Here is a 102,662-nt window from a genome sequence, read left to right as displayed (position 1 = left end):
GTGCCTCAGCACAGTAGCCCATGCATATTTCCCGGATTTCGGCGTATCCATAATAGACGTCTGAATTTATGCCCAAGCAAAATTGACAAGAAAAATTAGAAGGGTCTTTTCCAAAGGTTATACATGCTCTCATTCCACACAGAAGCGCATTCTCCCGTCATTCGACCGCATATAACAGTGAGAAAAGTCCAATGAGTCTAAAGTCAGCCTCCAGCTACGATACCCTTTTTTTGCGCTCCCTGTCGGATCCAGAGGGATTCTGGAGCGACGCCGCCAAGGACATCTCCTGGTTCAAGCCATGGACAAGGTGCTGGACGACAGCAACGCGCCCTTCTACCGCTGGTTCACCGGCGGGGAACTGAACACCTGCTACAACGCGGTGGACCGCCATGTGGAAGGCGGGCGCGGCGCCCAGGCCGCGATCATCTATGACAGCCCGGTCACCCAGACCGTTCAGACCATCACCTATGCCGAGTTGCAGGACCAGGTCGCCCGCTTCGCCGGCGCGCTGCGCGCCCAGGGCGTGGAAATGGGTGACCGGGTCCTGCTCTATATGCCGATGATCCCGCAGTCGCTGGTCGCCATGCTGGCCTGCGCCCGTCTGGGCGCGGTGCATTCGGTGGTCTTCGGCGGCTTCGCCCCGCACGAGCTGGCGACCCGCATCGACGATGCCAAGCCGAAGGCCATTGTTTCGGCCTCCTGCGGCATCGAGCCGAACCGCATCGTCAAGTACAAGCCGATGCTGGACGCCGCCATCGAGCAGTCGGCCACAAGCCGGCCAGCGTCATCGTCTGGCAGCGCCCGCAGGAGACGGCGACGCTGATCGCCGGCCGCGAACGTCGGACTGGGCGAGGCGGTGGCGAAGGCCGAGCGGCGGAATGGCGTCCCCGTCAAGGCGACCGATCCGCTCTATATCCTCTACACCTCCGGCACGACCGGCCAGCCCAAGGGCGTGGTTCGCGACAATGGCGGCCATGCGGTGGCCCTGCGCTGGACCATGACCAACATCTACACGTCAAGCCGGCGAGGTGTATTGGGCGGCGTCGGACGTGGTTGGGTCGTCGGCCATTCCTACATCGTCTATGCGCCGCTGCTGACCGGCTGCACCACCGTGGTGTTTGAGGGCAAGCCAGTCGGCACCCCCGATCCGGGCACCTTCTGGCGCGTGATCGAGCAGCACAAGGTCGGCACGCTGTTCACCGCCCCCACCGCCTTCCGCGCCATCAAGCGCGAGGATCCGGACGCCAATTACCTGAAGAAGTACGACCTGTCGCACTTCCGCGCCCTGTTCCTGGCCGGCGAGCGCTCGGACCCCGACACGCTGCATTGGGCCGAGGACAATCTGAACGTCCCGGTGATCGACCACTGGTGGCAGACCGAGACCGGCTGGGCGATCTCCGGCAACCCGCTGGGCGTCCACCTGTTCCCGATCAAGTACGGCTCCGCCACCCGCCCGATGCCGGGCTGGGACGTGCGCGTGCTGAATGCCGAGTTGAAGGAGGTTCCGCGCGGCGACATCGGCGCCATCTGCGTCAAGCTGCCGCTGCCTCCGGGCACGCTGCCGACGCTGTGGAATGCCGACGAGCGCTTCAAGAAGTCCTATCTCGCCGACTACCCCGGCTACTACCAGACCGGCGATGCCGGCTTCGTCGACGATGACGGCTATGTCTATGTCATGGCCCGCACCGACGACATCATCAACGTCGCCGGCCACCGCCTGTCCACCGGCGCCATGGAAGAGGTGCTGTCGAGCCACAAGGACGTCGCCGAATGCGCGGTGATCGGCGTGGCCGACGACCTGAAGGGGCAGGTGCCGTTGGGCTTCGTCTGCCTGAAGGCCGGCGTCACCCGTCCGCATGAGGAGATCGTCAAGGAGGTCGTCCAGCTGGTGCGCGAGCAGATCGGCCCGGTCGCCGACTTCAAGCGCGCCCTGGTGGTCGACCGCCTGCCGAAGACCCGCTCCGGCAAGATCCTGCGCGGCACCATGCAGAAGATCGCCGACAGTCAGGACTACAAGATGCCGGCGACCATCGACGATCCGGGCATCTTGCCGGAGATCGCCGACGCGCTAAGATTGCTGGGATATGCTGGTGGGAAAAACGCAAAACCGTGATCGATATCGCCACAACCTGCTTCATAAGCCACGGTGCGATAGTGGGGAACGGCTCAAACCCCTTTTGGGCTTCCTGCTTTCGGTCAGCGCTGTCGGGCAACCTCACTCCCATCCGACGCGGCTGTGCGGAGTCCCGCCGCAAACCGTTTCGCAAAACCTTCTCAATCCTCAAACACGACAGGCCGGCACTGCATATGTCATCTGCCAAATAATGTTAAGACATTCTTCGGACAGACGACGACCGGCGTGTTAGTGGAACCAAGGTAATCTGTGAGGGTAGGAAGTGCATGAGCAAGGCGGTGGACTTTGAGAGCGTAGTGACGGTCAGCGCGGCTAAGCAAATTGCCGAGAGCATTCGCGCCGCGATCATGGATGGCCGGCTCAAGGTGGATCAGCGGCTTCCAACGGAGGAAGAACTTGCACTGCGCTTCAAGGTCTCCCGGCCGACAGTGCGCGAGGCCTTGAAGCGTCTGGCGGCACAGCATCTGATTCGCTCGCGGCGTGGGCCATCGGGAGGAAATTTCGTCGCGAGTCCGGCACCGGAGGAAGCTGCCCAATCGCTGGCCAATGCGACGACGTTGATGGTCGCAGTCGGGGATATCAGCCTTGACGATATGGCCACAGCCCGTCTTGAGCTACAAATTGTGTGCTGCCGGCTTGCAATGGAGCACCGGAAGGACGATCACCTCGACGCCATGCGGAGAGAGTTGGAGCAGCAGCGTGACGCCTTGCTAACCGACGAGGAGTTCTGTGCGTCTGACGTTCGCTTCCATCGTAAACTCGTTGACGCTTGCGGCAATGCCTTGCTGCGATTCCTGATGCACTCCGTGGTCGAGGCGTTGCAACCGGTCAGCAACATGATCATTTTCCGAGTGCGGGACCGCCGCGCGATCGTCGAATTCCACAAGCAAATCCTGGATGCTCTGCAATGCCGTGATGCAGAGGCCGGCGCAAGAGCGCTTACGGACCTTGCCGCCTATACGCGAGAGCGCTACCGCGAGGCTTTGGAACGGCGTATCGAGCGTGCCGACGGAACGTGAGATGAGGTGCTGGACGACTTTGGTGCGCAAATCGGTGAGTCGGCGGAGTCCACCGTGGGGCAGCGGCGATCAGGCGACCTGCGGCTGACCGGCATGGCCCCAGATGCTGCCTCGGGCGACACCCACACCGTCAGGTCACCACGGCGGTTCAGGCCGTCCAATTCTCCACACGGAGGTGCGCCGTTGGGAGGTTGTGACGGTTGGGCTCGTGGGCCTTGCACGGCATCGGGCTCTCGGCTTCGGTGGACGTACCTCAATATCCGCCCGCCCTTCCGGCCCCCACCTCCGCCTTTCTGCATCAACGTTGAATTTGCCTACACCGTTTGGTCCAGCTACATTCCTCACGGACGTTCACTTAGGGAGGGACGAAATGCGCGAAGGGCGGATTATGCGGTTGCCTCCAAGAGAGCGAATTCTTGATGCTGCGGAAGATTTATTTTTTAACTCAGGCATCCGGCGTGTAACAGTCGACGTCATTGCCGCCAAGGCCGAAACAACCAAGGCGGCGGTCTATCGGCATTTCGGCTCGAAGGAAAATCTTATCGTCGAATGGATCCGCATCGTGACGGCTCAATACGCCGCCATTTTTGACGATCTCGAAAAGGCCCACCCGGGAGATCCCCGCGCCCAGTTGTATGGCTGGGCCAAGCACATCGCTGATTCCCTGGCAACGACGTCGCATCGAGGATGCCCATTCATCAACTCGATCGCGGAACTGCCTGACCCGAATGATCCCGTTCGTTTGCTGATTGAAGCCCATAAGAAGAGGCAGGCGCAACGGGTGGCGGTACTTTGTGAAGGGGCGGGCATTCCAGATCCAGAGGCTGCCGCGGTGGAGATCAGCTTCATGCTCGAGGGTGCGCAGATTAGCACTCAGAACAACAGTATCCCGAATGCCGGCGAGCATGTGATGAGGATCATTTCGGAGATCCTTGATCGGGCAGATCGCGATAAAAAGAAGGGCTCGCTTAAGGTGGTGGCAAAACGAGCCGGGTGATTTTCCGCATCTCGGCGAAGTTTGCGGTGCCGGGTCAAGCGCAACCATTGTTCCGGCGCCGCTCACGCTTTCTCACCCCTTTTGTGCCGCCCCCTCGCGGCCGGGGGCCACATCGCCTTGAGCGGGTATGAAGCGATCACGTGAGCAAGCGCACGACGTTGAGCGCCGAGCCTGTCAGCGGGCCATGTCAATTGCTGCACCCCACCGCATTCACCCTTGACCGCGATACCAGCCAGTATCATGATACTATGCGTTATCTCACGATACCATTTGGTATCGTTTGTGACGTTGGGCATTCACCAATAAGACCGGCCATAACAGGCCCGTGACGGAAAAGACGTAAGCAAGCCGTTCTTTCCATACCAGGTTGGCACCTAAGCAAACGACGCGGATCTCCGCGGCGAATGGGATCGGCTGCCCAATGGCGACCGGCGGAATCAAGCGGTCAAGCAAACGGAATAATCACAAGGGGCGACTCTGCGCCCGCCCAATTACCATGGAGGAAACGAAAGTGGCCACTTCAACACCAAACACCGAACAGGGAGCCGTGGATCATCTGTTGGGCGACGAGTTCGAGCACGCACCTGTGCCGGCTGTCGCGCGGCGCAGCCTGTTTTCCGTCACCATGGTGTGGCTTGGATTTCCCATGATCATCACCGGCGCCATGACCGGCTCGCTGCTGGTGCTCGGTATGGGGTTCACGCGCGCGGTTACCGCGATGGTGATTGGCAATCTGGTCATGCTCGTCTATGTCGGGGCTCTCGGCCACCTCGGTTACCGGAGCGGCATGAACTTTGGGCTGATCGCCAGCAAGGTGTTCGGGCGCAAGGGTTTCGTACTTGCCTCGGGGTTGCTCTCGGCACTGCTCCTCGGCTGGTACGCGGTGCAAACGGGCATTACCGGGGCACTGATCAGCAGCACCTATGGCCTCAGTTACGTGGCGATGACCATTGTCGCCGGCTTGCTCTACACCGCCATCGCCTTCGCCGGCGTCCGCGGGCTGCACTGGATCAGCATCGCGTCCGTTCCCTTGTTCGTCCTTCTCGGGTTGTTTGTCGCGGTGCATGCCGCGTCGACGACCACTTGGTCGGCGATCCTAGCCTATCCGGGCAACAATGGGACGGCCACCATGCCGATGGGCGTGGGGCTGACGGTGGTGATCGCGCTGTTCGCGGACGGGGGCACCGTGACCGCTGACTTCAACCGCTGGGCTCGAACCGGAACTCATTCCTTCATTGCTACCTTCAGTGCGTTCCCGTTCGCCAATCTGTCCGCCATGCTCGTCGGCGGCGTGATGACCGCGGCGCTTGCGGTACCCAACGCCAATCCGTTCGGGACCGACAACATATTCGGCTATCTGAACGGCCTGAACATCGGCTGGGTCAGCGTGCTCGCGTTCGTTTTCTTGTACGTTAATTTGGGGTCCGTCTGCTCGCACTGCCTTTACAACGCCGCCACCGGCTGGTCGCGGATCTTTGGAGGGCATATGCGGACCATGGCCGTGGTCGTCGGCATCGTCGGCATCGTCATCGCCGCCGGCAACGTGTGGGCCTACTTCATCGACTGGCTTACGCTGCTCGGCGTCGTGGTTCCGCCGATCGGGTCCGTCATCCTGGTTGACCAGTATCTGGCGCGGCCACAATCCGGCACGAACGCCGATTGGCGCCCCTCCGCCTTTCTCGGCTGGATCACCGGCGCGGGCGCCGGGTTCGCAGTGGAACTCCTGATGCCCGAGTTGTCGACCGCCGTCTGCTCGGCCCTCGTGGCCGGCTTAGCCTATGGCCTGATCGCCGTCTTGTCACCGCGCCCGGTGGTTGCCGTTACCGGCTGAGAGCTTCGGGCAAACATCATCGCCGCCATCCGAATCCCCGTCCGATGACCTAACGGATCGACGCATCGATCCGTTAGGTCATCGGACGGGGCTTTCGTCGCGACGCGCCCGACAACGCTGCAGCTTGGCCTTAATCAACAAATCAATATTTGTTTGACAAATAATCGATATGGCGTACTCTCCCCCATGCGTCGTGAGCTCCTCCTTTGCCGAGCGTCGCCAAAGCGATCCAACACCATCCACGACATTGCGGACGGGGAAGGCCATGTTCGAGGGCTTCGATGACCGGAGCATCACCGTTGACGGAGTGGATATTCACACCAGGGTCGGCGGCGCGGGCCCGCCGCTTCTGCTTCTTCATGGTTTCCCGCAGTCGCACATGCTATGGCACGGCGTCGCCCCGCATCTGGCGCGGAGCTTCACCGTCGTGCTCACCGACCTGCGGGGGTACGGGCGGTCCTCCAAGCCGCCGGGTGACGCCGAGCATGCCACCTACAGCAAGCGCCGCATGGCCGCCGACCAGATGGCGGTCATGACGGCCTTGAGCTTTGAGCGCTTTAGCGTGGCCGGGCATGATCGGGGCGCCCGCGTGGCGCACCGGATGGCGCTTGATCACCCTCAACGGGTGGAGCGGGTGGCCTTTCTCGACATCGTTCCGACCCTGGAAGTGTTCGAGCGCGTCGATCAGGCGATGGCAACCGCTTATTATCACTGGTTCTTCCTCATTCAACCTAACGGGTTGCCGGAACACCTGATCGGTCTGGATCCGCAGACCTATCTCAGGCGCACCCTGGGCGCTTGGGGATCCGACCCCGGCATCTTCCATGAAGAGGCCGTCGCCGCCTACCTCCAGACGTTCTGTGATCCTGCCGCCATCCATGCCATGTGCGAGGATTACCGCGCCGCCGCCACTATCGACCTCGCGCACGACAGGGCGGATCGCGCCGCCGGGCGGACTGTCGACTGCCCGGCGCTGACCCTCTGGGGCGACCGCAGCGTGGTCGGGCGGCTCTACCCCGATCCCTTGGTCATCTGGCGCCGCTACGCGCCGCACATCCGGGGTGCCGGGCTTCCCGCCGGGCATTTCCTACCGGAAGAGCGACCGCAGGACACGGTGGACGCTTTGCTTTCGTTCCTGAGCGCCCCTGTAAGCGACGGCGCGCCGCCCCATCAGCAACCGATCACAGAAAGACCTCTCCATGGACGGAGCGTTCGGAATTCGAACACATCTGATCGCCGACATCGCCGCTGAAGCGGGCAATCTCGGCATCGAGATCGCCGACATCGCTGGGCACATCGAGGACGTGGCCGGCCGCGTGGATCGGCAATCTGTCGTATTCGAAGAGCTGCGCGGCACCGCCGCCTTGATGGCGGAGAGCACCCGGAGGATTTCCGGCGCAGCCCTGGTTGCACGTTCCGTCACCGAGCGGGCTCGGCAGGAGGTTGATTCATCCCGCGACCGGGTGCAACGGTCCTTGTCGGACATCCATCATCTGGTGTCGTCGGTGACGGGCATCGAGGATCAGATCGCTGGGCTGCGGAATGCCCTCGACCAGGTCGGCACGGTGGCCAGGGGGATCTTCACCATCGCTAAACACACCAACCTGCTGGCGCTGAATGCCACCATCGAGGCGGCGCGGGCCGGCGCGGCCGGGCGCGGTTTCGCGGTCGTCGCCAACGAGGTCAAAGCCCTGTCTTCCCGGACCGCCGAGGCGACGACGGAGATCGACGCAACGCTGAGACTCTTGAACGAGCAGGCGCAACGGCTGATGGCCGATAGCCTGGACAGCGCGTCAAAGGCGCGCGATGTCAGTGAAGGGACCGCAGCCATCGGCATGGTGATCGACACGGTCGGCCGCGCGATGGCCGACCTGCACGCCGAAACCGATAAGATCGATGCCGCCGCGGCTGAGATCAGCCGCAACTGCGGCGATCTGGAGCACGAGATCGCTGACCTGAGGGGCGGCGTAGCGCTGTCCAACGACAATCTCTGCCAAGCGAGCAACCGCGCGAACGCACTGCTGGGCATGAGTGAGCGTCTGATCGGTATTACGGCCGAGTTGAACGTTGATACCGTCGATACGCCGTTCATCCAGATGGTAAAAAGCGCCGCAGCCGCCGTGTCCGCGGCGTTTGACGATGCGCTCGCCCGTGGTGCGATCAGCGAAGCAGACCTGTTCGACCGGGTGTATCAGCCTGTCGCCGGATCCGACCCGCAGCAGTTCCTGACCCGTTACACGCCCTTCTGCGACCGCGTGCTGCCCGACATCCAAGAGGCCGTGCTGGAGCGCAGCGACCGCATCGTGTTCTGCGTGACGCTCGACGATCAGGGCTACCTGCCGACGCACAATCAAAAATTCAGCCAACCGCAGGGTTGTGACCCGGTGTGGAACGCGACCAACTGCCGGAACCGCCGGATGTTCAACGACCGCGTCGGGCTGGCCGCCGGGCGCAACACCAAGCCGTTCCTGCTGCAAACCTACCGACGCGACATGGGGGGCAGCGCCTTCGCCGTGATGAAGGACGTGTGCGCGCCCGTGGCGGTGCGCGGTCGTCACTGGGGGACAGTGCGCCTAGCCTATCTTGCCGGTGAGGAGCACCTGAACCACGTAAAACGGCCGTAGGCTGGAAGGAAGGCCCTGTTGCAAAGTTTACCAGCACGCGGCGGAATGGCTGGAGGTTGGATGGAGTCAAGCCGTGTCGGACGACGTTGGTGCAAAAAGGTCGAGCTGGTGGCGGTCGGGAGGGCGAGCGGGTATAGAGGCGGCCCGCTGAATCCGAGACCCCGATGCCCCACAAGGCCAACGAGCCGCGCCGCCACAAGATCCCGAAGGCCCGGTACCGTGTGGAGAACTGGGCGGCCTACGATGCGGCACTTCTGTCGGCTGTCGAAATAACCTTTACTGAAGCCGGTCCAGCCGGAACCCTGGTCGTAATAACATGAACTGGCGCGTGCCGCCGGTGCCCCTTCGACCTCAATAACCTTTACCGGCTATCTCAATAACCTTGACTGGAACCCGACCGCAGGTCCGCCTTCGGGAGGCACGTGCCGCCGTTTGGCCATGCTGTCGCCCGCCTGAGCGTCGGCTTGACCGCTATCGGGATGCACTCGGTCCGACAAGCGATGTGGTCCTCCGGGGCGGTCAGTCGACATCGGGGCGCTCCGGTTAACCTTATTGAGCTCAGGCTCGTGCTTCAGTTTGCGTTATTGGTATCCAGTTAACGATATCGCGACTGGGACAAGTACTTGTTTCTATGATATTTGCGAGTAAAGATTATTGAGTTTGCTGACACATGCCCCCTGTCGGCTGGCGAAATAACCTTTACTGAAGCCGTTTCGGCCGGAATCCCGGTCGCAATAACGTAAATCGGCGCCCGTCGTCGGCGCCCCTTCGACCTCAATAACCTTTACCGGGGATCCCAATAACCTTGACTGGGACCCGGCCGCAGACCTGACCTCGGGAGGCACGCGCCGCCGTTTGGCCATGCCGCCGATCGCCGGAGCGTTGGCTTGACCGTTGCCGGACCTATGCACGATAATAACCTCTATGGTGCACAGGGGGTGGTTTCACACTCCGGCGCAGATTGGGGTGTGATGTCGGTTTTCCGGGATCGCTGGACTCAAGCTCAAAACCGCGGAAAACGGCCAGATTTGGGCCCAGGACCGCTGGACAGGCAGTGCCAGGATCTCTGGTCTCGAACCAAGATCGGTGGACACGTTTCGCTCCTCAGACCTTCCCGACATCCCGTTCATGACGGCATTTTCGCCGCGGTAGGGTGGTTGGTGACCCGCTGCGGCCGAGGCGGATCGCGGGCAAGGTCACGACGTTCTGTGTCGACATCGTCCGGTGATCCTGGACATCAATCCGGCGATCCTGGTCTACTTTCCACCGATCTGGGAGACGCGGACGACTTGAAATTGCTGGAATCTGAGTCCATTGATTCGGGGAAATCGACACTCGGACCCTCGTTTTTGCCCTCTCGGATGCCCGCCCGCCATGGCCTCGGACACTGTTCCCGCCCCCGCCCTTTCCCAGGATCAGGCGCTCGACCACCTGTCCGAGCTGGCCGACAAGGCCCGCGCGTACGCCCGCAACGCCAAGGCCGAGAACACGCAGCGCGCCTACGCCGCCGACTGGCGCCACTACAGCGCCTGGTGCATGCGCCGTGGCGTCTCGCCGCAGCCGCCCGATCCGCAGGCGATCGGCCTCTACCTCGCCGACCTCGCCTCCGAGGCCTTAGCAGCGGGCCGGCGCTCCCGGGCTGCTGCGACGGTCGAGCGCCGCCTGTCCGGCTTGGCCTGGACCTTCCGCCAACGAGGCTGCCCGCTTGATCGCGGCGACCGGCACATCAAGGAGGTTCTGGCCGGCATCCGCCGCAGCCATGCCCGCCCGCCCGTCCAGAAGGAGGCACTGCTCGCCGGCGACCTGCTGCGCATGCTCGGCTGTCTGGCCGGCGACCTGCGTGGCGTGCGCGACCGCGCCATCCTGTTGCTCGGTTTCGCCGGCGGACTGCGGCGCAGTGAGATCGTCGGCCTCGACCATGGCGCCGAGGAGACCGCCGATGGCCGCGGCTGGGTCGAGGTGCTGGAGGGTGGGCTTGTGCTGCATGTGCGCGGCAAGACCGGCTGGCGCGAGGTCGAGGTCGGGCCGGGCAGCACGCCGCTGAGTTGCCCGGTGGCGGCGCTGAAGACCTGGATGGAGTTGGGCCGCATCGCCCATGGGCCGCTGTTCCGCCGTATCGCCCGCAACGGGAAGCAGATCTTGACTGACCGGCTGTCCGACAAGCATGTCGCCCGTCTGGTGCAAGCGACGGCTCTTGCCGCCGGCATTCGCGGTGACCTGCCGGAGGGCGAGCGTCGCCACCGCTTCGCCGGCCATTCCCTGCGGGCTGGGCTGGCGACTGCCGCCGAGGCGGAGGAGCGCTTCGTCCAACGCCATCTCGGTCATGCCTCGGCCGAGATGACCCGGCGCTACCAGCGCCGCCGCGACCGCTTCCGCATCAACCTCACCCAGGCGGCTGGCTTGTGAGGTTGCCCCGCAGCGCGGTCAGCATCGTGCAGGACAACGCGATATGTGCTAAGCCGGAGCAGGGGGCATTGGCGGAGAATAGGTGAGGTCTGCTTTGCGCCAGCAGCGGACTTGCTGCTTCGGAGCGCATTCTCGCGTTAGGCAATGCAGCGGCTCTGCGAGATCGCCGATTCGTTAAGTTGGAGTGGACCGGTGCAACAACGGTCGCGTAAAACGTTAGATACATCAAGCGCCTCAGATAAACGTCGTCAGGACGCCAAACGGATGCTGATTGAGACGCTCAGTTGATCCGATGTGAATAGATAGGAGCCCCGGATGGCCAGTAGCAAGCAGCTCATCGCAATGATCCGGAGCCACGCGGCCGGAGACGACGAGCGGTTCCTGGCAATCGTTGACCATATCGCTGCGGACGCGCGCAAAGCGGGGCATCACCGGATGGCCGACGAGATTGGCACACTGGTGGGTTCTCTGCGCGATGAGGCTGGTGAGCGCCGCACTGCCTCGAAGCCGACGCTCATCGCCGTGCCGCGAGGTGAACTCGCATCACTTGTCCGAGCATCATATTCCGAGATCCGCCTGTCAGACGTCGTCCTTGCTGAAGAAGTAGAAATACGGCTGCGCCGGATTGTGCGCGAGCATCGTGAGCGGGGCCTGCTGGAAGAGAAGGGCCTTATGCCTCGGCGCAAGGTTCTTCTTTCAGGACCTCCAGGGACGGGTAAGAGCCTAACAGCCGCAGCGATCGCGGGGGAACTGGGCCTGCCACTGTTCACTGTCCAACTCGACGGTGTTATCACAAAGTTCATGGGTGAGACTGCCGCGAAACTCCGTATCGTCTTCGATGCCATGCAAGGTGCACGGGGAGTGTATTTCTTCGATGAAGTCGACGCACTAGCCACTAGGCGTGGAGCCGAGAACGACATTGGTGAAGCCCGCCGTATGTTGAACTCGTTTCTACAGTTTCTGGATGAGGATTCCTCAGGTAGCCTAATCCTCGCCGCTACTAACCATCAAGAGTTGCTCGACCGGGCAATCTTCCGGCGCTTTGAGGCTACTGTCCGCTACGACCTCCCTCCGCCCGACCACGTGCGCCGCATTCTGGCTCAGAGGCTGCTCCAGTTCGAACTCGCTGATGTGTCTTGGTCGGAGATTTCTGCGGCCGCCAAGGGGCTCAGCCAAGCTGATATCGTAGCCGCCGCAGACGATGCCGCCCGCGACGCGGTTCTCGAATGCGGTGGAAACCTAGATAGCGCTACACTGCTACGGGCAATACGGGAACGTAGACTTCAAAATGGATAATCCTTATGGTTGGTGGTACCTTCATCTGGTGGTAATTTGCTGCAATGCTCCAGCATCGACATCTGATCGTCCGTGGCTTAGGTCAAGCCTCAGAGAGCTTTGAACCGTATGGTGGCGGGAGCGCTCGACGTCCCACTCCAGTGCCAAACCGTGAAGAGCATGCGAGCCGTTTGCGCAGCGATCTAATGAAGATCGCAGACCAAATCCACGAAAATAAAGCAGAACAGGCTGCTCTAGGCATTCCCGCAAAAAAGCGCGGTGTCACCGTGACCGTCTTATCTCGCGAGGGAGAAGAATTAGCAGTGAGTGATACACTGCGTGCAAACAGTAGGAGCATGCAGTTGCTCAAGGTGCGGCGAGGCGCTGACGCGCAAGGGAGTCGCGGCCATGACCGTGCAGTGTATTATGTTGGCGAAAAATCGATTGAGACGCTTGAAAATAATCTTTTGTCTTATGAAAACTGGGAAGATCAGGGACGGTCGCTTGAAAGATACTCCCTCGAGCTCGCAAACGAACCTAGAGACGCATCGGATCGCCGTCCGCGCAACTTTTGGCTGTTTGAGAGCGCGGCATCGTTTAAGATTGCTAAGGTCGAGGACCTTTGGACCGACGCACTTGAGAATTTTCCACGCGAAAAGGGCGCAGTCGAATGGGAGATTTGGATTAGAGATCAAATGAAAGCGGCATTCGACGCTGCGGTCGAGCAGCTCGGCATTAAAATCTATGGCCGTCCGTCCAAATTCGTCGATATTCTGGTATACAACGGCTTCGCTACTAAGGCCGCAATATCGCGGCTCGTCGCGCAAAGCGCCGCGGTCGTGGAACTCCGAGGAGCGTCCAACTTCATCGCGCAGCACGCCGATTTGCCTCCGCCCAAGCGCTTGGCGCAGATACAATCGATCGCCCAGCGTGTTGTGCCGCCGCCAAATCAGGCACCTTGGGTTACACTGCTTGATACGGGCGTGAATCCCGCAAGCTCACTGATTGCTCCGGCCCTCCCAACGGAGCGGTGCAGGACTATCACCAGCGCCTGGGATTCGTTCGACTCCGATGGGCATGGCTCAAAAATGGCTGGTATCGCGCTCTATGGCGACCTAGAGAACGTCGCTTCTGGGAATGACCCGATCTATCTAGAGGTCGGCCTTGAGTCAATGGCGGTATTTAACCCAAAGAGCACAGTAAGGATTCCAGGGCGCGACGCGATCCGCAGAGGTGTCGACCTGGCCGAGAGCAAAGCCGCTCATTCTCGCGTCTACTGTCTTGCAGCCACCGCTGTGGGTGAACTGGAGGACGGCCGACCGACGTCGACCTCGTCGACGCTCGACGATTTGGCGTTCGGTGATGGCAAGAATACCCGGCTGTTTTGCGTAGCAGTCGGCAATGTGCACACGACCGCGACCGAACCCTACCAAGTCTCATCCTACCACACTTTCAATGAGCAGCATGGGATCCAATCGCCTGCGCAGGCGCTTAACGTCCTCTCGGTTGGTGCACTGACAAACAAGTGCTCGGGACCGTCGCCACTAGCCGATGCAGGCGGTCTATCGCCGCGGTCTCGCACGGCGCAATCGTGGGAGGCGCGCCGACACAAGCCCGACATCCTGATGGAAGGTGGCAACCATGGAATTGATCCGGGCGGAAAAACCTCTCGCCCGTACGGTCCCGATATGATTGCGACGACGTCCAACGACCCCATCAGGAAGCCTATTACGCTGACTGGCGACACAAGCGCGGCCTGCGCTGCGGCGGCGCGGCTTGCCGGGCGGGTTATGGCACGGTATCCCGCCATGCGCCCTGAGACCGTTCGTGGGCTTCTCGTACATTGTGCCGATTGGACACCAACCATGCGAGCGAGGCGTGAAGCGCTGATCGCTGGTGGCATGCCGGAGGAGTATGCCAACCTTGCGACGCTTGATTGCTTCGGTTGGGGCGTTCCCAACGAGGAGCGGTTGTTCTGGAGTGCTGGAAATGCCCTTACGCTGATTGCTGAGGATGATCTGCAGCCGTATGAGCGCAATCCAGGCAAGGGTGTTACGTTGAAGGAAATGAAATCGTTCCGCTTGCCCTGGCCCGATAAGGCGCTTACCGCTCTCGGAGCGACTGAGATCGAATTGCGGTGCACGCTGTCGTACTTCGTCCAGCCTGATCCCCATAGCGCTGGATTAGAACGATTGCAGCAATACCCCTCCCATCGTCTCCAGTTCGACTTCCAGCGCTTCGAGGAGAGCGAGAGGCGCGCACAGCGCCGGGTCAACCGGGCGATTAGCGCGCCTGAGCCGGCGGGCGAGGATCTTGGGTGGCTTTTGGGCCCCAAGAGGCGGACACGGGGAACACTCCACCACGATGTGTGGCGGGGCCCCGCTTATCAGCTGGTTGGCCGCCGCATGATCAACGTAACGCCGATCCGCGGATGGTGGGCGACCAATCAGCAAGTCTCTCCGGAAAACGTACCGGTCCGCTTTAGCTTGATCGTCTCGATCCGCACACCGGAAACGACGAACGATCTCGTTACTGAGGTTAGGAACCTGATCCCGGCCAGGGTATTGATCGATATGCCGAGCGTGATTAGGACGTAAAGAACCGCGCCATCACGTCGCCGTGCGCCAAATAAGCAAACGCTGCGACGGCTTCATCAGCGTTTTTAGCCCGCGCTGCCGTCAGTGCCGCGCCCAGCGTTGCGCTGCCAGCGACCAACTGGGGAAGGCTATCCTTGGTCATAGTGAAGGCGACAGAGTCCTGCACGGCCCACAAGGGTGCAATGAGCCCGCCAAAGTTGCGTGCAGCGATGGCGGCCCCCCAGCCAGTGTTTATTCCGAGGAATTCCGCGCCAGCCGAGGATTCGCACGCATTCAATACCACTAATGGGCCATCCGTGCTGCCGATCCGCACAGATGACTGGTAAACATCGAAAATGCCAACCAGTCCGTCTTGCAGTTCGATGCCGCCATCATTCGTGCCGGTGTCCGCCCGACCATGGCCCGCGAAGTGGATCATCCGTACCGGTTCCCCGTGAAATCCGTCGAGCACATCAAGGAACGCCTTGCGCTTTGGCAACATCTTTGTAGCCCCCAGGTTTGAGCAGATCCATGTGCTCTCCTCTGCGGCTGCCTTGAGCGGTTGTGTGGGATAATCCGGAACGAACGACAGGATGGCGCCCGCGCGGAATGCCGAACGATGCTGGCCTGCACCGTTCAGAGGCCAACGCGCCACCGGATGCTCAATGTAGAGGTGATCGACCCTGCCTTCCTCAATGTCCGGCTTCATCATCTCCCAGGGTACGAAGGGATCGTCGGTCAGGAACTGGATCGGAAAGCCCTTTCCTAACTGGCTGCGGCTCTGTGCATAGCACTGCCGGAATTTTTCTGGCGCCGCACGCCATATGAGCTCACCAATACCCCGCATACGGCGACGGAATTCTTCCCGCGGCAGATCGGGGCAGGATGCCAGCAGTGATTCCGCGAACGCTTTCGGGCTTTTACCGAGCGAAACGGGCTGGCTCCCTGCTGTGGCCCCACCCGGACCAAAAGCTTTCCACGTCCAGTGTTGATGATCGTCGTCGATGCGCGAGATCATCACACTTAACGTAGGCCCGACAGCATCCGGCACTACCTTGATCATCGATGCAGGCCGTGTCGAGGGGCCTAGCCTCGTTGCGGGCAGAACAGTCTCTTCTGACCTGTAAGGATCAGACGACGGCGTGGTCATTGCGTCCACTATTACCAAGTCTCGGGTGACATGCCCGCAAACGCGCGTGCCATGAAGAAAGTAGATCATCACAACAGCCGACGAGTCCGGTACGTAGTCATTCGACACGACACAGGTGAAGCGGGCCGGTTGCGCAGGTAGGTTGGGTGTCAGCACGATGGATGACAGCTTTGATTCGACAGACTGTAGCCAATCAGCCACAACCTGCACTGAGATCTCGATCACAGACCAATCTGAAGGAAAACTTCCAAGTGAGATAAGCTTTCCATCCGACTGCGGTTGCTTCTCGAGGCCGATCACTAAATCAAAGGTCTTGCCAGGCGCGATCTCGCCTATGCTATCAATTGTTGGACAACGGGTTATCTCAACGGAGGCCGGCGCCGGTGAACTACCAACCGATACATAGTCAGCACTGCGGGTTTCCATACCACGTGCTACATTGAGTCTTTCTTCAGTTTCTGGTGAATGGGTTGATGGCCATTTAGTGCCCCTCCTCATGATTTCGGGAACAATGGGCTCATCGTTCGCAGGCCGCGCGCTCTTCTCTTGCGAATCGAAGCCGAAGAAATCATCCTCATACGACGAATCACTAGCCGGTTCTAAAAAGGCAGCCACTTCCAAAAAGTTATGCACTTTGAGAACGCCGTCGAACGCAAGCGCAATCCGCTTAGCGTCACCTCTACAGCTTTCGCTGGCGACTTCTCCTTTCAGCAAGAGCGTGTCTCCTTCGAGAAAGACGCACAGTTCTGTTACCTGACCGGGATAACGATCCGCGAGCAGCTGGCACAACTTCTTCTTCAGCTCGGCAAGGCTCTTCCAAGAGTAGTCCATCATTCCCCCGAATACCCGCCCTATAGTTCTGCTCCAACCAATACATTGGCCAAGCTACAATTATTTCAGATATCACCCGCTCCAACCAAAAGAACGACGCACCTTCCATTTTAGCGACATTCGTCGTGACTCAGAATAAATCATCTGCCATCAAATCAATCTCAATAGCGCCAGACGCGGAAGATGGTAAGTGGACGCGATAGTTGTGCTTGGCCTCCAGATTTGAATCCGCCCAGGGTCGCGTGCGATCGGTATCGTAGTTGAAGTATATATGCTTTGGCCCGGATACTCCAAAATGCAAAAAACGTGCGATGGATTCAGGGTCTGGATGCCCGTGCAGCTTTCCGTTTGTCGAGATGGCAATCCGCCTGCAATCGAGCAGCTCAATGAGTTGCCGGGTGGTGTTCTTAGCGCTTCCGTGATGCGACGCCTTTAGCAGGTCGATACGACACCGCCCGCCATTACTTTCTGCAAGCGGCGCCAATGACGTTACCAGCACGTTGGGATGGGCGTCGCCGCCGAGCAGAACGCTTCGGCCCCGCCACTCGGCCAAGAACGCAATGCTCGTCCCATTGGGTGGCTCTGGATCGGTCTCGCCGTCGGCAATCAAATTTTCCACAATTAGAGGCTGCGGAACAGGAGGGCGCTGACGTGCCTTCGGCGCGCGCATACCCTCTCTTCTCTCCCGCTCCTCAGTTTCGCGCCACTTAGTCCAGAGATTGCCCATCGCTGCAAGATGAGCAGAGTCGGGGGAGAGCATAATTATTTTCAGGCCCTCAACGTCGATCGGAGCCAGTGCGCTTTCAATCGACGCTACACCGCCCTCGAAGTGTCGATTAAGCGGGAGCTTCAATCTTGAAATAGCCTTTGACCAATCGTCGCCTTGGCGCATGCTACGGTTATCTGCCAGTCTCATCTGATACAAGCCGTTATACCAGACATCCTTAGGCAGGATCGGCCGGTTTACGTCGTCCAGATAGGCGAGTGCACCTTCAATGTGGTCAGCGTCGACGTGCGTGAGTACGTAGAGCGCGAGGGCTTCTCCAGCATTTACGATGCGAAATAGCTCACTATTTAAGTGCTGATACGCCCCTTTTCTACCGCCATCAATTACCATGTGGCTGAGCGGACCGCCGTCGTCGCCCCAGGATAGCAACATACAATCGCCATCAGATGCGGGCAGGAGCTTTAGTTTAAATTTTGGCAAGTCGTTCCCCCATAATTGCGGCTGCCATCTCTCACCTTTACAGATAGGTCACGAGCGCCAACGAACACTACAACATTTCGTTTATCGTTTACCCGATCATTTTGCCTACTGACATAATATCAATTAAGTGCTCCGACTTCTTCAAGAACATTTTTTCCAATAACAAAGCGCAACGGCTAAAAATACTATTAGGTCTTAATTTCTCAGCAGTAGGAAAGCTGTTTTTGTATATCCAAACATCTCCTTTCTTTATTTCTGGTTTCATCATAAGCACCATAACCCATACCCCACACTCCGATGTTTCACATTCATCAACAACGGCCAAGTGGAGGATAAACTAGATTCCGACTTTTGTATCATCAGATGAAATTGTGGCTGACAAACAGTGAACAAAGAATGGATGCCCACTCCTGGCGCAAAGCAGTCCTCGCCAAAGGTCCGCATTGGGTCAGAAGCGGACACCGGTGGCTGTCACGAAAGGGGCGGTATGGCCACCTCGCCGGCGCTGACGGTGCCGACCAGACTGCTATCACCGGCCGGGCCAGTCGGCCGCGCCTCCCGTGTCGGTCCGCGCTTCGGCAGACATTAGCATTACCGCCGCGTCGGAATATTTCCGCGCATCGTAGCCTTGCGCGGCGTAGACTCTGTCAGATCAAAGGATGACCCTCCACTCTGTCCAAGGAAGTCGGTAAGCCCCATGCCACCCCTCAGGCCCCACGTATCAGCGTCGCGACCGAATTTCAGCAAGTCCCGTCCCACTACAACCACATCGACCGGGGTTCGACCATTACCCGCCCGTGTGAACGGATCAGCGCTTCAAAAGCAGTCCCAGTGGCTCGCTCGCGCGGCCGATGCCGAACGCATCGGAGATGGCGTGGAAGCTGAACTGTGTCGGCAGTATGCTGAGCACTGGTTCCGTGTATCGAGGGGAGAGGATTGAGGGAGATAAACCCGGTGAGCGACATCACCCTAACGCCGCGAGAGCGGGCTCTGATCCGTAACGAATTCATGGTGCGCTTTGGGCAGTCGCCGCGGCTGGAGAGCGGCATCCTGGTGAAGCGGTGGGCCACCGGGCCGAACAAGGGGCAGCCGAAGCCGGGAACGGTCATTCAGGGGATGCTGGACCGTGGGCTGCTGGAGTTGCGGGATGATGGCGGCCATTGGCTGCGGGCTCGGTTTACCGAGGCCGGCCTCACTGCCTTACGGCACATGGCCGAGGATGCTCGCGCTCTGCCACCGAGCGAATACCAGCATGTTCTGGACGAACTCGGAAGCGGACAACGAGCAGATCACAACGCCGCATCGTCGGCCACCCCAGGTTCAACATCTGTCGCGTAAAGGAGGAGAAGGCGACAGCCGGCGTGGACTGGAGCCTGTTTAGACTGTCTGTACAGGCGGCCAAACGATCATTTCCTCAAATCTGACCAAGCTATACATAAGGGTTCTTTTTCCTCCGTCCTGGAGCTTCTCCATGCCCTGGTCGGCTACGTCCGCGTGTACACGGAGAATCAGGTGACGTTCAGCCAACCCGGCCAGCTAAAGGCCACCGAGATCGTCGCGAACCTGGGGGGAGGATGATACGGCGCGTCCGGCAGGCCGCGAACCGAAGGTGCGATGAAGTGGCGAGTCATGGTGGAGGTGACGGGTGAGGACGGCGCGGTGATGCAGCACGTGATCTCCGCGGGTGAGCGCTCCGCAGTCGGTCAGGCGGCGGCGCTCGGGCTGAGCTCGGCCGAGGGCAAGGCGACCCTGGCCGGTGTGCAGCGTGTCCTGGTCACCCCCAGACCGACGCGCACCGCCGCCACCGTCGTCGGTGCAGCCACTGCAGCGCGGCGCGTCCGCTCAAGGACCACCGCCCGCGCCGGCTGGTGTCGTTGTTTGGAACCGTGGAGGTGCGCGCGCCCCGCTTTGAGCCCTGCCGCTGCGGTGTGGCCTGCCGGCGCAGCCTGACCCCAGTCGCGGAGATCATGCCCGACCGCTGCACCCCGGAGTACGAACGCGTCCTGGCCGGGATGGGCAGCGAGCTGCCCTACTGGCGGGCGCGGACCTTGCTGGCCGAGTTGCTGCCGTTCGAGACGGCTCCGGAAGTGGAAAACCATCCGACGGCGCACGCTCCCGGTCGGAGCCCAGCTCGAATGGGCAGCGCTTGTTCCGCCGTACCAGACTTCACTGGCGTCCGCGAAGGCAATCACGCTGGCCATCGACGGAGGCCACGTGCGGTCAGTGTGGACCTACCAGATGAGCTCGTTCGAGGTCATGATCGCGCGGGCGAGCAATGATCAGGACCAGGAGGTGGTTTTCAGCAGCATTCCGGCCGACGCCGTGTCCCGCATCCGCTGGCGCCTCTGGCATGGCCAGACCGAGCGGGCGCTGGCCCTGATTGGCGACACCCTGACCGAGCTCGACGCCCTGTTGGAAGCCGCCGACGACCGGCAGGCCCGGAAAGTGGCCACGCTGTTGCGCGCTCTGGAGACCTATGTCGTCGGACAGGCCGACCTGATCATTGACTATGCTGCCCCCCGAGGCCGGGGTCACGTCCCTGACCGTGGTGTAGGAGCAGTGGGGAACCGGCCCGCCGAAGCGCCCCCCCCAGAGCTGGCGTAGGCGGGCCGGTTTTCCACAGCGGGGCGGTCATCGTGGGTCTTCGTTAGAGTCTGGTCACCACACCTCAACCCGACCGAAGGGTGACCACGATGACCGACGAGATGATGGCGCTTCGCGCGCTGCTGGAGAAGAGTCCTGACGCTGACGTCTTGCGCGAGATGATCGGCTTCGCAGCCGAGCGGCTGATGGAACTGGAGGTGCAAGGCCTGACCGGCGCCGCCCACGGTGAGCGCTCCGCCGAGCGGCTGGTTCAACGCAACGGCTACCGCGAGCGTGATTGGGAGACCCGCGCCGGCACCGTCGAACTGCGCATCCCCAAGCTGCGCAAGGGCAGCTACTTCCCCGGCTTCCTGGAGCCGCGCCGCATGGCCGAGAAGGCGCTGACCGCCGTGATCCAGGAAGCCTACGTCCACGGCATTTCGACGCGCTCGGTGGATGATCTGGTGAAGGCGCTCGGCATGAGCGGCATCTCCAAGAGCCAGGTCAGCCGGCTGTGCGAGGAGATCGACGAGCGGGTGAAGACCTTCCTGGAGCGTCCCATCGAAGGCGATTGGCCGTACCTGTGGATCGACGCCACCTACGTGAAGGTTCGCCAGAACGGGCGCATCGTCTCGGTCGCCGTGACCATCGCGGTGGCCGTGAACACCGACGGTCGGCGCGAGGTGCTGGGCATGGACATCGGCGCCTCGGAAGCCGAGACCTTCTGGATCGAGTTCCTGCGCAAGCTCAAGCGCCGCGGCTTGGCCGGGGTGAAGCTGGTGATCTCCGACGCCCACGAAGGCATCAAGGCCGCCGTGTCCAAGGTGTTCCGCGCCACGTGGCAGCGCTGTCGGGTGCACTTCATGCGCAACGCCCTGGCGCATGCCGGGCGGAGCGGCCGGCGCGTGGTGTCGGCCTTCATCGCCACCGCGTTCGCCCAGGATGACGCCGGCGCCGCCAAGGCGCAGTGGCGCCAAGCGGCCGATCAGGTCCGCCCCAAGCTGCCCAAGTTGGCCACCCTGCTCGACGAGGCCGAGGAGGACGTGCTGGCCTTCATGACCTTTCCCAAGGAGCATCGGGCCAAGATCCACAGCACGAACCCGCTGGAGCGGCTGAACGGCGAGATCAAGCGGCGCACCGAGGTGGTGGGCATCTTCCCCAACGAGGCGGCGATCACTCGGCTGATCGGCGCCATCCTGCTCGAACAGAACGATGAATGGGCGGTCCAGCGGGCGCGCTACATGACCCTGGAAACCATCGCCCCCTTGCGCGATGATCTCCTCCTCACGCTGCCCGCTACGGCCGCATGACTGTCCCGGCCAGACCTGCCGGAGACCAGATGAGCGACCCGGCTCCTTGTATGTCGCGCGGTTCCATATTCAGACCTGGGCGGTTGGCGACGACCAACCGCCCAGGTTGGCCGACCCCGCCAGCTCCTTGGCCGGAAAGCCGTGGTGTAGCTTGAGGGCGACCAACCTTCCTTGAAGTCCGAACGGTTGCGTGAGCCTGAGCTCGCACTACAAGGAAGGATCACGAGGATGTCTGAACAAACACGGGTGGCCGGCATCGATTGCGGCAAGGACTTTCTGGATATTGACGTCTTTCCCGACGCGGCCCCGCTCCGGGTGGTCAATTCTCCCCAGGGGCACCAGGAGGTGGTGGCATGGTTCACCGAACGAAAGGTAACCGTGGCCGGCCTGGAAGCCAGCGGCGGCTATGAGCGGCCGATCCGTGATGCCCTGCGGACGGCTGGTGTCGAGGTCCGGATTTTCGATCCGGCGCGGGTACGCTTTTTCGCCAAAGCGAAGGGGCGGCGGGCCAAGAATGATAGCCTTGACGCCGCGGTGATCGCTGAGTTTACCGCCAGCCAGACGACTGTTCCCTCGCTCCCCGACGATCCCGTTCGCGAGGAATTGGCCGGCCTGATCAAGGCGCGCCGCCTACTCGTCGACAAGCGGGCCGATCTGAACAAGAGCATCGCCCATGCCCCGGTGGCGGCGCAGGAGGCGCTGTCCCGTGCCGTCGAATATCTGGCTCGCGAGGTTGATGCATTGGACGCGGCCATTTGCCAGACGGCCAAAGCTCAGCCGGTCCTCTCACAGACGATCCAAGCTCTCCAGACCGCGCCAGGGGTGGGTCCCGTGACGGCGGCAACTCTAGCCGCCCTGTTGCCTGAATTGGGGAGGACGTCGGGTCGAAAGATTGCCGCCCTCGTCGGTGTTGCGCCCTTCGATCACGATAGCGGAAAGATGCGGGGACACCGCCATATCGCCGGTGGGCGTGCCGATGTTCGGCGCGCCCTCTATCTGGCGGCGCTTTCCGCCGCCACCAACACAAAGGGCGTTATCGCGGATTTCTACAACAGCCTGATTGAGCGCAAAAAGCCATCCAAGCTCGCCTTGACCGCCTGCGCACGCAAACTGGTCGTCCGCCTCAACGCCATGCTGGCCAAAGGCGCAACCTGGGAGGCCAACCCCGCCTGAGAGTGCCGACGGTCGGCGCTCGTCGCCGACCGCACGCCAAACCAAACGAACCGGGAGCGCGGACGGGTCAAGGCCGCCGCCGCCCAAAGGGCGGGCGCGCGCCAGCGCGAGCCTTGACGCGGAGCACGCCCGGTTCACGAACTTTCCTCGCTGAACACGGTTGCTACACCACGCCTCGGGACACGACCGAGGCCAGATCCCATCTCCACGGCGACGACCGAAAGCACAGTCCAGCGCCTGCTGCACCGGCGCATGGGCGCCAATCAGCAGATGCGGTGGTCGCCGCGTGGCGCTCACCGCATGCTGAAGGTCCGCACCGCAGTGATGAACGGGACGTTCGCCGCGGATCACGCCGACGCCGAGCCATACGCCTGCCGACCCTTCCGCCCTGCGGCGTGAAGGCCCCCCAGGTTTGCGACGGTCTCACCGCGTGCCGTGATCGTAACGCGCTTCACTTGCTTCGAAGCTGCTGTCGGGTCGAATGCAGAGGCGATCGGTCGACCATGATAATGCCGGTCGAAGCTCGTGCCATCTGATCTGTTCAGTTGTAGACCAGCAGGTCCTTCCAAAAGTCGCATTTGTGGTCGGCTGTGAAATCGTTGTCGCTGATCGCTGAAAGCTCTGGAATTTCCTGGGCGAGGTAGCTCTGGGCATTCGGGTCGCTTGTGTATTGCGGCCAAGTGCTTTCGCCCGGTGGGTTGGGATTGCCGGTTCGCGCGAAACTCGTCCAGGCGTCCACAAGCTCGTCGGAGAGTTTCTGTTGCCGCGCGTTGAGATCGTGCTTGGCGCCCTTATTGCCGCCATGAAAGCCCGGGAACAGGTACTGAAGGTCCGCGGTGTGATAGGCGAGCGGCGCGAAATCCGGCAATTCGGGAAACATGAATGGAGCCGTGCGGTCGCGGAATTCATAGGCGTAGAGGGGCACCTTTCCGGCAAGGAGATGGGTGCCGCGCTGAATGCGGCAGACCATGACGTCGGTCTGGATCGCGTTCATGCGCAATTGCGGGCTTCCAAAGTCTCCAGAGGAATAATAGGCGAGAATCCTATCGACGGTTCCGGCCGGATAGGCGGGAGGCGTACCGCCGGCACCGGCATTCCCGCCGAAGATCGTCTTCACATGGCTTTCGACATCTGTCTGGGTCACAGCCTTGCCCGAGAAGTAGACTGGGAGTGCTGCGAAGAAGTTCCCCTCGTCCCGGGTCGAGCCGTTCATGATTGGCATGTGATTGAAGTTGCCTGATTCGAAAGCGGAGGCTCCCCCGCTCGGAATGATCTGACCGTCGGCAACCGGTGTCACGACATAGGGGCCGAAGCCATCGGGCGGACCCGATAGCTTCATGAGGGCATCCGCGGGAAGATTGCGCAGGCAGGACGCCGTCGCTTCATCGGCACCTTTGCCGCAACCGGCTGCTTCGGCAAAAGCTGTCGCTTTCCTTTCAGCGACCTCCATCGGAATCGCCGTCAGGTAAGACGCGCTGCTTTGGATGATAGCCTTGTGAAACATGCCCCTGGTCAGGGGCGAGATGACGTTGAATGCCGCGCTCGCGCCACCGGCGGACTGGCCGGCCACCGTGATGTTGTCGGGGTCGCCCCCGAAGTTGGCGATGTTGTCCTTCACCCACCGCAGAGCGAACTGCTGGTCGAGCAGACCATAATTGGCGAAAAGATGCCCCTCCTTGTTGAGTGCAGGATGGGCGAAGAAGCCGAGCAGGCTCAGTCGATAGTTGATCGTAACGACAACGACCTTGCCTCGGGCCGCGAGCTTGCTGGCGTCATAGTCGCTTCCAGCGCCGTCGACGAAGCCGCCTCCATGTATCCAGAAAAGCACCGGCAGCTTTTCGCCGTTGGCCGAAGCCTGCATCGGCGCGATCACGTTGAGGGACAGGCAATCTTCGTTGTTGCTGGCCGGTCCGGCAAAGACGCCAAGCAGTGTAACTTGGGCACAGGTGGGACCGAACGACGTCGCCTGGCGCACGCCTTCCCAAGCGGAATGCTCCGCCGGTGGTTTCCAGCGCAGACCGCCAATCGGAGGCGCGGCGTAAGGGATGCCGAGATATTCGACCACATCGTTCCGCGCGACGCCTTGCACTGAGCCTTTTGTTGTCATCGCTACATGGTCCGGCGCCGCCAAGGCGCCTTGCCATGCAACGCAGATGGCTCCCAGGGCCAGGACCATTCGCAGGGCGCGATGTACGAATTTGCGTTCACGCATTTCACTCTCCAGGGTTCGCGGCGCGATTGGAGAGGCGCTTGCCCGCCATCGCAGCCTGTCAGTGTTTGTTTGTCAGCGGGCGGCGGTCCCTCGCCCTAGGCCGTCCTGGTTGTCCGCTTGCGAAGCTGCTGCCATTTCAAGGCGTAGTAGGTTACGGCGGTGCAGAGACCGGCGATCGCGACGCAGTGGACGAAGAAACCGATGACCGATTTCTCGAAGTTCCACCAGTCGAGCGATACCTGCATGGTGAGTTTTCCGCTGAGGCCAAGTTCAAACGAACTCCAGACACCGTGGATCGCGATGGCGAGCGCGATCAGCCGCAACACCCAGGCGCGGACCGCATTCGGCTTGGAAATGCCGAACAGCGCACGCGTTATACTCATGATCATCGGCCAGCGTAAGCCAAGATGGACAGCGACAATGACGAGCGCCCAATAAGCCGCGAGCGTGTGTATCTGTCGCACGGCGAAGCCACCGAAAGACGACATGACAGCTGACAAGGCCTCAGAGATCAGAACGCTGGTGACAAGCAGCACCACCATCGCCACGAGCAATGCCAGGGTAACGGCGACGTTGAACAGGGGCCGCATTGTCCGTCGTGTCTTCCCAATCGTGCCGTAGAAGCGACGGTTGAAAAGGTTGTGGACGATCAGCAGCAGGAACATCGCGGTTCCAGCCAATTCATGAGCGGTGTTGCCGAGCCACCAATAGGTGAAACCGAAGAGGAGAAGGCCGGCTGCGCTTAGATCGAATGCGAGACGCACCAGAAGGACGGAATTCAAGGCATGCCCCTCCCGACCTATTGCACCGGCGTGCCGTTGAACCGGGGGATACGGTAGGCGGTATAAAGGAAGTCACTGTCGGCTTGACTGCGGTGGCACGACTGGCAGCGAGCGGTGTTCTCCTCCATGTTGACCGACTTGTCGGGCCAGAACCACTGAAACTGCCAATCAGCCGTGCGTCGCCGCTCGTCGTAATCGGCTCCGAAACCTTCGCCCTTTTCCATAACAAAATAACGGTAGAGTTCGCCATCGCGGTGATCGACGAGGACGAAATGGGTGCCCGCCGGGATTGGCCGCCCACTCTTGACGGCCTCCATCGCTTCTGGTGTCGTCATGATGTGCTCTGTTACGTTGCCGCGCCGCACGGTCGTGTAATGCACGAGTTGATCGATGTTTTCGGGGAACTTGACCCGATTGGTTTCGGCGTGCACCTGCCAGCCGACCACAGAGACGGCTCCGGCGACGACAATCGCCACGGCAACGGACTTCGCACATTTTAGCATGAGTAACCTCGCTCGGGGTTCGTAGACCGGCAGGTCTTGTGCAATCAGGGTCGCCCAACGGATCGCCGCAGCCTCCAATGCAAGGCGACTATCGCCGATACTGTTCGTCCGTAACCTTTTCCATCCAGTCGACCGACTTGCCGTCGAGCGCTTCGGAAAAGGCGATGTGCGACATGCCGTTGCTCGAGCTGGCGCCGTGCCAGTGCTTCACCCCCGGCGGAATCCACACGATGTCACCCGGCGCGATCTCCTGGATTGGAGCCCCCCATTCCTGGACAAGTCCGATACCCGCCGTGACGATCAGCGTTTGGCCGAGGGGATGGCTATGCCAAGCCGTGCGGGCACCAGGTTCAAAGGTCACCGTTGCACCGCCAATGCGGGCGGGCGCGGTTCCCTGAAACCGGGAGTCGACCCGCACCGATCCCGTGAAGTTCTCGGCAGCGCCGATGGAGGACGGCTGCGATCCAGGAGGTGTGAGGGTAATCGTGGTTTTTGGCTGGGCCAACGCCGATGAGGCGCAGAGGACAATGGAAACGCTTGCTGCAACGAGGGACTTCATCTCACTCCTTCAATCCGTTGGATTGCGGCCTGGCGTGGCGATCCGCTCACTTTTTGAACACCTCGCGGGCAACGCCGACCGCGGTGATCGCGTTGGGCCAGCCCGAGTAGAAGGCGAGCTGGGTGATCGTCTCGACGATCTCCTGTTCGGTCACGCCGTTGCGCCGCGCGAGCGCGATGTGGGAGCGAAGCTGGTCCGGGCGGTTCAGCGCAATCAGCGCCGCGACGGTAATCAGGCTGCGGTCGCGCTTGGCGAGACCAGGCCGCTCCCAGATATCGCCGAACAGCACATCGTCGGTCAGTTCAGCAAGCTTGGGCGCGATGTCACCCATCAGTTGCTGCGCGCGCGATTGCTGTTGGGCGGGCACCACTTCTGATCTGGTGGGAGACTGGCTTTGCGCGTTGGCCATGGTGGACACTCCCGCGGTCAGAAGCAGGCTGGTTGCGATGAGCAGCTTTCTAATGAGCTTGTTCACTTTGCGTCTCCTCCTCGGTCGGAAAGCGGCGTCCGGTAAGAACCTGGACGCTGTTTGGCCAAAGCATTCTCGGGATACTCGTTGCTAACGAGGGACCAAACCGGGTTATGAGCGGCCAGACGCAAGAGTTCGGCCGAAGAACGGCGCAAGCTTTCCCATCGCGGCTTCCACATATTTTGGAACCCAGTAGGTTTCGATATGCGTCGCGCCGTCGATCTTGAACAGTTCCTTGTCCTTGGTGCCGGTTGCCTTGGCAAAGGCATCCTCGGTCATGTACAGGCTGTCGGCCTTGCTGCCGGCGATCATCAGCAGCGGCGTGTTGATGAGCTCAATCTGGTCGGTCGCATCCCAGCGCATCAGGTCGAGCAGGCTGCTGGTGGTGTATTTGAAGGTCGAGCCAGGATGGGCGTGGGTCTTCCAGTAATATTCGTAACCTTGCCGGTACAGATCGAACGGCAGTGCGGCGATCTGCGCGTCCGTCAGGTTGGCATCGCCCGAATAGAGGATCTCCCCACCCGCCGCTTCCTGGGCACGGGCGGCAGACGCCTGCTGCAGACGGTCCTGGATGGTCGCCAGTTGTGAATCCACATAACCATTGCGACGAACCCGTCCTGAATTGAACATGCTCAGCGTCGCAATCGCCTTGAAGCGCTTGTCGGTTTTCGCCGCTGCCAACGAGTAGCCGCCGCCGCCGCAGATCCCCAGAACACCCAGTCGCCCGGCATCGACCCCCGGATAGCGGGTGATGAAGTCCGCCATCCCATGAATGTCCTCGATCCGGAAGGCGGGTTTGTCCACGCTGCGCGGCTTGCCGCCGCTCCCACCCTGATACGCAGCATCGGCGGTGATCGTGATGTAACCCTGGTCTGCCAAGTGCTGCGCATACAGGCCGGCGACCTGTTCCTTGACCCCGCCGTTCGGATGCGCGACGACGATCGCAGGGTATCTTTGGTTCGGATCGTAGTTTGCCGGGGTATAGACGTTGGCGACGATATCCAAGCCGTTGAGCTTGTAGTTCACCGGATGGATATTGACCTTGCCTGGCTCATTCTTTGTGATCGCGCCATCATAAACCAATGTGAACGGGTTTTGCTTGTAGTCGGCTGCGATAGCGGTGGCACTGGTCATTGCAATCCCCCCAAACATTGCACCTGTGAGAACGAGGGCCGAGGCTCCCAGGAACCCCCGCCTACCATCGTTGATGGCGTCATTGGTCATTTCGAACTCCATTCTTTGAATTCAGGGAAGAAGACTGTGTTCTCGCAGCAGCGAAGAACGGCGCAAGCGCGTTAGTCCAGTTTCTTCTCGGCAAGGAACTGCGAGACGTGGTCCGCGATCTCGACATTGTTCAGGTCTGACATCAGGAAGTGCGTGTTGCCGCGGAGTCCGATTTGCGGGAGATGCACCAGCCGGGCGTCGCCGCCATGCCTGTTGATGGCGTCGACCCAGAGCCGCGCCATGGCGAGCCTCACCCGCCAGTTGTCCTGTCCACGCTCGGTCGTCGGCTCGGTCGGGAAGTTGTCGCCGTAATAAATGATCACCGGGACACGGGTGAGCCTCTCAAAGTCGGCGAGCGACACGGCCTCGGGGGACAGGGTCCCTGCCGCGCTCGGCATCGCCGCGGGCAATTCGCCTGCTGGGAAGATGAAGCCGCTGCCCGGCTCGAAAGCAACGATCGCTTTGACGTTGGGGGACTTGATCGCCGTCAGCCAGCCTGGACCGCCGCCCTGGGAATGAGTGAAGAGGATCGCCGGGCCGATCTTTGCGAACAACGCCGACATGGCATCCGAGATCACACCGGCATCATATGGCCCGGTGTTCGGTGTGACGGACCGGAAGAACTGGTCCAGCGTCTCAGGCTTGCGATCGAACTGCACATTGTCAAAGTAGTTCGGCCATTTGCCCAGGCGGAACTGATCGAAGAAGAGTTGGTCATAAGGCGTTGGCTCGATCGTCGTTCCGACGGTGCTGTTGCCCGCCCGTCCACGGCGCGGCTGATCGACCAGATAGACCGGGAAATGTCGCCGCAGGAAGATGTTCTGGAAGCCTTCGCGCCCATCGGCTGTGGTCTCCCAACTGCGCGCCGACTGGTAGGCGCCATGGAGCATGACGATGGGCAGGTTCTTTGGCGCTTGGGGGACTTGATAGAAACTGTAGAGATGGTCGCCGTGGATACTCTGCCCAGCGGCGGTCGGCACGTTGTTGCTGTAGGTTCCGGGCGTGCGGGTTACAGTTCCACCGACAGCGAAACTACCTTGCTCTTGGATGATCAAAGGCTCCGCCTTGCTTCCCTGCTGAGCGATTACAGCGGGGCTGGCAAGGATACTCGCAGTGACCAACAAGGGTGCGAGAAGATACTTCCAAGAGATCAAGGTCGCATTTCCTTCCGAAGTCTTGAGACGGTCTATATCTAGCAGCTCAGCCAGTTCTCGATTAGGCCGCTAGATGCGCATGAGGTTATAAGAACACCTAATGAATGGTCGTCTGATGGTTGTGATGTGTGGACGGGGGAGCCATCTGTTGGAGGCGGCGGGTCGGCACGGTCACGGTAACGAGTCGAGTTGGCAGCAGGCGATCGGACGCATTATATTGGGGGTGAGGCTACTGCTATCACTTCCCGGCCGACCTTATTAGCCGCACCATATGTGAAACAGCGGGCGGTCGGGACCCTAAAATTTCCATTGATGTCCACGCGTTCCCGTGCCGAACGGCGTCAGAATCCCACGCCGATCCACACTCACACATCGTCAAAGAGCATGCTGTCGGTGAGATTAGCCAGCTTTGGAGCGATGCCGCCCATCAACCTCTGGGTCGCTGTCGGCTACACGGCGGTGGTGGGGGTGGAGGCTGCCGATGCTAGCGATACCGTCCCTCGCGCGTGGAACGACGTGCTCAAGGTCCAGACCAGCTTCATGGCTCCGATCGGGAAGGAGCGGGCAATGGGCGTCTTCATCTTGTACTCCGGTGTCGGCCCGCCGCAGGCGATCTGCGGCGCTTTTTTTCGTGATCGCTTTTCGAAGACGGGTGTCAGCGCGGGTTGCCGTATTGCGCGTCGCTGACCTTTTCCATCCAGTCGTCCGACATGCCGTCGAGTGCCTCGGAAATGGCGATGCAGGTCATGGCTGTGGCTGGCGAAACCCCATGTCAGTGCTTTTCTCCAAGAGGAATCCAGACCATGCGCCGAGGCGGATCTCCATGGTGGCCTCGTCCCAGCGCTGCGCCCGGCTGGCGCCGGCGGTCACGATCAGGGTCTGACCCAGCGGATGAGTGTGCTACGCAGTGCGGGCTCCAAGCTCGAACGGTACCGATGCACCGGCACCACGGGCGGGGGTTGGCGCCTGGAACCGGCGATCAATCCACGCGGAGCCGGTAAAGTGATCTGCGGGAGCCTTGCCCGATAGGATCGAGCCGCTTCTCGTGATCGTCAGCGACGGCGCATTGGCCTCTGCCGCGGACGGTAAGCCGGCCAAAACCAACGAGCCGTTCGCCAAGCTCTCCTGGATGAACACAGAGGTGAACAGGGACACCGACAGCACAGCCGAAAGCGACATCACTGCTGCGGCAAGGACCCTCATGTCTTATCCTCCGAGTGGCGAGGTGGAGCCATCTGTGCAATGCGGGGCCCGGCCGGACGGTTGGACGCATGGGGATCTCGCCACCGGCCGGGTACCGCCGGAGGAGCTTCCGGCGGCGAACCCAGGTCTAAGGGGCGGATGTCGCAAGACTGTGTCAGCCGGACCGGCTTTGTGTATCGGTCTGTGGCAAACCGCCAGAACTGGTACAGATTGGTACACATTCGTGCTTTGGTGGTCCGGCCGGCCGTGTCACTGTTCGGGCATCGCAGGTCCAGATTGCCGGCTTTTCCTGTTTCCACGGTGTCCCATGCCGCTTCCAACCGAAGACGCGTCCATCCATCTGCTGCTGGTCGATGATCATCGCGACATCCGCGAGACGCTGGCGCGCTATCTCGACCGTCATGGACTGCGCGTCACCACGGCGGAAGACGCCGCTGCGGCAAGACGCGTCCTGCGCACTGCCGCGCCGGACCTCGTCGTGCTGGACATCATGATGCCGGGCGAGGATGGCCTCAGCCTGTGCCGTCACTTGCGGGAAACCACCGAGTTGCCAATTATCTTCCTGACCGCACTCGGCGAGTTCACCGACCGGGTCATCGGGCTGGAGATGGGGGCCGACGACTATGTGCCAAAGCCCTTCGAGCCACGCGAATTGCTGGCTCGCATCAAGGCTGTGATGCGCCGCAGCCGCAGCCTACCGGTGGATGCAGCGCGGCGGCGCGGCGAAAGCCAGCGTGTGGTATTCGAAGGATGGGTTCTCGACCTGGGACGGCGGGAACTGACGGGCAGCGACGGGGTTGTGGTCTCGCTCAGCACCTCGGAGTATCTGATGCTGGAGGCCTTCGTGCGCCATCCCGGCATCGTGCTGTCGCGCGACCAGTTGCTAGACCTCACCAGGGGCCGCACCGCCGATGCCTTCGACCGCAGCATCGACAATCAGGTCAGTCGGCTGCGCCGCAAAGTGGAGGCCGACCCGCGCAACCCGAGCCTGATAAAGACCGTCTGGGGTGGCGGTTATTGCTTCGCCACCAGCGTGAGCGAACTGCCATGACCCCACTGCTCCGCCACCTCGTGCCGCGTACCCTGTTCACGCAGATGGTCCTGCTGCTGGCCGCCGCCGTCGTGGTCGCCAAGCTGGGCAGCTGGTACGCTTACATGGACGAGCGCGCTTTCGCCATGCAGCAGCTGCGGGTGGAAGATACGATCACCCGAACAGCGGCAGCCATTCGTTTGATTGCGGCCGCTCCGAACCCTCTGCACAAGGACGCTCTGGAAGCGGTGAGCAGCGGCGAATTTAGGCTCTGGTGGGATCGCGAGCAGATCGGCGCCTCGGTGACACCGACGGGCGAAGCCCTTGCCGCGCGCGACCGGCTGAAGGCGCAGGTGGGCGACGCCGTCCGTGAGATCCGCGTGCTGATCAGGCGACCCGGCGGCACCGCGCTCGCGGCGCCGGACGGATCGGAGCAGCTGAAGCTCATGGTTTCCGCCCTCTTCCCCGACGGCCGCTGGCTGAACGCCGCCACGGTACAGCCGGCGCGGCCGGCGGTGTCCAACGGCTCGCTGTATTTTTCCATCCTAACCTCCGTCGCCATGGTGGCGCTGGTTGCCTTCTTCATCTCTTGCCGCATCTCCCGGCCGCTCAAGCAGATCGGCGAAGCGGCCGAGCGGCTCGGACGGGGGGAAGCGGTGGAGTTGGACGAGCGGACGGGGCCTGACGAGGTTCGCCGTGCCGCGACTGCCTTCAATGCCATGGGCGCGCGGCTGCGGCGCTTCGTAGACGACCGCACGCGGATGCTGGCGGCGGTCAGCCACGATCTGCGCACCCCCATCACCAATCTTCGCCTGAGGGTTGAACTGCTAGAAGAGGACGAGACCAAGCAGCGCATGCTAGACAATGTGGAGGAACTCCGGCTTACCGCCGAGGCCATGCTGTCCTTCGCCCGCGAGGAGGGAGGCGAGCAGGCGCGGGCCGTGGATCTCGTCTCGCTGGTGGAGAGCGTGTGCGAGGACATGGCCGACGTTGGTGCCCCGGTCACTTTCGATGGCGGGGCCAAGCTGCCGGTGGTTTGCCGTCCGATCGCGATGCGGCGAGTCGTCCGCAACCTCGTAGAAAACGCCATCGCCTATGGCACTGAGGCCAGGGTCACTGTGTGTCCCGATGGTGGCGACATCCGCGTGACGGTCGAGGACCGGGGGCCGGGCATCCCGGCGCTGGACATCGAGCGGGTATTCGAACCCTTCGTCCGGCTTGAGGCGTCGCGCAACCGGAGCACTGGTGGAGCCGGGCTTGGCCTGTCCATTGCCCGCTCCATCGTCCGCGGGCATGGCGGCGACATTCGTCTGGAGAACCGGCCGGACGGGGGCTTGCGCGCTGTCCTCACGCTTCCCGCAATGCATATCGGTGATGACCGAGAGGGTAGGCGCACGCCGGCGCGGCAGATCGCAGTCTGGGGCCACTCGGCCGAAAAGCGCATTTGACACCAGAAGCCCCCTCTCATCCCTTGGCCGCTACGCATTCATGAAGTACGGACATGGGCTCATGCTGCCCATGCTGTCTAATCAGCGGACCTGAATTCCCTTATTTCCAACTCATCCCGGCGGGTTGAGAGCCACGGCAGGATTGGTCCTGTCCGCCGCCATCGTTGACGCGGGCGCAGCCTTGGGCTCGTCGGGCCATTACAACTCGGCCTTCGATGATCGGAAGGCCAAGCAGCCGCATCGGGCGGCAGGAGACGCACCCCATGACTTGCATGGGCATCGGTGTCATCGTTACGACCTTCTACGTCTTTGTGCTGGCCGCAATCGAACGCGGCTTCGGTATTCCGCCGCGCTCCGAAACGATGCCGAGCGCGGTGCCGAAGCGCCGGCCATCGGGGGAGGAGCGCATGGGCTGATCAACCCAACCGGCGGCAATGGGCAAGAGCAAGACTCGGTCGATGGCGCACTTGGCCGTGTATTCATGAAAGACGGATATAGCCTCATGCCGATCATGCCGTCTAATCGCAAGGCGCCAAGTGGCCTATCTCCTGCTCACCGCAATGGTCGAGCGCCGGCAGCGGTGGGCTGGAGGGAGAGCGATGAAGACGCGTGTCCTTGGAAAGGCCGGCCTGGAGGTCTCGGCAATCAGCTTTGGCTGCATGGGCCTGAACTTCAGCTACGGTCACGCGCTGAGCCCAGAGGAGAGTATCACGCTGCTCCGACAGGCGATGGAGCTCGGCGCCACCTTCTTCGACACGGCTGAGGTCTGCGGCCTCTTCACAAATGAGGAAATCGTTGGCGAGGCACTGAAACTGGCGCGCGACCGGGTGGTGATCGCCACCAAGTTCGGCTTCAATACCGTCGACGGCAAGATGGTCGGCACGAACAGCCGTCCTGAACAGATCAAAGCGGTTGCCAAGCGTCGCTGAAGCGGCTCGGCATCGAGGTGATTGACCTTTTCTACCAATACCGAGTGGAGCCCAAAGTGCCGATCGAGGATCTCGCCGAAATCCTGTCCGCCGCCGCGGAGATCGCCGTCGAGGGTCAACGCTACCCCGAACATCTGATGAAGACCACCGGCCTCTGATCGAAGCGAGGGAAGCGATCCGATGAAACGACCGAGCGGAATGTCGAGGAGGGAGGCCATGACGGCCGCGCTCTCGTTGCCGCTGACGTCAGGACTGGGACTTTCGGCCAGTTCCGCCGCCGCCCAGCAGGCTCCATCCCGCGCAGCGCCTCTGGTCGTCTATTTCTCCCGCACCGGCAACACCCGCGTCGTCGCGGGACAAATCCGGCGGGCTCATGGTGCGGACCTGTTCGAGATCGAGCCGGCCGCCCCGTACCCGGAAGACTACGAGGCCGTCGTCAGACAGGCGCAGGCTGAGCGGGACACGGGGTATCGGCCCCCGCTCCGGGCCATGGTGGCAGATATACGATCCTACGGCGTCGTTTTCATCGGCTTCCCCATCTGGGGGATGAGCACCCCTCCGGTGATCCGGTCCTTCCTGGCCGGTCATGATTTGTCCGGCAAAACGCTCATCCCCTTCGTCACCCATGGCGGTTACGGTCTAGGCGACAGCATTTCGGTCGTCGCCGCCCACGCACCGCAATCACGACTCCTGGAGCCCTTCACCATGCGAGCGGATCAGGAGCGGGAAACGCTCTCACAAGTATCTCGATGGCTCGGTAACACCCCGATCGGCCGATAATTCAGTCGAAAGCCACGAAAACCAAGTCCCCAACGCTGGGAACCAGCGGACGCCGGGCAACCGGAAGGAAGACATCCATGCGCAGCAATATCGATGGCAAGGTCATCGTCATCACGGGCGCCAGCAGCGGGCTGGGCGAAGCCACCGCGCGGTATCTCGCCGCTGAAGGCGCGACGCTCTTTCTCGGCGCCCGCCGGTTCGACCGCCTCCAAGCCCTGGCCCACGAGTTGAACCTCGGGCCGGGCGCCGCAGTGCAGACCGACGTCACCGACCGCGAACAGGTCAAACGCCTCGTCGACGCGGCAGTCGCCGCGCACGGGCGGATCGACGTGATCCTCAACAATGCCGGCCTGATGCCGCACTCGCCGCTCGAGCGCGGCAAGGTTGAGGATTGGGACCGGATGATCGACGTCAATCTCAAGGGAGTGCTGTACGGCATCGCCGCGGCACTACCACACATGACGCGGCAGAAGAGCGGGCACATCATCAACGTCTCCTCGGTCGCCGGCCATAAGGTGCGCCCCGGCAGTTCGGTCTACGCCGCGACCAAGGCGGCGGTCCGTATGCTGTCCGAGGGGCTGCGTCAGGAGGTGAAGCCCTACAACATCCGCACCACCATCATCTCGCCGGGTGCCGTGCAGTCGGAGTTGCCGCAGAGCATCACTGAAGCCGACGTCGCCAAGGGCATCCAGGACTTCTACGACGCCTATGCCATCCCGGCGGAGAGTTTCGCGCGCATGGTTGCCTTTGCGATCAGCCAGCCCGAAGACGTGGACGTGAACGAGATCCTGTTCCGTCCAACAGCGCAGGAGCTGTGATGTCATCGGCTGCCAGCTACCCAACGAACACCGAGACCGCTCAGCATGGCTGGCGGGTGCTCGCCATTCTCAGCGCGTTGATGGGCTTCGCGTCGATCTCGACCGACCTGTATCTTCCGGCCATGCCGGCGATGGGGCGCGCACTCGGTGCCGATGCGGGGCACGTCGAGTTGACTGTATCCGGCTATCTCGTCGGTTTCAGTTTGGGACAGCTTTTCTGGGGACCGCTCAGCGACCGTTTCGGCCGCCGCCTGCCGGTGGCCGTCGGGTTGGTGCTGTTCGCCATCGGCTCGGCGGGTTGCGCCATGGCGGGCAGTGCCTGGGCATTGGTAGGGTGGCGTGTCTTGCAAGCGGTGGGCGCCTGCGCTGGTGTGGTTCTGGCGCGGGCCATGGTGCGCGACCTCTATGAGGGGCACCGGGCAGCGCAGATGTTGTCGACGCTGATGACGGTGATGGCGGTGGCACCGCTCCTCGGGCCGATCGTCGGCGGGCAGATTCTGGCTCTTGCCGGATGGCGAGCGATCTTCTGGACGCTGGTCGGCGTCGGCATGGCAACCCTGGCAGCACTGCTCACGCTGCCTGAGACATTGCCGCCGGAACGGCGCAACCACGAGCCACTCGGCCATGCGCTGCTCCGCTATGGCACGCTGATCCGCCATCGCCGGCTGCTCGGCTATGCCGGCGCGGGTGGGTTCTTTTATGGCGGGATGTTCGCCTATATCGCTGGTACGCCCTTCGCCTACGTCACCTACCACCATGTTCCGCCGGAACTGTATGGCCTGCTGTTCGGGGCCGGCATCGTCGGCATCATGGCCACCAACACCTTCAACGCGCGTCTGGTGCGGCGGCTGGGCAGCGATCGGCTGCTTCTCTGTGGCACAGGCTTGGCGGCACTCTCCGGACTGGTTCTGGCGGTTACGGCCTGGACCGGCTGGGGCGGGCTGTGGGGACTAGCGGTGCCCCTGTTCCTCTTCGCCTCGGCAACCGGTTTCATCGTCGCCAACTCCATCGCCGGCGCACTGTCCGGCTTCCCTGAACGGGCCGGCGCGGTGTCGGCGCTGGTCGGATCGGTTCACTACGGCAGCGGCATTGTCAGCTCCGCCCTGGTCGGCGCCTTCGCCAACGGCACGCCCTGGCCGATGGGCTGGGTCATCGCACTCACTGGCATCGGCAGCCTGTTGTGCGCGTGGCTGCTTGTTCCGGCCAACCGTTCCACTGGGAGGTCACCATGACGACTGCTCTGAGCCGTCGCAGGGTGGTGGCTTCGGCGGTCTCCGACACCGTTGCATAGCATTCACCCAGCCGGCGGCGCAGGGTGGAGCCTAAGGCACCTCCACCAGCGGTCTGCGGTGCGCGCCATCGAATGCCCTCGCGCACGACGCGGCGGAGCGTCCGGATCACCTTCCAGCGTCGCCACCGGTGGGCGCCCCGGCTCGGGCTGCCGGTATCCGAACCGGTTGATGATGCCGGTCACCAATCAACTCCTGTGCTCGCCCGTCCGCCTCCAAAGGCTTGGGATGTGCCCGGCGGTTACCACATTGCGCGCAAAAGTCCTTAGGGAGTTTTGGAAACCGGGCATAAGCCGTCACTTCGGAGCAAGGTCGCCGAACCAATAGGCCGCGGTGACGCCGCCATCCATCAGGAAATCACTACCGGTGATGAACGCACCGTCAGAGCCCATGAGAAGTGCGCCGACGGATCCCACCTCGTCCGGGGTGCCGGCCCGTCCGGCCGCCGAGAGGTCAATCATGCGCTGGTAGCCCGGGCCGCGCGGACCTGCCAGTTCATCCTTCGCCAGCGGGGTGATGATGATGCCGGGGCTGATCGTGTTGACCCGTGCCCCCCGCTTTCCCCAGCGGACGGCCTCGGCCATTACCCGTAGGGAATTCGCGCGCTTCGAAATCTGGTAGGCGTGAAGTGGATCCTTCACCTTGTCGGGCTGGAGCATCGGCAGAGCGAGCAACTGATCGACCGGCGTCGTCGCGAGGACCTTGTTCTGCTCCGCCGTAAGCGGCGGCAGGCGGTGCCCGGACTGCGAGGCGATCACGATGCCAGCGCCCCCGCGGGCGATGACATTGCCGAACTCCTCGAGCACCAGCGCCGTTCCGTAAAGGTCCACTTTGAGGATAGTTTCCGGCGTGGCTTGCGTCGGGGAAACCCCGGCGGCATGAATGACGCCAAAGATCTCGCCGTGGGCCGTGGCCGTCTTGACCAGCGATTGGACCGACGCTCGCGACGAGACGTCGACAGTCGCGGTGCTCACGTTGAAACCAGCCTCGCTCAGAGTCTTCGCCGCCGCATCAGCGTTTTCCTGGCGTAGGTCGGCCAGCAAAACGTGCTTTCCGGCACTGACCCGGCGCGCGATTGCTTGGCCGATGGAACCGGCTCCGATCACGACGTTCACATGTGCCATAACGATCCTCCATCGTGGGGTGTTTCTGGGGGGTGTGCGGTCTGTGCCGTGCAGCGTGTCAGCCGCCGTACTGCTCGTCGGTCACTTTTTCCATCCAATCGACCGCCTTGCCGTCCTTCATCTCGGCGATGGCGATGTGCGTCATCGCGCAGTGCGGCGCAGCACCGTGCCAGTGCTTCTCCCCGGGCTCGAACCAGACGATGTCGCCGCGGCGGATTTCCTCGACCGGCCCGCCGTCCCGCTGCACGCGGCCGAGACCGGAGGTCACGAGCAGCGTCTGGCCAAGTGGGTGCGTGTGCCAAGCGGTGCGCGCACCCGGCTCGAAGGTGACGGTGGCGCCACTCAGATGACCACTGCCGCTGAATGGCGCGTCGACCCGGACAGTGCCGGTGAAGTACTCCCCAGGCCCTCCCCTCGAAGCTACCGCCCCGCTGCGTTTGATGTCCATCGTCGTCCTCCACACTGCTTGCGCCGGTGCCCGTATGGGCACCGACAGCATTCAGAGATCTAGCGGGGAGGCGCTCCGAGGGTTAGGTGCTATAATCTGCATGAAGCTATGTCGGGAGTTCATCAATGCAGCGCGAAGAGCTGGTCGACCTCAACGCCTTCCTGATAGTGGCCGAGGAGCAGAGCTTCACCCGCGCTGCCGCGAAACTGGGCACCTCGCAATCCACCCTGAGCCACACGATCCGGCGATTGGAAACGCGTATCGGCGTGCGCCTGCTGACACGGACCACACGGAGCGTCGCGCCGACCGAGGCGGGAGAGCGGCTACTCGCCACCTTGCGGCCGGCTCTTGACAGCATCAGTGCCCAACTCACGTCTCTGACCGAACTGCGCGAGAAGCCGGCTGGGACGATCCGCATCACGGCGGGCGAGCACGCGGCCAACACCGTCCTGTGGCCCGCGCTGGAGCGGCTGCTTCCCGACTATCCCGACATCCACGTCGAGCTGAGCATCGACTCCGCGCTCTCCGACATCGTGACGGAGCGCTTCGACGCCGGCGTCCGCCTGGGCGAGGCGCTCGCCAAGGACATGATCGCCACGCGGATCGGCCCGGATCTGCGCATGGCGGTGGTCGGCGCGCCCGCCTACTTCAGGACGCGCCCGGTTCCGTGCACGCCGTCAGACTTGGCCGAGCACCAGTGCATCAATCTGCGCATGCTGAGCTCCGGCACCCTCTACGCCTGGGAACTGGAGAAGGACGGACGCGAGGTGCGCGTGCGCGTGGAGGGCCAGCTCGCCTTCAACAACGTGAATATGGTCGTCTGCGCGGCCACCGCCGGGTTCGGGCTCGGCTTCGTCATGGAGGACCACGTCAGGGCGCACCTCGCCGATGGGCGCCTGGTGAGCGTTCTGGAGGATTGGTGCCCGCCGTTCCCCGGTTACCACCTATACTACCCGAGCCGGCGCCAGCCGTCGGCCGCGTTCGTGGTGCTGTTGGAGGCGCTGCGGTACCGCGGGTAACAGATTCCGCGGCGCCGGCCGTGTCACGGCGCCTTGTGAATTCCCAGGCCGCGGCAGCTTTCCGAACCCGGCGTCGTTGCCAGTTTGAACACGAGGTCGGCCACGCTCGTGCGCGACACGGTCGCGGCGGCGTTCCGGAACGGCTCGCCCTTCTGTGTGGTCTCGTAGGCGATGTCGTCCCGGTCGTTCAGCCAAGCCGGCCGCAGCATCGTGTAGTCGAGCCGGGAGGACTTGATGACGCGGGCGGCGTTGCGGTAGGGATCCAGTACGCTGCCGTAGCGCTCACCCGGCACCTCTTCGTAGATCCCCATCGAGCTGATGAAGATCAGGTGCTTGACGCCGGCGGCGTTCATGGCCGTCACGATGCTCCGGGTCCGTTCCTCCAGCTCCCCCGACAAGTTGGGGTAGACGACATCCTGCCCCGCCATGGCCGCCTCAAGTGTCGCGGTATCCAGAACGTCGCCTTCGATGACGGTGATCCGGTCGGCGGGACCCGTCTCTTTCAGACGGCGGGCGTTGCGCAGGTAATGCATGAGGTGCGCGTCGGTTTGCGCGAGGAAGAGGCGCGTGACGACGCGCGCGATCTGCCTGTTGGCGCTGAGGATCAGTACCTTGGTCCTGCGGAAACTCCGGTGGTTGTGGCGCTCCGGGCGCCGCCACTGGTCCGACGGTCCCTGTCGTTCGGTCCCCTGTCGTTCAGCCGTAGAGCTCGTGGCCAGTGCCGCGGGTATCTGCACGGGGATCCTCCTGGAAGCCGCGTCGGTGATCTCGCGGCGACCGGCGGCGGTGAGCTCGATGTCGGCTGCGGCCATGTTCTCCTCGAGCCAGTGCAGCTTTAACGTGCCCGGAATCGGAATGATCTACGGCTTCTGGGCGAGGAGCCAAGGGAGCGCGATCTGTGCCGGCGTTGCGCGCTTGGCGGCCGCGATGCGCTTCAGCAAGTCGACCAGCGCCTGGTTGGCCTTCATTGCGACTTTGTGGCAGCGAGGTAATCTCGCTCGCAGGAAGCCCTTTCCTGGCGTTGGGATCACGCGACGCGGATGGAGTCTGGGTGTCCGAGGTCGAGCATGCGGTTCAGGATCCGGACCGTGATGGCGACTACGGCGCTCCGCCAATCCTCGGTTTGGAACCGCAGGCCGTCCCCGATGAGGCGCTTCCAGCAACTGAAGGACGCCTCGACCAATGTGCGGACGGTGTACCGGAAGGCTTTCTGCCACGCCAAACGTCCGTGCTCAGCGATGTACTGGAGGTGTCGGTCGCGCAGCGTTGGGTCTGTCGCGGCGTTTGCGCTCTGCACCGCCCTGGAGCGGGGCGGCACGACCACGGCGGCCACCGGCGTGTGCTCCGCCACGGCTGTGACCACGCCGGTCTGGTCGTAACCCCCGTTGGCCACGAATGCGGCAAGGGGCTCCTCAGGGAGTGTCAGGAATTCCGTGCTTGGCGGGGTTATCCTAGAACGGAAGGAGACCCGCCATGGCCCGACGCAAAGAGCCTGTTATCCCGGACGCGATCCTCGACCAGCTGCTGGCTGGAGCTGACGCCAAGACGGCCTTCGATCAGAACGGCTTGCTCGACCAGCTGAAAAAGGCGCTGACGGAGCGAGCCCTGAAGGCGGAACTGGATCATCACCTGGCCGGCGACGAGAGCGGCAACCGCCGCAACGGCTACGGCCACAAGACGGTGCTGACCGAGGGTGGCTCGATGGGCCTGTCGATCCCCCGCGACCGGACGGGAACGTTTGATCCGGCGCTGATCGGCAAGTACCAGCGCCGCTTCCCCGGCTTCGACGAGAAGATCGTGTCGATGTACGCGCGGGGCATGTCGACGCGGGAGATCACAGGGCACCTGCGGGAGCTCTACGGCATCGAGGTGTCGGCCGACCTGATCTCCACGGTGACGGACGCGGTGATCGAGGAGGTGACGACCTGGCAGAACCGGCCCCTGGAGGCGATCTATCCCCTGGTGTTCCTTGATGCCATCCGAGTCAAGATCCGCGACGAAGGCTTGGTGCGCAACAAGGCCATCCATGTTGCCATTGGCGTACGCGCCGACGGCGCCAAGGAGGTGCTGGGGTTGTGGATCGAGCAGAACGAAGGCGCCAAGTTCTGGCTGCGCGTGCTGAATGAACTGAAGAACCGCGGCGTGGAGGACATCCTGCTGGCGGTGGTCGACGGGCTGAAGGGCTTTCCCGAGGCGATCGCCGCCGCCTATCCGGAGACGATTGTCCAGACCTGCGTCGTTCATCTGTTACGTCACAGTATGGAGTTTGCGTCCTGGAAGGACCGCAAGGCCATCGCCGCCGCACTGAAGACGGTCTACGACGCCGTCGACGACAAGGCCGCCGAGGTGGCCCTGAGCGCCTTCGAGGACGGCCCCTGGGGCGAAAAGTATGCGGCCATCGGCAAGGCGTGGCGGCGGGCGTGGCAGGAGGTCATCCCCTTCTTTGCCTTCCCCCGCGAGGTCCGACGCATCCTTTACACAACGAATTCCATTGAAGCGCTCAACTCGAAGCTGCGCCGGGCGGTGCGTGCCAGGGGGCATTTCCCCAATGACGAGGCCGCGCTGAAGCTCCTGTTTCTCGTCTTGAACCGCGCCGAGAAAGACTGGAAGATGCCGCCGCGGGAGTGGACGGCCGCGAAGGCGCAGATGGCCGTCATCTTCGGAGAGCGCTTCGCAAAGGCGATGAACGCCTGATACTCAACATGCCCCGCCAAGCACGGAATTCCTGACACTCCCGGCTCCTCAACCTGTTCCAGCAGAGCACCGGCCTCCGAGCCGTCATCAATGCCGTGGTCGGTCAAGGTCGCCGCGAGGATCCACCCGGTCACGGCATCCAGTCCGACACGCAGCTTCTTCCACGCGCGTCGGCGCTGGGTCCCGTGCTTTTCGACCAACCATTCGCCGAGACCGCACAGCTTCACGCCCGTGCTGTCCACCAGCAGTTCCACAGCGCCGCCCGATGATACCGGCTCCGAAGGGAGGCACAGGATCTAGGCGCGACGGCTGAGGGTGGAATGGTCGGGGACGGCAAGCTCCACGCCAACCAGTCTGACGATGGAGCCAACCAAGCCTTCGGTTTGGCGCAACGGCAGCCGGAACACGGCGCGCAAGCTCAAGGCTGTTGTGATCGCCAGGTCCGAGTAGAGGCGCTGCCCGCCGGGCGTGGTCCGCGTCTCCGCCCGCCAGTGCGTGACGGCCTCCGGCGTGAACCAGACCGTCAGGCTGCCGCGCGCCCGAAGCCCCGTGTCATACTCCGCCCAACTGCGAACCCGATGGCGCTGCTTCGGAATGTCATGGCGGCGGGACGCATTGGCTTTGAACGGCATGACCGAACCGGCACAAGGGCAAAGGGCTGGCCTTCTACCCTGATACCCCGAAGGCCGCAACCGAAGGCCTCGGTGCAACAAGGTCCCCGCCTTTTGTGGCGTCCTCAAACACCCGATTTCAGTCGGCCGCGTCGGGCTACCGGCAATGGTGGTTGGCTTTTGTCTGGCTCATCAACGCGGATGTGAAAGCTGTGACGGCCATCGTCGTGGGCGATCACATCGTATGTGAGCCGGTCCGCGATACGGTTGTCGGGATGGAATGTGGCGACACGCGGTTTGAGTGTCGTCAGGTCTGTAGGCTGGCAGTACCAGGACGCCGCGATGATGATAGCATCTCCTGGCTGGCAAGTGCGCGCCGCCGCCCCGTTTAGCACGCAGCACCGGGAACCGCGTTCGCCCAAAATGACGTAGGTGCTGATGCGGGCGCCGGAATTTCGGTTCCAGATGTCCACGAACTCCAGAGGGTAGATGCCGACCGCGTCGCAATGGTCGGGATCAAGCGTGATAGAGCCGTGATAGTTCAAATTGGCGTCGGTGACGTGGATGCCGTGCAGTTTAGCGCGAACGGTTTTGATCATGGGGCCATCTCCGAAGGCGGTGTCTTACGCTTGACCCTAAACACGTGCTCTGGGCCCGGAAACCGGCGGTGCCGAACATCCTCGGCATAGGTCGCCGCCGCATGTGTCACCATCGGGCCAAGCTCGGCATAGCGGCGAACGAACTTCGGTGTGAAGTCTGCAAACAGGCCCAGGAGATCGTCGGTGACTAGTACTTGGCCGTCACAGGCGACGGAGGCACCAATGCTGATGGTCGGGACCGTCACCGCCGCGGTAATGGCTTCGGCCAGCGGCTCCATCACTCCTTCTACGACAAGTGCGAAGGCGCCCGCAGCGGTGATTGCCTTGGCGTCGGCAAGAATGCTCTCGCTCTCCTCCGCGTTGCGGCCACGAGCACGGAAGCCGCCGAGCGTATTGACCGATTGCGGGGTCAACCCAACATGCCCCATGACCGGCACGCCGCGCGCCACCAAATAGGCGACAGTTTCGGCCATCTCTACCCCGCCCTCCAATTTCACCGCCGCGCACCCGGTCTCCGCCAGGACGCGGGCAGCGTTGCGGAAGGCTTGCTGCGGCGATTCCTGGTAGCTGGCGAAGGGCAGATCGACGATCACGCAGGCATGTGTGGAGCCACGGACCACGGCCGCACCATGTGCGATCATCATGTCGAGCGTCACTGGTAGCGTGCTGTCGAAGCCATAGAGCACCATGCCCAGGCTATCGCCAACCAGGAGCACATCTACATGGGGGTCCAGCAGCTTGGCTATGGGCGCCGAATAGGCGGTCAGGCACACAATGGGATCACCACCTTTTCGCGTGGAAAGGGTTGTGGTGGTGGTGCGCTTGGCTAATGCCGTTGCACTCATCTTTGCTCCTTGGATGCATCGCTTTCGGGATGATTCCAGTTCCACGCGCCGTGCTTTGGCCTCAGGGACATGTCCTTAGAACCCAATCGCGAGCGTGCAGTGATTTTTTGTCGAGCTGCTCAGCGGCGGACAAACTGCATTCCGTCCATACCCTCAGTCTGCCAAGTTTCGACGAGCTCGCGGTATTTGGCGAGACCACCACCATAACGTTGAGTCAGGAAGCCCTTGTAGGCGCTCGGGGCGCCCTCATTGTTGTAGTAACTCGGTGTGCATTCCCGTTGGAAATCGAGGTTCTGAAGGGCGACTTCGCGAAAATGATCAACATAGCTCTGCACCGCCTTGTAGGTCGGCTCGACGATGTCAGCTTGCCGCTGCTTGGCCGCTTTGAGAATGTTAGCGATATATTTTGCCTGTACTTCCGCCGGGTAGAGAAAATTGACATCGCCCGGTCCTTGTGTAGGTCCCATGAAGAACAGGTTTGGAAAGCCGTTTGACGTGACTCCGTGAAGCGTGCGGTAGTCGTCGGCCCAGTGGCTAGTAAGCGACACTCCGCCGCGACCGTAGAGTTCGACGGCCGCCCGCCGGGTGTATTCGGTTCCCACCTCGAAGCCAGTCGCAAAGACGATGCAGTCGACATCGTATTCCTTACCACTGACGACGAGGCCTTTTTCGGTGATGCGCTCGACTCCCTGACCCTTCGTGTCCAAAAGTGTCACATTGGGCCGATTGAAGAGGGCGAGATACCGGTCGTTGAAGGTGGGCCGCTTGCAAAAAAAACGGAACCAGGGCTTCAGGGCTTCAGCCACCTCCCTCGACTGGACGACCGTGTCAATACGGGCACGTACTTCGTTCATCTTCTGCGCGTCGGCGATCTCCATATCGAGCTTGAGCTGTTCTGGGGTCTTCTCGCTGGATTGCTGGACCTTGAAGAGCGTGCCGCCGACGATCTTCATGATTCGGGTCCATCCGTCCTGCACCAAATCAACGTCCTGGGGGATGCCCGACACGAGAGCATAGAAGTTCGCTCGCCGCCGCTCCTGCCATCCTGGTCCCAAGGATTTGGCCCATTCTGGATCGGTCGGACGGTTGCCGCGAGGCTCGACCACCACCGGTGTCCGCTGAACAATATAGAGATGCCGGGCAAAATCGGCGATGTAGGGGGTGCATTGCACGCCAGTGGCGCCAGTGCCGATGACGGCAACCGTCTTATCCGCCAGCTTGTCCAGATTGCCGGTCGTGTCGCCCCCGGTGTAGTCGTAATCCCACCGGCTGGTGTGGAAGGACTTGCCCTTGAAATCGAGAATTCCCGGAATGCCCGGCAGTTTCGGGCGGTTGAGACTTCCGCAGGACATCAGGACGAATTTCGCCTGGAACCGGTCGCCACGGTTGGTCGAAACGTCCCAGTAACCGTCACCTTCGTTCCAGCGCAGTTCTTCGAGCTGCGTGCGGAACACCGCCCGCTCGTAGAGTCCGAAATGCGCGCCGACGCGGCGGGCATGCTCGCGGATTTCCTTGCCGTAGGAGTATTTCTCCTTCGGCACATAGCCGGTTTCTTCCAGAAGGGGCAGATAGAGGTAGGATTCGATGTCGCACTGGACTCCTGGATAGCGGTTCCAGTACCAGGTGCCGCCAAAATCGGCGCCGTTGTCCAGGATCCGGATATCGTCAATGCCGGCTTGGCGCATCCGCGCGGCGGCCAGCATGCCGCTCCAGCCGGCGCCGACGATCAGGACCTCGACCCGGTCGTTCAGGGGGTCGCGCGGTGGAACGGCGTCGGCGTCGGGATCCTCCAGGTACTTCCCGAAATCGCCCGAGGCCTCGACATATTGGCCGATCCCTTCCTTGCGGATACGGCGGTCACGTTCATCACGATATCTGGCACGCAGCGCCTCCAGATCGATGTCCATGCCGGTTTGGGACATTTGCGTGATAGAATTCTTCGCCATGCTTCGGAATGTCCTTATTGATTTTCATCGTGACGCCGGCGTCGGCGACAATGCTCCGGCCCAAAGGGCAATTCTTCGGCCCAAGAAACGGCGGAACAGGAAGCAATACCTGTCGCTGGCTATTGAGCGCCGCCGACGAGCGGCACTTTGCCGACGACGACCGGGTTGCCGTCTTTGATGACTTCAACATAGATGGGCGACAGCAGCTGCCGGTCGGGTCCGGCGTTCAGATCGTCGCCTTGAATCGATGTCATCGGCAGGACCTGGGCAAAGGCGTTGGCGGTCTTGCTCGTATCGTTCACGTCGCCGCCCTTGCGGATGGCAAGCAGAAGGGCGTTCGCGGCGTCGTAGTAGGGGGCGAGCACCTGATTGGGCTCCTGGTGAATCGCCTTTTTGTATTCCGCCGCAACGCGTTGGAAACCCGGCGTCGAAGGATCGGCGAACGCCATGGAGATCAGGCCCTCGACCGCTTCCTTGCTGCCGGCGGCCTCCATGATGTCCTTCGGTCCGGGGGAACCGGTCTTGACGAAAATTCCCTTGTAGCCGAGTTCACGCGCCTGTCGGACGATGAGCCCCGCCGTCGAGGGTTGGGTGGCCCCGAGATTGATGACTTCGACATTCAGGCCGATTACTTTGGGGAGCATCGGCTGAAATTCTTTCTGGGTGCGCTCGAACAGTTCGTTGCCGAGGATCGTGAAGCCGTTTTCCTTCAGGAATTTGTCGTCCACCCGCGCCTGCTCCCAGACGGTCTCGTCGTTAGGGTTGACGGTGACGACGCACCGCTCCTTGAGATTGCCCTTCAGCCAAGCGATCAGGCCCGGAACGTAGTTGCGCGGTATGCTGTTGAGGCAAGTAATGTATTTCGTCTCGGAATCGATTAGCTTCGACGTGAAGGCCGCCGTCATCGCGACGATCCTGTCGTTCTCGATGCTGTCCTTGACGGCCAGGGTGCTGGCCGAACTCAGCAGGATCATGTATTTGACGCCGTCCTGTTTGACGAGGCGGTTGTAGGCGGCGACCGCCTCGGCCGCTTTGTATTGGTCGTCATAGGCGATGACGTCGACCTGATATTTCCTGCCGCCGACATCCAGGCCACCTGTGGCGTTGGCTTCCGACGCCGCAATCTTCGCCGCCTGCGCCATCGCATTGCCATGCGGCGCCCCGGCGCCGGTCAGCGGTGCGATCACGCCGATCTTCAGCGTCTCGGCCCCCGCGTTCGTCAGCAGGGCTCCGAACAGCCCAAGTCCGATGGCAACGGTCGATGCAGCTTTCTTGATGGTCATGACAGCTCCCCCCAAAAGCTGGATGCGCAGGCGGCAGCGCGGCGATCTGGCGGCCACGCGATCGGGAATTCCTTAAGCTGCTCCGCTCCCGCGCCGTAGGGCGGAGAGTCTTATTGTGGGCAAGGCTGATAGTCAGACCTTATTGGAAAACGCGGTGTGCAGTCAATAGAAAACGTCAGACCATTTAGGCGGTTTCACGACCCGGTCGTGACGACACAGCCACCGAAGGTTTCCTGCGAGACCTCGATGACCTCCTCTACCTTGGTGATTTAAAGGCGAAGCGTGACGCGGGAGGTTGGCTTGGCATCAAGCCTCACCATTGCGTTTCCAAAGCCACATTATTCGTGTATCGAGCAATCTACCAATGGCCCAAATCCAAAAATCCCGAAATTGCACGCGAGGAACTGTCGCCTGGATACAAGGCTGACTTTTTAGCGACCACAAGGATGCTTGATGGGGGCGAGGGGGGGGTTCCCGAGGAAGTAATGGTCGAACCAAATTGTTGACAAGGGGGCGGTGGCGCTGTTCTATTTCGGTGGATCATGACTAGAAAGGCGTGCGGAGAGTGAGGATGGCCGGATCAATGATCCGGGGAGCCCCCACTGCCTGACCCGCATCAACAATCGGAGGCCGGCTTGGCATCGGCTCCAGGGGAAGGAAGCATCCATGAAAAGGTTTGGAATTCTAGCCGGCAGCATACTGGCTTGCTCGATGGCTCTATCGGCTGTTGTGGCGAAAGCGGAAACGCTTACGGTATCGACCAATCTTCCGCCCAGTCACTGGGGCTCGTCCCAGGCAGCGGACCCCTGGATGGCCTGCGTGAAAGGGGCGTCCAACGGTGAGATCGATTTCAAATACTTCCCTTCGGGCCAGATCGCCGGTTTCTTCGAGTCACTCAAAGCCGTGAATGACGGGCTTGCCGACATCGCCTATATTATCGTCAGTGCGCAGACCGATAAACTGCCGCTCAACGGTATTCCCATGCTTCCGCAAATGGGAGACACGGTCGTCGAGATGACGAAGGCGAACCGGAAGGCCCTAGACAGTGGTGGGCTGCTTTCGCAGGAATTCACCAGAAGCCGCCTTTATCCGTTGTTGATCAACGTCTTCCCAGTGTATCAGCTGCTTTCGAGGTCGGAGCCTTTCGACACGCTCGAGAAGATCAACCGCAAGAAGCTCAGTGCCGGCGGCGGTTCGCTTATCGTCACCGTCAACGCGCTGGGCGCCAGGGCGGTCGAAATGTCGACGGGCGATGTATACCTGGGTGTGCAGCAGGGCACGGTCGACGGCTCGTTGCTGCCTCTGGCGAGCGTCAAGCCCTACAAACTCAACGAAGTCGTCAAGTCGATGAGCGGCAACGGCAGCTTCGGGTCGTCCTCGGGCATCTGGTCGATCGACCTCGGGGTTTGGAAGAAGCTGTCGCCCAAGAATCAACAGGCGATGAGGGATTGCGGGCTCAAGGTTGAAATGGAGCTTGCCGAGTGGGTCGATCGATGGACCGAGGAACTCAAGACCGAGTTCAAGGCCGGCGGAATCAAGGTCTACGACTTTTCCCCGGAAGCCAAGGCCGCCATCGGTGAACGGCTGAAAGTCGCCACGGACGACTACATCAACAGGCTCGCCGCTCGCGGGCTTCCGGCGCGCGAGGCTTACGAGCAGTATTTGAAGGCGCTGGGCCGGTAAGCGGATGGGTGCAACGGAAAGCCGGTTCCTTTGTGAAAGGAACCGGCTTCGAATGGTTTACGACAGGCCGTAAACTTAGGACAGGCGGTAAACCCGCCGCGCATTGCCGGAGAAGATGGCCTCGCATTCGTCGCGGCTGAGATCACCGAGCATCTTCTTATAGCCGTTCAAGAGAACGGGATAGGATGAGACGACCTTATCCACCGGATAGTTGCTTCCGAAGATGCAGCGTCCGGCGCCGAACGTGTCGAGGCACGTCCGTATGCGAGAGGCCGCGGCGGACGCGATTGCGTCGGATGAGGCGGCCTGGCCTTTGCCGCCGAAGCCCAGACCCAGCCGCGTGACGCCGACGCCGCTGAGCTTAATGAAGACGTTCGGGAGTTCGGCGATCGCGCGGAGTCCGGCGGACCAGTCCCTGAAGACGTCGTCCTGCCGTTCGGCATAGCGCCCGACGCCGAGCGGCCCGCCGAGATGGTTCAGAACGATCGTCAGGTCGGGACATTGGACCGCCACGCGCCGCAGGTCGGCGAGCTGTGTATGGAAGCCGAACGTCTCCAGGATCAGTCCGAGCCTCTCTACGCGCTTTGCCCCATCCAGGAAGGCTTGCGTCCGGACGATGTTTTCCTGCGGAAAATCGGTACGGCCGCCATAGCCGGCAACCGGATCCGGGTCCCACGCGATCCTCGTGCGGATACCGCGGACGCGTCCTTTGCCGGCCTCGATCTGCGCTTCGAGAACCGGTGCCACCTTCTCTGCGAGCATGAGATTGGCGCTGCCGATGATCCCGGCGGCCAGCCGGTGCTCGGCGTCCCGTGCCAACTCGATCTGCCGCAACACATGGAACACCTCGCCGACCGGCCGGAAATCGGGGTCGGGATGGTCGGAGTAGCCCATGTCGCATTCGACATAGACGCTGGCCTCGACCTTGTGACCGGCTTCGACGTCCTGAAGAAAATCCGGCGCGAAATAGTCGAAGCCCATCAGGTTCCAGAGATGGAAATGTGCATCGACGACGGGTAGATCGGGCAGAATGATCGGTTCGGGGGCATAAGCCGCAGGAATAGCGACGCTGCCTGTCCGTGAACTCACGGTCTCCTCCTCTGGATGAGCCGTCGCGATGACTTCAGGCCGGCGCCTTGGGCCAGTGGACGGCTGCTTTATTATCAGACCATTTAGGGCAGCGTTTTGCGGGGAGTCAAGCCGGACCATCAAGGTGAATGCCCGGCTGTTCGCGGCGCGCGGTACAGCTCACCGAATGATCGCCGTGCTGGTGACGCCACAACGCATCATGATGCGCCGGTGTTTATCCATCTCGAAATTGGGCAGCGCCCTGTGCATCAGGCACAGGTTGTCCCAGATGATGAAATCCCGCTCCTGCCATCTGTGCGTGTAGACGAAATCCGGCCGGGTCGCGTGCTCTTCGAGACGCTTCAGCAGGGCGCGTCCCTCGTCGCGCGGCATCCCGTCGATTTCGCAGGCATACATGCCCAGCAACAGCGATTTGCGGCCGGTCACCGGATCCGTGCGCACCAGCGGATGCAGCGAGGGCGGCGGCGCCACGCTCCGTTCCAACTCGGACAGCGGCCGCTTCATCAGCGTCTCGCGCATATGTTCGAAGCTGTGCAGGACGCGCAGGTTGGCGACCAGCGCCTTGTCCGCGTCGGACAGCCCCTCATAGGCCAGGATCATGTTGGCGAACTGCGTGTCGCCCCCGCCGCCGGGCGGCATTTCCACCCCGTACAGAAGAACCATCGCCGAACCGGTGGGAAAGAACGCCCGATCGCTGTGCCAGAAATAGTTGGAATTGACGTAGGGGGTACGCGACGGCTTTCCCTCGGCGTCGAGATTGGTGATCATGTGGACAGGCGGTGCGATGGTCCCGTCCGCCCGCTGCGTCACCGACCGTTCCAGATCGCCGAAGCGCCGGGCGAATTTTTCCAGACCGGCTTCCGTCAGTTCCTGGTTGCGGAACACCAGGACATGACGGTTGCGGAGGAGGGCCTGGATCCGATCCCACTCGGCCTCCACCGCGTCATTCGTGACGTCAAGTCCGATGATCTCGGCGCCGAGGACATCCGAGATGTCGTTGACCTGCAGTCCTGGCATCCGCCGAACCGGCTGGTCGGTGTCGATGTTAAACCCGGTTTGCATTTCCAATTCCCCATGTTCCTTATTACCCTGGGCGATCCGTGCCTCTGGGTTTCTTATCCAAGGAATGACCGGATGATAACGGCCGCCGACAATCCGTCCACAGCACGTTGCCAATATCAGTTATCCGATTGCCAGATGGATTGACCATGAACCTCGAACATCTGCGCATCTTCACGCACGCGGCCGAATTGGGGAGCTTCACGAAGGCCGCCGGCGCGCTCGGGTTGGCGCAGCCGACGGTGAGCCGGATCATCTCGGAACTGGAAGAGGAGTGGGGCGGTCCGCTTTTCTACCGGACCGGACGCGGGGCGACGCTGTCGGAACTCGGTCAGGAGGCGCTGGGCAAGGCACAAGCCCTACTGCGCGACTTCGAGCAGATTTCGGAGGATCTGAGGGCTTTCGGCCGCCTTCCGAACGGGAATGTCTCGATCGGTCTGCCGCCTTCGCTGATCCCCTCGGTCCTTCCCGATCTGCTCAATCAACTGTTGCGCGACCGGCCGGGAATCCGTCTGCGCGTTTATGAAGGCTTCAGCGAACAGATCGAGCGATGGCTGTCGGATGGCACCCTGGATCTGGGCATCGCCAGCAAGTACGGCACCGACGACAAGCCGCATGAGCATCCGCCGAAAGGCGGTGCGCTGATGCTGAGTTCGCGGCTGGTTCTGGCCGGCCGCGCCGCCGGATGGACCCTGCCACCGGAGATCGATTTCCCGCAGCTCGCCGGAATTCCCCTGGTCCTGCCGGCGATTCCGAACGGCCTCAGGATGGTCGTCGAAGCCGTTGCGAAACGGATGAAGCTCAAACTCTCGATCATCGCCGAGGTGGACTCCATCCTTGCCCAAAGGGAACTGGTGCTGAATTGCGGCTGCTACATACTCAAGGCGCCGCATACCTTCGCGGTCGAGGAGCGCGAAGGTCTTTTGGCCAGCAGCGTGCTCCGGAATCCCTGTTTCAATCGCCATGCGGTCCTGATGACTGGACAACAACCTTTGAGCCGAGCGTCCCGCGACGTCGCCGGGCGCGTCACGGCGATTCTGCGGAGGCTTTCCCGTCGGTGACGGCGCCGGCCTTCCCGTTGCCGGTCAACACGCCGCGCAAAGGTGGAGACGTCGGAGGCTTTCGCTATCCGTTCCTTGAATGGCTGATATTGCTGAAAATTGGTATCGCAAACATAAAATCCGGGTGTAGCTTCTCTTCTGCGCTTGATGAATAGGCAGAAGAATTCTGTATCTATTCTGATGAGGCGTACCGCAGCGGAAGATATAGGCGCGCTGTGTCCTCTTCACGCAAATAAAGATATGGCGGGCTGTTTGAAGGCGCCCGATATCGCCGACGTTCCAGCGTGACCCATGACGAATGCGTCAATTTCCTGAACAGGTGAGCGGTAATCCATGAACGAGTCCTCGACAAAAGACCGGCCCCTTGCCGGCGTCCGCGTTCTTGACATGTCCTGGCTGCTGCCGGGCCCCTTCTGCAGCATGATGCTCGCGGATCTCGGCGCGGATGTGATCAAGATCGAAGTGCCAACCGGCGATTATTTTCGCGACGTCATGCCGGCCGCCTTTACGCTGATCAATCGCGGGAAGCGAAGCATCGCGCTCGATCTGAAGGCGCCTTCCGGTCTTGCGGTTCTGCGTGATCTGATCGGCGGCGCCGACGTTCTGCTGGAGGGATTTCGTCCCGGCGTGGCGGAGCGCTTGGGGTTCGGGTATGAGGCGGCCCGCGCGATGAACGCCGGTCTGGTCTATGTGTCGATCTCCGGCTTCGGCCAGGATGGTCCCTGGTGCAGGCGTCCGGGGCACGACGTCAACTATGTGGCGGCCGCGGGCGGACTCTCCATTCCGGGGCAGGTCGGCGTCCAAGCCAGCCGGAGCGGCCTGCCGATCGGTGATTTGGCGGCTGCCCTCTACGCGACGATCAACATCCTCGCCGCGTTGCGCAGGCGCGACCGGGCGGCGGAAGGCAGAGGGGAGGGCGCCTACATCGACCTTTCGATCGCCGAGGCCATGCTCCACATGGGGCAGGTCCGTTTCGCCGACTATCTTGCCGACCCGATCGACGGTCGGCGCTGGCGCCACCTGTTCGCCGGCAGCGGCGTCTTCACGACCGCCGACGGAAAGCGCATCGCCTTGGGGCTCGTGGAGGAGAAATTCTGGCCACCGTTCTGGCAGGCCTGCGGCAAGCCGGTCGGCACGGAGGCCGGCCGCAGCGACGATGACTTGACGGCGCTGGTCGAAAACGAAATCGGTGCGCGCGATCTCGCCTTCTGGGAGCGGGCGTTCGGCGCGACCGATGTTCCCTACTCCGTCGCCCTCGAACCGGAGGAGGCGGTTTGCAGCGAGCATTTCCAGCAACGCGGCGTCATCGGGAGGCTGCCGGGCAACGGGCCGGACATCGTCGCCGTCGCGATGCCGGGACGCATGATTCCGCTCGATGTCTCCGCTCCGGCGCCCGGTCTGGGTGCCGACGCCGCGTGCGTGCTCGCTGAAATCGGCTATGGCGGCGCGAGGATCGCCTCCCTGCGGCGCGAAGGAGTCATACGATGAGCGGCGCTGTTTCGCTGCGGCCGCTGGACGGGATCAAGGTCGTCGATCTGACGCGCTTCATCGCCGGCCCGATCTGCACGCAGTATCTCGGCGACCTGGGGGCCGACGTCGTCAAAATCGAGGATCCCGTGTCGGGCGACGACACCCGTGGCGTTCCCCCTTTCCATGGCGAGGACGGCATCGTTTTCCTCGCGAACAACCGCAACAAGCGTTCCGTCCGGCTCGACCTCAAGACCGAAGCCGGGATCGAGGCGGTCCGCCGGCTCATCGCCCGCAGCGACGTGCTGGTGGAGAGCTTCGGCACCGGCGTCGCCGAGCGGCTCGGCATCGGCGTGGAACAGATGCGGGCTGCAAACCCGCAGCTCATCTACTGCTCGATATCCGCCTTCGGCCGCAGCGGTCCGCTCGGGCAGCGTCCCGGCTACGAGCTGATGATGCAGGCCTTCTCCGGCATGATGACGACGACCGGGGAGCCGGGCGGAGGTCCGCTGCGCATTGGCTTCTCGCCCTTGGATCAGACGACCGGCATCCATGGCTTGACGGGCGTGCTGGCGGCGCTGAGGCTGCGCGACCGGACCGGCCAGGGCAGCTATGTCGAGGCGTCGCTGTTCGAGACGGCCATGGCTTTCCTGGGATGGCACGCGCAGCAATATTGGTGCAACGGGGAGCTGCCCCGGCGCTATGGGTCCGGAAGCGGCACCTCCAGCCCCTACCAGGCGTTCCGCACGACCGACGGCCATATCCTGCTCGCCATCGGTAGCGACCGTCTGTGGGCGAAATTCTGTCGGGTGATTGGCAAGCCGGACCATGCGGACGATCCGCGCTTCGCGACCAACGCAGCGCGGGTCGAGCAGGGCCAGGAAACCATCGACCTCGTGCAGGGCGTCATCGGAACGCGCGGCAGCGAGGAATGGCTGGCCTTGTTCGTCGCCGAGGGCATTCCCGCGTCCCCGGTGAACGGGCTGGATACCGTGCTGTCCCATCCGCAGCTGGCAGAACGCGGGATGATCCTGGCCTGCGACCATGCCGCGGCCGGCCCGCTGACGTTCATCGCGCATCCGGTCCACATCCACGGGACCGACCGGGCCGTCCGGCGACCGCCGCCGCGCTATGGCGAGCACACGGTCGAGGTTCTCCAGGAGCTCGGCTTCTCGGACGACGAGATCGGACTGATCGCCTGACGCCGGAAGCCGCGCCTCACTGCCGGTACGGTAGAACGAATCACAAGGGAGGAAAAACCAAATGCTCAGATGGCGAAAGACCATGACGGCATTGCTGGCGGGTTCGATCGGTCTTGCGGCGGTCGCCGCGTCGGCGGAACCGCTGATCGTGTCGACCAACGTGCCGTCCACCCACTGGTCCTCGGTCAAGGGCGGGGAGCCTTGGATGGCGTGCGTCCGGCAGGCCACCGGCAACGAGGTCGAATTCCAATATTTCCCCACGGGCCAGATCGCCAACGTCAACAACGCACTCGACGCGCTGAACCAGGGCGTCGCCCAGATCGCCTACATCGCCGTCGTCGCCTACAGCAACAAGCTGCCGCTCAATGGCATTTCGATGCTGCCCGACATGGGGGAGACTGTGGTCGAGATGACCAGGGCCAACCGCAAGGCCCTGGATGCCGGAGGGCCGCTGCTCCAGGAGTTCACCAACAACCGGATTCGGCCGCTGCTGATCAACATGTATCCGGTCTATCAGCTGCTGTCCCGCAAGGAGCCGCTCGATACGATCGAGAAGATGAAGGGCCGGAAGGTCAGTTCGGGCGGCGGCGTGCTGTTGCTCACCTCGAACGCGCTCGGCGTCACCGGTGTCGAGATCCCGGCCGCTGACCTCTATCTGGCGCTGCAGCAGGGAACCGTCGACGGTTCGATCCTGGCCTATGCTAGCATCACCTCCTACAAGCTTCAGGAGGTCATCAAGGCGGTGAGCGGCAACGGCAATTTCGGTTCGGCGGCCGGCATCTGGGCCATCGACCAGGGAAGCTGGGAGAAGCTGCCCCCCGCCCACCGGAAGGCGATGACGGACTGCGGCCTCAAGGTTGAGGCCGAACTGGCGGCATGGGTCGATGCGTCGACCGAGGCTCTCAAGAACGAGATGAGGGCCAGCGGCATCACCGTCTACGATTTCTCGGGGCCGGAGAAAATTGCGATCAATGAGAAGATGAAAATGACGCGGGAAAACTACCTCGCCCGGCTGAACGCGCGCGGCCTCCCGGCCCAGCAGGCCTACCAGGATTACCTGAAGGCGCTTGGCCGGTAAGATCGCCACGCAAGGGGGTCGATCGGCGCCAGCACGGTCTCCCCACCTGACAGCGGGCCAAAGGCGACCTACACTGTGGGCTTCCCTGATGGTATGAATGCGGACATTCCTGTCCGGCCTGCCCGCGCATGCGCTTTCTCGTTGGAGGTTGCTGTTCCCAATCCGAATCCCTCCGCTCGCCTGTCGCCCTTTGCTCCTCTTCGGCACGGCATCTTCCGCGCGGTGTGGCTGGCGGTCCTGGTCTCCAACCTCGGCGGGCTGATCCAGTCCGTGGGGGCTGCATGGCTCATGACGTCGCTGACGGGCTCGATCAGCCTGGTGGCGCTGGTCCAGGCCTCGACCACCCTGCCTATCATGCTGTTCTCGCTGGCGGCCGGCGCGATCGCCGATGGCTACGACAAGCGCGCCGTGATGTTGGTGGCGCAGGCCTTCACGACCATCGTTTCGATCCTGTTGGCGGCATGCACCTGGTTCGGGCTGATCACCCCCTGGGCCTTGCTGGTCTTCACCTTCCTGATCGGGTGCGGGACGGCCCTTAACAACCCGGCCTGGCAGTCTTCCGTCCGGGACATGGTGCCCCGCCCGGACCTTCCGCAGGCGATCGGCCTGAACAGCGTCGGCATGAATCTCGCGCGCAGCGTCGGCCCCGCCTTCGGCGGCATGATCGTCGCCACGGTCGGCGCGGCGGCCGCCTTCGCCGTGAACGCGTTCAGCTACCTTCCCCTCATGGTCGTTCTCTTTCGCTGGCGGCCGGAGGTCCAGGAGCGGCTGTTGCCACGGGAGACCCTCGGCGCCGCCATGGGGGCCGGCATCCGCTTCGCGGCGATGTCGCCGAGGATCCGGAGCATCCTGGTCCGCGGATTCGTGTTCGCCTTCGCCGCCGGTGCCGTCCAGGCGCTCATGCCGCTGGTGGCGCGCGACCTCGTCGGCGGCGGTCCGGTTACCTTCGGCCTGCTGTTCGGCGCCTTCGGCATCGGGGCAATCGGCGGTGGCCTGTTCAGCAGCCGCATCCGCCAAGCCCTCGGCCTGGAGGGGATGGTCCGTGCGGCCTTCGCCGGCTTTGCTGTCTGTGCCCTTTTGACCGCCATCAGCGCCAGCACGCCCCTGACCATCGTCGCCATGGCCATGGGGGGAGCGAGTTGGCTCCTGGTTCTCTCGTCCTTCAACGTCGCGATCCAGACCTCCTCGCCGCGCTGGGTGGTGGGGCGGATCCTGGCGCTCTATCAGACGGCGGCCTATGGCGGCATCGCGCTCGGCAGCTGGATCTGGGGTTCCCTGGCCGAGCGGTTCGGCATCGGCCAAGCGCTGGCCCTGTCGGCGCTCGTTCTCGTGCTGGCAGTGCTCGCCGGTCTGCGCTGGGCGGCGCCGAAGGATGAGGAAGCCAACTGGGAACCGCTCAACCGCTGGAAGGAACCAAGCATCGCCATGGACATCCAGCACCGCAGCGGCCCTATTGTGGTGACGATCGAATACCGCATCCATGAGAAGGACGTGCCGAAATTCCTCAGCCTCATGGCGGAGCGTCGCCGCATCCGCCGCCGCGACGGGGCCCGTCACTGGCATCTGCTGCGCGATCTGGCCGAGCCGGAGCTGTGGACCGAACGCTACGACACACCCACATGGTTGGATTATGTCCGGCAGGCCCAGCGGATTACCCAGGCGGACGCCAGCATCCTCGACCAGTTGAAGGCGCTTCATCGCGGATTCGAACCGCCGCGGATCAGCCGAAGGATCGAACGGCAGCCGGTCGCCGCTTCGCTGGAAGCGGGCGACGCGCACGAGGCGGATTACTACCCCACGGATCCGCCCCAGACGCCGTCCTGAATCACCCCGCCCGCAATCGGTCGACGAGGGAGTCGACCTGCGCGCCCAGCGAGCGCACCTCGTCGGCCACAATGGTCGAGGTGGTCAGCACCCGGTGGGCGGACCCGCCGGACTCCGCGGCGGCGCGAGCCACGGAATCGATGCTCCGGCGGACATGCTGGGTGCCGTCCGCGGCTTCGCCGACGTTGCGGGCGATCTCGCGGGTGGCCGCACTCTGCTGCTCCACCGCGGCGGCGACGGTGGCTGTGATCTCGTCGATCTCGCGGATGGTGCCAGCGATTAGGCGGATCGCGGTCACCGCCTCCTGCGTCACCGCTTGCATCGCCTGGACCTGGCTGGAGATCTCCTCGGTCGCCTTGGCGGTCTGGCTGGCGAGGCCCTTCACTTCACTGGCCACCACGGCAAAGCCCTTGCCGGCCTCCCCGGCACGGGCCGCCTCGATGGTGGCGTTGAGCGCCAGAAGGTTAGTCTGGCTGGCGATGTCGTTGATCAGATTCACCACCTCGCCGATCTTGTTGGCGCTCTGCGATAGCCCCTCGACGGTGCGGTCGGTGCGCTCCGCATCGTCCACCGCCCGCCGGGCGATCAGGCTGGAGGCGGTGACCTGGGATCCGATCTCCTGGATCGACGCCGATAGCTCCTCTGTCGCGGCGGCGACCGCCTTCACGCTGCCTTCGGCCTGCTGAGAGGTGGCGGCCGCCGTCGCAGCCTCGCTGGAAGTCGTCTCGGCGTTCTGGCTCATCCGCTGGGCCAAGGTCCGCATCTCGACGGCCGCGCGGCCAACCTGCTCTAGCACGGCGCTGACGCTCGTTTCAAAATCATCCGCCGTCTCGACCAAGGCCCGGCGGCGCTCCTGGCTGGCGCGGGCGCGCTCGGCCTCCGCCCGCGCGTTCGCGTCAGCGGCGTAGAGGGCTGTGTCACGAAAGACCAACAGCGCCTCGGCCATGTCGGCGATCTCGTCGCGGTTGCCGCCAGATGGAACCGCGGTGTCGAGATCGCCGCCGGCGATCGCCCGCATGGCGTCCGAGAGCCGGCTGATCCGGGTGACGATCATGCGGCCGACCACGATCCAGGCGAGAGCCGTGGCACCGAACAGGCTGGCCGCCGCGAACAGGATCAGCATGCTGCGGCCGCTGTCAATCGCCGCCGTGGCGCTGGCGGACGCGCGGTCCGCCTCGGACGTCATGGCCGCAATCTGCCGGTCGAGGACGCTCGCGAACTCGAGCGCGGTCTTCCGGTTGCGGGTCAAAAGGTCCGCGTTTTCGCCGGCCGCCTCCAACTCCGCCTTGCGCAGCGCGAACAGGCTGGCCGGGCCGTTGCCGAAGGCGGTCATTGCCTCAACGCTCTTGGTCAGCATGGCCGCCTCGTCGCTGTCGCCGAAAATTTTCAGCCGGTCGTTGACCGCCAGGACCGCGTCCTTGTAGCGCGCCGTCAGCACATCCAGACGTGCCGGGTCCGGCGCCTGTGCCGCCTCGTTCAGCGCGCCGGTCAGCGCGTTGCCGTAGGCGGCGACCTCCAGGTAAGCGCGGAACTGCCCAAGTCCGACGATCATCAGATCTTCCATAGAATAGCGGATTTGCGTGCGCACGCTGGAATTGGACATTTTGATGTCCGCCTTCGCGCGTTCGATCGGCGCCGCAAGCCGTGCCTGGATGTCCTTTTGCTCTGTCAGCATGCCGGCAACGGAATCCGCCACGCGCCGGCCGACGATGTCCCGCTCGGCTTCGGGGGCCTTGATCGCTTTGCCCCGGAGTTCGAAGATCCCCGTCTCGCCATCGCCGAAGGCGAGGAACCGACCGACCATCCCCGACAGGTCCCCGGCGACGGCCGGTCCGATCTGCCCGACCGCGCCGGCCAATCGGGCGGCCGCCTCCTGGTAGCTCTGCTGCTGCTGGATCAAGCCATCGGCGACCAAGGCATTTCCCCCGCGCGCCATGGCTTCGGCCGCCGTGGTGAGATGGCCGCGAACCTCGAATAGCGCGACCAAGGAACGGACCGCGGCGTTCATGCTGTCCAGATCCTTGGAGGTTTCGGTATCGAGAGCGTTCCCGCCGGCATGCAGGCGATTGCTGGAGGCCTCGATCTGAGGCCGCAGGATGTCGAGGAAGCCGTCATACCGTTTGGCAAGTTCGGCGGTGGCGGCTTCCCGCGCTTTCCGCAGGTCGAGACGGCGGCCGACCACCATGTTCTGCGCGTCGAGGGTGGCGATCAGTCTGGTCGCCTTGTCCTGGACCTCGCCGACCAACGGGTCGTCCGGGCGTCGGGCCGCCAGCTCGGTCACCAAGCCGGTCAGGCGTTTCCCGCGCCCCATGATCTCCGTGTACATCCGGTTTCGGTTGTCCTGGCCATCGACGGCGTCGAGTGCCGGTGCGGCCGCGGCGATAGCGCCGCTTTCGCCTGCCAAGCGCTTCGCGAGATCCATTTCGGGGAAGCTGGTTTGCACGATGCGCCCCAACGGTGCCTGGACGGCGGAAAAGGACATCAATCCGACGATGCTGGCGGCGACCGTCATGCCGGCCATGCCGATAAAGGCCAGCGACAGTTTGGCGCGGACTCCGAAATGGGGGCGGCCAGGGCGGAGCCGTGACATGGGCTTGGTCGTTTTCACGTGATCGGTTTCCCCCGTGCTTTTCTTGAGAAGCAATTCATTTAAAGCCGTTATGGGACGTCGGACCTGCCTATTGCCGAAGTGGCCGAGCGGACCGGAGATGCGGGTCGGAGAACTGCGACGATCCCCGGCCCTGCCTCTCGGATCAGGCCGTGGCGAAGGCCGCGTGAAGCTGCAACACCTTTTGGGCCTGCTTGAGGTGGGGGATGTCGAGCATCTGGCCGTCGAGGCCGACGGTCCCCGAGTCACCGGCCGCGTCGAACGCGGCGATGATCCGATGGGCATGCTCGACTTCGCCCGCACTCGGCATGAAGCCTTCGTTGATCCCATCGACCTGGGCCGGGTGAATGGCGAAGCGGCCGGTGAATCCCTCGCGACGTGCCTCGATGCAGCTTGCGAGCAGCCCTTCAGTATCCTTGTAATCGACGTAGAGCGTCTCGATGCATTGGACCCCGGAGGCCTTCGCTGCCAGCAGGCATTGGCTGCGCACCATCTTGTAGGTGAAGGCCCACTCCCCATTGGGCGACTTGTTCGTCGCGGCGCCGATCGCGCTGCTCAGATCCTCCGCACCCCAGGTGAGGCCCCACAGGCGCGGCAGCACCGCCTTGTGATAGTCGCCCAGCGCGAAGGGCGCGGCGGCGGTCTCGGTGGCGACGGCTAGGATCCCGATGGACTCGCTTTTCAGCCCGGCCTTCGCGGCAAGCGCGGCGATGAAGTTGGACGCCGTCTCCACGTCGCGCGGCCCTTCGCATTTGGGCAGCAGAATGCCGCCGAGCGACGGTCCCACCACGGCGCAGAGATCGTCCAGCGCATACTCCGTGGTTAACGGGTTGATGCGGACCCACAGCGTGCCGCGATAGTCCCCGGGGGGGGCCGTGAGAAGTTCGGCAAGCGCCTCGCGCGCGAGTTTCTTCCGTGTCGGCATAACCGAATCTTCGAGATCGAGGACAAGGGCGTCCGCTGCGCTTTGAAGCGCTTTGTTGATCTTTTTTTCGCTGTCCGCCGGCACGAACAGAAAGGACCTTGCAAGCTTCGTCATGGCGTTTTCCGCATCGATATTGAATTTGTCGTGGTCGGTCGCTGCCGCGGCGTAATCATGCCGTCACGGCAGCTCTCTGGTTTGGCTGGGGCGTACGGTCGCCTGAAGGGTGGTCCCGGCAATGGTTTCCGTAGCCCGCAAAAACAGCTTTACACCGACGGTCGGGAAATGCAAGAAATGGTCGGGCCAAATGTCGCGTAGGCCGACTTGGAGGGCAGACCCGCGGTGCGGCCGTTCCATGACGGGCGCGGACCGAGAAGCCTGTGCGATGCCCTTGTCGAGGAAAGCTGTGCAGATGCATCGAACCAACAATTTCCGGTGTCGGGTGCCATGACCATGAAGCGTCCCTTGGACGGCGTGACCGTCGTCGATCTCGGCCAGATCTACAACGGCCCCTATGCCACGTTCCTGATGGCCATGGCGGGGGCCAAGGTCATCAAGATCGAGCCGCCCGGAGGCGAGAAGATGCGCCGCCGGGGCACCGTCGGCGGCGCCATGCTGCCTTTCGCGATGTTGAACTCCAACAAGGAGTTCGTGACCCTGAACCTCAAGACGGAACAGGGTGTCGCGCTTCTGAGGAAGATGGCCGAGAAGGCCGACATCCTGCTGGAGAATTTCGCGCCGGGCACCATGGACCGGCTGGGTGTCGGTTACAAGGCGCTGTCGGCCCTCAATCCCCGGCTGATCTACGCCGCCGGGACAGGCTACGGCTCCTTCGGCCCCAATACCAACATGCTGGCGATGGACCTGACGATCCAGGCAATGTCGGGGGTCATGGCCTCGACCGGGTTCCCAGACCGCCCGCCGGTCAAGGCCGGCCCTGCGCTGTGCGACTTCTTCGGCGGCATCCACCTCTACGGCGCCGTCGTGACGGCGCTGTTCGGACGCGAGCGGACAGGCAAGGGCTCGCTGGTCGAGGTCTCCATGCTGGAGTCGGTCTATCCCTCCCTCAGCTCCACGCTCGGCCTCTATTACGGCTCGGGCAACCAGAATCCGCCCCGGACTGGAAACCGCCATGGCGGGATGGCGGAGGCGCCCTACAACGTCTATCGCTGCACGGACGGCTGGGTGGCACTGCTCTGCGTCAGCGACAAGCATTGGGAGGGGCTGCTCGGCGCGATGGGCCGGCTGGAACTTCTGGACGAACCGAAATTCAAGGATCTGCAGGCCCGTGTTGATCACATCGACGAACTTGATGCTCTGATCGACGGCTGGACCGCGGGCTTCGCCAAGGAGGAACTGGTGAAGATTCTCACCGGCAAGCGCATTCCCTGCGCCCCGGTTCGCGAGATCGACGAGGTGGTGAACGATCCGCACATGCATGAACGGGGCACGCTGCGCCGGATCGACCATCCCGAGCTGGGCAATGTCGTGCTGCCGACCGGTCCGATGATGTTCGGCGATGCCGAGACGATCGAGCTTTCGCCGAGCAAGGCCCTGGGGGCGGACAATGAGTCCGTTTATTCCGGCTGGCTCGGGCTCGATCCGGACGAATACGCTGCTTTGAAGAGGGAGGGCGCCGTATAGGCGCTTTCCTCCACACCGCAAGAGAAGCCAGGGAAACGTCCCAAGCATTTGAGGACTGGACATGAATTTCGAATTCACCGAAGAGCAGAACGCGATCCGCGAAGCTGTTGGAGCCATCGCGAAGCGTTTCGACGATCATTACTGGGCCGAGAAGGAAGAAAAGGCGGAATTCCCCTTTGAATTCCATAAGGCGATGGCCGAGGCTGGCTGGCTCGGCATCACCATGCCCGAGGAATATGGCGGGGCCGGTCTCGGCGTGACCGAAGCCGCCATCATGATGAACGAGGTCTCCAAGCACGGCGGCGGCGCGGCGGCGATTTCGACCATTCACATCAATCTCTTCGGCCCGCACCCGATCGTCGTCTTTGGGACCGAGGCGCAAAAGGCCGAATGGATACCCCGGCTGGTCAGCGGCGAGGATCAGGTCTGCTTCGGCGTGACCGAGCCCGATGCCGGCCTCGATACGACCCGGATCAAGACTTTCGCCCGCAAGGTGGATGGCGGCTACATCATCAACGGCCGCAAGCTCTGGACCTCGACCGGCCAAGTCGCGACGAAGATCCTGATCCTCGCCCGCACGACTCCGATCGAGGAGTGCAAGCGGCCGACCGACGGCATGTCGATCTTCTACACTGATCTTGACCGTTCCAAGATCGAGGTTCGGCGCATTCCGAAGATGGGTCGCGCGGCGGTGGATTCGAACGCCACCTTCATCGACGATTACTTTGTGCCCGACTCCCATCGGATCGGTGAAGAGGGCAAAGGCTTCTCCTATCTGCTGCACAGCCTCAACCCCGAACGCATCCTCGTCGCGGCCGAGGCGATTGGCGTCGGGCAGGACGCGCTGCAGCGGGCCTCGCGCTATGCGCAGGAGCGGGTGGTCTTCGGCCGCCCGATCGGCCAAAACCAGGGCATCCAGCACCCGCTGGCCGAGAACTGGATCGAACTCGAAGCTGCGCTGAATATGGTGATGAAGGCAGCTTGGCTCTACGACGCCGACAAGCATTGCGGCGCCGAAGCCAACGCGGCGAAGTTCCTGGGTGCGCGGGCGGCCTACAAGGCGTGCGAAACGGCGGTCCTGACTCACGGCGGCCTTGGCTATGCCAAGGAATACCACGTCGAACGGCTGTTCCGCGAAGTGCTGGTGTTCCGCATCGCTCCGGTCACCGAACAGCTCATCCTGTCCTACGTCGCCGAGAAGGTTCTCGGGCAGAAGAAGAGCTACTGATCGGTTGAGGTTCGGCGCGGCGGCATCGGCCGTTGCGCCGGGGTGACGGCGTTCTCCGTCGGGGCGATCGAAGACGATCCGTACCGGCGGAATTTTCGCGGTTCAAAGGTTTTGAAAATCTTTAGAACTCCCGAATCCCGCTCCGCCTCCGGCGGTGCGGGAACACGCCGCGGATGAGGCCTGAATTCCCGTGTTCGACGCGCTGAAATCCAGGGAGGGCTCGATCTTCGCCGCTGCGTTCGCGGCCGGTTTCGTCGCCTTCGCGCTGCTTTATTCGCCGCAGCCCATTCTCAATCTGCTGTCGGCGAAGTTCGCCGTCGCGCCGCATGTGAGCGCTCTCGTCATCTCGCTGCCGACCTTCTTTCTGTCCGTGTCGTCGATCCTCATGCTCTACATCGGCGGCATGGCGGCGCTGGGACGGATCGTCCCCCTTGCGATCATGGCCGCCGCGCTGATCAACATGGTCGCCGTCTTGTCGCCGGTGTGGTTGCTTCTTGTCGTGGCGCGTGGGCTGATGGGGATCCTGGTCGGTCTGGTGCCGGCGTCGGTCATGGGATTGGTCACCGGCGAAATCCGCGCCGAGCGCATGGGGCGGGCGATGTCCTGCTACATCGCGGGCACGGGTTCGGGCGGCTTGATCGGGCGTCTGGCCGCCGGCGTCTTCGCGGGGACTCACGGCTACGAACTGGCGCTGGGCTCGGTGAGCCTCGTCGCCTTCGGCGTCGGCGTCGTGCTGTGGTTCCGGTTTCCGGCAAGCCGCACTCCCTCGGCGCGTCCGGCCAATGGGTTGGCCATCGACCTTGGCGCCTTGAAGACAACGCTCGTCACGCGCGAGGCGGCCAGCATCTATGTCCTGTGCTTCCTGCAGATGGGCGCCTTCATCGGCATCTTCAATTACCTCTCGTATCTGTTGTCCTCGCCAAAATTTGGGCTTTCCCAGTCCAGCTTGACCTTCGGCTTCCTGCCGATGGCCTGCGGCATCGTCGCCGTTCCGCTGCTGGGCTACCTCTTCGACCGGTTGGGCCCGCGGACAATGCTGTGCTTCTCGTTTGCGATGATCCTGGCGGGTGCCCTGCTCAGCCTTACGCACTCCCTGCCGCAGCTTTTCATCGCAATCACGACGATCGCCATGGGCGCTTTCGCCGGGCACAGCTCGGCCAGCGCGACCCTCGGACGGTTGACATCGGTCAGCAAGACCTATGCGTCGTCTCTCTACATGTTTTTCTTCTATCTGGGCGCCAGCGTCGGGGGCTATTTCACGGGAATGCTTTACACGTTCGGAGGGTGGGAACTGGTCGTCGCCTTCACGGCGGTTCTGTCGGTGTTCGGGACGGCTGTGACGTTGCTCGCCGTGCCGAACCTGCCGACCACCGAACCGGCGGGAGACAGCGAAAACGGGGTCAGTTCGGAAGGGTGAGCTGGTTGTCCGTCCGGGGATGCCCGTCTGGAAAAGCTTCGCTATGCTGACGAATGGGCACTCCGGATCTTGCGATAAGCGGCGGATTAAGGTATGACCTTTAAATAAGGTAGGACCTTTAAATTGCCGCAGTCGACGGCAGGGTTGGGAGGAAAAGGCCAAATGAAAAGACTTTTTGCGGTTGCCGCCGTTGCGTTCTGTTCGCTTGCGGCCTCACTGCCGGCCTCTGCGCAGACCGTCAAGATCGGCGTCATCGGCATCATGACCGGTGCCGGCGCGACCTGGGGCGTTGCCGGCGCCGAAGGTGTCAAGATCGCCGTTGAAGAGGCGAACGAAGCTGGCGGCATCACGATCAACGGGGTCAAGCGCAAGGTGGAGGTGATCGTCTACGACGATCAGTACAAGGCTGCCGAAGCCATTGCGGCCTACAACCGGCTGGTGAACGAGGATGGCGCGAAGTACATCTTCACCATGGCGTCGGCCTCGATGATGGCGATCAAGGGACAGGTCGAATCCGACAATGTCCTGATCTTGACATCAGCGACATCCAACAAGATAATCGACAAAAATACCAATAACATCATCGAACTGTACAGCACGCCACGTGACTATGTCCCGCCGGTGATCAAGTGGATGAAGGGAAACCTGCAGGGCGACAAGGTGATCCTGGTTTATCCAAATGATGAAACGGGATGGGATTTCACCAAGCTCAGCACGAAGGCCTTTGCCGATGCGGGATACAAGGTCATCGGGCAGGAACTCTACGACCGCGCGCAGAAGGATTTCCAGCCTCTGCTGACGCGCGTCGTGGCGCAGAAGCCGGACCTGATCGACTTCGGCCCGTCGTCGCCGGCAACCGCCGGTCTGATCCTGCGGCAGGCGCGGGAACTGGGATATAAGAACGCCGTTAGCGCGCTCGGTGGCTCTGGGCCGCGTGAAGTCATCGCTGCGGCGGGCGCCCAGGCGGCTGAGGGCATGGTCAACATGCTCTACGCCGATCCCGCGAACAAGAATTTCCAGGCGCTCGCGCAGAAGTTCCGCGCCAAGATCGGCCAGACGCCGAACGAACTGATCGTGCCCTATTATGACGCAACGAAGATACTGCTGCGAGCGGTGGAGATCTCCGGCGCGCCGGATGACGCCCGGAAGGTGCGCGCCGCCCTCCCCAAGGCGCTGCCAATGACGTCATTGCAGGGTGAACCGATCACCTTCGGCGGGAAGGAGACCATGGGCATCGACGCCCAGTTCCTGACGGTGGATTACATCGGAAACATCCGGAATGGCGAGCCGGTCGCGGTGGGCTTGGCCAAGTAAACGCCTCGGTTTCACGCCCCTCTCCCGCTTCGGGAGAGGGGCATAAGCCGGTTTTGCTTTGGTGTTTGCTTTACACGCGGACATGGGCACAATAGAAATGGTCAGTCCATAAGCTCGGGTCAGCTTCGTGCCCGGCGGAAGGACTCTTCACGCGGACGCCGTCTGCCGACTTGGCAGGGTGACTCAAACATCGAACAGACAAAGATGATGCATGAACTTAATGCGCAAAGCCTGGGCGCTGTTCTGGGAGGGGCCCGCGAAATATATGTATCCGGGTGCTCGGCCGAGATCGCCGAACTGCCCGGCATGCTGGGGGAGGCCTCCGCAGGCGCCACTGTCACGGGGATATTCAGCCCGATCCTGAACACGCAATCCTACGCGGACGAAGGGCTAGGGCGGCGCTGCCGGACCTATTTCCTCAATCGCGATCTGCGTCGGGATTTGGCGGCCGGCCGGGTGGATTTCTGCCCCTGGACCTACACGCAGATGTCCGCCTGGATGGGGGCGCCCGGACGGTTCGATACCGCCATCGTGATGGTGTCGCCGCCGGATGAAGAGGGCCGGTGCAGCTTCGGCAGCCAGGCCGATTTCCTGCCCGATTTCTACCAGCATGTGCCGCGGCTGATCGGCGTAATCAACCCGAACATGCCGAGGACCCTGGGTGAGCCGGGCATCGAGCTCGACCGGTTCGCGGCCGTGTTCGACTATGACCGCCCCCTGCTGGAAATTCCGCAGAAGCCCGATGGCGGTGATCCGGTCAGTGATACGATCGCGCGGGTCCTGGCCGGCATGATCCCAAATGGCGCGACGCTGCAGATGGGCATCGGGCGGGTGCCGCAGGCGGTGGCCACGGCCTTGGCCGGGCATCGTGGCCTGCGCGTCCATTCGGGGCTGGTCGATGACAGCATCCTGTTCTTGGAACAGGCCGGCGCGTTGGACAGGGACGCGCCGATCCTGTCGGGCGTCGCCATGGGGTCGCGCGCGCTCTACGATCATATTCACGAGAGTGCGCGTTTTGCCTTTTGTTCGACGTCCTACACCCATTCCCAGGCGGTGATCGCCGCAAATCCGCGGTTCTTCGCCATCAACGCGGCGATTCAGGTCGACCTCTTTGGACAGATCAACTCGGAGGGAGGCGACGGTCGCATGCTGGCCAGCCCCGGAGGGCTTCCCGAATTCCTGCGCGGCGCCCGTGCCAGCCGGAGCGGGATGTCGATCATCGCTCTGCGCGCTGAGCGCGGCCGGAAGGGTGGGGGAGGCATCGTGCCGCGCATCTGCGAGCCGCGCCTGGTCACGGCGCCCCGCTACGACGTTGACGCCATCGTGACCGAGAACGGCATCGCCCATGTCCGGGACCTGTCGATCGACGAGCGGGCCGAGGCTTTGATCGCGATCGCCGATCCGACCGAACGGTCCGCTTTGGCCGAAAGCTGGCGGAACATCCGCAACGCCGGCCTCGCGTGATGCCGGGTGCCGAGCGTCTGACGGTTGCCCGGGCGGCTATACAGGGACAGGAGGACAAGCGATGAGAATGACTGCGGCCGTGCTTTACGAACTCGGCCTGCCTCAACCTTTTGCCGCAAGCACCCCCTTCCGGATCGAGGAGATCGAACTGGAAGGGCCGGGAGAGGGCGAGGTGCTGGTCGAGGTCCGGGCTGCGGGCCTCTGCCATTCGGATCTTTCCACGGTGATGGGGCTGTCCAGCCGCCCGCTTCCGGCCGTCGGCGGCCATGAAGGGGCGGGGATCGTCCGCGAGGTCGGCGCCGGCGTCCAGCACATCAGGCCCGGCGATCATGTGGTGATGACGGTGGCGTCGGGTTGCGGTCACTGCCCGCATTGCGACGAGGCGCGGCCGGTGCTTTGCGACAACGTCGAGATCGGCCGGGCCAGCGGGAGCCTCGCGAACGGCAACCGACGGCTGAGCGCCCAGGGGCGCCCCGTCTACCATTACAGCGGCGTGTCGTCCTTCGCCCAGTACGCTGTGACCATGGCCGGCTCCCTGATCGTGATCGACCCCGCCGTCCCGCTGGATGTCGCGGCCATTTTCGGCTGCGCGGTGATCACCGGCGCTGGCGCCGTCTTCAACGCCGCCAACCTGCGCGCCGGTCAGAATGTCGCGGTAATCGGGCTGGGCGGGGTCGGGTTGAATTCGGTCATGGCCGCCAGGATCGCGGGGGCGAACGAGATCATCGGCATCGATCTCAATGCCGATAAATTCCCCTTGGCCATGGAACTCGGTTGCACGCGCACCCATCAGGCTATGGATGCCGGTCTGGTCGAAGCTGTCCTGGACCTGACCCATGGCGGAGTCGACGCCGTGTTCGAGGTGTCCGGGAACGCCAAGGCTGTGCTGACCGCCGAAGCCATCACCCGTCGCGGCGGCACGGTGATCTGCGTGGGCGTCGGCGCGGCGAACGCGCTTTATCAGTATCCGCACAACAAGCTGGTCACCGGCGAAAAGGTCCTAAAGGGCTCTGTTCTGGGCAGCGGCATGCCTCAGCATGAAATCCCGCGCTACATCGACTTCTACCGGAGGGGCAAGATGCCCGTCGATCGGCTGAGAAGCACGACGATGGGCTTCGACGCGATGAATCTCGCCCTCGATCGTCTCGAGAAAGGGGAGATGTTCCGGCAGGTCCTCCTTCCGCATGACGTTTGACGGCCGGGAGCGGGAACCGCAAGGTTGGCGTCGGTCTAGAAGATCCGACATCGTGACAGTGGAACTGAGGCAGGGCGGGCGGTGACGCCGCCTTGGCCTGGGAAAGAGGGAGGGATGCGATGAATGACATGACAGGCCGGGTGGCAGTGGTGACGGGTGGCGCGGGCGGCATCGGCCTCGCCACCGCCAGGGAGCTTGCGACCAGAGGCGCGGTCGCCATCATCTGCGACATCGACGGCGACAAAGTGCGCGCGAGCGCCGAGCAGCTCGTGTCCGAAGGGCTGAAGGCTGCCGGCTACCAGCTCGACATCGCCGACCGGGCGGCCTGCGCCGAACTGATGAAGCGGGTGCGCGACGAACATGGACCCGTGGCGATCCTGGTGAACAACGCCGGGATCGCGGGAACGGCGCGGTTGGGCGACGAGCTTTCGGCGGAACAATGGGACCGCTCGATCGCCGTCAACCTGACCGGCATGTACAACATCACCGTCGCCTGCCTTCCCGACCTGAAGGAGAAGCGCGGCGCCGTCGTCAACGTCTCGTCGGTCGTCGCCTTCACCAGCGGCTTCGCCCAGGCGGGCTATGCGGCGTCCAAGGGCGGTGTGCGGTCCTTCACGCAGGCGATGTGCCGCGAACTGACCCCGTTCGGCATGCGCGTGAACGCCGTGGCGCCCGGCTATGTCGAGACGCCGATGACGGCGTCCGGGATGGACAAGTTCACCGGCTGGCTGGATTTCCACTGCCCGATGAAGCGTTACGGCAAGTCCGAGGAATTGGCGAAGGCGATCGTCTTCCTTTGCTCGGACGATGCCAGCTTTGTGAATGGCGTGACGCTGCCGGTCGATGGCGGGTACCTCATCATCTGATTTCGCCTTCCCGCCCTCTCCCCTCGTTCGGGGAGAGGGTTTGGCGATGCGCCGTAGAAATATTCGAATTCTTGGTTCCTCCAGCGGGTCGCGGCCGAGTTCGCCGCCACGGAAGCCATCCGGAAGCCATGGGAACGGGCGGCATTTCAAAGAACCCATCCATCATAACATTCCGGTCGAGACATTCCGGGGTTTCTCCCGCCAAATTTTTCTGGACAACCGCAGAACATCCGGTTATCAAACATTAAAGGACGGACCTTTTCTAGAAGGTCGGAACGGTTACGGAAGTCGTCGATCCCGGCCAGTTCGGTCTACGGCCCACAGCCGTTTGGCCGGCGTATGAAGTTGGGTTGGCGTGGGATTCCTAGCTGTTCGTTGTCGACCACTTTGCAAGGTCACTTCGCCCGCTCCGAACCGCTCTACGCGAGCGTTTCCTCACCGGTGGATCAGTCTTCGGTGCTTTTTCACCGATACCGTAATAAGTATTGGAATGCAGGATAATGCGAAACAAGACTGGACCATTGTCAGGCATCCGCGTGCTGGACGCGGCGTCTCTGTTGGCGGCCCCAACGGCGGCATCGCTGCTTTCGGAGTATGGCGCGGAAATCATCAAGATCGAGCAGCCGAAAACCGGCGACACGATGCGCCGGTATCCGCCATTCCGGGGAGCGGTGTCGCTGCTCTGGAAGGTCGTGGGGCGCAACCGGCAGAGCGTCACGCTCGATCTGCGGGTGGAAAAGGGCCGCGAGGTGCTGAAGCAGCTCGCCAGCAAATGCGACGTGGTCCTGCTCAATTACCGGCCCGAGACCTTGACCAAGTGGGGAATTGATTTTGAAGACCTTGTGAAAGTTAAAAAAGACATCATCGTCTTCCATCTCACCGCCTACGGCCGGACCGGCCCATACGCGAACCGGCCGGGGTTCGCGCGCGTCGCGGAAGCCTTCGCCGGCCTCACGCACAGGACGGGATTTCCCGGCCAGCCGCCGGCGCAGTCAGGATACCCGATGCTCGGCGATGGCGTCGCCGGACTTTACGGCGCTTTCGCCATCATGCTCGCCCTGCGGGAGCGGGACCGTACCGGCGAGCCGCAGCTGATCGATCTGGGACTCTACGAACCTCTGTTCCGTATCATTGAGGACCAGGTCGCGGCCTATGACGAGGACGAGACCGTCATGGAGCGCATCGGCAACTCGAACCCTCTGATCAGTCCGAACGGGCTTTTCCCGACGAAGGACGGGCGCTTCGTCTCCATCCCTGCCTCGACGGAGCCGATCTGGCGTCGACTGGTCGGGCTGATCGGCGACGACAGCCTTTTGAAGTACGACAGCAACCGCGTGCGCATCATGCACCGCGAGGAGATCGAGGCCAAGGTGACGGACTGGACCAGGAGCCACGATCTGCTCGAACTGGTCGATGTCTGCGCCGAAGCCGGCATTGCCTGCGGTCCGGTCTATTCCGCCGCCGAGATCGCGCGCGATCCGCACATCGCCGAGCGGGGATCGATCGTCTCGGTGGAGGATTCTGAAACCGGAAAGCCGATCCGCATGGCCTCGTCGGCAGGACGTTTTTCCGGGTTCGAGGGACAAATCCATGAGGCTGGGCCCGCGCTCGGCTCCCACACCGACACGATCCTGACGGATCTGCTGGGCTATTCCCAATCCGAGATCGATGCGCTGCGCAACCAGGGCGTCCTCTGAACCAAGGCGTCCACTGACGAACCCTCCGCGCGCCACGGCCTTTTCCGGACGTGGCGCGCAGGCGGACCGGACGTAGCCGCGCCGTTGACGACCATGAGGCTATGATGATCAATCTGAAGGGTACCTGGGACCCGCGCTTCCAGCGCGTCTGCGACGCGCTCGCCGGGAACATCGAGGCTGGAAAGGAGGTTGGCGCAAGCCTGTACCTCAACATCGATGGTGAGGACGTCATCGACGTCTGGGGTGGCTGGCGCGAGCGCGCGCGGATCACTCCCTGGACGGAAGACACCCTCGTGAACGTGTTTTCTGGAAGCAAGACCATCACCAGCCTGGCGCTTTTGATGCTCGTCGATCGGGGACAGCTCGATGTAGACGCCCCCGTCGCCCGCTACTGGCCGGAATTCGCCCAGAACGGCAAGGGCAGCGTTCTGGTCCGTCACCTCATGAGCCACACGGCGGGTCTGCCCGCCTGGGAGCCGCCCTTCACCTTCGAAGACGCCATGAACACCGAGGCGTCGACGGCAAAGTTGGCGGCTCAGGCGCCCTGGTGGCAGCCGGGCGCGCGCGGGTCCTATCACGCCAGCACTTTCGGCCATCTGAACGCCGAGCTGTTCCGCCGCGCGGCCGGACGGTCCTTGAAGGAGTTCATCGCCACCGAGATCGCCGGCCCGCTCGAGGCCGAGTTCCATCTGGGGCTGGCGGACAAGGATTTCGACCGGGTTGCGACCATTTATCCGGACGATGATCCGGCGCCCGCGCCGAAGCCCACGGCTCCGCTCAGCGAACAGACCGAAGACGAGATCATTTCGACGAGGACCCGCGCCGGCTCCTTTTCTGGCACCATGGGCGACCCGCTGTTGGTGTTCAACTCCCCGGAATGGCGCCGCACCGAATTTGCCGGCAGCAGTGGCCACGCGAACGCGCGCGGGTTGGGACGCATCATTTCGGCGCTGAGCCTCGACGGTGAGGCGCGGGGCGTGACACTGCTGTCGCCCGAGACCATCGACCTGATCTTTCGCGAGCAGAGCAACGGCATCGACGCCTATTACCGGCGTCCCATCCGCTGGGGCATCGGCTATGCGCTGGCGCCGCTTGAGAAGAGCGAGAAGGGACCGCTGCCCTTCATCCGGCCGAGCAAGCGAACCTGCTACTGGTACGGCACAGGCGGCGCTATGGCGATTGCGGACGTCGAGCGGCGCATCACCATCGGCTATGCCATGAACCAGTGCCAGTCGGGCCGGAACCAGCTGAACGGCGTCTATTATAAGGCGATCTACGATTGCCTGTGAGCGGGCCGGCACTGGTCCTGCTCCCTTGAACATCTGACCCAAAACGGCTTGAGGGAGGTCCAACGGCATGTACGTGGATCGCGAGAAGGCGCTGCAGCTTGAGCTGGCGCCACTGACCGTCGATATCGAGCGTGGGCGGCTGCGCCTCTTCGCCAAAGCCATCGGCGAGACCGATCCGGTCTATACCGATCTCGATGCGGCGAGGCGGGCAGGGCATCCGGATCTGCCGGTTCCGCCGAGTTTTCTGGGCAACGCGATCGAACTCGACGTTCCCAACCCGCTGGAATGGCTTCTGGCGCTGGGCGTCGATACGACCAGCACGCTCCATGGTGAACAGTCCTTCGTCTATCACAAGATGGTCCATGCTGGCGACAGCCTGGTTCTGCATCGCCGGATCGCCGACGTCTACACCAAGAAAGGCGGCGCGTTGGAATTCGTCGTCAAGCAAACGGACATCAAGCGGGGGGATGAACTCGTGGCCGTGACTTTCTGTTCGATCGCCGTGATGCACCGTGAGGTGGCGGCATGACCCTCTCGGATGTGACCGTGGGCATGGAGTTGCCTCCGCTTGAGATCGGCCCGATTTCGCGCCGGACGCTCGCGCTCTTCGCCGGTGGTTCCGGCGATCACCAGCCGATCCACATCGACATTGACGCGGCCAAAGCCAGGGGGCGCGAGGATGTGATCGGCCACGGCATGCTGGCGATGGCCCATCTCGGGCGCTTCCTGACAAACTGCGTGCCGCAGGAACGCATCCGGTCCTACAAGGCGCGTTTTGCGGCCGTCACGCCCGTGCTGGCGAACCCGACCTGTCGGGGGCGCGTCGTCGCGATCGACGATGGCCTAGCGACCCTGGATCTCACGGTCACGCTCGCGGATGGCACTGTGACGGTGCGCGGCGAGGCCGTCGTCGATCTCCGATAAAGGATCTCCTGATGGTGGCGGATGCGTACGCGATCAACTGCGACATGGGCGAAAGCTTCGGGGTATATCGGACGGGGGACGACGAGGGCATCGCCCCCCATGTCGATATGGCGAACATCGCCTGCGGCTTCCATGGTGGCGATCCGATGACGATCGGCCGGACCGTCCAGCTGGCGATGAAGCACGGTCTCAAGATCGGTGCGCATCCGTCGCTGCCCGACCATGCCGGATTCGGCCGTCGCGAGATGAAGATCAGCCGCGCGGATCTGCGCGACAATTTCATCTATCAGATCGGGGCCCTGAAAGGTTTCCTCGACGCCCGGGGCGCGACGCTGAACCACGTCAAGCCGCATGGCGTGATCTACAGCATGTCAGGCCGGACCGAGGAGCTGGCCGAGGCGGTGTGCGACGCCGTGGAGCCTTTCGGCGTTGCGCTGATCGGCTTGGCCGGCTCGGTGAGCGAGGCGGTGGCGCGCCGTCGCGGGATTCGCTACATCCCGGAATTCTACGTGGATCTGCCATTCGACGACGACGGCCGCTACATCGTCGCCAAAGACAAGCCGATCGACCTGGACTGGGTCGCCGCCCGGCTGCGCCGCGCCTTGCGGGAGAAAATCGTGGAGACGACCGGGGGAAAGCAGCTGCCGGTCGTGTTCGAGTCGATCGGCGTGCATCTGGACATGCCCAATGCCGCCAGCGTTGCCGCCGCCGTCCGGGCGGTGCTCGATGAAACACAGGGAGCGTCTGCGAAATCGCAGATCTGACGACGATCACGATGTTTGCCAGGCGCCCGCCCACACCAGCACTTCGGTTGCCGGCATGGGCGGGCGCCTGCGTTTCCGGCCCCGGCGATGAGACAGTCTACTGGGTGAAAAAAGGTCCGACCTCTTCTTGACAAAAATCGATCCCGCTTGATAATGCGCTTTTAGTGGACGGACCAAATTATCCGTGGGTGGTTCAAAAACGGTACGTTCCACACCCGGACGTCTGGTGATCAAGGCGGTGACCGAGTTTCACCCGTTGAGAGACAGCCGCGCATAAGCACGCCTGGCAAGTCAATTGCGGCGTTTTTTCCATATTCACGACCACGGGCGCGGCTGTCCGTAACGGACGTTCGGATAGGACACAGCAAAATGAACAGCGGAGGAATGAAGACCATGTGGCGTTCGAAAATTGCCAAGAGCCTGCTGGTGGGCTCCGCCTTGCTTTGCTCCGCCGCTGCTTCAGCGGAAACGCTGGTCGTAACGACCAACCTGCCGCCCGCGCATTGGGCCTCGACCAAGGGCGGCGAGCCGTGGATGGCGTGCGTCAAGCAGGCCACCAACAACGAGATCGACTTCAAGTACTTCCCATCGGGGCAACTGGCGAGCTTCTTCGAATCGCTAAAGGCGGTCAACGACGGGCTGGCCCAGGTCTCGTACATCGTGCTGAGCGCGCAAACGGACAAGATGCCGTTGAACGGGCTCGCTCTTCTGCCGGAAATGGGAGACTCGGTCGTCGAGATCACGAAAGCCTATCGCAAGGTCCTGGACAGCGACGGGCTCCTGGCCAAGGAATTCGCGAAGAATCGCATCAAGCCGCTTCTGATCAACGCCTTTCCTCCCTATCAGATGCTGTCCCGGGGGGAGCCCATGGACACGATCGAGAAGCTGAGCACGAAGAAGATCAGCACGGGCGGCGGTACGCTGATCATCACGCTCAAGTCGCTCGGTTCCAGCGCGATCGAGATGTCGTCGGCGGACCTCTACCTGGCTTTGCAGCAGGGGACGGTGGACGGCACGATGCTGTCCCTGACCAGCGTGAAGCCCTACAATCTGCAGGAAGTCATCAAATCGACGAGTGGCAACGCCAATTTCGGTGTGGCCGTGGGGGTCTGGTCGATCGACGCCGCACTTTGGAAAAAAATGTCGCCGGCTCATCAGAAGGCGATGAGCGACTGCGGAACCAAGGTCGAGATGGACATGGCGCGGTACGCCGATCAGTTGCAGACGGATTTGAAAGCTGAATTCGCCAAGAGCGGAATCACGGTCTTCGACTACACGAGCGAAGCGATGGCCGCCATCGACAAGCGGCTGAAGAAATCCAAGGACGATTACGTCGCCCGGATCGCGTCCCGTGGCCTTCCTGCGCAAGAAGCGTATAAGGAATATACCGGAGCCCTCGGCCAATGAATCAGACAATTGCTAAAGCGGCCATAACTGGTGACGGAATGTTTTGCCGAATCGATCACGCATTTCGTAAGATCGAACTGGCTGCTGCGATTGTCGGCGCCACGTTGATGCTCGCCACCATGGTCCTCATCTCCTTCGACGCTCTGCTGCGCTACACGTTCAACGCGCCCTTGAGCTTCGCTTTCTATCTGACAGAAAACTACCTGATGGTCGGGATGATGACTTTGCCGTTGGCCTGGGGCTTTCGGCGGGGCGGTTTCATCCGCATTTCGGCCTTTGTCCAGCTCATGCCCGAAACGATCCGCGAAATGTTCCTGCGCGCCGGGCTGCTTTCCGGCTCGGCATATGTTGCCGTCCTGGCATGGCTTGCCGGAATCCACTTCATCGAGGTCTATGAGAGCGGCGACGTTCAAATGGGCGTCATCGACTGGCCGGTTTCATGGTCCTGGGTATGGGTCCCGATCGGCGTTGGTTTGCTGGCGGTGCGACTTGTCCTGATGGCTTTCGGGCCGAGCAGGGACCTTCAGGGCAACCACGACGATGCCGAGGATCTGACATGACCTTCCTGATGGGAACATCGTTCCTCCTGGCCCTGATGATTTTCGGCATTCCGATCGCCTTTGCGCTCGGGTTAGCGGGGGTCGCCAGTTTGGCTATGATCGTGCCGGCCAATTCGATCATCGCGATCATGACGAAGGTCGTTCACAGCACGGTCGCGAACAATCTGCTTCTGACGATCCCGATGTTCGTGCTAATGGCCGAATTCCTCTCCTGCGGAGGCGTGGCCGAGGATCTGCTGCTGAGCTGCAACAGGCTCCTGCGCCGGATCCGCGGCGGCATGGCGATGGCCTGCATCATGGCCGGCGTCGTCCACGCCGCAGCGACGGGGAGCAGCGCGGCATCGGCCGCCAGCCTGGCGCGCGCATCCTTCCCCGCCATGCGGCGGGCCGGCTACGCGCCGTCCTTCGCCGCCGGAACCATCGCCATCGCCGGAACGCTTGCGATCATGATTCCGCCGTCGGTGCCGTTCGTTCTCTATGGCGTCGTGACCGAGACGTCGGTTGGCAAGCTCTTTCTCGCCGGCATCGTGCCGGGGATCCTGACGGCGATCGGCTATATGCTGACGATTTCGATCGTCCTGCATGTCTGGCCGCATCTCGGGCCGGCGACCGTCAAGAAGGAAGAGGAGGCCGTCCAGGCCGCGATGTCCGGCGCAAAGCCGGCGGAGCGTGGCGGAAACATCTGGCCGATGGTCGTCCTGATCTTCATCATCCTCGGCGGTCTGTACAGCGGTGTCGCTACGCCCACTGAGGTCTCGGCTCTGGGTGCGCTCGGCGCGCTGATCATCTCCTACCATTCCCGCCGCATGACCCGGCACAATTTCCTGGACGCGGTCGGCGCCACGCTCCGCATCACCACGATGATCATCGCGATCATCTTCGGGGCCCATTTCCTTGGGTACTTCGTGTCCTTCTCAAAGGTCACGGACTCTCTGTTGTTCTGGATCGCTCAATCGGGAATGCCGGCCTCGGCCGTGATGCTGATCATCGTCTTCATCTATCTGATGTTGGGTATGATCCTGGATCAGGGGGCCATCATCATCCTGACGGCGCCGATCACCACGGCCCTGATGGTGGGGCTCGGTTACGATCCGGTCTGGTGGGGCGTCATCATCATCAAAACGGCCGAAATCGGTCTGATTCACCCACCGCTGGGGATGGCGCTGTTCGTGACGTCGTCGGTGACGCGAACCGACATGCGCTCCTGCTTCATCGGCATCATTCCCTATCTCGTCACGGAACTTATCCTGCTCGGGATTCTGATCGCCTTTCCCCAGGTCTCCCTGGCTCTCGTGAACTAGCCCTGCGGATTCATCAGGGAAGGCAGGCCGCACGGTTCCGGGCTGATCGCTCCGGAGCCGTGCCGTTGCATACAGTCCGAAAGGATGCCGTCCTGTCCCAAAGGCCGGGTGCCGGCTTGTTCGCGCGCTCTTATACCAGTTCTCATGGGGGGTACCTAGGAGGCCTGGACTCTGATGCATTGACCGAAGGGTGGCTGGAAAGTCAGAGGCTGAAATGAACGGTAATCAAATTGGCAGTCTGTTCGGTATAAAATAGCGCGACATCCGCGCCTATCAGGGTAGAGAATGGAAAACTGCAAAAAACGCCGCATGGATTTTCTTGCGTCCACTTCAGGTAATGCGCGAGCTGGATGCACTCATATTGATGCACCTGCAAGATTGTTATGCCCCGATATGACGACCGGCACAATAATATCTGGAAAATAGCGATGAATGAGCGCTTTGGAGGGAGCCATGACGATACTCGTTGGCGCAACTGTGCTAATTGCCGAGCCATCGGCCACAGTTGCCTCGGGGCTGCGCGCCATCATCGAACTATGGGGTGGTGCCTGTCACACTGTGCACTCTCCAGCGGAATTGCGCGTTGCTCTGCACAAATCTTTGCCAGACATGCTCCTGGTTAACGTTGACTTGGCGGGTGGATATGAAAATCTTTGTGTTTTGGCGCGCCGTTATCCAATAAAAATGATCGGCATCGCGGCGCGATTTCTGTCACCAGGAAGCGGCAATTCCAGCGACATAACGTGGCTGGAAATGCCCTTTACTGTACATGATCTACAAAGAGCGGTGGTCCGGCCACGCTGCCTGATCCCACTCGACACAGGTTCCTTTCAGTGGGACTTGGTATTAAGTGTGGACAAAATGGACCGACCATATAACTCTAGTGCGAAACCATCGGACCTCTTCCAGAGGAGAGAAAATTGACGTCCAGCGCCGAACGGGTGCATAGCGGGAACGCGGCCGAGCCTGTCCTTCTTCCCGAACTGCCCATCGTCGACTCCCACATCCATCTGTGGACGCGCGACAATTATTTCGCACAGGACTTCCTTGCCGATGTCGCGGCCGGACACAATGTGCAGGCGAGCATCTACGCGGAATGCGGGATGTGCTTTTCGGACGATCCACGTGAGGCGTTCCGTCCGGTCGGCGAGACGCATTATGTGCTCGACCAGGTGAAGTTGGCGGAAGGCTCGAACCATGCGCTGGCGGCGGGCATACTCGGCTGTGCCGACCTGATGCTCGGAGATGGGGTGAAGCCCGTTCTTGAAGCCCACGCCGAAGCTGCCAAGGGGCGTTTCCGCGGCGTCCGCTATCGTGTCGCCTGGGATGCCGACCCGGTCGCTGGTTATGGCGAGGTCGGCTATCCCTCGGAAAATCTCCTTCAAAAAGAGGAGTTCCAGAAGGGCGCACGCTGTCTGGCGGAGATGGGGCTGGTGCTCGACCTCTGGGGGTTCCACACGCAGCTCGACGATATCGCACGATTCGCCGCCCGTCTGCCCGAACTCAAGATCGTGGTCGATCATGTCGGCGGCCCACTGGGCGTCGGCCCCTACGCCGGCCGCCGCGATGAGGTCTTCAAGATCTGGTCCGCCGGGATCAGGGCAATCGCCGAGATGCCGAACGTCCACATTAAGCTGAGCGGTCTGGCGATCTCGCGGTTGGGGTTCGGCTTCCAGGACAACGGGCAGGCCGCGTCCTCGGACGAGCTGGTCCGGCTGTGGAGTCCCTATGTCAGGACCTGCGCCGAGGTGTTCGGGCCAGAACGGTCGATCTTCGGAAGCAACTACCCGGTCGATCGGGCCGCCGCGCCCTACAGTATGCTGCTGAACGCCTACAAGAAGATGCTGGGTGACCTGTCGACCGACGAGCTCACGGCCATTTTCGCCGGAAACGCCCGCCGGGTCTACAATCTAGAACAAGACGCGGAAGGACATTGACATGGACGACACAACGTCGCCGCCCAGCGGCGAAGCCATCCTCCAGCGCATCCGCGAGCGGCGCGGCCATGTTTGGCCGCTGCACGAGCTGATGGCGGAACTCGATCCCGGCTTTCTGGACGTGTTCGACGAGGCCTATTGCCGCACCCTGGGATTCGAGCCCGCGCCCACGGAAGGGTCGCTCGATGTGAAGTACCGCGAGCTGATCTGCGCCTGCGCCTGCGCGATGGCGCCGGTGCCGATTGAGGTGACAATCCATCATCTCGAACGGGCCTACAAGGCGGGTCTGACCGAACGCGAAGCGATCCAGGGTTTCCATGCGCTGCTGATCCCGGCCGGCGGCATCGCGCTCTCCAACGGAGTGCGGGCCATGCTGAAGATGCGGGAGGACGCCGCCCATCATTAGGATGGAATCAGCGTCAGGTATGCAGCGACGTCGTTCGGGGCCGGGGCCCAAGGGTGGGGCGACGCTCCTCCACCCAAGGAACCCGCGCTCCGCCCCTGGAAATCCCGCGCGGCATCGGATGATATTGAACCATCCGTTCAACGCTCGTTTAATTTTAACAGAAAAATATCGCGAAAGTCGGGTGTCCTGCGTTTCTGCCTCCCTTTTCGATTGTATAGACGCCAGAGAAATCAATGTTTTATGGAGCCGTGTCGCCTCCCTTTTAATGGTCTGACAATTTATGTTGACGACGGACTGTTAGGGTCGGCAACATCGGACACAAAGGGTCCAGAACCCCGCACGCACCGGCTGGACACTCAGTCGTGAAGCGGCGTCGGGAGAAAAGAGTAGGGGAGGACGATCATGGGTATCTTGTGGCAGCCGCAGACCGCGGTCGTTGCGGGCGGCTTTTCCGATGGCGGAAGGATTGCCGCCGTAGGGATTGGGCCGCGTGCCGCATAGGTCGTCGCTCATCCCGGGACCGTGATCGATTCCGCGACGCATGATTTCAGACTGGCGCGCAAGCGGCAGGCCATCGCGTTGGCGTCCGGTGGCTTGGGTCGTGCCGGCAAGGGGAGGAACAGAATGGATTTCAGGAAGCTCGCGACTGCCTTCGCGGTTGGCGTCTGCGCGTCGACCATGATGATGCCGCAGGCCAAGGCGGAAACGCTGAAGATCGGCCTTATCGCTCCGATGACCGGCGGCGGGGCGCCCTGGGGCACGGCGATGCAGCAGGCCGCGACCATCGCGGCGTCAGAGGCTAACGCGGGCGGCGGTCTGGATGTCGCCGGCAAGAAGTACCGCGTCGAGATCGTGACCTACGACGACCAGTACAAGGCGGCCGAGGCTGTCGGTGCCTATAACCGCCTCGTCAACCAGGACGACGTCAAATATGTCGTGCTGTTGACGTCGGCCAGCACGCTGGCCGTGAAGAAAAACATCGAAGCCGACAAGATATTGGCCCTGACCGCGGCTTTCACCTCCAAGGCGATCGACGCCGACACGAAATACCTGAAACGGCTTTCGAGCATTCCGCTCAACTATGCCAAGCCCCTGATCGCGTGGCTGGCGGAAAACCGGAAGGAGCGTCGCGTCATCCTCGCTAACCCGAATGATGAAACCGGGTGGGAGACGTCGAAAGTCGATGAGGAGGCATTCAAGGCGAGTGGCTTCCAGGTGCTCGGCAACGAGCTCTTCGACCGCGCCCAGAAGGACTTCCAGCCGTTTCTGACCAAGATTATCGGCCAGAATCCCGAAGTCATCGATCTGGGCAGCACGCCTCCGCCGACCACCGGCCTGATCATCCGGCAGGCGCGCGATCTCGGCTACAAGGGGCTGTTTATCAAGACCGGGGGGCCGGGGCCGAAGGAAATGCTGGAGGCGGCCGGCAGTAGGGAGGCGGTCGAGGGCATGATTGCCATGGATTATGCCGACCCCACCACGGCGGGCTTCCAGCGCATCGCGGCGGAATACAAGAAAGCCGTCGGTCAGGACCCCAATCATATGATCGCTCCCTATTACGACGCGATCACCCTGCTTCTGTTCGCGATCAAGAACGCCGGGACAGTGGAGGATACGGCGAAGGTGTCCGCGACCTTCGAGCGGGTGCTGCCCATGGACTCCGTTCAAGGCGGCACGCTGTACTACCGGGACCAGCAGATCCTCTGCCCGATCTTTGTGACCCAGATGAAGAACGGTCGAGCCGATGTGATCGGGATGGTCGAGGTCAAGCAATAAGGCCGTCGGCGTGGCGGCGCCGTCCGGCGCCGCCCCTGCCTTCTGTAGCACCTCTGCTGTAATACCAGGGAAGCGTTCTCAATGATCGAGCAGATGATCGTCAACGGTCTGTTGGCCGGCCTGATCTACGTGATCATGGCATTGGGTTTCACAATGATCTTCGGCATCATGCGCATCGTCAATTTTGCGCATGGCGAATTCTATATGATCGGCGCGGTCGTCGTCTTCATCCTGGCCGGTTCGTTCGGCTGGCCATTCTTCCTCGCGGTGCTGTGCGGCGGGCTTGCGGCCGGGCTTCTCGGCGTCGTGATCGAACGCGCCCTGTTCCGCCGGCTGGTCAGCGAAGAGATGCCGAGCATGATCATGTCGCTCGCGGTCGCGATCATCCTGCAATCCACGGTCCTCATCGTCTTCGGGCCGGCCGAACAGTCGGTGAACCGCCCCTTCTCCGGAGTGTGGACGCTCGGCCGCGCGGTGGTCCCCTGGGACCGGACGGTGGTCGCCCTGGGGGCGCTCGTGGTCCTCGCCGGCTTCTACGCCTTTCTGAAACTTTCGCGTCTCGGCCTCGCGATGCGGGCGGTCGCCCAGGATCCGGAAACCTCCAGCTTGATGGGGGTCGAAGCCGGTCTGGTCTATTCGGCGGCCTTCGGCATGTCCTGCCTGCTGGCGGGGCTCGCCGGCGGGTTGATGGCGCCGATCTATACGGTGGGGCCCTACATGGGCGAACTGCCGATGCTGAAGGCGTTCGTCGTGGTCATCCTGGGCGGGCTGGGCAGCGTTCCCGGCGCCATGCTGGGCGGCCTGCTGCTGGGTTTGAGTGAATCGGTGCTGTCGACGCAGTTTAGTTCCGGGATCGCGCTGATCGCGTCCTTTCTGATGGTTCTGCTGATCGTCGTCGTTCGGCCGGCGGGTTTGATGGGGCGCATTGCACGATGAAACGGATCACCACCCTCTATGCCGCCCTTGCGGTCCTGGCGCTTGTCCCCTGGTTTCTGGGCAATCGCTACGTCTTCCACATCGCGACCATGATCACCATCATGACGCCGATGGCCTTCAGCATGGGGTTGATGCTGAAGCTGGGCCAGCTGTCCATCGCCCAGCCGGCCTTCATGGGGATCGGCGCCTACGCCGCGGCCCTGCTGTCCATGCAGCTCGGCCTGCCGACACCGGCGGCCCTGCTCTGCGGCGGGCTGATCGGCGGCCTGATGGCCCTGGCCACCGGTCCGGTGTTCCTGCGGATCAAAGGGGTCTATTTCGTCCTGCTGACCTACGCCTTCGGCGAGGTCATCTTCCTGATCTTCCAGGAATGGACGTCCCTGACCGGCGGTATGAGCGGACTCTACGGCATTCCGAAGCTCTCGCTCTTCGGTTTCCGTCTGGCCCAGACCTATCACTACTACGTCCTCGGGCTGGTCTTCACCGTCCTCTGTTTCCTGGTGCTGCGGGGCATCGAGAAATCGAACATCGGCGCGATCATCGAGGCGCTGAACGAGGACGAGATGCTCAGCCGGTCGATCGGCTCCAACGCGATCGCGTGGCGCGTGGCCGCCTACACGTTGAGCGGCTTCATCGCCGGCATCAGCGGCGGCATCTACGCCTTCTACATCGGCTTCCTGTCCCCCGATCCGTTCGGCTTCCGGGGATCGGTCGATCTGATCGTCATCAACACGATCGGCGGCACCGGATCGATCCTCGGGCCGCTGCTCGGCGCCATCGTCGTCGTGCCTTTGCCCGAGCTGCTCCGCGAAGCCCGGCAATACCAGCTGTTGATCTACGGCGTCTGCCTCATGGCCTCCATCATCTTCATCAAGCAGGGCCTAGTTTCCCTTGGCCGCCGTCGCGGAGGAAAAGCATGACTCGGGTGCTCGACGTTCAAGGCCTCACCAAGAGGTTCGGCGGGCTGACGGCGGTCTCCGACATCAGTTTTTCGGTCGAAAAGGGGGAGATCTTTGGCATCATCGGTCCGAACGGCGCCGGAAAGACCACCCTGTTCAACGTCATCGCCGGCCACTACAAACCGACTGCGGGGCGAGTCGCCTTCGCCGGGATCGACATCACCGCTCATTCGAGCGACGAGATCGGCCGCCGCGGCATCGCCCGCACCTTCCAGGCCGTCCACCTGTTCAAGCAGGAGACGGTCCGCGAGAATTTGCGGCGCGCCGAGGTCATCGCGCGGCTGAATCATCCCTTCGCCCTCTTCTCCAAGAGCAAACCGAACGGAGAGGTCGAGCTGGAGGACGTGGCGCGCTTCGTTGGTCTTGGCGCCCTGCTGGACGTCGTGGCCGGCGGGCTGGCCTATGGCCACCAGAAAATTCTCGGAATCGGCATGGCAATGATGGTTTCGCCCAAGCTAATCCTGATGGACGAGCCGGCCGCCGGACTGAACCCGAGCGAGAAGAGGGAGGCGAGCACGCTGGTGCGGCGGCTCCGCGACGAGCGCGGCATCAGCATCCTGATCGTCGAACATGACATGCCCCTGGTGATGAACATCTGCGACCGCATCCTCGTGGTCAATCAGGGGAAACGGATCTGCCTGGGCACTCCCGATGTCATCAAAGCCGATGAAAAGGTGATCGACGCCTATCTGGGAGAAAATTATGAATTTGCTTGAGGTGCGGAACATTTCCGTCGACTACGGCGGCATCCACGCCCTGCGGAACGTTTCGGTCACCATTCCCGAAAAGGGAGTGGTGGCGATTATCGGCGCCAACGGTGCGGGGAAATCCACGCTTCTCAAGACGATCGCCGGTCTTGTCGCCCAGAACGACGGATCGATTCATCTGGGGCACGAGGATATCTCGCGGCTCAGGACGCACGAGCGGATCGATCGCGGCGTCGTCCTGTGCCCGGAGGGGCGGCGCCTGTTCTCCGAACTGACCGTTTACGAGAACATCCGGATGGGCGCCTACCGGATGCGGGACAAGCAGGAGTTCCGGGAGCGGCTGGATTTTCTCTACGGGATCTTTCCACGCGTCGCCGAGCGCCGGAACCAGGTCGCTTCCAGCCTGTCGGGCGGTGAGCAGCAGATGGTGGCGATTGCGCGTTCGCTGATCAACAAGCCGCGCGTGCTGATGCTCGACGAACCGACGCTAGGGCTGGCGCCGAAGCTAATCATCGAGGTGGGAAATCTGGTACAGACGATCAACAAGGAAGGTGTGACGGTGCTTCTGGTCGAGCAGAACGCCAAGCTCGCCCTCAAGATCTCCGACTATGGCTTCGTCATCGAGACAGGCTCCATCGCGCTGCAGGGCGACAGCGCCGACCTGCTGAAAAGCGAGGAGGTCAGCAGCATCTATCTTGGCGGCGGCAAGGGCGAACATTGAGCGAAGCGCGGTCCGCACGCCAATAACCCGGGAGGATGAACACACCTGCATAAGGAAAAACGGCCATTCGTCGTCGTTGTCGGCATCAGGAGGAGAACTGACGTCATGACATCAACGACGATGGCGAATTTCTGCCTTTCTCCTGGCGGTCATCAAAAATAATGAACATGGGAGGAAAGATACCAATGAGAAAACAACTTACGCTCGCCGCCATTGGAATAGCGACCGGTCTTCTGGCCGGGACGCCCGACGCCGTTGCTTCGGAGAAGCTCCTGTTAAGCTCGATCTCTCCGCCAAACCACTGGTCCTCGACCGAAGGTTTCGTCCCATTTATGGCCTGTGTAAAGACGGAGTCGAATGGAGAGATCGACTTCAGCTACTTCCCCTCCAGCCAGATCGCATCCGCCACCGAATCCCTGGACGCCGTGAACAAGGGATTGGCTCAAATCTCCTATCTCGTCATCAGCGCTCTCTCCAACAAGATGCCGCTAAGCGGCATCTCCATGCTGCCGAACATGGGCGATACATCCACAGAAATGGCAAAGATCAACCGTCAAGTGCTCGAGGCCGACGGTGTATTCTTGAAGGAATTCATAAGCAACAGGGTCTACCCCCTGATCGTCATCATGACGCCGCCGTACCAGATCATGTCGAGAGGCAAGCCGATGGACAGCCTCGACGCGATTGCGGGAAAAAAAGTCAGCGCGTCCGGCGGTGCACTGCTTTATACGCTGAAGTCTGTCGGTGCCGTTCCCGTCGAGATCGGAGGCAGCGATGCCTACATGGCCCTGCAGCAGGGCGTTGTCGACGGATCGTTGCTGGCTATCCCCAGCGTGGCTCCGTACAAGCTCCAGGAAGTGCTCAAATCGATCAGCACCAACGGGGCCTTCGGATCGGCGGCTGGCATCCTGGCGATCGACGCCGACGTCTGGCAAAAGCTGTCACCGAAAAATCAGAAAATAATGAAGGATTGCGGTTTGAAAGCCGAGACGCATGTTGCGAAGTATCTCGACGATCTGACCGGTAAGCTCAAGGTCGAATTTGCCGCGGGTGGCGTCAAAATGTACGAGTTCACACCGGAGACGAGGGCTGTGCTGGACAATAAGGTTCGAAACGTGGCGGACGAGTATGTCAACCGGCTGCAGTCGCGTGGCATTCCGGCTCGGGAGGCTTACGACACCTATCTCAAGGCGCTCGGCCGTTAAGCGACATTCGGATGATGTTTCAGCCTCCCTTCCATGAGCGTGGAGGGAGGCTGGGGCCGGAAGAGAGCGGATCGCCGACCGGCGATCCGCTCTCTTCCGGCCCAAATCCTCAGGCTGGAAAATCGGTGGTCAGGCTGGTTGCCTCCCAGGCGTCCAGCTCCGCGCGCTCGACCTCGATAGCGCTGCGCACCTCATGGACCGCGTCGCTTCCCAGCAGCAGGCGGAAGGGCGCCTCCCCCTCCACGGCCTTGATGATCACCTGGGCTGCCCGCGTGGGATCGCCGCGCTGCGTGCCGTGGCTCCTGTCGTTCTCCTTGCGGCGACGCCCAGCGGTGTCCGCATAGTCGGCGATGACGGTGGAGGCCTGCTGCAGCGAGCGGCCGGCGAAGTCGGTTCGGAAGGCGCCGGGCTCGACCACAATGACCTTGATGCCGAGGGGGCCGACCTCCTTGCGAAGCCCGTCCGAGAGCCCTTCCAGCGCGCATTTCGTCGCGGAATAGTAACCGGACCCAGCCGAGGTCCTGCGGGCGGCGATGGAGGAGACATTGACGATGGCGCCGTGGCGCCGCGCCCGCATGCCGGGCAGCGACGCCTTGATTAGCGCGACCGGCCCGAAAAAGTTGGTGGCGAACAACTCGTCCACCTCCGCCTCGTCCGCCTCTTCGACGGCCGTACGATAGCCGTGGCCGGCGTTGTTGACCAGCACGTCGACCCCGCCGAACCGGGCTTCCGCTTGCCGCACCGCGTCGGCGACCTGCGTCCGGTCGGTCACATCCAGCGCGACGGCAAGGGCGGAGTCGGGATGGCGCGCCACGATGTCCTGCACCGTCGCCGGATTCCGCGCGGTGACGATCGCGTTCCATCCTCGGGCCAGCACTGCTTCGGCGAGATGGCGGCCGAGGCCGGTCGAGCAGCCGGTGATCAACCAAGTGGGCATGTCGTCGTTCCTTCCTAATGGTTGTTCTTGCTTGGCGCTTCCGCTCAACCCCGCGCGGAGCCGACCCCTTGGGGCGGCGCGGCGACCCGTTCGACGAAATCCCCGAGCGCCTTCGCGGCGGCTTCCGGCGCTTCAATCATGAGGAAATGCCCGGCGCCTTCCAGCACGACCGCCGTGCTGTCGGAAACATGGCTCCTGACCGTTTCGATCAGCGGGGTCGTTCCGCCGGCTTCCAGAGGCTGCCAGCGGAACTGCGAGTCGAACGTCGTCGCTTGCAGGACGAGAACCGGCACACGGATGTCCTGGATCGTCCGGACAGCGAATTGGGTGTCCCATTCGACCGAGTCGAGGAACAGGTCGCTGGCGAAGCCGGGGTCCATCGCCAGAGCGCGAGTCCGAATCCGCTCGGGTATCGACGGATCGACGCTCTCCGTGAACATCTGCGCGAACAGATGATGGATGAGGGCCTGCGTGCCGTTCGCGATCGCCTTGTTCGCGTTGTCGAGCATCGTCTGCCGGTCGCTGACATACAGGCTTCCGTCGACCAGGACCATTCCGATGATTCCTGTGCTCGACTGGCGATACGCTTCGCGGATGATCTTGGCGCCCAAGCTGTGGCCGACGAGGATGACCCGGCCGGAGCCATGGCGCGCCTTAGCATCGTTGACCGCGGCGGCGGCGGCAGCGATGGTGGGTGTTCCGCCTTCCCCCCCATGCGTCGATGAGGCGCCATGTCCCGGCAGATCCACCGAAACGCATTTGAAGCGCTTCGACAGTGCGCTTACCAGCAGCGACCAGTCTTCCTTGGCGCAGCAGAAGCCGTGCACGAAGAGTATGGTCGGATCACCGTCACCTTCGATGTGAATCGTCACGTCGCGAATTCCTGCTCCGGATCGTCGGCGGGCGGGGGCATGGCGTAACGGTCTCATGACCCCGCGACCGGCGGCTGATTGTTAGATCGTGAGGCCGCTGTCAACGACCATGACCTGACCGGTCATCTTCCGCGATTCATCGGACGCGAGGAAGAGAACGGCATAGGCGATCTCCCTGGGTTCGATCAACCCAAGCAGGCTGGCCGCCGCCGTCTTTGACGGACCCGGATTCGCCTGCGCAAGACGTTTCAGCACCCGCTCGGTCGTCGTCGCGCCCGGGGCGATCGCGTTCACCCTGATCTTGTGCGGCGCGAATTCGACCGCCATCGACCGGGTCAGTGAGATAATGCCGCCCTTGGCCGTGGTGTACGCATCCCGACCGGAGGTTCCCATCAAGGCCAGAACGGAAGTCGCGTTGATGATCGATCCGCCCCCGGCCTCTATCATGTGCGGTATGGCGTAATGGCAACCGGCCCAGACGCCGAAGAGATCCACCTTCATCTTGTTCCAGAACTCTTCGAACGGCGCTGTCGTGACAGGGCCATCCGACAGCGAGGAACCGCCGGCGTTGTTGTAGAGAACATCGATCCGGCCATAGGTCTCGATAGTGCGCGTGATGGCATTCCTGACGCTGTCGGCGTCGGAAACGTCAGTTTGCACGAAGAGACACTCAAGACCCCTTTGGGTGAGAGCCTCCTGCACCGCTTGCCCGGTCTCGACGTCGCGCTCGGCAATCACGACGCGTGCGCCTTCCTCGGCAAAAAGCTCGGCGCATGCCCGGCCGATTCCAGCCCCGGCACCCGTAATCAGGGCCGTCTTTCCCGCAAGCCTCATAATCCGTTTTCCTTCCCAGTTCCTGTGTTCTCGGCCTCTGTCCTACTGGCCTGCCCGCGCCAGAAGCAGTCTGGCGTTACGATAGTCCGGCGTCGTGATGACCTTGCCGTCCAGGATCGCGTTCGACTCGCCCTTGGCCGTCGCGTCCTCGTAAGCCGCGCGGATCAGCCTCGCCCTGTCAATCATCGCCGCGGACGGCTGCAACACACGGTTGACGATCTCAAGATGCGATGGGGACAAGGCGATGCAGGCCGTGTAGCCCAGGTCGGCCCAACTCCGCACGAAGGTCTCGACCTTCCGCAGATCCTTGTATTCCGGCACCATGGAGCCGCCGGTGGAGAATAGCCCATACGCCGCCGCGGCCACGGCGACCTTGGCTCGCGCGTATCCCAAACCGGCGTGGAGATCGTCCCCTTCGGCGTTGAAGAGCTGGCATCCGACGTCGGCGGCAAAATCCACATAGCCGAAATGAAGGCCGACCAGCCCATCGGATCGGACAATTCGCTCCATCTCGATCACGGCCCGCGCGGTTTCAATCATGGCGTAGACGCCACGGCTGGCGTCGTTGGCGCGGGACAGGCCGACGACCTCGTTCAACTCCCCTTCGGTCTCGACTTTGGGATAGCAAACTACGATCTCGCCACGGTACGCGGCTAGAGCCTCGAGGTCGTCGCGCCCCCAGTCGGTCGCCAGATTGTTCACCCGGACGATGACATGCCGGGAGCCGAAGAGATCGCGGTTCTCCAGGACCTGCAAGACACGCTCGCGCACGGCGGATTTCTGATCCGGAGGTGCGGAATCCTCGAGGTCCAGCATCACGGCGTCAGACGGCGTGGTCGGTATTTTGGAGGCGTATTTTTCATTGAGAAGCGGCACCTCGAGGATGCTCTTCATTCCAGCATAGCGCACTCGGCCAGTCATGGATCTACGCTGCCTCGCCTCAATTTATGAAGTCTGTCCGGCGGACGGCCCGCACGGCCGATCCCGGAACGCTCGAGCCCGAAACGGGCCGGACTTCACCGCAGCGGGGAAAAATCCGTGGGGGCCAAAATCTGGTTGCTGGCGTTCGCGACGATCCAACCATCCTGTTCGCTGGCGGTGCGTGCGGCGATCCAGTCCGGATCGGTGTGGAAGGCGCCCCAGCAGCGATCCCGTTCCTCGAGCGAATCCCAGCTCAGAAGATAGGTCAGGTCCTGCGCCGACGCGCCGATCTTGGTGGTGAAGAAGCCAACGGGCTTGAAACCATGTTTTTCAAACAGGCCCAAGGTTGCGGTCCGGAACCGGTTCAGCAAGGCGGGAAGCCGGCCGGGCAGGCAATGGTATACGCATATTTCAAGAAGCATTCGTTCCTCCAAATCACAGTCTTTGTGCCCGACGTTCGCCGCGCGTGTCGGGTGTCGCGGCGCGTCCGCCGGGGCGATGCCCCCGGCGCTAAGCGCAGGCGGGTTCGTTGCAGAACGTTCCTTTTTGGTCAGACCTTATGTGCCGCCGGCTCTTCTGTCAAACCGGAAATACGGGGATTTGGCAACGCCTACCCCATATAAGCGCCACCGGCGGCAATGATCGATTCCCCGGTGACGAAACTCGCCGCGTCGCTGCAGAGAAATCCGACGACCGTCGCGATTTCCCTCGGCTGTCCGACGCGCTTCAAGGGAATGGCTCCGATTTTCGCGGCACCGCTGGTTTCCAGAGTCTTGGCGACCATCGGCGTGTCGATCCAGCCGGGTGCTACCGCGTTGGCCCGGATGTGAGGGGCGAGGTCGCGGGCAAGTCCCCGGGTGAAGGCGAGAACGCCGCCCTTACTGGCGCCATAATGCGAATGGCGATAGGAACCGCCTTGATGGGCCGCCACGGACGCGATCGTCACGATGGCGCCGCCTTCCTTCATGTGCGGTACGGCACGGCGGCTTATGTAGAAGGCACCATCCAGATTCACCGAAATCATCCGGTGCCACTGCGCGTCGCTCATCTCCCGAAAATCTTGCTGTTCGTAAATTCCGGCGGCCAGGACGAGGTGATCGATGCTGCCAAAACGGTCGACGGTATATCGGACCGTCGCTTCCGCGCTGTCCGGATCGCCGGCGTCATAGCGGCAGTGGCCGGCGCGCGTACCGGACTCATCCAGCGCCAGCGCCGCGTCCTTAACGGCGGCGACGTTGATGTCCGCCAGGACGACCCGGGCCCCACATTCCAGGAAATACTGCGCGGTCGCCCGGCCGATCCCGCTGCCCGCACCGGTGATCAGAGCGGTCTTACCAGAAAAATCGAACACGATTTCTCCCTTCGCTTTTGATTTTGATCGGAAGCGGCACCAGCGTCCATGGACCATGCTGGAATTCGACCGATCCTTGCGGAGAGCGGCCGGTCATCCCTCTTCCATTAAGCCAAGCGCGGTCATATCGCCCTCTTGGACTCAAACCCTATCACGTTCTGCGAATTAAATGTAAGACCATTTATTTTCGGTCGACCTCATCAATCCGACCGCTTAATCGAGCGCGGGGCCGTTTGGGCCGACCATTAACAACTGATCGCAGAAAGGCTGTCCGACCGGTCCATTGGCGTCTGGGAGATAAAGAAACCGCAATATCGCTGAACAGCGATGACATCGCGCCGAGGATGTTCCAGAATTCCTTCTTCCTATCAACCGTTGAAGTTTATCGGTGACACGCTCGAACCACCGGAAAAGGAACCCACCGATCCTCTTGCGGGTTCGCCCGTCATTTGTGTGAGTCGGGTGTCTTTTCCTGGATCTTCAGATCCAACTGTTCGCTGTAGGATGTCACATGGCGCATCATCCTTCGCCGCGCCGCTTCTGCGTCGCCGGCCGCGATGGCCTCGTATATCCGCCTGTGGGATCGCGCCACGACTGTCCGCGTCACAAGGTCGAATTCGTCCCGCTCGGTGGCGGAGTAGAGCATGGACCCGATCGATGTCATAAACGACAGAAAGAGCGGATTGTGGCTGGCCCGGACGATCGCTAGATGCCATTCGAGATTCAACGCGCTGAACAGTTGGAGATCGTTGATCGCGCGATTGGATTCGTGCAGGAGTCGGGAAATCTCTTTGATGTCGTCCTTCGTTCTGTAAAGGGCCGCTTGAGCCGCCGCAACCGGCTCGATCGCCTCACGCACGGCAAGGAGATCGGAAAAACGGACTTCGTGGCCCTGAATGAACAAGTCAAGCGATCGGCTGATGGCCTCGCTGCTAGGCGCGGAGATGTAGGATCCGCCACGGCGGCCCCGCCGTACCTCGATCAACCCCTTGGCCCCGAGAATGCGCAACGCCTCGCGCACCGTGGCGCGGCTGACGGAATATTGGACCATCAGGTCCCGTTCGCTGGGAAGCGATTCGCCGACGGCCAGCCCGCCATGGACGATCTTGTCCTGAAGAATTTCGGCAAGCTCGGCCGAGCGCTTTCCACTTTCCGGGCTCAGCACGGGGTTCACGGCGCCGTCGTCGGTGGATATGTCATTGGTCATGATGAACGGCCACGCTCCCGCGCTTGATCGTTGGAGCGGCGGTGCGCATTTCTGGACACCGAACCGCGCATGCATTCATTAGTGCCGTTACGAACCGTTACCGTCATGCGCCGGACCCTGCTAAGCAAAACTGGCACCCTGCCCATTGGTGTACCTTACATCAACCATGCACCACCCGTAGCAGGACATTGGAGCAAACCTCTTTTATCAATCACACATTGATGCCACCTCCTGGCGCGCTTCGTCAAGTAGCCTCAAATTGGCGTGAAATCGAGAGCCGGAACGAGGCGCCCTAGCATTCCGCGATATCCTGCTTGGCCATGCTGATAGCTCCAACGTCACGATTGGACATCGCGGGGCCTTCAGGTGGTCTCGTCTGCGGGAACCCGGCATTGCGCCAAACCGGAGAATCCACTTGGGGCGATGGCGTTCCCTGTCCCGTCCTCGGCCGAACTGCGGGATTGCGGACGGCGGCTCGGCACCGTCTTGACAGCCACTCGGCAGCGGCTTAATAAGGTCGGACCAAATTATTCAAGAGCCCATCGGCGCCGGTTGCCAACCTTGGATGGCTCCGGGGACGGCGCTCGGCGACTTGGTTAGGAAAACCTCGATGAAAATACTGGTCCCTGTGAAACGGGTGATCGACTACAACGTGAAGGTCCGGGTCAAGCCGGACGGGTCCGGTGTCGATCTCGTGAACGTGAAGATGTCGATGAACCCTTTCGACGAGATCGCGGTGGAAGAAGCGGTCCGCCTGAAGGAGAAGGGTGTCGCTTCCGAAGTCGTGGTGGTGTCCATCGGCGTGAAGCAGGCTAGCGAGACGCTCCGCACCGCGCTTGCCATGGGAGCGGACCGGGCGATCCTGATCGAGGCCGGCCTGGGTCCGGACCGAGACATCGAGCCGCTGGCGGTGGCGAAGCTTCTTGCGGAGGTGGCGCGTGAGGAGCAACCTGGTCTGGTTGTTGCCGGCAAGCAGGCGATTGACAACGACATGAACGCCACGGGCCAGATGCTGGCGGCACTGCTGGGCTGGGCGCAGGCGACCTTCGCCAGCGAACTGGCGGTCGAGGGCGACGTCGCCACCGTGACGCGCGAGGTCGATGGCGGACTTCAGACGATCAAGGTAATGCTGCCGGCGATCATCACGGTCGATCTCCGCCTAAACGAGCCGCGCTATGCGTCGCTTCCGAACATCATGAAAGCGAAGAAGAAGCCGCTGGCCGAGAAGACCGCGGCGGATTACGGCGTCGACGTCACGCCGCGACTTACTGTCGTGAAGACGGTGGAGCCGGCGAGCCGCAAGGCGGGGGTGAAGGTCGGCTCGGTGGATGAACTGATCGCGAAGCTCAAAGACGAAGCGGGGGTGATCTGACATGGCGGTTCTTCTGATTGCCGACGTGAATGGATCGACGCTCGGCTTCGATGCGACGACCAGGGCGTTGAAGGCGGTCTCGCCGTTGGGCGAGGTCCATGTGCTGGTGGCGGGCGAGGGTGCCGCCGAGGCTGCGGCCAAGGCGGCGACCGCCGTTGGCGTGGCCAAGGTGCTGACCGCCGACGCGGCCGCCTATGGCAAGGGGTTGGCGGAACCGCTAGCCGATCTGGTGGTGTCGCTGGCCGGGGGGTATTCCCACATTGCCGCACCGGCGACGTCGGGCGCCAAAAATCTGGCGCCACGGGTGGCCGCCTTGCTGGACGTGATGGTGATTCCGGACGTGACGAGGGTGGTCGATGCCGAAACCTTTGAGCGGCCGATTTATGCCGGCAACGCGATCCAGACGGTGAGATCGTCCGATCGGGTAAAGGTCCTCACCCTGCGCACCTCGGCCTTCGAGGCCGCCGGCATCGGCGGTTCGGCGGTGGTCGAGGCGGTGGCGGCTCCGGCCGATCCGAGCCTCTCCTTCTGGGTGGCGGACAAGGTCGCGGTTTCCAACCGGCCAGAGCTGGCGAGCGCCAAGATCGTGGTCTCCGGTGGACGCGGCGTGGGCAGCCAAGCCAATTTCGGGATCATCGAGGCGTTGGCCGACAAGTTAGGCGCCGCTGTCGGAGCCAGCCGCGCGGCGGTCGATTCCGGCTATGCGCCGAACGATTGGCAGGTTGGCCAGACCGGAAAGGTTGTGGCGCCGCAGCTCTACATCGCAGTCGGCATATCGGGCGCGATTCAGCATCTGGCGGGGATGAAGGACTCGAAGATTATCGTCGCGATCAATAAGGACGAGGAATCTCCGATTTTCCAGGTCGCCGATTATGGCCTTGTCGGCGATCTATTCCAACTGGTCCCGGAGCTTACGGCGAAGCTGTGAAGCAATGTCCGGCGGCTCACGAAGCGGTCGCCCGGTTCCAGCGATAGCGGCTGATAAGGCCTGACCATTTGTTGCGCGATCAAACTTCTTTCTGTAGGATCGACGCAAAGGGGCGCGAGACAGGCGGAGACCCTGGCGCAGCACAAAAGATTGAGGAGAGAAACGTGGCTGGGCTTTACTTCGACGAATTCGAGATCGGCCAGATCTTCAAGCATGCGGTCCGCCGCACAGTGACGGAAGCCGACAATGTATGGTTCTCGACGATGACCTGCAATCCGGCGGCGATCCACATCGACGAGGAATATTGCCGCAATCACACGGAATTTGGGCAGCGCATCGTCAACAGCGCCTTTACCATGGGGCTGGTGGTGGGGCTGACGGTCGGCGACACCACCCTGGGAACGACGGCTGGAAATCTGGGGTTCGAGGAGGTGCGCTTCCCACGCCCGGTCTTCCATGGCGACACCATCCGGTCCGAAACCGAGGTGATCGACAAGCGTGCAAGCAAGTCGCGCCCGAACCAAGGGATCGTTACCTTCATGCACAGGGGGTTCAACCAGAGGGACGAACTCGTCATGCATTGCAAGCGCCCGGCCCTGATGCTCTGCAAGCCCGCCGCCTGACGAGGCGCCATCCGGCCTTAGGCCGAACCAAGGCCCTTAAAAAAGGTCAGTCCTTTTTTCTTCGGCAGATGCGGTGTGCGATCGCGGTCGGACCGTTTTTCAGGTTTCGCATTCCGGAAGCCGCCGCATTTCATCCGCCATGGGGAGGAATGAACATGTCTCGGAAAGTCATCATCACCTGCGCGATCACGGGCGCGATCCACACGCCGACCATGTCGCCGCATCTTCCGATCACGCCGCAGGAGATCGCGGATTCGGCGGTCGAGGCGGCCGAGGCCGGGGCCGCGATCATCCATCTTCACGCCCGCAATCCTGAGACCGGTCAGCCGGACCAGACGCCGGAGGCCTTCGAAGGCTTCCTGCCCATCATCAAGCAGCGCAGCAACGCGGTCGTTAACCTGACGAGCGGCGGATCGCCCTGGTTGTCGGTGCAGGAGCGGGTCCGTCCCGCGGCCAGGTTCAAGCCCGAAGTCGCCTCGATGAATCTGGGAACGATGAATCTCGGGCTCTTCCCGATGCTCGACCGCTACAAAGAATGGAAGTTCGACTGGGAGCCGAAGGCGCTCGAATCCTCGCGCGACCTGATCTTCCGCAACACCTTCGCCGACATCGAATATGCGCTGGCGACGCTCGGCGAATGCGGGACGCGCTTCGAGTTTGAATGTTACGACACCTCGCATCTCTACACGCTGCGTCATTTCCTGGACCGTGGTCTGGTGAAGCCTCCGCTCTTCATCCAGACCGTCTTCGGCCTGTTGGGCGGCATCGGCGCACATCCCGACGACGTCTATCACATGAAGCGGACGGCCGACCGGCTGTTCGGTTCCGATTACACCTGGTCTGTGCTGGGGGCCGGCAAACACCAGATGTCAGTGGCAGCCATCGCCGCGGCGATGGGTGGCAACGTGCGCGTCGGTCTCGAAGATTCGCTCTGGGCCGGGCCGGGCAAGCTTGCCCAAACCAACGCCGAACAGGTGCGGATGGTGCGCAAAATCATCGAGGGTCTCGGGCTGTCGATTGCGACGCCGGACGAGGCGCGCGAGATGCTGCAGCTCAAGGGCGGCGACAAGGTCGAATTCTGACGCCGCTTTCAGCGGGAGCGGAAGGTTGGCGACGAAGACCGAAGTTTGAAGGATCGAGAGTATGAGCGCATGCATTGTCGGGTGGGCCCATCTGCCTTTCGGCAAACACGATACCGAGACCGTCGAGAGCCTGATCGTCCGCGCCACGCGGGAGGCGCTGGCGCATGCCCGGATAGAGCCCGGGGATGTCGACGAGGTGGTTCTCGGCCACTTCAACGCCGGCTTCTCCGCGCAGGACTTCACCGCATCGCTCGTCTTCCAGGCCGATGACGGCTTCCGGTTCAAGCCAGCGACGCGCGTGGAGAACGCCTGCGCCACCGGCTCGGCCGCGGTCCATCAGGGGATTATGTCGATCGAGGCGAAGCGCGCCCGGACGGTGCTCGTCGTCGGTGTCGAGCAGATGTCGAGAACGCCGGGGCCCGAGATCGGGAAGAATCTGCTCAAGGCGTCGTACCTGCCGGACGACGGCGAGACGCCGGGCGGCTTCGCGGGCGTGTTTGGCAAGATCGCCGATCTCTATTTCCAGCGGCACGGCGACCAGTCGGACGCGCTGGCGATGATCGCGGCCAAGAACCACCGCAACGGCGTGGGCAACCCCTACGCCCAGATGCGCAAGGATCTGGGCTATGATTTCTGCCGCGCCGTCAGCGACAGGAATCCCTATGTGGCGGGCCCGCTCAAGCGGACCGACTGCTCGCTCGTCTCCGACGGCGCCGCCGCGATCGTCCTGATGGCGAGCGACGCCGCGGCCACCATGCCGCGCGCGGTTGGGTTCCGGTCGACGGCGCATGTGCAGGATTTCCTGCCCATGTCCAAGCGCGACATCATCCGTTTCGAAGGGTGCGCCGAAGCGTGGTCGCAGGCCCTCGGCAAGGCCGGCCTGGGCCTCGACGACCTGTCCTTCGTAGAAACCCATGACTGTTTCACCGTCGCCGAACTGATCGAGTACGAGGCGATGGGCCTGACGCCGACGGGCAAAGGGGCCATGGCTATCAAGGAGGGCTGGACCCAGCCCGGCGGCCGGTTGCCGGTGAACCCGTCCGGCGGCCTAAAGGCGAAGGGCCATCCGATCGGCGCCACCGGCGTATCGATGCACGTCCTGTCGGCGATGCAGCTGTGCGGAGAGGCCGGCGACATCCAGGTGCGCGACGCGGTTTTCGGCGGCATCTTCAACATGGGCGGCGCTGCAGTCGCCAATTATGTCAGCATACTCGAACGGGTACGGTAGGAGGCCGACATGACAGCGAAGATTCGGATCGGCATCGTCGGCCTGCAGCCCGGACGCAGCTGGGCGGCGCGTGCCCATCTTCCAGCCTTGCGGGCCCTTTCGGACCAGTACGAGGTCGTCGGCGTCGCCAACACCAGCCGCGCCAGCGCCGAGGCCGCCGCCAGCGCCTGCGGGATTCCGCGAGCGTTCGACAACATCGAGGCCCTGGCGGCCTCGCCGGACATCGACGCCGTCTCGGTGACGGTCCGGGTGCCCTACCACCTCGAACTGGTGAGGGCGGCGGTCGAGGCCGGCAAGCATGTCTATTGCGAATGGCCGCTCGGCAACGGTCTGGCCGAGGCGGAAGAGATGGCGGCGATGGTGCGCCGGAAGGGCGTGCTGGGCGTGGCCGGAACGCAGGCGCGCGTCGCGCCGCAGATGCGCCATTTGCGTGCGCTCGTCGAGGAAGGCTATGTGGGCCGGGTGCTGTCGTCGACGATCAGCGCGCGGGGTCGGAGCTGGGGCGCCACCCACGAAGACGCCAAGAGCCGGGGCTATCTCCTCGACAACCGGAACGGCGCGACCATGCTGACCATTCCGATGGGGCACACGCTTGCCGCGGTGCGTGACGTGCTGGGCGATTTCAGCGCGATCTCGGCGATCGTCACCAACCGGCGCAATCTGATCCAACTGCCCGAAACGGGCGAGATGGTGCCCTTCGACGCCCCGGACCAGGTCGTCGTCTGCGGCGTGATCGGCGACAGTGCGCCGATCTCGATGCATTACCGTGGCGGCATGCCGCGCGAGAAGGAAGGATTCGTCTGGGAAATTAACGGGACGGACGGCGATCTCCGCCTGTATGGCCGCCATGGCGGTTCGCAGCAGGTGCCGTTGTGGCTGGTGGGCGGACGCGGCGATGACCGGACGATGTCGCCGATCGATCTGCCGGCCGAATACCAGTCCGGCAACTGGCCCGAAGACGTCAATCCCGGTAATGTGGCGCGGCTCTATGCGCGGATGGCCCGGGATCTGCGGGAAGGAACGCGGACCGCTCCGACCTTCGAGGATGCGGTGGCCCTGCACAAGGTGATCGACGTGATTGAGACGGCGTCGGCCAGCGGCCGGCGCGAAAGCGTCGACGCTCCGAACCGGCCGCTGCCGTGATGATCGGCCGCAACGGCCGGCGGTGAAAAGTGCCTGCCTGCCGGCAGCGTGGATCCGGAAGGCCGACTTTGCGAAAATAGGACTGACCAATTGCAATGGTGAGCTGACCTGGCTGCCGTCGGGGCGGCAATCCGTCGGGATGATTATGGCCGGACTGGTAGCCGGTCAGGATCATCCCAACCTTTTTCGATCCACTCAACAAATATGCAGCACGAGAAAAAGATTCTGCCAAAAATAATTGACCTTTTGTACAATGTTGGACATAAAAGTAATTAGCAACGTGGATTATACAAAGACGCCGAAGGGGCGCGCTTTGCGCGATTGTCCTCCGGATTAATATATATTAGTTCCCATGTTCAGTGATCTTCTCCAACTGCCGTGCACGATTGTGCGGATCGTCTCCGGTGTGGACAATCCGTGAACGACTTCGATTGCCCAAAGCCGGTCGTTCCGATGGGGCCGCCGGTTGGGCCGTTAGAGTCGCGCAGGCGCAGCCCCCCTTGGAGGGGGAGAATGGAAGCTCTTCATGACAGACAGGATGGCCTGATCGCATTGCGAGCCGCTCTGCCGCAGCGGAGCGACGAAGCGATTTTAGGCCGTGGAAAACCGCATCTCCTTCAGCAACGGCAGTTCGCCTTGTCCCGGTCCGTTCCTATCGGACGCCGGGCCGGCAAGGTAAACCTGTGCCCGAGAAATCCGTATGCCCAGAATCTTCGGCTGGATTACCGGCGGGCACGCTCGCACGCCGGTGATCCAGCAGTTGTGGCGGCAATGAGAGCGGGCGCGGCATCGCGTGCCACGCCCATTCGTCCTTTGCCCGGTTGTACAGCGCTATAACTTACACAAAATGGAGGAAACTATGTTGAAGAAATCACAGGCGGTGTGCGCCATTTCTGTGCTGATGGCGAGTGGATCGGCTTATGCCCAGTCGAAATTCGACATAAAGATTACCGGCGATTATTATTTGGAAGCCGGTTACATCAACCAGGACAACGACAGCGGCCTGCGGTCGACGGAACTCCGCAACCGCATGCGCTTCAACATCATCCCCTCGGCCAAGGCCGACAACGGACTGGAGTACGGTGCGCGCATGCGGATTCGCGCGAGCAACGGCGACCGCACGATGGACGCGGACCGGTCCTTCATCTTCCTGCAAGGGTCGTTCGGCCGATTCGATCTGGGAACGCGCAACTCCTGGCACGATGACACGTTCGGCAGCTTCAGCCGACCGGTGGATTTTCATTTTCTCGGCATCTACGACGCCGCGGTGACCTGGGCGACCTCCAACAACGCGTCGGCCGGCAACACCAAGCTGGACGTGTCTACCTTCGCCTATATGCCGGCGGCGACCTCGACCACGCAGGGTGCTGCGCTCAGCGACGTCGCGACCAAGGCCATGTACATCTCGCCGAAATTCTCCGGTTTCCAGGCCGCGCTGGCCTTCACGCCGCACGCTACCAGCTCCGCGACGGACGTCAACCGGCTGACCGGCCCCACGGGCGCTGGCGCCGGCACCCTCCAGAATGTCTGGGAAGCCGGCATCAATTATTCCGGCGAGTTCAGCGGGGTCGGAGTCCGGTTCAATGCCGGCTATCTCGGCGGCAAGTACGAGAACACCGGGGCTGTCGCCTATGAGGATCTAAACGGCATCACGGCCGGCGCCCAGGTCGGCTACGCGGGCTTCGTGCTGGGCGGCGGCTATGTCGGCTACGGCAAATCGGGCTTGGCCAAGAATGCCGCCTTTAAGGACAATTACGAAGCGTGGAACGTCGGTCTGCAATACACGACCGGCGCCTTCGTACTGGGGGCCGGCTACACCTTCGGCCAGGATGCCGGCGACGTGCGCGTCGCGGGCAAGCGCGAGCAGGACTATTACACCGCCGGGGTCGCCTACCAAATGGCTCCCGGACTGCGGCTGGGGCTCGAGTACAGCTTCATCGAGGCCAAGAACAAGGACGTCACAGCCGTGGCGGCGGAACGCAAGGTGGACTCGAACGTTGTGATCGCCCGCACCGTCCTCGTCTTCTGATTTAACCTCTTTTCCTGCGTTGTCCTTCACCCTCTCGCCCCCATCCTGGCGAGAGAAACTGCGGACCGGGCGTTTGTCGTCCGGTCTTTTTTTTGTCCTGTCGGGTTTTCCCCCAATGATCGAGCCTGCCCCGCCGGGCGGGGCAGGGCGAGGGCAGAGTGCGGGATGGAGCAGGGCGACGTCGCTCGCTCACGTCGCGGTGTCGCCAAGGACGACGCTTCCGCTGGAATGGATCAGGCCCTGGAACGGATTCCCATCCGCTCCAGGGCCTGTTGCGCGGCCCGGCAAAGGGTGTGCGAGACCGGCGATGGATTAACGTGCGTTGCGCATGCCGCGATTG

Annotated in this window: 93 protein-coding genes and 4 pseudogenes (1 of these 97 cut by a window edge); 65 read left to right on the top strand and 32 right to left on the bottom strand. The window is 62.5% G+C overall.

Annotated elements, in window-relative coordinates; all coding sequences use genetic code 11:
• The first annotated feature begins 191 nt into the window (after positions 1–191).
• The 12 genes and pseudogenes from B9N97_RS36920 (at position 192) to B9N97_RS31720 (ending at position 14,883) form a co-directional block, all read left to right on the top strand.
• Complete coding sequence (locus tag B9N97_RS36920; protein ID WP_348520104.1) at positions 192–362, top strand: acetyl-coenzyme A synthetase N-terminal domain-containing protein; 171 nt, start codon at positions 192–194, stop codon at positions 360–362.
• Entirely contained in the window at positions 299–823 is a 525-nt protein-coding gene (locus B9N97_RS36865; RefSeq protein WP_280174805.1) for an AMP-binding protein, read from the top strand. The genes B9N97_RS36920 and B9N97_RS36865 overlap by 64 nt, the downstream gene beginning before the upstream one ends.
• Before the next feature lie 33 nt (positions 824–856).
• Entirely contained in the window at positions 857–2,113 is a 1,257-nt protein-coding gene (locus B9N97_RS31760) for an AMP-binding protein (RefSeq protein ID WP_280174804.1), read from the top strand.
• Positions 2,114–2,400: 287 nt separating this feature from the next.
• Entirely contained in the window at positions 2,401–3,153 is a 753-nt protein-coding gene (locus tag B9N97_RS31755) for a FadR/GntR family transcriptional regulator (RefSeq protein ID WP_085091773.1), read from the top strand.
• A gap of 370 nt (positions 3,154–3,523) precedes the next feature.
• Entirely contained in the window at positions 3,524–4,150 is a 627-nt protein-coding gene (locus tag B9N97_RS31750; protein ID WP_085091772.1) for a TetR/AcrR family transcriptional regulator, read from the top strand.
• A 421-nt stretch (positions 4,151–4,571) separates the two neighbouring features.
• Positions 4,572–5,981, top strand: coding sequence for a purine-cytosine permease family protein (locus tag B9N97_RS31745; protein ID WP_208621336.1), 1,410 nt, complete (start codon positions 4,572–4,574; stop codon positions 5,979–5,981).
• Between the two features lie 265 nt (positions 5,982–6,246).
• Complete coding sequence (locus B9N97_RS31740) at positions 6,247–7,233, top strand: alpha/beta fold hydrolase (protein WP_085091770.1); 987 nt, start codon at positions 6,247–6,249, stop codon at positions 7,231–7,233.
• Complete coding sequence (locus tag B9N97_RS31735; protein ID WP_085091769.1) at positions 7,181–8,605, top strand: methyl-accepting chemotaxis protein; 1,425 nt, start codon at positions 7,181–7,183, stop codon at positions 8,603–8,605. Before B9N97_RS31740 ends, B9N97_RS31735 begins: the two co-directional genes overlap by 53 nt.
• A gap of 164 nt (positions 8,606–8,769) precedes the next feature.
• Positions 8,770–8,880: pseudogene (locus B9N97_RS37115) on the top strand (IS5/IS1182 family transposase); the annotation flags it as partial.
• A 1,099-nt stretch (positions 8,881–9,979) separates the two neighbouring features.
• Positions 9,980–11,011: a tyrosine-type recombinase/integrase gene (locus tag B9N97_RS31730; RefSeq protein WP_085091768.1), complete on the top strand. Its 1,032-nt coding sequence runs from the start codon at positions 9,980–9,982 to the stop codon at positions 11,009–11,011.
• A gap of 315 nt (positions 11,012–11,326) precedes the next feature.
• Complete coding sequence (locus tag B9N97_RS31725; protein ID WP_085091767.1) at positions 11,327–12,307, top strand: AAA family ATPase; 981 nt, start codon at positions 11,327–11,329, stop codon at positions 12,305–12,307.
• A gap of 185 nt (positions 12,308–12,492) precedes the next feature.
• Positions 12,493–14,883 (top strand): S8 family peptidase, encoded by a 2,391-nt coding sequence (locus B9N97_RS31720; RefSeq protein WP_167393456.1) that lies wholly within the window; start codon positions 12,493–12,495, stop codon positions 14,881–14,883.
• On the opposite strand, the gene B9N97_RS35405 is transcribed toward B9N97_RS31720, so the two are convergent.
• The gene (locus B9N97_RS35405; RefSeq protein ID WP_143266950.1) at positions 14,873–16,846 is read right to left on the bottom strand and encodes a CHAT domain-containing protein; all 1,974 of its coding nucleotides are present in this window, start codon (positions 16,844–16,846) and stop codon (positions 14,873–14,875) included. The genes B9N97_RS31720 and B9N97_RS35405 overlap by 11 nt on opposite strands.
• 127 nt (positions 16,847–16,973) lie before the next feature.
• Entirely contained in the window at positions 16,974–18,050 is a 1,077-nt protein-coding gene (locus B9N97_RS35400) for a ComEC/Rec2 family competence protein (RefSeq protein WP_167393455.1), read from the bottom strand.
• 697 nt (positions 18,051–18,747) lie between these two features.
• Between B9N97_RS35400 and B9N97_RS31705 the strand changes: the two genes are divergently transcribed.
• The 6 genes and pseudogenes from B9N97_RS31705 to B9N97_RS35395 all read left to right on the top strand — a co-directional run.
• On the top strand, positions 18,748–18,990 hold the full coding sequence (locus B9N97_RS31705; protein ID WP_085091763.1) for a DUF4167 domain-containing protein: 243 nt from the start codon (positions 18,748–18,750) through the stop codon (positions 18,988–18,990).
• Between the two features lie 14 nt (positions 18,991–19,004).
• Positions 19,005–19,388 (top strand): hypothetical protein, encoded by a 384-nt coding sequence (locus tag B9N97_RS31700; protein WP_143266948.1) that lies wholly within the window; start codon positions 19,005–19,007, stop codon positions 19,386–19,388.
• A 276-nt stretch (positions 19,389–19,664) separates the two neighbouring features.
• Positions 19,665–20,582, top strand: a pseudogene (locus tag B9N97_RS31695) (ISKra4-like element ISAzba1 family transposase); the annotation flags it as partial.
• Between the two features lie 161 nt (positions 20,583–20,743).
• The gene (locus B9N97_RS31690) at positions 20,744–21,943 is read left to right on the top strand and encodes an IS256 family transposase (protein WP_085091761.1); all 1,200 of its coding nucleotides are present in this window, start codon (positions 20,744–20,746) and stop codon (positions 21,941–21,943) included.
• Positions 21,944–22,171: 228 nt separating this feature from the next.
• Positions 22,172–23,116, top strand: coding sequence for a transposase (locus tag B9N97_RS31685; RefSeq protein ID WP_085091760.1), 945 nt, complete (start codon positions 22,172–22,174; stop codon positions 23,114–23,116).
• 183 nt (positions 23,117–23,299) lie between these two features.
• Positions 23,300–23,515, top strand: a pseudogene (locus tag B9N97_RS35395) (ISKra4-like element ISAzba1 family transposase); the annotation flags it as partial.
• 142 nt (positions 23,516–23,657) lie between these two features.
• On the opposite strand, the gene B9N97_RS31680 reads toward B9N97_RS35395, so the two are convergent.
• From B9N97_RS31680 to B9N97_RS31650, 7 genes are all read right to left on the bottom strand, one after another.
• Complete coding sequence (locus B9N97_RS31680) at positions 23,658–25,328, bottom strand: carboxylesterase/lipase family protein (RefSeq protein WP_085091759.1); 1,671 nt, start codon at positions 25,326–25,328, stop codon at positions 23,658–23,660.
• Positions 25,329–25,423: 95 nt separating this feature from the next.
• On the bottom strand, positions 25,424–26,110 hold the full coding sequence (locus tag B9N97_RS31675) for a DUF4405 domain-containing protein (protein ID WP_085091758.1): 687 nt from the start codon (positions 26,108–26,110) through the stop codon (positions 25,424–25,426).
• 17 nt (positions 26,111–26,127) lie between these two features.
• Entirely contained in the window at positions 26,128–26,586 is a 459-nt protein-coding gene (locus B9N97_RS31670) for a cytochrome P460 family protein (RefSeq protein ID WP_208621335.1), read from the bottom strand.
• Between the two features lie 115 nt (positions 26,587–26,701).
• Positions 26,702–27,172, bottom strand: a complete 471-nt coding sequence (locus B9N97_RS31665) for a (R)-mandelonitrile lyase (protein WP_085091757.1) — start codon at positions 27,170–27,172, stop codon at positions 26,702–26,704.
• Between the two features lie 46 nt (positions 27,173–27,218).
• A complete protein-coding gene (locus B9N97_RS31660) occupies positions 27,219–27,647 on the bottom strand; it encodes a carboxymuconolactone decarboxylase family protein (protein ID WP_167393454.1) in 429 nt (142 codons plus the stop codon).
• A gap of 105 nt (positions 27,648–27,752) precedes the next feature.
• Positions 27,753–28,865 carry an alpha/beta hydrolase gene (locus tag B9N97_RS31655; protein ID WP_085091834.1) on the bottom strand — a complete coding sequence of 371 codons (1,113 nt, stop codon included), beginning with the start codon at positions 28,863–28,865 and terminating at the stop codon, positions 27,753–27,755.
• Positions 28,866–28,936: 71 nt separating this feature from the next.
• A complete protein-coding gene (locus tag B9N97_RS31650) occupies positions 28,937–30,019 on the bottom strand; it encodes an alpha/beta hydrolase (protein ID WP_143266947.1) in 1,083 nt (360 codons plus the stop codon).
• Between the two features lie 312 nt (positions 30,020–30,331).
• Between B9N97_RS31650 and B9N97_RS31645 the strand changes: the two genes are divergently transcribed.
• On the top strand, positions 30,332–30,706 hold the full coding sequence (locus tag B9N97_RS31645) for a hypothetical protein (RefSeq protein WP_143266946.1): 375 nt from the start codon (positions 30,332–30,334) through the stop codon (positions 30,704–30,706).
• A gap of 213 nt (positions 30,707–30,919) precedes the next feature.
• Here B9N97_RS31645 and B9N97_RS36915 read toward each other — a convergent pair whose 3' ends face one another.
• The gene (locus B9N97_RS36915) at positions 30,920–31,222 is read right to left on the bottom strand and encodes a cupin domain-containing protein (RefSeq protein ID WP_244561030.1); all 303 of its coding nucleotides are present in this window, start codon (positions 31,220–31,222) and stop codon (positions 30,920–30,922) included.
• A gap of 307 nt (positions 31,223–31,529) precedes the next feature.
• On the opposite strand from B9N97_RS36915, the gene B9N97_RS31635 reads away from it, so the two are divergent.
• From B9N97_RS31635 to B9N97_RS31610, 7 genes are all read left to right on the top strand, one after another.
• Positions 31,530–32,273, top strand: a complete 744-nt coding sequence (locus tag B9N97_RS31635; protein ID WP_085091755.1) for a response regulator — start codon at positions 31,530–31,532, stop codon at positions 32,271–32,273.
• A complete protein-coding gene (locus B9N97_RS31630) occupies positions 32,270–33,700 on the top strand; it encodes a HAMP domain-containing sensor histidine kinase (RefSeq protein WP_085091754.1) in 1,431 nt (476 codons plus the stop codon). Before B9N97_RS31635 ends, B9N97_RS31630 begins: the two co-directional genes overlap by 4 nt.
• 263 nt (positions 33,701–33,963) lie before the next feature.
• Positions 33,964–34,116: a hypothetical protein gene (locus tag B9N97_RS35820; RefSeq protein ID WP_167393453.1), complete on the top strand. Its 153-nt coding sequence runs from the start codon at positions 33,964–33,966 to the stop codon at positions 34,114–34,116.
• 183 nt (positions 34,117–34,299) lie between these two features.
• Positions 34,300–34,629, top strand: a complete 330-nt coding sequence (locus tag B9N97_RS31625) for an aldo/keto reductase (protein ID WP_244561029.1) — start codon at positions 34,300–34,302, stop codon at positions 34,627–34,629.
• Between the two features lie 216 nt (positions 34,630–34,845).
• Positions 34,846–35,409 carry a flavodoxin gene (locus B9N97_RS31620; protein ID WP_143266945.1) on the top strand — a complete coding sequence of 188 codons (564 nt, stop codon included), beginning with the start codon at positions 34,846–34,848 and terminating at the stop codon, positions 35,407–35,409.
• Positions 35,410–35,486: 77 nt separating this feature from the next.
• Positions 35,487–36,227, top strand: a complete 741-nt coding sequence (locus B9N97_RS31615) for an SDR family oxidoreductase (RefSeq protein WP_085091752.1) — start codon at positions 35,487–35,489, stop codon at positions 36,225–36,227.
• The gene (locus tag B9N97_RS31610) at positions 36,227–37,459 is read left to right on the top strand and encodes a Bcr/CflA family multidrug efflux MFS transporter (protein WP_085091751.1); all 1,233 of its coding nucleotides are present in this window, start codon (positions 36,227–36,229) and stop codon (positions 37,457–37,459) included. Before B9N97_RS31615 ends, B9N97_RS31610 begins: the two co-directional genes overlap by 1 nt.
• A 353-nt stretch (positions 37,460–37,812) precedes the next feature.
• On the opposite strand, the gene B9N97_RS31605 is transcribed toward B9N97_RS31610, so the two are convergent.
• Together B9N97_RS31605 and B9N97_RS31600 are read right to left on the bottom strand one after the other, a co-directional pair.
• Positions 37,813–38,640, bottom strand: coding sequence for an SDR family oxidoreductase (locus B9N97_RS31605; protein WP_085091750.1), 828 nt, complete (start codon positions 38,638–38,640; stop codon positions 37,813–37,815).
• Between the two features lie 58 nt (positions 38,641–38,698).
• A complete protein-coding gene (locus B9N97_RS31600; RefSeq protein WP_085091749.1) occupies positions 38,699–39,088 on the bottom strand; it encodes a (R)-mandelonitrile lyase in 390 nt (129 codons plus the stop codon).
• A 125-nt stretch (positions 39,089–39,213) separates the two neighbouring features.
• Here B9N97_RS31600 and B9N97_RS31595 point away from each other — a divergent pair, with 125 nt between their 5' ends.
• A complete protein-coding gene (locus B9N97_RS31595) occupies positions 39,214–40,107 on the top strand; it encodes a LysR family transcriptional regulator (protein ID WP_085091748.1) in 894 nt (297 codons plus the stop codon).
• Between the two features lie 23 nt (positions 40,108–40,130).
• On the opposite strand, the gene B9N97_RS31590 is transcribed toward B9N97_RS31595, so the two are convergent.
• Together B9N97_RS31590 and B9N97_RS31585 are read right to left on the bottom strand one after the other, a co-directional pair.
• Positions 40,131–40,919: an NAD(P)H-binding protein gene (locus B9N97_RS31590; RefSeq protein WP_085091747.1), complete on the bottom strand. Its 789-nt coding sequence runs from the start codon at positions 40,917–40,919 to the stop codon at positions 40,131–40,133.
• 215 nt (positions 40,920–41,134) lie between these two features.
• Entirely contained in the window at positions 41,135–41,500 is a 366-nt protein-coding gene (locus tag B9N97_RS31585) for a hypothetical protein (RefSeq protein WP_085091746.1), read from the bottom strand.
• 80 nt (positions 41,501–41,580) lie between these two features.
• On the opposite strand from B9N97_RS31585, the gene B9N97_RS31580 reads away from it, so the two are divergent.
• Positions 41,581–42,801, top strand: a complete 1,221-nt coding sequence (locus B9N97_RS31580) for an IS256 family transposase (protein WP_085091745.1) — start codon at positions 41,581–41,583, stop codon at positions 42,799–42,801.
• A 59-nt stretch (positions 42,802–42,860) separates the two neighbouring features.
• Here the strand turns inward: B9N97_RS31580 and B9N97_RS37110 are convergent.
• From B9N97_RS37110 to B9N97_RS31555, 6 genes and pseudogenes are all read right to left on the bottom strand, one after another.
• Positions 42,861–43,043, bottom strand: a pseudogene (locus B9N97_RS37110) (IS5/IS1182 family transposase); the annotation flags it as partial.
• Positions 43,044–43,097: 54 nt separating this feature from the next.
• Entirely contained in the window at positions 43,098–43,433 is a 336-nt protein-coding gene (locus tag B9N97_RS31575) for a transposase (RefSeq protein WP_085091744.1), read from the bottom strand.
• Positions 43,434–43,537: 104 nt separating this feature from the next.
• A complete protein-coding gene (gene panD, locus B9N97_RS31570) occupies positions 43,538–44,011 on the bottom strand; it encodes an aspartate 1-decarboxylase (protein ID WP_085091743.1) in 474 nt (157 codons plus the stop codon).
• A complete protein-coding gene (gene panB, locus B9N97_RS31565) occupies positions 44,008–44,856 on the bottom strand; it encodes a 3-methyl-2-oxobutanoate hydroxymethyltransferase (protein WP_085091742.1) in 849 nt (282 codons plus the stop codon). Before panB ends, panD begins: the two co-directional genes overlap by 4 nt.
• 119 nt (positions 44,857–44,975) lie before the next feature.
• A complete protein-coding gene (locus B9N97_RS31560; RefSeq protein ID WP_085091741.1) occupies positions 44,976–46,802 on the bottom strand; it encodes a flavin-containing monooxygenase in 1,827 nt (608 codons plus the stop codon).
• A 119-nt stretch (positions 46,803–46,921) separates the two neighbouring features.
• Positions 46,922–48,085: an ABC transporter substrate-binding protein gene (locus B9N97_RS31555; protein WP_085091740.1), complete on the bottom strand. Its 1,164-nt coding sequence runs from the start codon at positions 48,083–48,085 to the stop codon at positions 46,922–46,924.
• Between the two features lie 666 nt (positions 48,086–48,751).
• On the opposite strand from B9N97_RS31555, the gene dctP (B9N97_RS31550) reads away from it, so the two are divergent.
• On the top strand, positions 48,752–49,768 hold the full coding sequence (gene dctP / locus B9N97_RS31550) for a TRAP transporter substrate-binding protein (RefSeq protein ID WP_085091739.1): 1,017 nt from the start codon (positions 48,752–48,754) through the stop codon (positions 49,766–49,768).
• A gap of 75 nt (positions 49,769–49,843) precedes the next feature.
• On the opposite strand, the gene B9N97_RS31545 is transcribed toward dctP (B9N97_RS31550), so the two are convergent.
• Together B9N97_RS31545 and B9N97_RS31540 are read right to left on the bottom strand one after the other, a co-directional pair.
• Positions 49,844–50,857, bottom strand: coding sequence for an amidohydrolase family protein (locus B9N97_RS31545; protein WP_167393451.1), 1,014 nt, complete (start codon positions 50,855–50,857; stop codon positions 49,844–49,846).
• A 159-nt stretch (positions 50,858–51,016) separates the two neighbouring features.
• Entirely contained in the window at positions 51,017–52,033 is a 1,017-nt protein-coding gene (locus B9N97_RS31540) for a TauD/TfdA dioxygenase family protein (RefSeq protein WP_143266944.1), read from the bottom strand.
• A 32-nt stretch (positions 52,034–52,065) separates the two neighbouring features.
• Between B9N97_RS31540 and B9N97_RS31535 the strand changes: the two genes are divergently transcribed.
• The 5 genes from B9N97_RS31535 (at position 52,066) to B9N97_RS31515 (ending at position 58,548) form a co-directional block, all read left to right on the top strand.
• Complete coding sequence (locus tag B9N97_RS31535; protein WP_085091736.1) at positions 52,066–52,977, top strand: LysR family transcriptional regulator; 912 nt, start codon at positions 52,066–52,068, stop codon at positions 52,975–52,977.
• 333 nt (positions 52,978–53,310) lie between these two features.
• Positions 53,311–54,465 (top strand): CaiB/BaiF CoA transferase family protein, encoded by a 1,155-nt coding sequence (locus tag B9N97_RS31530; protein ID WP_085091735.1) that lies wholly within the window; start codon positions 53,311–53,313, stop codon positions 54,463–54,465.
• Positions 54,462–55,646 (top strand): CaiB/BaiF CoA transferase family protein, encoded by a 1,185-nt coding sequence (locus tag B9N97_RS31525; RefSeq protein ID WP_085091734.1) that lies wholly within the window; start codon positions 54,462–54,464, stop codon positions 55,644–55,646. Before B9N97_RS31530 ends, B9N97_RS31525 begins: the two co-directional genes overlap by 4 nt.
• 61 nt (positions 55,647–55,707) lie before the next feature.
• On the top strand, positions 55,708–56,724 hold the full coding sequence (gene dctP, locus B9N97_RS31520; protein ID WP_085091733.1) for a TRAP transporter substrate-binding protein: 1,017 nt from the start codon (positions 55,708–55,710) through the stop codon (positions 56,722–56,724).
• A gap of 75 nt (positions 56,725–56,799) precedes the next feature.
• On the top strand, positions 56,800–58,548 hold the full coding sequence (locus B9N97_RS31515) for an MFS transporter (protein ID WP_208621333.1): 1,749 nt from the start codon (positions 56,800–56,802) through the stop codon (positions 58,546–58,548).
• 1 nt (position 58,549) lies between these two features.
• Here the strand turns inward: B9N97_RS31515 and B9N97_RS31510 are convergent, their stop codons facing one another.
• Both B9N97_RS31510 and B9N97_RS31505 read right to left on the bottom strand, forming a co-directional pair.
• On the bottom strand, positions 58,550–61,156 hold the full coding sequence (locus B9N97_RS31510; RefSeq protein WP_244561028.1) for a methyl-accepting chemotaxis protein: 2,607 nt from the start codon (positions 61,154–61,156) through the stop codon (positions 58,550–58,552).
• Positions 61,157–61,301: 145 nt separating this feature from the next.
• Positions 61,302–62,195, bottom strand: coding sequence for an HpcH/HpaI aldolase/citrate lyase family protein (locus tag B9N97_RS31505; protein ID WP_085091730.1), 894 nt, complete (start codon positions 62,193–62,195; stop codon positions 61,302–61,304).
• A gap of 336 nt (positions 62,196–62,531) precedes the next feature.
• On the opposite strand from B9N97_RS31505, the gene B9N97_RS31500 reads away from it, so the two are divergent.
• From B9N97_RS31500 to dctP (B9N97_RS31390), 24 genes are all read left to right on the top strand, one after another.
• Positions 62,532–63,722 carry a CaiB/BaiF CoA transferase family protein gene (locus B9N97_RS31500; RefSeq protein WP_085091832.1) on the top strand — a complete coding sequence of 397 codons (1,191 nt, stop codon included), beginning with the start codon at positions 62,532–62,534 and terminating at the stop codon, positions 63,720–63,722.
• A gap of 61 nt (positions 63,723–63,783) precedes the next feature.
• A complete protein-coding gene (locus tag B9N97_RS31495; protein WP_085091729.1) occupies positions 63,784–64,950 on the top strand; it encodes an acyl-CoA dehydrogenase family protein in 1,167 nt (388 codons plus the stop codon).
• Positions 64,951–65,140: 190 nt separating this feature from the next.
• Entirely contained in the window at positions 65,141–66,367 is a 1,227-nt protein-coding gene (locus B9N97_RS31490) for an MFS transporter (RefSeq protein WP_167393450.1), read from the top strand.
• 162 nt (positions 66,368–66,529) lie between these two features.
• On the top strand, positions 66,530–67,681 hold the full coding sequence (locus B9N97_RS31485) for an ABC transporter substrate-binding protein (RefSeq protein WP_085091727.1): 1,152 nt from the start codon (positions 66,530–66,532) through the stop codon (positions 67,679–67,681).
• 204 nt (positions 67,682–67,885) lie between these two features.
• Complete coding sequence (locus B9N97_RS31480) at positions 67,886–69,145, top strand: acetyl-CoA hydrolase/transferase family protein (RefSeq protein ID WP_085091726.1); 1,260 nt, start codon at positions 67,886–67,888, stop codon at positions 69,143–69,145.
• 67 nt (positions 69,146–69,212) lie between these two features.
• On the top strand, positions 69,213–70,340 hold the full coding sequence (locus B9N97_RS31475) for a zinc-binding dehydrogenase (RefSeq protein ID WP_208621332.1): 1,128 nt from the start codon (positions 69,213–69,215) through the stop codon (positions 70,338–70,340).
• 119 nt (positions 70,341–70,459) lie between these two features.
• A complete protein-coding gene (locus B9N97_RS31470) occupies positions 70,460–71,206 on the top strand; it encodes an SDR family NAD(P)-dependent oxidoreductase (RefSeq protein WP_085091724.1) in 747 nt (248 codons plus the stop codon).
• 500 nt (positions 71,207–71,706) lie between these two features.
• Positions 71,707–72,903, top strand: a complete 1,197-nt coding sequence (locus B9N97_RS31465; protein WP_085091723.1) for a CaiB/BaiF CoA transferase family protein — start codon at positions 71,707–71,709, stop codon at positions 72,901–72,903.
• Between the two features lie 101 nt (positions 72,904–73,004).
• Positions 73,005–74,192: a serine hydrolase domain-containing protein gene (locus B9N97_RS31460; protein ID WP_143266942.1), complete on the top strand. Its 1,188-nt coding sequence runs from the start codon at positions 73,005–73,007 to the stop codon at positions 74,190–74,192.
• 67 nt (positions 74,193–74,259) lie between these two features.
• The gene (locus tag B9N97_RS31455) at positions 74,260–74,721 is read left to right on the top strand and encodes a MaoC family dehydratase N-terminal domain-containing protein (RefSeq protein WP_085091722.1); all 462 of its coding nucleotides are present in this window, start codon (positions 74,260–74,262) and stop codon (positions 74,719–74,721) included.
• Positions 74,718–75,116 (top strand): MaoC/PaaZ C-terminal domain-containing protein, encoded by a 399-nt coding sequence (locus B9N97_RS31450; protein WP_085091721.1) that lies wholly within the window; start codon positions 74,718–74,720, stop codon positions 75,114–75,116. The genes B9N97_RS31455 and B9N97_RS31450 overlap by 4 nt, the downstream gene beginning before the upstream one ends.
• An 11-nt stretch (positions 75,117–75,127) precedes the next feature.
• A complete protein-coding gene (pxpA, locus tag B9N97_RS31445) occupies positions 75,128–75,880 on the top strand; it encodes a 5-oxoprolinase subunit PxpA (protein WP_085091720.1) in 753 nt (250 codons plus the stop codon).
• A gap of 369 nt (positions 75,881–76,249) precedes the next feature.
• Positions 76,250–77,287: a TRAP transporter substrate-binding protein gene (gene dctP, locus B9N97_RS31440; RefSeq protein ID WP_085091719.1), complete on the top strand. Its 1,038-nt coding sequence runs from the start codon at positions 76,250–76,252 to the stop codon at positions 77,285–77,287.
• The gene (locus tag B9N97_RS31435) at positions 77,284–77,847 is read left to right on the top strand and encodes a TRAP transporter small permease (protein WP_085091718.1); all 564 of its coding nucleotides are present in this window, start codon (positions 77,284–77,286) and stop codon (positions 77,845–77,847) included. Before dctP (B9N97_RS31440) ends, B9N97_RS31435 begins: the two co-directional genes overlap by 4 nt.
• Positions 77,844–79,148 carry a TRAP transporter large permease gene (locus tag B9N97_RS31430; RefSeq protein ID WP_085091717.1) on the top strand — a complete coding sequence of 435 codons (1,305 nt, stop codon included), beginning with the start codon at positions 77,844–77,846 and terminating at the stop codon, positions 79,146–79,148. The genes B9N97_RS31435 and B9N97_RS31430 overlap by 4 nt, the downstream gene beginning before the upstream one ends.
• A gap of 453 nt (positions 79,149–79,601) precedes the next feature.
• On the top strand, positions 79,602–80,072 hold the full coding sequence (locus B9N97_RS35390; protein WP_143266941.1) for a response regulator: 471 nt from the start codon (positions 79,602–79,604) through the stop codon (positions 80,070–80,072).
• Complete coding sequence (locus B9N97_RS31425) at positions 80,069–81,085, top strand: amidohydrolase family protein (RefSeq protein ID WP_167393449.1); 1,017 nt, start codon at positions 80,069–80,071, stop codon at positions 81,083–81,085. Before B9N97_RS35390 ends, B9N97_RS31425 begins: the two co-directional genes overlap by 4 nt.
• 1 nt (position 81,086) lies before the next feature.
• Complete coding sequence (locus B9N97_RS31420; RefSeq protein WP_085091715.1) at positions 81,087–81,491, top strand: carboxymuconolactone decarboxylase family protein; 405 nt, start codon at positions 81,087–81,089, stop codon at positions 81,489–81,491.
• Between the two features lie 624 nt (positions 81,492–82,115).
• Complete coding sequence (locus B9N97_RS31415; protein ID WP_085091714.1) at positions 82,116–83,267, top strand: ABC transporter substrate-binding protein; 1,152 nt, start codon at positions 82,116–82,118, stop codon at positions 83,265–83,267.
• An 81-nt stretch (positions 83,268–83,348) separates the two neighbouring features.
• Complete coding sequence (locus B9N97_RS31410; RefSeq protein ID WP_085091713.1) at positions 83,349–84,203, top strand: branched-chain amino acid ABC transporter permease; 855 nt, start codon at positions 83,349–83,351, stop codon at positions 84,201–84,203.
• Complete coding sequence (locus tag B9N97_RS31405; protein WP_085091712.1) at positions 84,200–85,123, top strand: branched-chain amino acid ABC transporter permease; 924 nt, start codon at positions 84,200–84,202, stop codon at positions 85,121–85,123. Before B9N97_RS31410 ends, B9N97_RS31405 begins: the two co-directional genes overlap by 4 nt.
• Entirely contained in the window at positions 85,120–85,878 is a 759-nt protein-coding gene (locus B9N97_RS31400) for an ABC transporter ATP-binding protein (protein ID WP_085091711.1), read from the top strand. Before B9N97_RS31405 ends, B9N97_RS31400 begins: the two co-directional genes overlap by 4 nt.
• Positions 85,865–86,590: an ABC transporter ATP-binding protein gene (locus B9N97_RS31395; protein WP_085091710.1), complete on the top strand. Its 726-nt coding sequence runs from the start codon at positions 85,865–85,867 to the stop codon at positions 86,588–86,590. Before B9N97_RS31400 ends, B9N97_RS31395 begins: the two co-directional genes overlap by 14 nt.
• A gap of 185 nt (positions 86,591–86,775) precedes the next feature.
• Positions 86,776–87,795 (top strand): TRAP transporter substrate-binding protein, encoded by a 1,020-nt coding sequence (dctP, locus tag B9N97_RS31390; RefSeq protein WP_167393448.1) that lies wholly within the window; start codon positions 86,776–86,778, stop codon positions 87,793–87,795.
• 109 nt (positions 87,796–87,904) lie between these two features.
• Here dctP (B9N97_RS31390) and B9N97_RS31385 read toward each other — a convergent pair whose 3' ends face one another.
• The 7 genes from B9N97_RS31385 to B9N97_RS31355 all read right to left on the bottom strand — a co-directional run bounded on the left by B9N97_RS31385 (position 87,905) and on the right by B9N97_RS31355 (position 93,917).
• The gene (locus B9N97_RS31385; protein ID WP_085091708.1) at positions 87,905–88,732 is read right to left on the bottom strand and encodes an oxidoreductase; all 828 of its coding nucleotides are present in this window, start codon (positions 88,730–88,732) and stop codon (positions 87,905–87,907) included.
• Positions 88,733–88,776: 44 nt separating this feature from the next.
• Positions 88,777–89,604, bottom strand: coding sequence for an alpha/beta fold hydrolase (locus B9N97_RS31380; protein ID WP_167393447.1), 828 nt, complete (start codon positions 89,602–89,604; stop codon positions 88,777–88,779).
• An 81-nt stretch (positions 89,605–89,685) separates the two neighbouring features.
• Complete coding sequence (locus tag B9N97_RS31375) at positions 89,686–90,438, bottom strand: SDR family NAD(P)-dependent oxidoreductase (protein WP_208621331.1); 753 nt, start codon at positions 90,436–90,438, stop codon at positions 89,686–89,688.
• A 42-nt stretch (positions 90,439–90,480) separates the two neighbouring features.
• Positions 90,481–91,332, bottom strand: a complete 852-nt coding sequence (locus B9N97_RS31370; protein WP_167393446.1) for an HpcH/HpaI aldolase/citrate lyase family protein — start codon at positions 91,330–91,332, stop codon at positions 90,481–90,483.
• A gap of 122 nt (positions 91,333–91,454) precedes the next feature.
• Positions 91,455–91,781 (bottom strand): NIPSNAP family protein, encoded by a 327-nt coding sequence (locus B9N97_RS31365; RefSeq protein WP_085091704.1) that lies wholly within the window; start codon positions 91,779–91,781, stop codon positions 91,455–91,457.
• Between the two features lie 188 nt (positions 91,782–91,969).
• Entirely contained in the window at positions 91,970–92,767 is a 798-nt protein-coding gene (locus B9N97_RS31360) for an SDR family NAD(P)-dependent oxidoreductase (protein WP_208621330.1), read from the bottom strand.
• 388 nt (positions 92,768–93,155) lie between these two features.
• Positions 93,156–93,917 (bottom strand): FadR/GntR family transcriptional regulator, encoded by a 762-nt coding sequence (locus B9N97_RS31355; RefSeq protein ID WP_167393445.1) that lies wholly within the window; start codon positions 93,915–93,917, stop codon positions 93,156–93,158.
• Positions 93,918–94,527: 610 nt separating this feature from the next.
• Here B9N97_RS31355 and B9N97_RS31350 point away from each other — a divergent pair.
• The 7 genes from B9N97_RS31350 (at position 94,528) to B9N97_RS31320 (ending at position 102,322) form a co-directional block, all read left to right on the top strand.
• The gene (locus B9N97_RS31350) at positions 94,528–95,289 is read left to right on the top strand and encodes an electron transfer flavoprotein subunit beta/FixA family protein (RefSeq protein WP_085091701.1); all 762 of its coding nucleotides are present in this window, start codon (positions 94,528–94,530) and stop codon (positions 95,287–95,289) included.
• A 1-nt stretch (position 95,290) separates the two neighbouring features.
• Complete coding sequence (locus tag B9N97_RS31345) at positions 95,291–96,217, top strand: electron transfer flavoprotein subunit alpha/FixB family protein (RefSeq protein ID WP_085091700.1); 927 nt, start codon at positions 95,291–95,293, stop codon at positions 96,215–96,217.
• Between the two features lie 164 nt (positions 96,218–96,381).
• On the top strand, positions 96,382–96,840 hold the full coding sequence (locus B9N97_RS31340) for a MaoC family dehydratase (protein WP_085091699.1): 459 nt from the start codon (positions 96,382–96,384) through the stop codon (positions 96,838–96,840).
• Positions 96,841–96,995: 155 nt separating this feature from the next.
• The gene (locus B9N97_RS31335) at positions 96,996–97,922 is read left to right on the top strand and encodes a 3,5-dioxohexanoate:acetyl-CoA acetone transferase (RefSeq protein WP_432264222.1); all 927 of its coding nucleotides are present in this window, start codon (positions 96,996–96,998) and stop codon (positions 97,920–97,922) included.
• Positions 97,923–97,983: 61 nt separating this feature from the next.
• Positions 97,984–99,150: an acetyl-CoA acetyltransferase gene (locus tag B9N97_RS31330; protein WP_085091697.1), complete on the top strand. Its 1,167-nt coding sequence runs from the start codon at positions 97,984–97,986 to the stop codon at positions 99,148–99,150.
• Between the two features lie 9 nt (positions 99,151–99,159).
• Positions 99,160–100,293 carry a Gfo/Idh/MocA family protein gene (locus tag B9N97_RS31325; RefSeq protein ID WP_085091696.1) on the top strand — a complete coding sequence of 378 codons (1,134 nt, stop codon included), beginning with the start codon at positions 99,160–99,162 and terminating at the stop codon, positions 100,291–100,293.
• An 859-nt stretch (positions 100,294–101,152) separates the two neighbouring features.
• Entirely contained in the window at positions 101,153–102,322 is a 1,170-nt protein-coding gene (locus tag B9N97_RS31320; RefSeq protein WP_167393444.1) for a porin, read from the top strand.
• 312 nt (positions 102,323–102,634) lie between these two features.
• On the opposite strand, the gene B9N97_RS31315 is transcribed toward B9N97_RS31320, so the two are convergent.
• Positions 102,635–102,662, bottom strand: partial view of an ABC transporter permease gene (locus tag B9N97_RS31315; RefSeq protein ID WP_085091694.1) — the 3' portion only. It continues 1,727 nt past the right edge of the window; 28 of the gene's 1,755 nt are visible here — the last part of the coding sequence; the start codon falls outside the window, past its right edge; it ends in the stop codon at positions 102,635–102,637.

This window comes from Azospirillum oryzae, from assembly GCF_900177515.1.
Lineage (GTDB): Bacteria > Pseudomonadota > Alphaproteobacteria > Azospirillales > Azospirillaceae > Azospirillum > Azospirillum oryzae_A.
The sequence above is the reverse complement of the archived record's forward strand: the minus strand, read 5'-3'. Positions and strand labels throughout refer to the sequence as shown.

Coding starts and splice junctions, on each gene's coding strand:
- B9N97_RS31505 (WP_085091730.1), bottom strand. CDS start 62,195: ATGACGAAGCTTGCAAGGTCCTTTCTGTTCGTGCCGGCGGACAGCGAA.
- B9N97_RS31360 (WP_208621330.1), bottom strand. CDS start 92,767: ATGGTCCATGGACGCTGGTGCCGCTTCCGATCAAAATCAAAAGCGAAG.
- B9N97_RS31495 (WP_085091729.1), top strand. CDS start 63,784: ATGAATTTCGAATTCACCGAAGAGCAGAACGCGATCCGCGAAGCTGTT.
- B9N97_RS31370 (WP_167393446.1), bottom strand. CDS start 91,332: ATGAAGAGCATCCTCGAGGTGCCGCTTCTCAATGAAAAATACGCCTCC.
- B9N97_RS31665 (WP_085091757.1), bottom strand. CDS start 27,172: ATGAAGTCCCTCGTTGCAGCAAGCGTTTCCATTGTCCTCTGCGCCTCA.
- B9N97_RS31560 (WP_085091741.1), bottom strand. CDS start 46,802: ATGGCGAAGAATTCTATCACGCAAATGTCCCAAACCGGCATGGACATC.
- B9N97_RS31330 (WP_085091697.1), top strand. CDS start 97,984: ATGAGCGCATGCATTGTCGGGTGGGCCCATCTGCCTTTCGGCAAACAC.
- B9N97_RS31690 (WP_085091761.1), top strand. CDS start 20,744: ATGACCGACGAGATGATGGCGCTTCGCGCGCTGCTGGAGAAGAGTCCT.
- dctP (WP_085091733.1), top strand. CDS start 55,708: ATGCTCAGATGGCGAAAGACCATGACGGCATTGCTGGCGGGTTCGATC.
- pxpA (WP_085091720.1), top strand. CDS start 75,128: ATGGTGGCGGATGCGTACGCGATCAACTGCGACATGGGCGAAAGCTTC.
- B9N97_RS31605 (WP_085091750.1), bottom strand. CDS start 38,640: ATGGCACATGTGAACGTCGTGATCGGAGCCGGTTCCATCGGCCAAGCA.
- B9N97_RS31430 (WP_085091717.1), top strand. CDS start 77,844: ATGACCTTCCTGATGGGAACATCGTTCCTCCTGGCCCTGATGATTTTC.
- B9N97_RS31635 (WP_085091755.1), top strand. CDS start 31,530: ATGCCGCTTCCAACCGAAGACGCGTCCATCCATCTGCTGCTGGTCGAT.
- dctP (WP_167393448.1), top strand. CDS start 86,776: ATGAGAAAACAACTTACGCTCGCCGCCATTGGAATAGCGACCGGTCTT.
- B9N97_RS31400 (WP_085091711.1), top strand. CDS start 85,120: ATGACTCGGGTGCTCGACGTTCAAGGCCTCACCAAGAGGTTCGGCGGG.
- B9N97_RS31680 (WP_085091759.1), bottom strand. CDS start 25,328: ATGCGTGAACGCAAATTCGTACATCGCGCCCTGCGAATGGTCCTGGCC.
- B9N97_RS31600 (WP_085091749.1), bottom strand. CDS start 39,088: ATGGACATCAAACGCAGCGGGGCGGTAGCTTCGAGGGGAGGGCCTGGG.
- B9N97_RS31595 (WP_085091748.1), top strand. CDS start 39,214: ATGCAGCGCGAAGAGCTGGTCGACCTCAACGCCTTCCTGATAGTGGCC.
- B9N97_RS31420 (WP_085091715.1), top strand. CDS start 81,087: ATGGACGACACAACGTCGCCGCCCAGCGGCGAAGCCATCCTCCAGCGC.
- B9N97_RS31345 (WP_085091700.1), top strand. CDS start 95,291: ATGGCGGTTCTTCTGATTGCCGACGTGAATGGATCGACGCTCGGCTTC.
- B9N97_RS31630 (WP_085091754.1), top strand. CDS start 32,270: ATGACCCCACTGCTCCGCCACCTCGTGCCGCGTACCCTGTTCACGCAG.
- B9N97_RS31375 (WP_208621331.1), bottom strand. CDS start 90,438: ATGAGGCTTGCGGGAAAGACGGCCCTGATTACGGGTGCCGGGGCTGGA.
- B9N97_RS31335 (WP_432264222.1), top strand. CDS start 96,996: ATGTCTCGGAAAGTCATCATCACCTGCGCGATCACGGGCGCGATCCAC.
- B9N97_RS31470 (WP_085091724.1), top strand. CDS start 70,460: ATGAATGACATGACAGGCCGGGTGGCAGTGGTGACGGGTGGCGCGGGC.
- B9N97_RS31645 (WP_143266946.1), top strand. CDS start 30,332: ATGTCCACGCGTTCCCGTGCCGAACGGCGTCAGAATCCCACGCCGATC.
- B9N97_RS31685 (WP_085091760.1), top strand. CDS start 22,172: ATGTCTGAACAAACACGGGTGGCCGGCATCGATTGCGGCAAGGACTTT.
- B9N97_RS31620 (WP_143266945.1), top strand. CDS start 34,846: ATGACGGCCGCGCTCTCGTTGCCGCTGACGTCAGGACTGGGACTTTCG.
- B9N97_RS31485 (WP_085091727.1), top strand. CDS start 66,530: ATGAAAAGACTTTTTGCGGTTGCCGCCGTTGCGTTCTGTTCGCTTGCG.
- B9N97_RS31325 (WP_085091696.1), top strand. CDS start 99,160: ATGACAGCGAAGATTCGGATCGGCATCGTCGGCCTGCAGCCCGGACGC.
- B9N97_RS31535 (WP_085091736.1), top strand. CDS start 52,066: ATGAACCTCGAACATCTGCGCATCTTCACGCACGCGGCCGAATTGGGG.
- B9N97_RS31575 (WP_085091744.1), bottom strand. CDS start 43,433: ATGCCGTTCAAAGCCAATGCGTCCCGCCGCCATGACATTCCGAAGCAG.
- B9N97_RS31465 (WP_085091723.1), top strand. CDS start 71,707: ATGCGAAACAAGACTGGACCATTGTCAGGCATCCGCGTGCTGGACGCG.
- B9N97_RS31450 (WP_085091721.1), top strand. CDS start 74,718: ATGACCCTCTCGGATGTGACCGTGGGCATGGAGTTGCCTCCGCTTGAG.
- B9N97_RS31530 (WP_085091735.1), top strand. CDS start 53,311: ATGAACGAGTCCTCGACAAAAGACCGGCCCCTTGCCGGCGTCCGCGTT.
- B9N97_RS31725 (WP_085091767.1), top strand. CDS start 11,327: ATGGCCAGTAGCAAGCAGCTCATCGCAATGATCCGGAGCCACGCGGCC.
- panD (WP_085091743.1), bottom strand. CDS start 44,011: ATGATCAAAACCGTTCGCGCTAAACTGCACGGCATCCACGTCACCGAC.
- B9N97_RS31745 (WP_208621336.1), top strand. CDS start 4,572: ATGGCGACCGGCGGAATCAAGCGGTCAAGCAAACGGAATAATCACAAG.
- B9N97_RS31500 (WP_085091832.1), top strand. CDS start 62,532: ATGAAGCGTCCCTTGGACGGCGTGACCGTCGTCGATCTCGGCCAGATC.
- B9N97_RS31355 (WP_167393445.1), bottom strand. CDS start 93,917: ATGACCAATGACATATCCACCGACGACGGCGCCGTGAACCCCGTGCTG.
- B9N97_RS31395 (WP_085091710.1), top strand. CDS start 85,865: ATGAATTTGCTTGAGGTGCGGAACATTTCCGTCGACTACGGCGGCATC.
- B9N97_RS31705 (WP_085091763.1), top strand. CDS start 18,748: ATGCCACCCCTCAGGCCCCACGTATCAGCGTCGCGACCGAATTTCAGC.
- B9N97_RS31625 (WP_244561029.1), top strand. CDS start 34,300: ATGAAGACGCGTGTCCTTGGAAAGGCCGGCCTGGAGGTCTCGGCAATC.
- dctP (WP_085091739.1), top strand. CDS start 48,752: ATGAAAAGGTTTGGAATTCTAGCCGGCAGCATACTGGCTTGCTCGATG.
- B9N97_RS31455 (WP_085091722.1), top strand. CDS start 74,260: ATGTACGTGGATCGCGAGAAGGCGCTGCAGCTTGAGCTGGCGCCACTG.
- B9N97_RS31735 (WP_085091769.1), top strand. CDS start 7,181: ATGGACGGAGCGTTCGGAATTCGAACACATCTGATCGCCGACATCGCC.
- B9N97_RS31385 (WP_085091708.1), bottom strand. CDS start 88,732: ATGCCCACTTGGTTGATCACCGGCTGCTCGACCGGCCTCGGCCGCCAT.
- B9N97_RS31655 (WP_085091834.1), bottom strand. CDS start 28,865: ATGACCAATGACGCCATCAACGATGGTAGGCGGGGGTTCCTGGGAGCC.
- B9N97_RS31580 (WP_085091745.1), top strand. CDS start 41,581: ATGGCCCGACGCAAAGAGCCTGTTATCCCGGACGCGATCCTCGACCAG.
- B9N97_RS31720 (WP_167393456.1), top strand. CDS start 12,493: ATGAAGATCGCAGACCAAATCCACGAAAATAAAGCAGAACAGGCTGCT.
- B9N97_RS31615 (WP_085091752.1), top strand. CDS start 35,487: ATGCGCAGCAATATCGATGGCAAGGTCATCGTCATCACGGGCGCCAGC.
- B9N97_RS31525 (WP_085091734.1), top strand. CDS start 54,462: ATGAGCGGCGCTGTTTCGCTGCGGCCGCTGGACGGGATCAAGGTCGTC.
- B9N97_RS31730 (WP_085091768.1), top strand. CDS start 9,980: ATGGCCTCGGACACTGTTCCCGCCCCCGCCCTTTCCCAGGATCAGGCG.
- B9N97_RS35390 (WP_143266941.1), top strand. CDS start 79,602: ATGACGATACTCGTTGGCGCAACTGTGCTAATTGCCGAGCCATCGGCC.
- B9N97_RS31415 (WP_085091714.1), top strand. CDS start 82,116: ATGGATTTCAGGAAGCTCGCGACTGCCTTCGCGGTTGGCGTCTGCGCG.
- B9N97_RS31365 (WP_085091704.1), bottom strand. CDS start 91,781: ATGCTTCTTGAAATATGCGTATACCATTGCCTGCCCGGCCGGCTTCCC.
- B9N97_RS36920 (WP_348520104.1), top strand. CDS start 192: ATGAGTCTAAAGTCAGCCTCCAGCTACGATACCCTTTTTTTGCGCTCC.
- B9N97_RS36915 (WP_244561030.1), bottom strand. CDS start 31,222: ATGAGGGTCCTTGCCGCAGCAGTGATGTCGCTTTCGGCTGTGCTGTCG.
- B9N97_RS31610 (WP_085091751.1), top strand. CDS start 36,227: ATGTCATCGGCTGCCAGCTACCCAACGAACACCGAGACCGCTCAGCAT.
- B9N97_RS31740 (WP_085091770.1), top strand. CDS start 6,247: ATGTTCGAGGGCTTCGATGACCGGAGCATCACCGTTGACGGAGTGGAT.
- B9N97_RS31350 (WP_085091701.1), top strand. CDS start 94,528: ATGAAAATACTGGTCCCTGTGAAACGGGTGATCGACTACAACGTGAAG.
- panB (WP_085091742.1), bottom strand. CDS start 44,856: ATGAGTGCAACGGCATTAGCCAAGCGCACCACCACCACAACCCTTTCC.
- B9N97_RS31460 (WP_143266942.1), top strand. CDS start 73,005: ATGATGATCAATCTGAAGGGTACCTGGGACCCGCGCTTCCAGCGCGTC.
- B9N97_RS31475 (WP_208621332.1), top strand. CDS start 69,213: ATGACTGCGGCCGTGCTTTACGAACTCGGCCTGCCTCAACCTTTTGCC.
- B9N97_RS31555 (WP_085091740.1), bottom strand. CDS start 48,085: ATGACCATCAAGAAAGCTGCATCGACCGTTGCCATCGGACTTGGGCTG.
- dctP (WP_085091719.1), top strand. CDS start 76,250: ATGAACAGCGGAGGAATGAAGACCATGTGGCGTTCGAAAATTGCCAAG.
- B9N97_RS31320 (WP_167393444.1), top strand. CDS start 101,153: ATGTTGAAGAAATCACAGGCGGTGTGCGCCATTTCTGTGCTGATGGCG.
- B9N97_RS31405 (WP_085091712.1), top strand. CDS start 84,200: ATGAAACGGATCACCACCCTCTATGCCGCCCTTGCGGTCCTGGCGCTT.
- B9N97_RS36865 (WP_280174805.1), top strand. CDS start 299: ATGGACAAGGTGCTGGACGACAGCAACGCGCCCTTCTACCGCTGGTTC.
- B9N97_RS31435 (WP_085091718.1), top strand. CDS start 77,284: ATGAATCAGACAATTGCTAAAGCGGCCATAACTGGTGACGGAATGTTT.
- B9N97_RS35820 (WP_167393453.1), top strand. CDS start 33,964: ATGACTTGCATGGGCATCGGTGTCATCGTTACGACCTTCTACGTCTTT.
- B9N97_RS31480 (WP_085091726.1), top strand. CDS start 67,886: ATGATGCATGAACTTAATGCGCAAAGCCTGGGCGCTGTTCTGGGAGGG.
- B9N97_RS35405 (WP_143266950.1), bottom strand. CDS start 16,846: ATGATGGACTACTCTTGGAAGAGCCTTGCCGAGCTGAAGAAGAAGTTG.
- B9N97_RS31410 (WP_085091713.1), top strand. CDS start 83,349: ATGATCGAGCAGATGATCGTCAACGGTCTGTTGGCCGGCCTGATCTAC.
- B9N97_RS31750 (WP_085091772.1), top strand. CDS start 3,524: ATGCGCGAAGGGCGGATTATGCGGTTGCCTCCAAGAGAGCGAATTCTT.
- B9N97_RS31590 (WP_085091747.1), bottom strand. CDS start 40,919: ATGGCCGCAGCCGACATCGAGCTCACCGCCGCCGGTCGCCGCGAGATC.
- B9N97_RS31755 (WP_085091773.1), top strand. CDS start 2,401: ATGAGCAAGGCGGTGGACTTTGAGAGCGTAGTGACGGTCAGCGCGGCT.